A 114,718-nucleotide genomic window follows, 5' to 3' on the forward strand; every position below is an offset into this window, starting at 1 on the left:
CGCCACCTCGTTCACCGGACGGCCCGTCACGGACGCCACCTCGACCAGGTCCAGCGTCGAGTACGCGGGCACCATCGCGGCCACCCGCTCGGCCAGCTCCTGCGGCACCCCGCGGGCCACGAAGGAGTCGCGGCGCTCCTCGTACGCGGCCAGGTCGGGCCCGGTGAGCAGCTTGGGGATGTGCGCGGACAGCCCGTTGACGCCCTTGAGGAAGAACCCGACCGACCCGGCCAGGTCGAGCGGCGGACGCCGGTTGACCAGCAGCCAGCGGGTGCCGCGCTCGACCAGCTTGCGGGCCTCCAGCAGCATGGCGATCTGCGTGGCGGTGTCGACCTCGTTGTCCAGCGCCTCCACGGCCCGGTAGAAGCTCGGCAGGTCGAAGACCTCCCGCGCCACCAGGTAGGCCCGCACGATGTCGGACGTGGACGCGCCGGTCTCCTCCGCGAAGCGGAACATGAACGTGGTGCCCATGGCGTTGACCAGCTCGTTCACCACGCAGGTCGTGATGATCTCGCGCCGCAGCGGGTGGGCGTCCATGTACGTCCGGAACCGCTCGCGCAGGGCCGACGGGAAGTACGACACCAGCCACGACGCCAGGTACGGGTCGTCGGGCAGGTCGGAGCCCAGCACCTCGGCGTCGGCCACCAGCTTGGTGTAGGCCAGCAGGACCGAGAACTCCGGCGCGGTCAGCCCGAGCCTGGCCTGCCGCCGCTCGGCCAGCGTCTTGTCCGAGGGCAGGAACTCCAGCTCCCGGTTGACCAGCCCGTCGCGTTCGAGCTTGCGCAGGTAGCGGGCGTGGATGTGGAGCATCTCGACCGCCTGGGCGCGGGTCGCGTCGAGCACCACGTTCTGGGCGTGGTTGTCGCGCAGCACCAGCTCGGCGACCTCGTCGGTCATCGACGTGAAGACCTGGTTGCGCTGCTTGTCGGTCAGCTCGCCGTCGCGCACGACCTGGTCGAGCAGGATCTTGATGTTCACCTCGTGGTCGGAGGTGTCCACGCCGGCCGAGTTGTCGATGAAGTCGGTGTTGACCAGGCCGCCGTTCAGGGCGAACTCGATGCGGGCGAGCTGGGTGAAGCCCAGGTTGCCGCCCTCGCCGATGACCTTGCAGCGCAGGTCGCCGGCGTCCACCCGGAGCGTGTCGTTGGCCTTGTCGCCGACGTCGGCGTGGGACTCCGAGCCGGCCTTGACGTAGGTGCCGATGCCGCCGTTCCACAGCAGGTCGACGGGGGCCCGCAGGATGGCGCTGATCAGGTCGTTGGGGGCCAGCGAGCTGACGCCCGCCTCGATGCCCAGCGCCTCGCGCATCTGCGGGGTGATCTGGATCGACTTGGCCGTACGCGGGAACACGCCGCCGCCGGCGGAGATCAGCGAGGGGTCGTAGTCGTCCCAGGAGCTGCGCGGCAGGTCGAACAGGCGCTGCCGCTCGGCGAACGAGCGGGCCGCGTCGGGCGTCGGGTCGATGAAGACGTGCCGGTGGTCGAAGGCGGCCACCAGCCGGATGTGCTGGGAGAGCAGCATGCCGTTGCCGAAGACGTCGCCGGACATGTCGCCGATGCCGGCCACGGTGAAGTCGGTGGTCTGCACGTCCACACCCATGGTGCGGAAGTGGTACTTGACCGACTCCCAGGCGCCGCGGGCGGTGATGCCCATGGCCTTGTGGTCGTAGCCGACCGAGCCGCCGGAGGCGAAGGCGTCGCCGAGCCAGAAGCCGTACTCCTTGGCCACGCTGTTGGCGATGTCGGAGAAGGTGGCGGTGCCCTTGTCGGCGGCGACGACGAGGTAGGTGTCGTCGCCGTCGTGCCTGACCACGTCGGCCGGCGGCACGACCTTGCCGTCCACCAGGTTGTCGGTGATGTCGAGCAGGCCGGAGATGAACATCCGGTAGCAGGCCACGCCCTCGGCCAGCACGTCCTCGCGGGCGCCGGACGCGGGCGGCTGCTTGACCACGAACCCGCCCTTGGACCCGGTGGGCACGATGACGGTGTTCTTCACCATCTGCGCCTTGACCAGGCCGAGGATCTCCGTCCTGAAGTCCTCCATGCGGTCGGACCAGCGCAGGCCGCCGCGGGCGACCTTGCCGAAGCGCAGGTGCACGCCCTCGACGCGGGGCGAGTACACGAAGATCTCGTACTTCGGCCGCGGCAGCGGCAGCACGCTGATCGCCTGCGGGTCGACCTTCAGCGAGATGTACGGCTTGCGCTGCCCGTCGACCGTCTGGAAGTAGTTGGTGCGCAGGGTCGCCTGGATCATCTCCAGGTAGGCCCGCAGGATGCGGTCCTCGTCGAGGGAGGCCACCTCGTCGAGGGCGCCCAGGATCTCCTCGTTGAGCGCGTCCACGAGGTCGACCCGCACGTCGTCGCCGCGCCTGGGGTCGAGCTTGGCCTCGAACAGGCGGACCAGCAGCCGGGCCAGCCGCACGTTGCCCAGCAGCACGCGTTCCATGTAGAGCTGTGAGAACGTGCTGCCGGCCTGCCGCAGGTACTTGGCGTAGACCCGCAGGATCTCGACCTGCTCCCAGGTCAGGCCCGCCCGCAGGATGAGGGCGTTGAAGTTGTCGGCCTGGACGCGGCCCTGCCACAGGGCGCTCAGGCCGTCCTGGAAGAGCCGCTTGAAGTCGTTCCTGTCCACCTCGTCCGAGGGGGTGTAGCGCAGGCCGAAGTCGTAGATCCAGGCGTTCTTGGTGCTCGCGTCGCCGTCCCGGTCGATCTCGTACGGCCGCTCGTCCACGACCTCGACGCCGAGCCGCTGGATCAGGGGCAGCGCCTCCGACAGGGAGATCGGCGAGCCGACCTTGTAGATCTTCAGCCGCCGCTCGCCCTCGGCGGCGTCGTACGGCTCGTAGAGGTTGATCGCCACCTCCTCGCCGTCGGCGACGAGCTGCTCCAGGCGGCGCAGGTCGACCACGGCGACCTTGGGCGGGAAGTCGGCCTTGTACCCCTCGGGGAAGGCGGAGACGTACCTCCTGGCCAGGGCGGGGGCCTCCTCCTCGGAGGTCATCTCGTCGAGGGCGGCGGCCAGGTCGTCCTCCCAGGAGCGGGTGAGCGCGGCCAGACGCGCCTCCAGCTCCTCCACGTCGACGCTCGGCGCGGGGAGCTGCTTGCCGCGCTCGCCGCGCACGACCACGTGCAGCCGGGCCAGCACGGACTCGCCGATCATCGCGCTGTAGTCGAGCGACCTGCCGCCGAGCGCCTTGAGCAGCACCTCCTGCATCTTCAGCCGCACCTTGGTGGTGTAGCGGTCGCGGGGCAGGTAGATCAGGCAGGAGATGTAGCGGCCGTAGTCGTCACGCCGCAGGAACAGCTTGACCTGCTTGCGCTCGCGCAGCCGCAGCACGCCGAGCGCGATCGGCAGGAGCTGGGCCACCGAGGTCTGGAACAGCTCGTCGCGCGGGAACGTCTCCAGGATCTCGATCAGGTCCTTGCCGTCGTGGCTGTCGGGCGCGTGGCCGGCCGCGTTGAGCACCTCGGCCAGCTTGCGCCGCAGCACGGGGATCCTGGAGATCGACTCGTTGTAGGCCACGTGCGTGAGCAGGCCCAGGAAACGACGCTCCCCGATCACCTCGCCCTCGGGCGAGAACAGCTTGACCCCGATGTAGTCGAGGTAGGTCGCGCGGTGGACGGTGGCCCGGCTGTTGGCCTTGGTGATGATCACGAGCTGCTTCTCGCGGGCCTTGGCGCGCACCTCCGCGGGCAGCGCGGAGAAGCTGTCGGAGCCCACCTTGTCGTCGCGCAGGATGCCGAGCGCGGCGCCGGGCAGGGCCTTCAGCATCTCGCCCTGGTCGGTGTGCTCCAGCCGGTACTCGCGGTAGCCGAGGAAGGTGAAGTGCCCGTCGGCGAGCCAGCGCAGCAGGTCGAGGCTGTCCTCGACCTCGGCGGGCTCCAGCGGCGGCGGGTTCATGCTCAGGTCTTCGGCCGTCTGGACGGCCAGGGCCCGCATCTTCCTGAAGTCCTCGACCGCGTACCGCACGTCGGCGAGCACCCGCTGCAGGTCGGCCTCGACGCGCCTGAGCACCGCGGGGTCGGCCTGGCGGTCGATCTCGATGTGGATCCACGACTCGACCAGCATCTGGCCGGTGACGTCCTCCTGGCCGCGGCCGAGCATCCGGCCCGTCATGTCGCGGCGCACCCGCATCTGGGGGTGGACCACGAGGTGGGTGCCGATGTCCTGCCGGTCGAGCTCCATGGTGACCGAGTCGACGAGGAACGGCATGTCGTCGGTGACCACCTCGACGACCGAGTGCCCGGGGTCCCAGCCGTTCTCCTCCAGCGTGGGGGTGTAGGCGCGGACCACGGCCCGGCCCTGGGGGCGTACCTCGGCGAGCTGCCGCTGGGACATCGCCGGGCCGTACACGTCGACGGGGTTGCGGTCGAGCAGGTCCTCGGGTGCGACATGGCGGTAGTAGAACCGCAGGAAGGAGAGGGCCTCCTCCGCGCTCATGTGCTCGCTGCCGACCGCGCAACTCTCCGCGGCTCTTTGCAGCAGCTCATCCTTGGCCTCGTCGAGCGGCATTTCGCTCTCACTCCTTTGTGAGGGTTTGCCATGACTGTTCATAGCCAGGCTCTTAGTTCCCATAGCGAGGGGAAGTAGTGCAGACGGGTACGTCCGCGGAGATGGGCGACACCTGGTCGCCTTCCTCGCCGGACCGCCGGCGCGGGGGGAACGGGCGCATCACCGTCGATGCCCACCGAACACCTCCCCCTGAACGCCCGGCCCTGATTCCGGGCGTGTGCCTCGCCGTACCGATATCACCCGAAAAGGGCATAGACGTCAACGTGACATCGACATGGGGGGATCGTCGCCGGAGGCCGAGGGGGCGGTCTTGAGGTCGTCGAGCCGGTCGGGAAGCTCGGCCAGCTCCAGGAGCTCGGCCTGGCACCGCTCGCACGCGTCGAGGTGGCGTTCGAACGCCTCGTGCTCCTCTTCGTCGAGGACGCCGAGGACGTAGGCGGCCACCCCGTCGTGCATCAGCCGGCTACCCCCTTGTCACGCAGCTGTTCGCGGAGAGCCCGGATCCCGTAGTAGAGCCGGGACTTCACCGTGCCCGGCGGAATCCCCAGAATCTCCGCCGCTTCACTTATCGTACGGTCTCGGAGGTAGGTCTGCTCAATGACTTCGCGGTGTTCGGCGGACAGGCTGCGCAGCGCGTCGGCGACGACGATCGCCGACAGGGCGCGCTCGGAGCCGTCCGGCACCGACATCTGATCGACTTCGGGCGGCTCGACCTCGTGAGGCCGGGCGCTCTTCCGTCGGCGTCCGTCGATGACGATGCGGCGGGCCACTGTCAGCAGCCACGCCCATAAAAGGCTCGGTTCCCATTGCAGTCTTGCCGAGTTTCGCCAGGCCCTGACCAGGGTCTCCTGTACGACGTCCTCGGCCCATTGCAGATCGTTTCCGGTCGATTTGCGTACGTGGCGCAGCAGAGGGCCGCCGAACTCCTGGTAGAGCACCGCGATGCGATGTTCCGCCTCGGCATCCGCACTCTCGAACCTGCCGTCGAGGTGACCTAGCACGGGGCACATCTTTACACCTTCGTTATCGGTCCGGCAGCCACTCCGATAACTCCAGTTATTTCTAACTATCTCCGGTCATGGGTGAACCTGATGGTGTAAGCCCGCGTACCTCCCACCATGCAACGGCTGACAACCATGAGAACCGGGCGCATGGCCGCGGCCATGACCGCTCTTGCCGTGGCGGCGGGCGGCCTGGTGTCCGCCGCCGTCATCGGCGTGGCGCCGGCGCGGGCCGACCACTGCGACCCGGCCCAGGCGAGCCAGGACGACGGCCGCCGCCAGCGCGACCGCGCCCCCGACCAGCAGGCCCCTGACCAGCAGGACCCGGACCAGCAAGCGCCCGACCAGCAGAACCCGAACCAGCAAGCACCGGATCAGCAGGCGCCCGACCAGCAGTTCCCTGACCAGCAAAGACCGGATCAGCAGGCGCCGGACCGGCAGGGGCGGGGCGGGGATCGGCAGGTGCAGGGCGGCGGGATCGTGCTGCGCGACCCGGCGCGGTCGCCGGAGCCGGAGGACTCCGGCGACGCCCTGTTCCGCCGCGATCGCTCCCCCCGCAACCCCACGGCCGCTCCCCAGGACCCTCAGGACCCCCAGAACCCGCGGGATCCCCAAGACCCCCAGGGTCCGCAGAACCCGCAGGATCCTCAGGACCCCCAGAACCCGCAGGACCCGCAGGACCCCGGCGACCAGTCGCAGGACCGGCGTGGCCGGCCGACCCGGACCGCCTCCCCCTCCCCCACGGCCTCCCAGGACGACGACTGCAAGGACCTCGGCCCGTTCGTCACGGATTTCGTGGACATCCGCCAGGTCCAGCCCCTGCGGCTCGACGCCGGCATCGGACGGAACGGCTCACGCGGCACGTTCGTCGCTCAATGCGGCACCAACCGCAACGGTCACAACAACCCCGACAACTTCATCGTGGCCCCCGGCGTCAGCAACGGCGCCCACCACCTGCACGACTACGTCGGCAACCTGTCCACGGACGGCTTCTCCACCGACGAGAGCCTGGCCGCCGCCGGAACCACCTGCCGCCTAGGGGATAAATCCACTTACTTCTGGCCAGTTCTGCGCGACCGCAAAGTGGACGCGAACGTCCAGGACCCCGACGGCAACGTGGGCCGGGTGATCCGCGCCGGCACGGTGAGCCTGCAGTTCCGGGGCAACGCGACCTCCAGGGTCGTCGCGATGCCGAGGTTCCTGCGCCTGATCACCGGCGACGCCAAGGCGGGGACGAACGGCGCCGCGAACGCCCGAGCCCGCTGGAGCTGCACAGGATTCACAAATCGCATAAGTCCCGATAAATATCCGCTTTGCCCGCGCGGAAGTCAGGTTCTTCGTATTCTGGATTTCCCCAGCTGCTGGGACGGTCAGAACACCGACAGCGCCAATCACCGCACGCACGTGGTCTTCCCCGGGCAGAACGGCGCTTGTCCGCAAGGCACCAGGGCGATTCCGCAACTGCGCATGCTCCTCGCCTACACGGTTCCACAGGGTCCGTCGTTCGCCGTGGACGCGTTCCCTGAACAGAAGCACAACCCGGTCACCGACCACGCGGACTTCGCCAACGTCATGCCCGAACGGCTGATGCAGTTCGTCGTCTCGTGCATCAACCGGGGTCGCCGCTGCTGACACGTCCCCATCAGCCTTCCGAGTCGTACCCTCACCCGACCTTGGAGGGAAATAGATGCTCCACAGACGACACCCCCGGCACGCCCCCACCAAGCTGGACACAAGGAATGTCCGGCTGGGGGCGAGCGCCTCGTTGACGGCCGTCCTGTTGTCGGTGCTCGCGCTGGCCAGGACAGAACGCGGCGTCGCGCTGCTCGGCCGAGGAGTGAGTTTCCTAGAGTTCTACGCGGGCGTGTTCGCCCTGGTGCTGCTGACCGCGACGGTCGCGCTCGGCCTGGTCACCACCGAACGCGTGTTCCTGTCCCCGCCCAACCGGGTCAGGGCCCAGCTCGCGCACCGCGCCACCGCCCTCATCGGGCTCGCCTACCTGGTCACGCACATCGTCCTGATGATCAGCCTGGGACACGCGCCGCCGGGCGCGGCGATCGTGCCGGTCGCCGGGGTCTACGTGGGGTTCGGCGCGCTCGCCTTCGACCTGATGGTCGTGGCGGTGGCCACGGGGATGCTCAGGGGCCGCTTCGCCGTGCGGGGCACGCCGTGGTTGTGGCGGCTGCTGCACTCGGCCGCCTACCTGGCCTGGCCCATCGCGATCATGCACGGGCTGACGGCGGGCCGGTCGCCGGCCGGCTGGGTGGCCTGGTCGTACGTGGCGTGCCTGGCCGCGGTCGGGTCCGCGTTGATCGTTCGGGTGCTGGCCACGTTGCGCAGGCCGCCCGTCGTACCGGAGAGGGTCGAGGCGCCCGCCGTGACGGCCGGGGTGGCGGCGGACGTGCCCGTCGAGCGGCCGCGGGCGACCGCCGCGGCCACAGCGGCAGCCACAGCGGCGGCCACAGCAGCGGGGGCCGACGCGCCGGTGAGCCTGGCCGACGCCCGGCGCAGGTACCGGGAGGCCGGATGAGCCCGCGCCGCGCGACCCCGGGGAGCCGGTCGTGATCCCGCACCGGGTGCCGCGCGTGCTCCGGATGGGCCCGGCGCGGCTGACCGCCGGGCTCGACCACTGCCGGCGGCTGGACCTGCCCGCGCACCGGACGCTGCACGGCGAGCCGCGGCCGCGCGAACTGGCCGAGCTCATCTCCATGGTGAACGAGGTCGACATGCGCGGACGGGGCGGCGCCGCCTTCCCGTTCGCCCGCAAGCTGCGGGCCGTGGCCGACGCGGCGGGCACGGGCGAGAGCGTGGTGCTGGTCAACGGAGCCGAGGGCGAGCCGGCCAGCTCCAAGGACGCCATGCTGCTCACCCGCACCCCGCACCTCGTGCTGGACGGCGCCATCCTGGCGGCGGAGGCGCTGGGCGCCCGCGAGGTGGTCGTGGCCACGGTCGAGGGCGAGGTGGCCGAGTCGTCCGTGGCGGCGGCCGTGGCCGAACGCCGGGCCGCGAACGTGTCGGGCGGTTCGGAGAGCCGCATCCCGATCCGGGTGGTCGGGCTGGCGGAGAGGTTCATCAGCGGGGAGGGCGGTGCGCTCGTCCGCGGCGTGAACGGCGAGGAGGCCATCCCGCCGGGCAGGAAGCGGCGGGCCGCGACGAGCGGCGTGGACGGGCTGCCGACCCTGCTGTCCAACACCGAGACCTTTGCCCAGTTCGCGCTGCTGGCCGAGTACGGCCCGCAGAAGTACGCCGAGGTGGGCACCAGCAAGGAGCCCGGCACGATCCTGCTCACGGTGAGCGGCGGCGCGGCCAACGGCGCGGTGATCGAGGCGCCGACCGGCGTGCTGCTGGCCGACGTGCTCGCCCTGTGCGAGGCCGAGGCCGGGGACGGCGTGCTGGTCGGCGGCTACCACGGCGCGTGGTTGTCGGCCGAGGTGGCCGGGTCGGCGGTGATCTCGCGGGAGGGCATGAAGCTGGCCGGCGCCACGCTGGGCGCGGGGATCATCGTGCCGCTCGGCGACGGCACCTGTCCGCTGGGCGAGGCGGCCAGGGTGGCCTCATACCTGGCCGCGGAGTCGGCCGGGCAGTGCGGTCCCTGCCGTCTGGGGCTGCCCGACGTGGCGCGTGCCCTGTGCGCGATCGCCGAGGGCACCGGCTCCGTGGACGCCGTGCGCCGGTGCGTGCGGGCGGTCGAGCGGCGTGGCGCGTGCTTCCACCCCGACGGCACGGCCAAGTTCGTGTTGTCGGCGCTGGACGCGTTCGAGAGCGAGATCGCACTCCACCTGGAGCACGGCTCGTGCGGCCGTCCGGTGCGCGGCGTGCTGCCGATGCCGGAGCCGGAGGTGGAGCCCGAGTACCGGCTGGAGGTGGACTGGACCCGCTGCCAGGGGCACGGCCTGTGCGCGCACCTGCTGCCGGAGTTCGTGGACCTGGACGACTACGGGTTCCCGTCGTTCCGGAACGTGCCGGGGTGGATGGTCAAGGACGCGCGGCGGGCGGTCGAGATGTGCCCGGCGCTGGCCCTGCGGATCGTCCAGACGAGCGGGGAGGCGCCGAAGCCGCCCACGTCGCCGCTGCGGCTGGTCAAGGACGGCGTACTGCGGAAGGCTCCCGGGCTGACCCGGGTGGGGGCCACTACCAACCTCTTCGGATTTGGCGGGACGGCGGGGTGATGTCGGTAGTGATGTAGTTGTGACCAACTTGTCCGGAGGGCCAGGCGTCTCATCGATCGGTTCGACACGACCGACGGGGGACGCCCATGGACCGCCGCGACTTTCTCCACCTCACCGCGCTCGCGCCGCTGGCGCTGGCCGCCGACGCGAGGACGCCCGCCGCACCGGCCACCGGCGCCCGGCCGTCCGGCACGGGACCCTACGGCCCGGGCCCCCACGGCCGGGGTGCGCGCGGGGCGGAGCTGGTCGGCGCGCTCGGCGCCGGGCGGTCGGCGCCGCCGCCGGACTGGGCCCGGCTGCGCGGGCGGCTCGCCGGCACGCTGGTGCTGCCCGGCGACTCCGGATACGACGACGCCCGCCGCCTGGTCAACCCGGCCTACGACCGGATCAGGCCGGGCGGGGTGGCCTACTGCGCGAGCCCGGCGGACGTCTCGGCGTGCCTGGCCTTCGCGCGCGCGAGCGGCGTCGCGGTCACCCCCCGCTCCGGCGGCCACTCCTACGCGGGCTGGTCCACCGGGACCGGCCTGGTCATCGACGTGTCCCGGATGAACACGGTCTCCTACGCCGCCGGGCGGGCCACGATCGGGGCCGGCGCCAAGCTGGTCGACGTCTACGACCGGCTGGCCCGGCACGGCGTGAGCATCCCGGCGGGCTCGTGCCCCACGGTCGGGATCGCCGGGCTGGCCCTGGGCGGCGGCATCGGGGTGGTGTCCAGGAAGTACGGCCTGACCTGCGACACCCTGGAGTCCGTACGCGTGGTCACGGCCGACGGCCGCCTGCTGACGGCGGACGCCACCCACCACTCCGGCCTCTACTGGGCCTGCCGCGGCGGTGGCGGCGGCAACGTCGGCGTCGCGGTCTCCTTCACCTTCCGCACCCACGCCGCGCGCGACCTGACCGTGTTCTTCCTGCACTGGCCGTGGTCCAGGGCCGCGGCCGCGGTGCGCGCCTGGCAGTCGTGGGCGCCGTCCGCGCCGGACGAGCTGTGGTCCTCGCTGCACCTGGCGCGCGAGGAGCGCGACCTGGACGTGCTCCTCGTCGGCACGTACGTGGGACCGAAGGCCTCACTCGACCGCCTGCTCGCCCCGCTGGTCGCCCGGGTCGGCGCGCCGTCGTCGAGGTCGGTGCGGACGACGTCGTACCAGGAGGCCATGATGATCATGGCGGGATGCTCGTCACGGTCCGTGGCGCAGTGCCGCCGGCCGCGGCGGGAGGCGTTCGCCGCCAAGTCGCACCTGGCCTACGCCGAGCTCCCCGCCGACGGCGTGCGCCGCCTGGTGGACGGGGTGGCGCGCGGCGGACGGCACGCCGTGCTGCTGGACGCGCTCGGCGGCGCGGTGGGCCGGGTCAAGCCGGCGGCCACGGCGTTCCCGCACCGGGCCGCGCTCTACAGCGTGCAGTACTACGCGAAGGGCACGGACCGGACGTGGCTGCGCCGCCTGCACGGCGAGCTGACCCCGCACTTCGGCGAGCACGCCTACGTGAACTACGTCGACCCCGACCTGACCGGCTGGCGCGGCGCCTACTACGGCCCCAACGCCGCCCGCCTGGCCGAGGTGAAGTCCACCTACGACCCCGACCGGCTGTTCCGCCTGCCGCAGGGCGTCTGACCTACTTCTCCCGCACATAGACCGGCTCGCCGATCTTCACCATGTCGAACAGCCGCTTCGAGGTGGGCAGCGGCAGCCGGACGCAGCCGTGCGAGGCGGGCCGCAGCGGCACCTTCGACGAGCCGTGCATGGCGATGCCCCCGACGAAGTAGAGCGAGTCGTACATCGTGCCGAGCGGGCCCTCGGTCCAGCCCGGCGCCCGGCTGGTGACGTGGAAGTCGCCGGTCGGGGTGATCGCGTTGCCGCAGTGGCCGTTCTCGCAGTAGTTCACCCGCGCGCCCGTCGAGACGTGCGAGATGAGCGCCGGACGGCGGTGGCGGTAGACGACGAGCAGCTGGTAGCGCAGGTTGATCTCGACCCGGTCCGCCTCGCCGCGCGGGACCAGCGGCTTCATCCGCACCGGACGGTCGAAGGCCCGCCATACCTCGGGCCCGACCGCGCCCTGGGGTCGCAGGTGCCGGTGCTTCTGGAAGGCCCACACGCCGAACTTGGTCTGCTCGTCGTAGACGCCGTTGAGCCGGCCGAAGTAGTAGCCGTTCCGGTGCAGCCGCTCCTGGAGGCGCCTGACGGTCTCGCCGCGGTCGCCCGGCCGCAGCACGACCACCCCGCCGGGCACCGCCTTGTCCGCCCGGTCCGTCTTGTCCGTCTTGTCCGCACGGTCCGCCTCCGCCCGGTCCACCCTGTCCGCCCGGTCCACCCTGTCCGTCCGGCCCGCCGCGTCCGTCCGGTCCACCCTGTCCGGCCGGTACGCCCTGTCTTCAACGTCAACCGTGTCTGTCGCGTCCGCCGTGTGCGCCCTGTCCGCCTTGTCCGGCGTGTCCGCCACCGCGGGCGTACCGGCCAGGAAGGGAAGCCCACCACACCCGAGAGCGGCGAAAACAACCGCTCTCCGAACCTTTGTGATCATAGGTCAACGCCTACCCAGATCGCCGACAATTCACGACACTGGCAAATCCCGCTAAAAGCAGGCATATCGCTTTTATGCGACGGCACGGTCAAAGCTTTAGCAAGCGTGGACCGAGGCGAGACACCCGCGAAATCGGCGGAACGAAGAAAAGGCGGATGCGCCATGGACGCATCCGCCTTTTCTCCAGAGGCCGGGGAGCGAGCTGCGCGTTCACCCGCCCGGCCTCTGTTCACCCCTCCGAACAGCCCCAACCTTAACCAAGACGACGCCCGGAACGCACACCGTTCCGCAAAACCTTTCCAGGAATCCTCGGGGGCCGGCAAAAAACAAGTCGCGCGGACGGGGATACGCCTGGAAGTATGCCGGAATATGCGTCACTGGCCGCTCTTTGAGCTCTCCATCACCACGCCGCGACTGGAACTGCGGCACCCCACCCTCGACGACCTCGACGACCTGGCCGACCGGGCGGCCGAGGGCGTCCACGAGGCCGGTTTCATGCCGTTCATGTTCCCGTGGACCGAGGCGCCCCCGGCCGAGCGGGCCCGCCGTACGGTGCAGTACCACTTCCGCAACTGGGCCGGGTTCACCGCCGACGACTGGTCGCTGGAGCTGGTCGTGGTGCACGAGGGCCAGGTCGTCGGCACCCAGGGCGTCATGGCGACCAGCTTCCCCGTCACCCGCGAGGTCAAGACGGGCTCCTGGCTGGGCCGGCGGTTCCAGGGCCGCGGCATCGGCACGGAGATGCGCAGGGCCGTCCTGCACCTCGCCTTCGCCGGCCTCGGCGCGCGGCACGCCGTGACGGAGGCGTTCGAGGACAACCACGCCTCGCTGGCGGTGACCAGGAAGCTCGGCTACCGCGAGGACGGCGTCACCGTCCACGCGCGCCAGGGCGAGCCGGTCGTCACCCGGCGCTTCCGCATGGCCCGCGCGGACTGGTCGCCGTCCCCCGACGTCGAGATCCGCAACCTCGACGCCTGCCTGCCCCTGTTCGGGCTGGCGCCCTGAGCCCCCGCCGTCACGGCCTGAAGTGCCGCAGCACCTCCGGGTTGGCCATGGCGTCGGGGTTGGCCGCCTCCTCGACGGGCGTGCCGAGCAGGATCTTGCGTACCGGCACCTCCAGCTTCTTGCCGGACAACGTCCGGGGGATGCCGGGCACGACGCGGATCTCGTTCGGCACGTGCCGGGGCGACAGCTCCTGGCGCAGGGCCGCGCACAGCGCGCGTTCGAGCCGCTCGCCGAACTCGGCGCCCTCGGCGAGGGTGACGTAGAGCAGCAGGCTGCCCTCCTGGCCGAGCTGCCCGGTGTCGATCACGAGGCTGTCGGCGATCTCGTCGAACCGCTCCACGACCCGGTAGAACTCGCTGGTGCCCATGCGCACGCCGCCGCGGTTGAGCGTCGAGTCGGAACGGCCGTAGATGACGCAGCTGCCGTCCTCGTTGATCTTGATCCAGTCGCCGTGCCGCCACACGCCCGGGTAGACGTCGAAGTAGCTGTCGAAGTAGCGCCGCCCGTCGGGGTCGTTCCAGAACTTCACCGGCATCGAGGGCATCGGCCGGGTCAGCACCAGCTCGCCCACCTCGCCGACCACCGGCTCGCCCTTGGGGTCGTACGACTCCACCTTGGCCCCCAGCGACCGGCACGGGATGATCCCCGCCCTGATCGGGTGGAGCATCGTGGCCCCGACGAACCCGGTGCACACGTCGGTGCCGCCGGAGAACGACCCGATCGGCGTGCCGGGCAGCTCGGCGGCGACCCAGGCGAAGCCCTCGGGCGGCAGCGGCGAGCCGGTCGAGCCGATGCCGCGCAGCCGCTCCAGCCCGTCCGGATGCAGCCCGGCCTTCAGCGAGGCCATGATGTACGGCGCCCCCACCCCGAAGTACGTCACCTTCTCCGAGGCGGCGATCCGCCAGAGCGCGGCGGGCGAGGGATGCGTGGCCGAGCCGTCGTAGAGCACCGGCGTGGCCCCCACCAGCAGGGCGCCGACGAGGTAGTTCCACATCATCCAGCCCGTGGTGGTGTACCAGAAGAACACGTCGCCCTCGCCCAGGTCCTGGTGGAAGGCGAGCGACTTGAGGTGTTCCAGCAGCACGCCGCCGTGCCCGTGCACGATCGGCTTGGGCAGCCCGGTCGTGCCGCTGGAGTAGAGGATCCACAGCGGATGGCCGAACGGCACCCGTTCGAACTCCAGCGGCCCCGCCTCGGCCCGCAGCCCCTCCCAGCCGATGACCTCGCCGTGCGGCACCGAACGGGCGGGCGCGGCGGCCGGCTCGGCCTCCTGGGGGGCCCGGCCCTCGCCGGCCGCCGCCAGGTAGGGGATCCAGACCGTGGCGCGCAGCGTGGGCAGCTCGGCGGCGATCTCGTTCACGGCCTCGGAACGGTCGTAGGTCTTGCCGTTGTAGTGGTAGCCGTCGACCGCGATGAGCACCTTGGGCTCGATCTGCCTGAACCGGTCGACGATGCTCGGCACCCCGAAGTCGGGCGAGCCGGCCGACCAGACGGCGCCGAGCGAGGCCGTGGCGAGGAAGGCGATCAGGGCCTGCGGGATGTTCGGCAGGTAGCCGGCCACGCGGTCGCCCCTGGTGACGCCGAGCCTGGCCAGGCCGGCGCGGACGCGGGCCACCTCGTCGCGCAGCTCGGCGTGGGTCAGCTCCTGACGGGCGCCGTCCTCGGAGACGAAGACCAGGGCGGTGCCCTCGGTGCGCCGCAACGCGTTCTCGGCGTAGTTGACCTCGGCGCCCGCGAACCAGGTCGCGCCCGGCATCTCCCCCGACAACACCGGCCCGTCGCCGCGCTCCCCGACGACGTCGAAGTAGTCCCAGATCGACGTCCAGAACTCCTCAGGACGGTCGACGGACCACTGCCACACCTCCTCGTAGCTCGCGCCGGACCGCCCCAGCCACTCCAGGTAGCGGGTCAGCTTGGCGGCGGACACGACCTCGCCGGTCGGTTCCCAGAGAAGCGCACCTTCAGCAACCATGTGCCCCATCCTGTCGCCCGTCAGGTGGAAAGTCATACCTGACCTCCCCCATAACTTGCTACCTCCGTAGGTGGTCCACCGCCATACGGGCGGCGGTGCCGATCACCGCGTCGGCGCGCGGCTGGATGACCGCCGTGCTGAACGAACGGGTGAACACCGCCACCGCGTACCGGCCGCCGTCGGGGTACTCGACCACGCCGACCTCGGTGCGCAGCGTCGGCAGCGAGCCGGTCTTGCCGCCGACCTCGACATCGTCGTACGGGAAGCCCGAGGCCAGCCGGTGCGGCCACACCTGCATGTTGAGCACGCCGCGCATCCAGGAGCACGACTGCGGCGAGGCGGCCTCGTCCCGCCAGATCATGGACAGCAGGCGGGTCATCTCGCGCGGGGTGCTGCGGTTGGTGTGCGCCGGGTCGAGCGCCCGCATGCGGGAGATGTCGTCGGGATCCAGGTACGGCCACCCGTGGCCGGTGTCCAGCTCCATGGTCTCGTACAGGTCGCGGCCGCTCTGCAACATCCGGGTGCCGTCGAGGCCGAAGGCGTCCAGCATGGCGTTGACCGCGTCCATGCCCACCCGGTCGAGCAGCACGTCGGCGGAGGTGTTGTCGCTCACCGCCATCATCAGGTACGCCAGGTCGCGCAGCGACATGGTCACGTCGTCGAGCATGGCCGACAGGCCCGTGGGCCCCGGGACCCGCCGGCCGGACGTCACCGTCGTCGGGGCCGTCGCGTCCAGCCGCCCGGCGTCGGCCTGGCGGCAGAACTCGACCAGCAGCGGCAGCTTGTACACCGACGCCAGGGGCATCGGCTCGTCGGCGCCGTGGCCGGACTCCCGTCCGGAGTCGATGTCGCAGGCGTGCAGCCAGCCGGTCACCCCGGCCATCCGGAACAGCGCAGCGTAGTCGGGCTCGCTCATGCCAGCATCCCCGGCCTCCGGCTGATCCGCCGCGCGGGCGCGGCGCCCTCGTCGGTCATCCCGGCGCTCTCCTTCAACGTGCGTACGGCGACGTCCGAGAACTCGGCGACCCAGTCATTCCGCTGGGCCGTCGCCGCGCGCCAGGCCGTGGAGACCCGGCACGCGATCGGCGAGCCTAGCAGCGGCCGCCAGGCCAGCCCGGGGACGTCCGCCCTGGGCCCGAACGCCACCGCCTGGCCGGCGAGCACCAGGCCGAGCCCGGCGCCCTGGTGCACCTGGCCGGGCACGTACCCGTGCCGGCGGCACTCGGCCAGCGTCTCGGCGTGCCAGCCCGGCTCGCCCTCTTTGGGCGGCATCAGCAGCTCGCGCCCGGCCAGGTCGGTCAGGTGCACCTCGCCGGCCGCGGCCAGCGGGTCGTCCCCGGCCAGCAGCACGCCCAGGGGCTGGACGAGCACCTGGCCGAAATCCAGGCCGGGGGCGGCGACCGGATGGCGGACGAGCCCGACGTCGATCGTGCCGCCGGCCAGGGCGGACACCTGATCGGCCGTCCAGGTCTCGACGGGGACGAGCCGTACGTCCGGATTGACCGCGCGAAAGCCCGCGACCAGGGCGGCGATCACGGAGGCGGCCAGGTCGGGCGGCACCCCGATCTTGAGCACGCCGCCGTCGCCGCGGCGGGCCAGCTCGCGCAGCCGCTCGACCCTGGAGACGATCTCGCGGGACTCGCCGAGCAGCAGCCGTCCGGCCTCGGTCAGGCGTACCTGCCGGGCGGAGCGGTCGAAGAGCTGCACGCCGAGCTCCTCCTCCAGACGTTTGATGCGCTGGCTGAGCGGCGGCTGCGCCATGCCGAGGCGGATCGCGGCGTTCCCGAAGTGCAGTTCCTCCGCCACGACGACGAAGTAGCGGAGATGCCGGACCAAGTCCATGACCAGCCACTATATCCAGATTTATATCCATATGGCCGTCATATCAATATTGGACGAGGCTCCTCCCCCTCTGGTGTCCTCGGGCCATGGCATCACAAACGGGGACACTGTACGGGCGCGCCCGGCCGGAGGGGCCACGTCGCGGACGACGGCGCAGGTGGCCGCTGGTCCTGACCGTCCTGGTCGTGCTGATCGTGGCCGCGGGGGCCACGGTCTGGCTGTTGCGCACGAAGGGCTCACCCGAGCAGACGACCGACGAATACCTCTCGGCCTGGTCCGTCCAGGATTATGCGAAGATGCGCGAGCTCGTCGCCGACCCGCCCACCGACTTCGAGTCCTGGCACCGGCGCTTCCGCACCGACCTCAAGGTCGAGCAGGCCACCTTCACCCGCTCCCGCTCGACCGGCCCCTTCGCCGACAACGGCCCGGACGACGACGGCTACCTGAGCTTCGACGTCAGGCTGACCGGCCCCCGGGACTGGACGTACGGCAGCCGGCTCAAGCTGGTCGAGCGGGACGGCGCGTGGAAGGTCGCCTGGACCCCGGCGGCCATCCACCCCAAGCTCAAGAAGGGCCTCTCGCTGCGCCTGGTCGCCCAGAAGCGCGACCCCGTCAGCGTCCTGGCCGCCGACGGCACCGAGATCGGCGGCGCGGACGCCCCCGGCTCGGTGCAGCAGCTGGTCGAGGGCATCAAGCAGACCTACCCCGACCGCTTCGCGCTGGGCGGCGACTCGATCATCGGCCTCTACAAGGGCGACGAGCTGGTCGAGAGGCTGGCCCAGCCGGGCGGCACCGAGCCGTTCAGCACCACGATCGACCTGAAGGTGCACGCGGCGGGGGCCGCGGCGCTGGAGGGCGTCACCAAGCCGGCCTCGCTGGTGGCGCTGCGCGCCTCGACCGCCGAGATCCTGGCCGTGGTCAACAAGCCGGGCGGCTTCAACCGGGCGCTGCTCGGCAAGTACCCGCCCGGCTCGACGTTCAAGGTCGTGACGGCCTCGGCGCTGGTCGCGGACGGGGTCGAGCCCGGCAGGACGGTCACCTGCCCGGCCGAGAAGAACATCGGCGGCTTCCCCTTCCACAACGCCGGCTTCAAGGACTACGGCACGCTCTCCTTCCAGGACGCCTTCGCGCACTCGTGCAACACGACGTTCGGCGAGATGAGCGTGGCCGAGCTGAACGGCGGCAGGCTGGCCGAGGTGGCGAGGAGCTTCGGCTTCGGCGTCCCGATCAAGCCGGGCGTGCCCGCCGTGCGGGCCGAGTTCCCCGACCCCAAGGACGACACCGACCTCGCCTCGGCCTCCATCGGCCAGGGCCGGGTGCTGGCCAGCCCGCTCAACATGGCCTCCGTCGCCGCCGCCATCGCCTCGGGCGCCTGGATCCCGCCGCGGATCGTGTCCAAGGAGATGGCCTCCGACGACCGTCCGCGCCCGCTGGAGCGCGGCGTGGTGTCGGCCCTGCGCAAGCTCATGCCCGCCGTCGTCACGGACGGCACCGCCAAGGGGGCGCACTTCCCGGCGGGCACCGCGGGCAAGACCGGGACGGCCGAGTACGGCTCGGGCAAGGAGCCGCCCGCGCACTCGTGGTTCATCGGCTACAAGGGGGACGTGGCGTTCGCGGTGATCGTGGAGGGCGGCGGCGCCGGCTCGGCCGTGGCGGCCCCCGTCGCCGCCCGCTTCCTCGCCGCCCTGCCGCGAAACCCCTGAGGTCGGACGGGAGGGGCGGTCAGCCGGCCTTGCGGTCCAGCGGGGAGGTCAGGCCGGCCACCGCGGCCACCACCTCCGAGGCGTCCGACAGGTCGGGCAGCACCAGGTCGGCGCCGGCCTCGCGCAGTTCGGCGGCCGTCGACCGCCCCGAGGCGACCCCGATCATGGCGGCCCCGCCGATCCTGGCGGCCTGCACGTCGCGCGTGGAGTCGCCGATCACCACCGTGTTGGCCGCCGTGAACGGCGTGCCCAGCCGCTGCTTGGCCCTGCCCTGCGCGACCTGGAGCAGCGTCGCCTTGGGGTAGACCTCCTCGCCGTAGCCGCCGAGCTCGAAGTCGACGTACCTGTCCAGCCCGAACGCCTTGAGCTTGTGCACGGCGTTGCCCTTGATCGTGCCGGTCAGCACCGACTGCACGACGCCGTCGAGCCGGGCCACCGACTTCAGCGCGTCCTTGGCCCCCGGCATCATCCGGCCCTCCTTGGCCAGCCGGCCGCGCCGGTCGGCGAAGGCGAGGGCGAGGGCGGCCAGGAACCTGGGCAGGTGGTCGTCCTGCGCCGGGATGCCGTTGACGGCCAGCGTCTCGAAGACGATCTCGGAGTCGGGACGCCCGAGCGGCGGCACGAGCTTGACCAGCGGCCGGCCGGTCACGGCGCGGAACGCCTCGGCGTAGGCGTCCCGGGTCACGATGGCGACGTCGACCAGGGTGAGATCGACGTTCCAGAGCACAAGGCGGTTGATGGCGACCTCCTGAGGGGTTCCCGGCAAGGGTACGGCCCCGGCCCGGCCGGGGGCTGCCTCCCGGCGGATCCGGCATATCCCCCTCAGGCGTACTGGAGCGCCTGGGCGAGCGTGTCCACCACGGGCAGGCCGGTGCCCTCCAGCTCGGCCCGCGTGGTCATGCCGCCGGTGTAGAGCACCGCCCGCGCGCCGACGTGCCGCGCGGCGAGCCCGTCGTCGACGCTGTCGCCGATCACCAGGATCTCGCCGGGGTCGAGGTCGAGGGCCTGGATGTGCGCGGTCATGTGCACGGCCTTCTCGCCGCCCGTGGTGCCGACCAGCCCGTCGATCCGGGTGAAGTGCCGGGTGATGCCGAAGGACTCGACCATCGGCACGAGATGGGCGTGCGGGGCCATCGAGCACAGCGACTGGGTGCCGGCCCAGCCGCCGAGCACCACCTCGGCGTCGGGGGCCAGCCCGCAGGCGGCGCTGAGCCTGAAGTAGTGCTCGTGGAACCCGTCGTCCAGCAGCTCCCACTCCCCCTCGGCCAGCGGCCTGCCGAGCAGCCGCTCGTAGGCGACCCAGATGGGACGGGTGTAGACCGCGCGGAACCCGTCGGCGGTCAGCTCAGGCAGCGCGTACGGCTTGAACAGGGCGTTGGTGGCGCCGACGACGGCCTCGACGTCGTGGAAGAGCGTCCCGTTCCAATCCCAGATGATGTGTTTTGTCATGTCCCGGCAAGCTTATTCGACAGGGGTCACGATCCTATGAACCCAGCAGGTCAGGGATCTCCTGGGTGGCGTACCACATGAGCTCGTGGGCCTCGGCGCCGTCGACCGTGAAGCGGGCGTCGTCGTCGCCGTCGTCGGCGGCGGGCAGCGCCTCGACGGCGGCCTCGATGTCGCCGACGGCGTCGTGGTCGTCGACGTGCACCGCGGCCACCTTCGCCATCGGGACGGCCGCCGCCAGCCGCACGCGGGCCCGCTCCTCCAGGTCGACGCCGGCCGAGACCGAGCCGTCGGGCACCTCGGCGGCGACCACCACCCGCCGGGGCGCGGCGGCCACGCCGTCGGCGCGGTCGGCGGCCAGCATGCGCAGCGAGGCGCGGGCCGCCTCGGTCAGCGCGACGTACTCCAGTTCCTCGGTGTCGCCCGAGGCGTACCACTCGGTCAGCGCGGGGGTCACCGCGTAACCGGTCAGGGGGGCCGGACCCAGCTCCCCCGCCTCGACCGCGCGGGCGAGGGCGGGGAGGGTGCACGGCAGATAGACGCGCATCACGAACCTTTCCGAAATCGCAAGGGCACCATCATGCCCGTCGCAGCGTGAGCCGGAGTACGGTCTCCAGCTCTGCGAGGGTCGTGTCGGCGTCGCGGTGATGGATGCCGGTGATGCCGAGCGCGCGGGCGGCCAGGATGTTGGCCTCGATGTCGTCGATGAACACGCACTGCTCGCCGGGCAGTCCGACCTGGTCGAGGGCGTGGCGGAAGATGCGTTCCTCGGGCTTGCGCATGCCGACCTCGCCGGAGATCACGACCGCGTCGAAGACGCCGTCCCATTCGTGGCGGGGGTAGGTGTTCGACCAGGAGTTAGACAACAAACACGTCTTAACACCATTTTTCCGTACGTCGCGGAGCATGTCGTACATGGCGTCAACCCGTTCGAAGCCCGCGAACATGCGCTCCAGCAGCCCCTCGGCCACCGGCGGCACGCCGTCCACGGTGAGCAGCCGCGCGGCCAGGTCGCGCTCGAAGGCCGGGCCGTCGAGCTCGCCGCGTTCGAGCGCGTGCACGACGTTCTGCCCCTCGCCGCCCCGGTAGGCGTGGTCGACCAGCTCGCGCATCACCGAGCGGTAGTGGTCGGCGTCGATCCGGTCGGCCGCGAGCCACCGGGCGATGGAGTCGGTCAGGCTGGTCGTGAGCACGCCACCCCAGTCGATGAGCACCCCTGCGACCACGACCGCCTCCTCGCTCGAATCCGGTTCTAGGATAGAACCCCGCGAATCGGCCTTCGCGCCTACCCCGCGGCCCGCACCTTGGCGGCCAGCCTGCGGTGCTCGGGCGAGCGCAGCACGCCGGCCGCCTGCTGCGCCGACGCGACGGGAGCCGCCGACAGCAGGCCCCTCTTCTGCTTGAGCCTGAGCAGCCGAACCACCGACTGGTCGAGGCGGTCCTCCGAGATGCGCCCGGACTTCACCGCCGCCAGCACCGCCTGGTACGCCTTGCCCAGGTCGTACGGCATGAGCAGCAGGTCGGCCCCGGCCAGCACGGCGCGCACCGCCACCTCGCCGTCGCCGTACTTCTTGCGCACGCCCTCCATGTTGAGCGCGTCGGTGGAGATCACGCCCTTGAAGCCGAGCTTCTGCCGCAGCAGGCCGGTCAGGATGGGCTTGGACAACGTCGCCGGGTCGCCCGACGGGTCGAGCTTGGGGAAGACGATGTGGGCGCTCATCACGGCGTCGACCCCGGCGCCGACGGCGGCCCTGAACGGCGGCGCGTCGATCCTCTCCCACTGGGCCATGGTGTGCTTGATCACGGGCAGGCCGGTGTGGCTGTCGACGGAGGTGTCCCCGTGGCCCGGGAAGTGTTTGGCCGTGGCCGCCACCTTGGCGTCGCCGAAGCCCTTGACCGCCGCCGCGACCATCTTCGCCACCGCGAGCGGGTCGTCGCCGTAGGCCCGCCGGCCGATGACCGGGTTCCGCGGGTTGACGTTGACGTCGGCGACGGGCGCGAAGTCGAGGTTGACCCCGAGCGCCCGCAGCTCCTCGCCGGTCGCCCTGGCCACGGCCCTGGACATCGCCGGGTCCTTGGTGGCGCCGATCTCGGCCGCGCCCGGGAAGTCGGTCATCAGCGCGGACATGCGGGAGACCAGGCCGTTCTCCTGGTCGGTGCCGACCAGCAGCGGCACCTTCTTCGACGCCTCCTGCAGGCCGTTGGTGAGCTGGACGACCTGGGCGGTGGACTTGACGTTCGCCGGGAAGAGGATCAGGCCGCCCAGGTGGTAGCGGGTGATCACCTTGGCCGGGGTCTGGGCGCCGTAGCGGGCCTGGTTCTCGCCGGAGACGGTGTCGGCGGCCGTGCCGTACAGGACGGGCATGAACAGCTGGCCGACCTTCTCCTCCAGCGTCATCCGCCGCAGGGCGCGCAGCACCGGGTCGGCCTCGGCCTGGGGCGGGCTCTGTGGGGTCGTGCCGGCGGTGGGGGTCGCGGGGGTGGCGGGGGTGGCCCCGTCGCCCGCCGGGGCCGCGCTCGCCGGGCCGCCACCGCCGCCGCCGCACGCGGTCAGCGCCAACACCAGGAGCCCTGCCGGGCCGATCCGTCTGAACATGCCTTCCACGGTATCCATGCCGCGGCCCGGACGAGTCCGGCGACCCGAAAACGGGCCGTTCACAGCCCCAGCGCCGCGAGCCCCGGCAGGTGGGTGCGCGCCACCGCGCGCGCGTTCGCCGCCGTGACCTGGGCCCGCGCGTTGCGCGCCGCCATCCCGCACTGCTCCAGCGTGTGCGCGGCCAGCGCCGCCCGTACGGCGCCCAGCGCCGCCGCCCCCATCGACAGCGTGGTCGCGCCCAGCCCGACCAGCACGCACGCCAGAGCCGGGTCGGCGGCCGCCTCACCGCAGATGCCCACCGGCTTGCCGTGGCCGCAGGACATGGCGATCAGGTCGAGCAGCGCCGGCTGCCACGGGTCCTGGAGCCCGCTCACCGTGCCGAGCTGGCGGTCGGCGGCGAAGGCGTACTGGGCCAGGTCGTTGGTGCCGATCGAGACGAAGTCCACCACCCCGGCGAGCTGCCCGGCCCGCAGCGCCGCCGACGGGATCTCGATCATGACGCCCACCTTGGACAAGCCGCGCGCCCGGCAGGCGTCGGCGAACCACCTGGCCTCCTCGGCCGTGGCCACCATGGGCGCCATCACCAGCAACTCGGCCGGCGCGTCCTCGGCCGCCGCCGCCAGCGCGCGCAACTGCGCGTCCATCACCTCGGGGAAGCGCCTGAACAGGCGCAGCCCGCGCTCCCCCAGCGCCGGGTTCGGCTCGGCGGGGGCTGGCAGGAACCGCAGCGGCTTGTCGGCGCCCGCGTCGAGCGTGCGCACGACCACGGTGGCGCCCGGCGCGGCCTCCAGCGCCGCCCGGTAGACCCGCTGCTGCTCCTCGGCGGCGGGGGCCTCGGCCCGGTCGAGGAAGAGGAACTCGGTCCGGTAGAGCCCGACGCCCTCCGCCCCGGCGGCCACCGCCGCCGCCAGCTCGTCGGGGCCGGCGACGTTGGCCAGCAGCGGCACCGCGTGCCCGTCGGCGGTCCGGCCCGGCCCCCTGGCCGCGCCGATCGCCGCCTGCTGCTGCGCCGCCGCGTCCCGCGCGCCGGCCACGTGGTCGTCGGACGGTTCCAGGCTCACCTCGCCCGTCGTGCCGTCCACCAGGACGGGGACGCCGGCGGGGATGCCGGTCGCCCCCGGGCAGGCGACCACGGCGGGCACGCCCATCGCGCGGGCCATGATCGCGGTGTGGCTCGTGGGGCCGCCCTGCTCGGTGACGAACCCGGCCACGTCCCGCCTGGACAGCAGCGCCGTGTCGGCGGGCGCCAGGTCGGTCGCGACCAGCACGTACGGCACCTCGGGGGCGACCGGCAGCCCCGGCATCGGGTGCCCGGTCAGCTGGGCGATCACCCGGTCCCTGATGTCGTCGAGGTCGGCGGCCCGCTCGCCCAGGTAACCGCCGGCCCCGCTGAGCACGTCCCGGTACTTCGTGAACGCCTCGAAGACCGCCCGGGGAGCGGCGAGGCCCCGGTCGATGAGGGTCCTGACCTTCACCACCAGACCGGGGTCCTCGGCCATCAGCGCCTGGGCCTTGAGGATCTCCTCGGCCTCGCCGCCCGCCTGGTTGCCGCGGGCCTCGAGCTCGCCCGCGACCTGTGAGAGCGCGGCCGCGGCCCGCTCCTTCTCCTGCTCCGCCTCACCGGTGTAGGTGCTGCCCTCGGGGGGTTCGGGCACAGAGGCGGTCAGAACGTACGCGGGGCCGTGCCCGATTCCCGGGCTGACCCCAACCCCCCGCAGGTTCATGGCGCTCCGGCGATCGTGGCCAGTTCGTCCAGGATCTCCTCGGAGCCGTCGCCCTCCGCCGTGATCACGACGGTCTCGCCCTGCCGGACGTCGAGCGCCATGATGGCGAGGATGCTCTTGCCGTTGACCGGGGCCCCGCCGCCGCTGGCCTTGGCGACGCTGATGTCCATCGGGGCCAGCTGGGCCCGTTTCACGAACGTCGCCGCGGGACGGGCGTGCAGACCCACCTCCGCCGCGACCGTGACCTTGCGCTCACCCATGAGCCTCTCCTTCTGTACCCGGTCCAGACCAGCTGGACCCTTGCGTGAATGGCGGCCGGCCGCTCGCGGTCGGGCCGGGCGCCGGCGTGGCTGGGGGCACGCCCATTGTGACGTCTTCTGCCGGTACGACCGTGCCGACAAGCGCCGTACGCCGGTCTCGGGGACCGCGCCGACGGTCTCTACGTCCATGTGAACAGCTCGTCCCCCACGTGCACCGCCCCCTGGACGATGCCGGCCACCGACTCCGGGAGGGCGTCCAGCGCCACGACGGGGCAGACCGGGGACCGTCCGCCGGCCTCGACGACGGACGGGTCCCACGCCACCACGGGCTGCCCCGCGCTGACCCTGTCGCCCTCGGCCGCCAGCAGCTGGAACCCCTTCCCCTTGAGCTGGACCGTGTCGATGCCCAGGTGCACCAGCACGCCCCTGCCGTCGTCCCCCACGATGACGTAGGCATGCGGATGCAGTTTCATAATTTTTCCCGCTATGGGGGCTACGGCCTTGCCGGGCCCCCGCAGCGGGTCGATCGCCGTTCCCGGTCCCACCATGCCCGCGGAGAAGACCGGATCGGGCACGGCGGCCAACCCCACAGCCGCCCCCTCGACCGGGGCGAGAACAGTCGTCATGGTCTCGCCCTTAGCCGATGATGTCCTCGATGTCGCTGGCGATCGTGTCCGCCTCGGGCCCCACGACGACCTGGACCACGTTCCCCGCGGCCATCACGCCGTGCGCCCCCGCCGCCCGCAGGGCGGCCTGGTCGACCTTGGACGCGTCGTGCACCTCGGTGCGCAACCGGGTGATGCAGGGCTCGATCTCGATGATGTTGTCGGCACCGCCGAGACCGGCGATGATCGCATTCACATCCGCCGCCATCCGGTCCTCCCTCGTTCCAACTCCGTGACCAGGCTAAACGAGGCGCCCCGCTCAGTCCGTCTGCGTGACCTTGTTGAGCCCGCGCGGCGAGTCGGGGTCGATGCCGAGGCGCCGGGCCAGCGCTTCGGTGAGGAGCTGGCCGGGGATGATCAGGCCCATCGGCGCCACCCATTCGGGCAGGTCGGGGCCGTTCAGCGCGGCCGTGCCGGCCTGCGCGAGCGCGTCGCCGCCGCCGATCGTGTACGCCGCCGCGCCCGCCGCCACGACCCGCTCGGCCAGGGCCACCGTGCCGGACAGCGTGGGGCTGTTCTCGGCGGCCACCAGCAGCGCCGGGGTGTCGGCGTCGACCACGGCGATCGGGCCGTGCAGCAGGTCGGCGTAGGACAGGCCCATGGCGTGCAGGTAGCAGGCCTCCTTGAGCTTGAGCGCGGTCTCCAGGGCCGTGGAGAAGGCCAGCCCGCGTCCGGACACCACCACGCCCGGCTTGTCCAGCAGCCCCTCGACGACCGCGTCCAGGTCGCCCGGCTCGGCGATCAGCTTCTCGACCGCGTCGGGCACCCGCCGCAGGTCCTCGGCGTCCACGTCGGCGCCCAGGCCCAGCGCGAGCACCGCCAGCGCGGCGAGCTGCGTGGTGTAGGTCTTGGTCGCCGGGACGGCCTTCTCCTCGCCGGCCAGCGTGCACAGCGCGACGTCGGCCGCCTGGGCGAGCGGGCTGTCCTCGCCGCCGTTGGTGATGCCGACCGTCTTCGCGCCGCAGTCCTTGGCCCAGGCCAGGGTCTCGACGATCTCCTCCGTACGGCCCGACTGGGAGATCGCGACGGCCAGCACGCCGTCGAGGTCGAGCTTGCGCCGGTAGGTCGTCGCGATGGACGGCGCCGCCAGCGCGCCCATCCGGCCCGCGTGGGACTCGACCAGGTAGCGGCCGTAGACTGCGGCGTTGTCGGAGGTTCCACGCGCGATGAACAGCAGCTGGCGAGTCTGCTCGCCCACCGCCTTCACCTCGCCCACCCTGGGGAGCAGGGCGTCGAGCGTGGCCCGCAGCGCCTCCGGCTGCTCGGCGATCTCACTGCGCATCTTGGTGGTCATCCTGAGCTCATCCCTCGATTCAATACGGTGTCGGACTTGACCGTCTTTCGCGACATGTGGTCTAGTCCGGACTAGACCAGTACGAACCATAGCCCATGGCCACCAAACACGAAATCTGCCCATAGACTGCCGCACCACCAGATCCAGATTTCTGCCGATCGAGGGGAGGATCCGTGGCGCACATCGATCCGGATAGCCCGGTGCCCAAGTACTTCCAGCTTCGCGAGATCCTGCTGGACCTCATTGACAGCGACGAGCTCAGCATCGGCGCGGCCATCCCGTCCGAGCGCGAGCTCTGCCAGCGGTTCGGCCTGTCCAGGATGACCGTGCGGCAGGCCGTCGACCACCTGGTCTCCGAGGGCCGCCTGCACCGCGTGCCGGGCAAGGGCACGTTCGTGGCCAGGCCCAAGATCGAGCTGGCGTTGCAGCTCACGTCGTTCACCGACGACATGAGGGCGCGCGGGATGATCCCGGGCTCGCGCGACCTCGACCGCCGCATCGTGCGGGCCAGCGCTCACCTGGCCAAGGAGCTGGGGATCCAGCCGGGTGAGGAAGTGCACTTCATCGAACGCCTGCGCACGGCCGACGGCGAGCCGCTGTCCATCGAACGGGCACACATCCCGGTCAAGCTCGCCCCCGACCTGGCCGACGACGACCTGTCGGACAAATCACTGTACGAGCTGCTGGAGAGCCGCTACGGGCTGGTCATGGACGCCGGCGAGCTCACCATCGACGGCGGCATCGCCGACCCGAGCGACGCCGACCTGCTGAAGCTGCCGCGCGGCGGCGCCGTGCTGCTGCTCCAGCGCAGGTCCTTCTCCGGCGGCGTCTGCGCGGAGCTCGGCGTGTCCACCTACCGCGCTGACCGCTATCAGCTGCGGACCATCCTCGAAATGCCCGTTAGACGGGGCTAGGGCCACTCCGCCGGGCCCGGACGGCCTGCCCGGCGGACACCTGACTCCCACCCCCCGGAGGAACGCCCGGTGAACGAGACCACCGCCGCCGCCCGGCCTTCGCCGTTCGCACGCGTGATGAACGTGCTCCAGCGGCTGGGCCGCTCGCTCATGCTGCCCATCGCGGCCCTGCCCGCGGCCGCGCTGCTCTTCCGGTTCGGACAGCCCGACATGCTGGGCTCCAACGGCCCCGCCCCCGGCGGCCTGGCCGACGTGCCCGGGTTCGCGTGGATGAGCCAGGTCGCCGAGGTGCTGGCCGCGGCCGGGGACGCGCTGTTCCAGAACCTGCCGCTGCTGTTCGCGGTGGGCGTGGCCATCGGCTTCGCCCGCAAGGCCGACGGCACCACGGCGCTGGCGGCCGTCGTCGGCTACCTGGTGTTCGACCGGGTGACCAAGGTGATGTTCTTCGGCTCCGACATCCGCGACACCGTGGCCATCCGCCAGGTCCAGGACCAGGGCATCAAAGAGGTCATCAACTACGGCATGCAGAACCCCACCAAGGTGCTCGGCGGCATCGTGATGGGCCTGGTCACCGCGCTGCTGTGGCAGCGCTTCCACCGCATCAAGCTGCCGCCGTGGCTGGCCTTCTTCGGCGGACGCCGGTTCGTGCCGATCATCACCTCCATCGTCGCGCTGCTCCTCGGCGTGCTGTTCGGCTGGCTCTGGCCGGTCCTCGGCGAGTGGATCCGGCACGCCGGCGAGGCCCTGGCCGCCATCGGCCCGATCGGCACCGGCATCTACGGCCTGATCAACCGCCTGCTCATCCCGCTCGGCCTGCACCACTTCGTGAACTCGGTCGTCTGGTACGTCGTGCCGCAGTGCGAGGTGGGCGGTCACGTGCTGGGCGGCGACTGGAACTGCTACTTCGGCGGCGCCCCGCACTCCGGCCAGTTCATGGCCGGCTTCTTCCCCGTCATGATGTTCGCCCTGCCGGCCGCCGCCCTGGCCATGTGGCGGGCCGCGCCCCCGCACCGCCGGGCCACGGTGGGCGGCATCATGCTCTCGGCCGGGCTGGCCTCGTTCGTCACCGGCATCACCGAGCCGATCGAGTTCGCGTTCATCTTCGTCGCGCCCGCGCTGCTGGTCGCGCACGCCGTCCTGACCGGCCTGGCGATGGCGCTCACCACGCTCATCGGCGGGCAGCTCGGCTTCGGCTTCTCCGCGGGCCTGCTGGACATGCTGCTGAACGTCAGCAAGTCCAACACCCAGAACGTGCCCGGCATCCTGCTGCTCGGCCTGATCTACGGCGTCGTGTACTACGTCGTGTTCACCTTCCTCATCCGCAGGTTCGACATCATGACGCCGGGCCGGGAACCCGAGCCCGACCTCGACTCCGGCGAGACCTAGCGCCCGTTTTCCGCCACGCCCGCCGTGGTAGGAACCTGGCATTCCCCCGCTGACGGACCACCGAGCGGGGGTGAGGACCATGGGCGCGTCGCCCTGGTCGGCCACGTTCGCGGTGTTGCAGCGCATCGGCCGCTCGCTCATGATGCCCATCGCCGTGCTGCCCGCCGCCGGCCTGCTCTTCCGCTTCGGCCAGGACGACCTGCTCGGCAAGGACGGCCTCGGCGGCCTCCTGCCGTGGATGCTGCCCGTCGCCAACGTCCTGGCCGCGGCCGGCGGCGCCCTGTTCGACAACCTGCCCGTCCTGTTCGCGATCGGCGTCGCGATCGGCTTCGCGCGCAAGTCGGACGGCTCCACCGCGCTCGCCGCCCTGGTCGGCTACCTGGTGTTCGACCGCGTCAGCCGCACGCTCTTCTACGACGCGGGCCACGGCGCGGTCTACGACAAGGTCGTCGTCACCACCCCGCAGGGGCCGATGCTCGATCTGGGGGCCCAGAACCCCACCGGCGTGCTCGGCGGCATCGTCATCGGCATCACCGCGGCGCTGCTCTGGCAGCGCTTCTACCGGCTGAAACCGCCCCCATGGCTGGCCTTCTTCGGCGGCCGCCGCTCGGTCCCGATCATCACCGCCGTCGCCGCCCTGCTGCTCGGCGTCGTGTTCGGGCTGGCCTGGCGGCCGGTGGGCGACTGGCTGTCCGGCGTCGGCGACTGGCTCTCGGCCCACGGCACCACGGGCACCGGCATCTACGGCGTGGCCAACCGGCTGCTGATCCCCGTCGGCCTGCACCACTTCCTCAACACCATCGTCTGGTTCACCCTGCCCGAGTGCCACGCCGGCGTGCACGGCGCCACCCGGGACGCCGCCGGCGACCTGAACTGCTACTTCGCCGGCGAGCAGGGCGCCGGCATCTTCATGACCGGCTTCTTCCCCGTCATGATGTTCGGGCTGCTCGGGGCCGCCATCGCCATGTGGCGGGCGGCCCCGCCGGAACGCCGCAAGTCCGTGGGCGGCATCATGTTGTCGGCGGGGCTGACGGCATTCATCACCGGCATAACCGAGCCGCTGGAATTCGCCTTCATTTTCGTCGCGCCGGTGCTTTTCGTGGTGCACGCCCTGCTGACCGGGCTGTCGATGGCCCTCATGGCGGAATGGGGCGCGCGGCTCGGCTTCACCTTCTCCGGCGGGGCCATAGACATGCTGCTGAACGCCAGCAAATCGAACACCCATAGGCTCGGCCTGATCATCGGCTTCGGGCTGCTGTATTTCGTTCTCTATTATCTGATCTTCGCGTTCCTGATCCGCCGCCTGAACATCCCCACCCCCGGCCACGAACCCCCCGCGACGCCGGCTCCCTAGCCGCCCCCGCGAACGACGAAGCCCCCGCCCCCCTGCTCGCGCAGGGGGACGGGGGCCCGCTCAGGCTCGCCTCAGCGTGTCAGACGGCGTTCTTCGGGTCGCCGTGGCAGCGCTTGTACTTCTTGCCCGACCCGCAGGGGCAGGGCGCGTTGCGCTCGACGTTCCCGTACGCGGCCCGCTCGGCCGACGTGGTGCGCACCCGCGTGTGCTCGACGTCGCCCTGCTCACCGGGGGCGGAGTACTCGAGCTCGGTCGGGCGCTGCGGCGCGCGCAGGGCGGTGGAGATGATCGACCGCGTCTCGGTGACCGCGGCGTCCTCCTCCTCGACGATCGGGTTCTCCTGCACCTCGACCTCGAGGTTGAACAGGAAGCCGACGGAGTCCTCCTTGATGCCCTCCAGCATCGCGGAGAACATCTCGAAGCCCTCGCGCTGGTACTCGATCTGCGGGTCCTTCTGCGCGTAGGCCCGCATGCCGATGCCCTCGCGCAGGTAGTCCATCTCGTAGAGGTGCTCGCGCCACTTGCGGTCGAGCACCGACAGGATGACCTGGCGCTCGAAGTTGCGCGTGGCCTCCGCCCCGAGCTGCTCCTCACGCCTGGCGTACGCCTCCAGGGCGTCGGCCTTGATCTTCTCGGAGATGAACTCGGCGGTCAGCTCCTCGCGGCCGCCGGCCTCCTCGACGAGGTTGTCGATCGTGACCGTGACGGGGTAGAGGTCGCCGAACGCCTTCCAGAGCCGGTCGAGGTCCCACTCCTCGGCGAAGCCCTCGGAGGTGGCGCCCGCGACGTAGCCGTCGATCACGTCGCCGATGAAGCCGCGCACCTGCTCGTGCAGGTCGGCGCCCTCCAGCACGCGGCGGCGCTCGGAGTAGATCACCTTGCGCTGCCGGTTCATGACCTCGTCGTACTTCAGAACTTCCTTGCGGATCTCGAAGTTCTGCTGCTCGACCTGGTGCTGGGCGGAGGCGATGGCCTTGGAGACGATGCCCGACTCGATCGGCTGGTCGTCGGGGATGCTCAGCCGGTTCATGATCATCTCGACCCTGGCCGCGTTGAACAGGCGCATGAGGTCGTCGCCGAGCGAGAGGTAGAAACGCGACTCGCCGGGGTCGCCCTGACGGCCGGAACGGCCGCGGAGCTGGTTGTCGATGCGGCGCGACTCGTGGCGCTCGGTGCCCAGCACGTAGAGGCCGCCGAGCTTGGTGACCTCGTCGTGCTCGGCCTTGACGGCCGCCCTGGCCTTCTCCAGCGCCTCGGGGTAGGCCTTCTCGTACTCCTCCGGCGTCTCGACCGGGTCGAGGCCGCGCTGGCGCAGCTCGAGGTCGGCGCGGAACTCGGAGTTGCCGCCGAGCATGATGTCGGTGCCTCGACCGGCCATGTTCGTGGCGACGGTGACGGCGCCCTTGCGGCCCGCCTCGGCGACGATCGCCGCCTCACGCGCGTGGTTCTTGGCGTTGAGCACCTCGTGCGCCACGCCCCGGCGCTTGAGCGCCTTGGACAGCCGCTCGGACTTCTCCACCGAGGTCGTGCCGACGAGGACCGGCTGCCCGGCCTCGTGACGCTCCTTGATGTCCTCGACCACCGCGTTGAACTTGGCGTCCTCGGTCTTGTAGACCACGTCGGGCTGGTCCTTGCGGACCATCGGCCGGTTGGTCGGGATCGGGACGACGCCCAGCTTGTACGTCTGGTGGAACTCGTTGGCCTCGGTGACCGCCGTACCGGTCATGCCGGACAGCTTGGTGTAGAGGCGGAAGTAGTTCTGGAGGGTGACCGTGGCGAGAGTCTGGTTCTCGTCCTTGATCTTCACGCCCTCTTTGGCCTCGATGGCCTGGTGCATGCCCTCGTTGTAGCGCCGGCCGTGCAGCACGCGGCCGGTGAACTCGTCGACGATGAGCACCTCGCCGTCGGCGACGATGTAGTCCTTGTCCTTCTTGAACAGCTCTTTCGCCTTGAGCGCGTTGTTCAGGAAGCCGACCAGGTGGGTGTGCTCGGGCTTGTAGAGGTTGTCGATGCCGAGCCAGTCCTCGACCTTCTCGACGCCGGCCTCCAGGACGCCGACCGTGCGCTTCTTCTCGTCGACGATGTAGTCGCCGGTGCTCTCCTCGCCCGGGTTCTTCGCCTCGACGCCCTTGCGCAGCCGGGGAACGATCTTGGCGAACTCGCTGTACCACTTGCCCGACTGCTCGCCGGGGCCGGAGATGATCAGCGGCGTGCGGGCCTCGTCGATGAGGATCGAGTCGACCTCGTCGACGATGGCGTAGTGGTGGCCGCGCTGGACGCACTCCTCCAGCGACCACGCCATGTTGTCGCGGAGGTAGTCGAAGCCGAACTCGTTGTTGGTGCCGTACGTGATATCCGCTTGGTACTGCTTGCGCCGCTCGTCCGGCGCCTGGCCGGAGAGGATCATGCCGACTTCCATGCCCAGGAAGCGGTAGACGCGGCCCATGTTCTCGGCGCCGACCTTGACCAGGTAGTCGTTGACGGTGATGACGTGGACGCCGTTGCCCGCCAGCGCGTTGAGATAAGCCGGCAGCGTACAGGTCAGGGTCTTGCCCTCACCCGTCTTCATTTCGGAGATGTTGCCCATGTGCAGGTTGGCCCCGCCCATGATCTGCACGTCGAAGTGCCGCTGGCCGAGCACGCGGCGGGCCGCCTCGCGCACGGTCGCGAACGCCTCGGGAAGCAGATCGTCGAGGCTCTCGCCGTCGGCGTAGCGCTGCTTGAACTCGTCGGTCAGCGCGCGCAACTCCGCGTCGGACAGGCTCGTGAAGTCGTCCTCGATGGAGTTGACCTGATCGGCGATCCGCTTGAGCTTGCGCAGAGTCTTGCCTTCGCCGGCACGTAGGATCTTGTCGAGAATGGCTGCCACTTTATGTAAAGCTCCTCGCAGGTCTACCCCGGCGGCGCCGCCAGGAGGAGAGGCCGAGACAAACTTCCCCGGTTGCCATCGTAGGCGGTTCCGCAACCAGACACAGCCACCGTGACGACGAGGGCGCCGGACACGTCTGGGAGAATGGGGCCAAGGCAGAGGGTATGCCGGTTGAGCGCCGGTTCGCACCAATAGCGGGATATCCGGCAAAGGAAGGATTAGTCATGGTTGAGGGGAAGAAGTCCGAGCACACGGAGAATCTCGGCAGCCACGGCGGGCGCGCCTCCTCGTGGCTGGCCGTGACTGTCATGGTGGTGGGCACCATCGTGGCCGGCTTCGGGCTGACTGCCGACAACTGGACGCTGGTCTGGGTCGGCGCCGGCATGTTCGTCGTCGGCGGCATCCTCGCCCTCGTCTTCGACATCTTCACGGACGTGGTGATCGACGCGCCGCGCGTCGGCATGCGCGCCGAAGACCACCGCTGACCCACCCGGCACACGGCGGGCCCCGACGGACCGGGCGCCCGCCGTTCCCATGCCCGGCCCCCTTCCGGACTCTTTGTTCTCGGCATCCAATTCCCCAACCCCGGTACATCGGCGTGTCGCCCCTCGGCCGGCCGGCCCTCCCGGTCCGGGACGGGCCGGGAGGGCCGGCCGGGGGCGGACCGGGGGCGGACCGGGGGCGGGCCGATTCTGTCGGTGGGCGCCGCTAAATTCCTCCCATGGATAGCCCTACCGTCCCCCAAAGCCACCCGGGGTTCGCCGCATGACGAACGTGACCGACCTGACCGCCGACGAGGCGCGCCGGGTCATCCTGCGTGCCCAGGGGCTCATCGGCGCCGACGCGCGCAAGGGCGGGGTGCGCGGCATGCTGCGCCGGCTCGGCGCCGTGCAGCTCGACACGATCTCCGTGCTGGCCCGCTCCCACGAGCTGGTCGCCTACGCGCGCCTGGGCGCGGTGGGCAGGCCCGCGGTCGAGCGCGCCTACTGGCACGATCCCGCCCAGAGCTTCGAGTACTGGTGTCACGCCGCCTGCATCCTGCCCATCGAGCACTGGCCGCTCTACGCCTTCCGGCGCCGCGCCTACCGCGACCGGCGCTACCGCTGGCACGAGGTGCCCGACAGCGTCGACAAGCTGCTGCAGCAGGTGCGCGACTCCGGCCCGCTCACCACGTCCGACGTCGGCGGCGCCAAGAACGGCGGCCCGTGGTGGGACTGGTCCGACTCCAAGATCGGGCTGGAGTGGCTGCTCGACATCGGTGAGATCACCTGCGTGCGCCGCGTCGGCTGGCGTCGCGTCTACGACCTGACCGAGCGCGTCGTGCCCGCCGACCTGCTGGCCGACGACCTGCCCGATGAGGAGTGCGTCGTCCTGCTGGCCGCCATCGCGGGCCGGTCTCTCGGGGTGGCCAACCGCACCGACCTGCTCGACTTCCTGCGGCTCAAGGGCAAGTACGCGGCGATGCTCGACCAGGCGCTGCTCAGCGGCGCCGCCGGGCTGGCGCCGGTCACGGTGGCGGGCTGGCCGGCCAAGAAGGGCCAGGCCAACGCGTGGGCCGATCCGCAGGCTCTGGAGTCCGAGCCGCGCGGCCGCCACCGCACGACGCTGCTGTCGCCGTTCGACTCCCTGATCTGGCACCGCGGCCGCACCGAGCGCGTCTTCGGCTTCAAGTACCAGCTTGAGCTCTACGTGCCCAAGGAGAAGCGCGTCCACGGCTACTTCACGATGCCGGTGCTGGCCGGGGGCCGCCTGATCGGCCGGGTCGACCCGGCTCGCGAGGGCACCACGCTGGTCGCCCGTCAGGTGCACCTGGAGCCCGGCCTGTCCCCGGCCAAGTGGGCCGACGCCCTGCGCGACGCCCTGTGGTCGGCCGCCGACTGGGTGGGCTGCGACGCCGTCCGCGTCGAACGCACCGACCCTCCGGAGCTCGCCCAGCTCCTGACCGGGCCCCGGCCGTAGCTCGGGCCGGGCGGCGGGCCGGCGTCACGGCCGCGCCCGCCACGCCAGCCGCGCCCGGAGAAGGGGAACTGGGGACGAGTGACGGCGATCGCGCCGGGTCACCGTCCCCGGGGAACGGGTTCGGGGGCGCGGCCGGCGGCCTTCGCACGGGCCCGCGCCAGGGTCATGTGATCTCCAGCATGCGTTCGCGCACCGCGTAGACCACCGCTTCCATCCGCGAGTGCAGCTGAAGCTTGTCGAGGATGTTGCGGACGTGGTTCTTCACCGTGTTCTCGGAGATGAACAGCTGCTTGGCGATCTCGCGGTTGTTCATGCCCTTGGCGACCAGGCGCAGGACCTCCATCTCGCGGTCGGTCAGCCGGGGCACGGGCAGCTGCGGCGGGCGTTCGGCCTCCTTGCGGCTCATGTTCGCGAACTCGCTGATGAGCTTGGCGGCCATCGCCGGGTTGATTAAGGACTGGCCCTCGTGCACGCCCCGCACCGCGGCGGGCACGTCGTTGATCTGCACGTCCTTCAGCAGGTAACCGGTGGCGCCGGCCTTGATGGCCTCGAAGAGGTCCTCCTCCTCGTCGCTCACCGTCAGCATGATGATGCGGGTGCTCGGGACGGAGGCCCTGATGCTCTTGGTCGCCTCGATCCCGTCCTGCCGGGGCATGCGCACGTCCATCAGCGCGACGTCGGGCATGAGGCGGTCGGCCAGTTCGACCGCCTCCTGCCCGTCGCTCGCCTCACCGACCACCTCGATGTCGGGCTCCGCGGCCAGCGTCAACGCCAGGCTTCGCCGGATCAGCTCGTGATCGTCAACGATCAGCACGCGGATCGGCTCGCTGTCTGCCGTGCGGACCTCGCCGGACTCGGTCACGAGCCCTCCTCGGTCCGGCTCGCGCCTGCCTTGCTCACGGGGAACCTGCTCATCGGACGGCCGCTCCGCTGTCACGCCCGGTCGGGGCCGTAGCGGCGGTCCGCGTGGCGGTTGTCCCGTCAGTACCCTCGCTTCGCTCGCTCATCTGAACCTGACTGAGCTCGCTCACGTCTCCTCCTCGTCGGGGGGCCAGAGCCGTCGGACCGCCATGATGGCACGTATGGCACGGTCCTCGGGTGGTCGAGAAGATCTTCCGGTGTGCGATCAGGGCTCTATGAGCCGCAACACGCCGTAGTTGTACCCGCGCCGGTTGTAGACCACGCTCGGCAGGCCGCTCTCCTTGTCACGGAACAGGTAGAAGTCGTGCCCGACCAGTTCCATCTCGAGCATGGCCTGGTCGATGGTCATGGGTTCCGCCTTGTGGAACTTCTCCCGCACGACGAGCGGGCCGTCGCCGTCCATCTCGATCGGGACGATGTCGTCGTCGATCTTGTCCTCCTGCACCGGCAGGTCCTCGTAGGACTCGGCCGGCTCGGGGACGGGCTTGGCTCCCCTGGACGGCGGGCCGGCGACGTCAGGGAGCGTCGCGGTGAGCTCCGCCACCGAGGGCGGGCAGTGGTTGCCGTGATGGACCTTGCGCCGGTCGGCCAGCCTGCGCAGGCGGCCTTCCAGCTTGTCGAGGGCTATGTCGAGGGCTACGAACCGGTCGTCGGCCGAGGCTTCGGCGCGGATGGCCGGGCCTTTCGAATGGATGGTGAGTTCGACGCGCTCGCGCTGGTCGGCGAGGCGAGGGTTGCGTTCTTTGGACACCTCCACATCGACTCGGATGAGTTTGTTGTCCAGACGTTCGATCCTGGCCAGCTTGGTCGTCACCTGGTCTCGGAACCGGTCACTCACTCCTGTGTGCCGACCCTTGACGATGATGTCCATGCAACAGCCCCCCTTCGTCTAACGACTGAGCAAGAGCGCCCGACGATGTGCGTACCGGACGGGGTTTCCTGTCCGCCTCTCTGTCACCGCTACCCTCTTCCGCCACGACGTCACCGGGATCTCGGGTGGCACCCGTCCGGCCGACCTGGTCTTCGACCCCACATTCGCCTGCTGAGGATTTCGCAGCTCTGTTGCCACTACTGCCCTTCTCTTCTGACGAGGGACATCTGGACCCTCGGGAAGGCAGGACTTACCCCTAAGCCGCACCGTGATCGGTCGACAAAGAGTCGCCTTACGTGGACCGTTTTGCCTGCGGCTGGCCTCGGCTAGCAGAGCCGGGGACACCGGCTCTGCGCAACCACGGACCCGGACGGGTGCCATGTCAGAACGCTATCCGCATCCTGGGCGAATGTCAGCCGGAGGCTCGGCCGAAGGATCACTTTCCGTGATTTTCCCGGAGTTCCGGACGCCCGAATGACCCCGACGCCACCGCACGCCAACCCCTGCGGCCACGCGCGTTCCGGTCGCCTGACCTGTGCTGCCTCTTGTTCCCAGGAAGAGACAGCCCCCCTTCAAGACGTCCCCAAGAATTGGATCTTTCTTTACCGACAGTGATGCCGAGCGTTTCAAGATCTTCGGCGTGTCGCGGCGACGGTGGCCGCCATCGGCACCCGCAGGCCGGCGGCGCGCAGTGCTCGCGCGGCTTCGGTGAGCGAGGCTCCGGTGGTCACGACGTCGTCCAGCAGCAGCGCAGACGGCGCTGGAGGGCCTTTCGCGCGCCGGGCCACACAGAGGGACCCGGCGAGGTTCGCGGCGCGCTGCGTGGAGCTCAGGCCCGCCTGGTCGGCCACCCGGCGAGCCTGCCGCAGCGCCGGCCACGGCTCGGCCGGCACGCCGGACGCGACCAGATGACGGGCGACGAGCACCGCCACCCGGCCCATGGGATCGTGCCCGCGGACCCGCAGCGCCCTCCTCGCGCTCGGCACCGGCACGACGGCGAACGGCCCCCGCGCCCACCCCGCCCCGGACCCGGCCGCCGGCCCGGCCTCAGCTCCGGCCCCTGCGCCCAGCGCCGTGAGCACGGTGAACGCCAGCACCTGCGCCAGCACGCCGGCCAGCCCCACCGCCCCCCGCTCCTTGTACGCCAGGATCGCCGCGCGGGCCGCGCCCTCGTACGACGTGGCCGACCAGCACTCCGGCAGGCCGGGCGGGCCCGGCTCGGGCCCGCGCCTGGCGGGCGCGACCGCCATCCCGGCCGCGCACCCGGCGCAACACCGCGCCCCGGCACGCCCGCAGCCCACGCAGGACTGCGGCAGGAACACATCAAGCACACCCGCCAACACGTCCCCAGCATGCCCGCCACCACCGACAGTTCCACCGGTTCAGATCAGGAGGGAGACGGCGCGGGCTACGCGCCCCTCAGTCCGAGTGGAGGACCGTTCCCAGGACACTCCTCCCGGCGGAGGCGGTGCCCCCGACGGGGTCAGCCCAGGGGGAAGAACGGGTTCTTGGCGTTGGGTTCGATCTTGCTGGTCCAGCCCTGGCGGTCCTGGTTGAGCTCGATGATCTTGGGACCCTTCTCGGTGCTCGCCTCCGCGAGCACCCGCCCGTTCAGCGCCGTCACCCCCGCCAGGCGGTCCTTCAGCGGGATCCCGATGGTCTCGCCGTCACCGATGTCGATCTCGTTCAGGATCTGCCCGGCCTTGCTCTGGATGAGGACGAGCAGGTGCTCGTCGTCCTCCCAGGCGATGTCCTCGATCTTGTACTCGACCTCCGTCGAGGTCAGCGTCTGGAGGTTGCCGAGCATGGGCCCGTTGAGCCCCTCGCTCAGCGCCCCGAGCTGCACGGTGTTCTTGCCGGTGCGCAGGGCCACCCGCACGCCGTCCCTGGCGATCCGGAACGCGGTGACGTCGAGGCCGTCGAGCCCGGGGGCGGAGACGCGCTCGGGGCCGCGCCCGCCGTTGGGGTCGTACCGCAGGACCACCTTGTTGTGCTGGTCGAACGTCCACAGGGAGCCGTCGCGGCGCCAGGTGGGGTCGGTGAGGTCCGCGCCCTCGATGACCTGCTGCCAGCGGCCCTCGGGGGTGAGCCCGGCGATCGAGATGCCGGTGGAGGTGCGCGCCGCGACGATCGCGCCGGTCTGCTGCGTGGACAGCGCGAACGCCCTGAAGTCGGTGTTCCCCTCCCCCGCCGGCCCGGACACGGCGACGCCGGCCCCGTCGTCGCTCATGACGTGCACGGACCCCTTGCTGGTGTAGTACGGCGTGAAGCCGCCGTTGTCCAGCCAGTGGCCGTCCAGGTTGGGCGGCTCGGTCCAGTACTGCTCGCCGTCGAGCTGCACCTCGATGGTGCGGCTGTTGGCGACCTTGTTGGTGGTCAGGCTGTACTTGAGCTGCGCCACCAGGGCGGCCTTCTCGGCCAGGTCGAGCGGCAGGAGCGGGCCCGAGAAGTTGATCAGGACGCGGTCGTCGCCGGTGCCGACCGACTCGACCTTCGTGCCCTCGGGGAAGACGGTGCCCACGGCGCCGCGCAGCGCGCTGCTCGGCCCCTTGAGCAGCCGCTTGACGATGGTCTGGGCGAAGGTCTCGGTCGGCTTGAGCCGCAGGCACACCCGGTCGACGACCAGGCGCTCGCGGGCGCTGTTGAGGTAGTACAGGTTGGTCAGCCGGTACGCCCGCGCCACGTCGGACTTGGTGAGCAGCAGCCCGTCCGGCAGGTCGTCGACCCGGTAGACGCCCCGGGCGTCCTTCTTCAGCACGAACAGCCGCTCGGGCGCGTTCCCCGACAGCGGCACGTACGCGTCGTCGGGGTCGATGCGGGCGACCTGCTTGCCCTTGAGCCCGTACGTCTCCGCCTCGTCGCCCTCCCCCGGGTACTCCACCTGGAACGCGTCCTCGATCACCGTCACCGGCCCGGACGGCTTCCACTTGGCCTGGGCCTTGGGCGTCAGGTACCTGGCCAGCACGGCGGGGTCGTCGGGGTAGGCCGCCATGGCCGCCTGGAGCCCCCTGATGAGGTGGTCGGGGTCCCAGTCGTCGCGCGGCGGGACGGCGATCATGCGCTGGAACGGCTTGTTCAGCGGGTCGCCGCCCCCGGTGTCGCTCACCGTGTACGGCCCGCTCACCGGGATCACGGTGCACCCCGAGCCCGCGCAGGCCACGGCCGCGGCGAGGGCGACCGCGGCGCCCACCCGTCTAGTCCTCCTCATGGCCGCCTCCGTCCCCCGAGGCCGGGAGCAGCACCGGCGTCATGTGGCTGCGCCAGGTGCGCCGCATCTCGATCTCGGGCGGCACCAGCGACAGCGGCGAGCCCTTCAGGTCGGCCCCGGCCAGCCTGGGCAGCGTGAGGCGGAACTGCGAGCCCTCGCCCGGCTGCCCCCACGCCTGGAGCCAGCCGCCGTGCAGCGTGGCGTCCTCGCGGGAGATGGCCAGGCCGAGCCCGGTGCCGCCGATGGTCCTGGCCCTGGACGGGTCGGCCCGCCAGAACCGGTCGAACACCATCGTCTCCTCGCCCGGCTTGAGCCCGATGCCGTGGTCGCGGACGGCGACGGCGACGGCGTCCCGGTCGGCCCCCACGGTCACCACGATCTCCCGGCCCTCGCCGTGCTCGATGGCGTTGAACAGCAGGTTGCGCAGGATGCGCTCGACGCGGCGGTTGTCGACCTCGACCATGCACGGCTCGTGCGGCAGGCGGATGTCGAAGCGGGTGGAGTGGCGCTCGGCCAGCGCCTCGGAGTCGGCGATGGCCCGGTGGACGACGTCGCGCATGTCCACGGAGTCGACGTCGAGCGTGGCGGCGCCGGCGTCGTAGCGGCTGATCTCCAGCAGGTCGGCCAGCATCGACTCGAACCGTTCGAGCTGGGCCTGCATCAGCTCGGCCGAGCGGGCGGCCATGGGGTCGAAGTCCTCGCGGGCGTCGTACAGCAGGTCGGCGGCCATGCGGACGGTGGTCAGCGGCGTGCGCAGCTCGTGGGAGACGTCGGAGACGAACTGGCGCTGGACCTGCGACAGCTCCTCAAGCTGGTGGATCTTGAGCGCCAGATTGGCGGCCATCTCGTTGAACGAGTTCGCCAGGCGGGCCAGGTCGTCCTCGCCGCGCACCTTGAGGCGTTCGTCCAGTTTGCCGGCGGCCAGGCGCTCGGCGGCCTGGCGGGCCAGCCGCACGGGCGTGACGACCTGCCGGGCGACCAGGTAGGCGATGGCGGCCAGCAGCAGCACGAGCCCGAGCCCCACGACGACGATGGCCAGCCGGACGTTGGACAGCAGCTCCTCTTCCTCGCTGAACGGGAAGAAGTGGTAGACCTGGTAGTCCTGGCCGGTCGTGGGCTCGTGCACGACGCCGCCGACCACGAACGTCAGCGTGGCCTGGCGCTGCCCGGCGAACCTGATCGACTCGATCTGGATCTCGGTCTTGCCGTACTCGGCCCGGTTCATGTACTTCTGCAGGCGCTGCCGGAGCGAGGCGGGCACGTCGGCCTGCACCACCCGGCCCGAGGCCCGCGACATGCCGGGCTTGGCCTCGTTGAGTATGAGAACGTCGTAGCGCTTCTTGGAGCCGTCCTCGCCCGAGCCGGTGACGGTGTCCATGACCTCGTCGAGCGGGTTGACCTTCTGGTCGGTGTCGGGGGCCTTGGCGCCGTCGTCGGAGGGCGGGATCAGCGCGTCGGCGATCTGCAGCCGGTCGGCGTACGCCTCGTTGAGCGACGACTGCTGGCTGCTCGCGACCACGGACCTGTTGATCTCGTCGGACAGGAACGTGCCGAGCACGACCACGACGGTCACGGAGATCACCAGCGTGCTGGTGACCACCTGGAGCTGGAGCGAGCGCCGCCACACGCTGCGCACCCGGCCCGCCGCACGGCGCACCCTCCGGCGGACGCCGCCCAGAATCTGGCGGATCGTCCGTCGGCGGGCTTTCCTGGTCGGGGGCATGGCGGGGCGGGGCGAAGGCTAGGCGGGGCCGGCTTTGTAGCCCACGCCGCGGACCGTCACGACGATCTCGGGGTGCTCAGGGTCCTTCTCGATCTTGGCGCGGAGCCGCTGCACGTGCACGTTCACCAGCCGGGTGTCGGCGGCGTGCCGGTAGCCCCAGACCTGCTCCAGCAGGACCTCGCGGGTGAAGACCTGGCGCGGCTTGCGGGCCAGGGCGACGAGCAGGTCGAACTCCAGCGGCGTGAGGTTGATCGTCTCCTCGCCGCGCTTGACCGAGTGGCCGGCCACGTCGATGGTGATGTCGCCGATCTGCAGGATCTCCGGCGTCGGCTCGTCGGTGCGGCGCAGCCGCGCCCGCACCCGCGCCACGAGCTCCTTGGGCTTGAACGGCTTGACGATGTAGTCGTCGGCGCCGGACTCCAGCCCGAGCACGACGTCGATCGTGTCGCTCTTGGCGGTGAGCATCACGATCGGCACCCCCGACTCCGCCCTGATCCGGCGCGCCACGTCGATGCCGTCGGCGCCCGGCAGCATCAGGTCGAGCAGGACAAGGTCCGGGCGTGTATCCCGGAACGCGTCGAGGGCCTTGTCGCCGTCGGAGACGAAGGACGGCTCGAAGCCTTCTCCGCGCAACACGATGCCGAGCATCTCGGCGAGAGCGGCGTCGTCGTCGACGACCAGCACGCGACCTTTCATGGCCCCTCATTCGTTCTACGCATTGTGGGACATACCCGCACGATCGCTGAAGGTTACCCTTGGTCGGCCCATGTGTGGGACATGAGCCCTGCGAAAGGCGAATTTTAGGTTCCCCCGGCAACCACAAACCCAGTCTGCGGTAACGGAGCGACTTTCGGCCATCCCCGGCTGCCTTCCTTGCCCCGTTTCGCCGATAAATGCGGGCAAGATGAGCCGGCGAATCACCTCGGTGACACCAGCCACCCGCCCAGCGTGCCAGGATTGGGATATGTCAGACGGTCACGGACGCACGCCCGAGACGCCCCCAGGCTGGTCTGCCGAACAGCCCCCGCCCTACAGCGCCCCGCAGGCTTCACCGTGGACCGCGCCGGGATCGCCCACGCAGACGCCGTACGGCCAACCGTACGAGCCGCAGGGCGAAGCCCCCCAGCCGCCGCCCTACGGCCCGCCGGGGCCTCAGCCACCCTACCCCCAGCCGGGCCACCCGCAGTCCGGTCCTTCGCAACCGGGCCACCCCCAGGGCGGCTACCAGCAGGCCGGATACCAGCAGCCCGGCTACGGCTACGGCTACATGCCGCCGCCCGCGCTGCGGCCCGGCATCATCCCGCTGCGGCCGCTGGGGCTCGGCGACATCCTCGACGGCACGATCAAGCTGATCAGGTCCAACCCCAAGGCCGTGCTCGGCCTGTCCGCCGTCGCCGCCCTGCTCGGCGCGGTGCCGCTGGCCGTGGGGCAGGCGGTCATGCTCACCTCGATGGGCGACGTCTTCGACGACCCGCAGGCCGCCTCCTCCGCCGGTCTCGACAGCTTCTACGGCGTCGTCGCCCAGTACGGCGGCATGCTGGTCTCGTACGCGATCCAGTTCGTCGTGGTCACGGTGCTGACCGGCGTGCTGACGCGCATCCTCGGCCGGGCCGTCTTCGGCGGCAACATCACCGCCGCCGAGGCCTGGCACCTCAGCAAGGGCCGGCTCCCGGCGCTGTTCGGGGTCGTCGGGCTGATGGCCGTCATGATGGTCGTGCCCCTGATCGTCCTCACGCTGGTCGTGGTGGCGCTGGCGATGAACGTCTCCTCCTCCTCCGAGGGGGTCGGGCTGACCCTCGGCGTGTTGGCGCTGTTCGTCCTGCTGTTCATCCCCTACTACCTGTTCATCACCACGCGCTTCGCGTTCGCCGCGCCCGCCGTGGTGCTGGAGGGCAGAGGGCCGATCGACGCGATGCGGCGCTCGTGGCACCTGGTGACCGGTGACTTCTGGCGGGTGCTCGGCATCCTGCTGCTGACGTCGCTGCTGGTCGGCCTGGTGTCGGGGGTGCTGTCGGTGCCGTTCTCGTTCGGCGGGACGCTGATCGGCATGCTCGGCGGCGGCTCGCCGGGGTCGGCCGTGGTCGCGGCGGTGTTCATCGCCGCCGGCGCCACGCTGAGCTCGATGTTCGCCTATCCCTTCCAGGCCGGCGTCTCCGGCCTGCTCTACGCAGACCGGCGCATGCGCGGCGAGGCGTTCGACCTCGTGCTGCAGACGGCGGCGATCGAGCAGCAGCGCCAGGGTTGGGTGCACGCCTCGGCCGACGACCTCTGGCACCCGTCCAACTCAGCCAGGTCGTGAGCCCGGTCGGCCGGGAGGAGGCGGCGCGCAAGGCGGCCGAGGAGCTCCTCAAGCCCGGATACGAGAAGGAATCCCTGTTCGACCAGCTCTACCGGCGTTTCATGCAGTTCATCGGCGACCTGACCGACGCCGTGACGGGCGGCGGGCCGGCGGGCGGGATCATCGCCGCGGTCGTGATCACGGTCATCATCCTGGGCGTGATCCTGCTGGTCGCCTGGCGGCTGCGCAGGACCGCCCGCAGGAACGCCATGGCCGCCGGCGGCCTCTACGGCGAGCGCGTGCTCAACGCCGCCGAGCACCGCAGCGCCGCCGAACGCCTGGCCGCCGAGGGCGACTGGACGCAGGCCATCCGCGAACGCCTCCGCGCCATCGCCCGCGACCTGGAGGAACGCGCCCTGGTGGACGGCATGCCGGGCCGCACGGCCGACGAGCTGGCCGCCGAGGCGGGCAGGGCGCTGCCCGGCTTCGCCGCCGAGCTGGCCGCCGCCGCGCGCTCGTTCGACGACGTCAGCTACGGCGGCGTGCCCGGCACGCAGGCCGCCTACCAGGCGATGAGCGATCTGGACGAGCGGCTGCGCCAGGCGCGGCCCGTCCCGCTCGCCGTGGGAGGCGGCCCGTCGTGAGCATCTGGAACTCCGAACCGGCCGCGCCCGGCAGCGCGCCGAACGCGGACGCCGCGCCAAGGGCCACCTCCGCGCCGGGCGCGAACACCCCCACGGTGACCACCTCCGCGCCGGGCGCGGACACCGCCACGGTGACCACCTCCGCGCCGGGGGCGGCCGGGCCCTCCGCCGCCACCTCCCCCACCGCCCGCTCCACCTGGCGGGCGAGTCGCATGATCGTCCTGCTCGGCCTGGTGGTCGTCCTGGTCGCGGCGGCCGCGGTGTTGTTCGGCCCGCAGCGTGGCCCGTCGCGTTTTCTCGACCCCGCCGACACCTCGCTGGCCGGGTCGAAGGCGCTGGCGGAGCTGCTGCGGGCGCGGGGCGTCCAGGTCGACCGGGTCGACTCGGTCGAGGCGGCCGCCGCCAAGGCCGCGGGCGGCGGCCGGCTGCTGCTGGTCACCGACCTGACCTACCTCGACGAGCACCGGCTCGCCGAGATCCCCGGCGACCGGCTGATCGTCGGCGACCTGCCCGGCCTCGCCGTCCTGGCCCCCGGGACGAGCACCGAGCGCGAGCCGTCGCGGGTGCGCTCCCGCGAGCCCGGGTGCGCGCTGCCCGCCGCCACGCGGGCCGGCAGCGCGTACGTCGGCGGCCTGGTGCTGACCGGCCCGCCCGGCGCCGCCTCCTGCTACCCGGCGGGCGAGGGCTACTCCCTGGTCAGCTACCGCACCGCCGACGGCGCCACCACCACGGTCGTCGGCGACGGCGAGTTCATGACCAACCTGCGCCTGCCCGAGGACGGCAACGCGGCCCTCGCGCTCAACCTCGTCGGCACCGGCAGGCCCGTCACCTGGCTGGTCCGCCCGGACAGTCCGCCCCCGCTCGACCTGCCCGGCTCCGAGGGCAAGTCGATGTACGAGCTGATGCCCCCGAGCGTGCCGTGGGCGATCCTGATGACCTGCCTGACCGTGGCGCTCGTCGCGTTCTGGCGGGGACGCCGCCTCGGGCCGGTGGTGACCGAGAAGCTGCCCGTCGTCGTGCGGGCCGCCGAGACGGTCGAGGGCCGCGGCAGGCTCTACCGCGCCAGGAGGGCCAGGCAGCGGGCCGCCGATTCGCTGCGCGCCGGCACGGTCGACCGGCTCACGCCCCGCCTGGGCCTGGCCCAGGGCGCCGGGCCGCACGAGCTGGTCGCGGCCCTGGCGGCGCGGATCGCCGACGACCCGCAGGTGGTCGGCGCCGCACTGTACGGCCCGCCGCCGGCCGACGACGCCGGGCTCGTCGCGCTGGCCGGGTACTTGGACTCCATCGAAAGGCAGGTCAGTGAACTCTGAGGAGACTTTCCGCGTGGCCCCCTCGGGCGAGGCGGCCAGGGAGGCGCTCGGCGCGCTGCGGGCCGAGGTGTCCAAGGCCGTGGTCGGCCAGGACGCCGTGGTCACCGGGCTCGTCATCGCCCTGCTGTGCCGGGGGCACGTGCTGCTCGAAGGCGTGCCGGGCGTGGCCAAGACGTTGATGGTGCGCACTCTCTCAGCGGCCCTGTCGCTCGACTTCAAGCGCGTGCAGTTCACGCCCGACCTGATGCCGGGCGACGTGACCGGCTCGCTGATCTACGACGCGAAGAGCAGCGAGTTCGAGTTCAGGGAGGGGCCGGTCTTCACGAACCTGCTGCTCGCCGACGAGATCAACCGCACCCCGCCCAAGACGCAGGCGGCGCTGCTGGAGGCGATGGAGGAGCGGCAGGTGAGCGTGGAGGGCGCGGCCCGTCCGCTGCCCGACCCGTTCGTGGTCTGCGCGACCCAGAACCCGGTCGAGTACGAGGGCACCTACCAGCTCCCCGAGGCCCAGCTCGACCGGTTCCTGCTCAAGCTGACCGTGCCGCTGCCGCCGCGCGAGCACGAGATCTCGGTGCTCGAACGGCACGCGCGCGGCTTCGACCCGCGTGACCTGTCCGACGTCAAGGCCGTGGCCACGGCCGAGGACCTGGCGGCCGGCCGCGCGGCGGTCTCGCAGGTGCACGTGGCCCCCGAGGTGCTCGGCTACATCGTCGACGTGGCCCGCGCGACCAGGAGCTCGGCGTCGCTGCAGCTCGGCGTCTCGCCGCGTGGCGCGACGGCGCTGCTGGCGGCCTCCAGGGCGTGGGCGTGGCTGTCCGGGCGCCCCTACGTGACGCCCGACGACGTGAAGGCGCTGGCCAGGCCGGCGCTGCGGCACCGCGTCCAGCTGCGGCCCGAGGCCGAGCTGGAGGGAGCGACCGCCGACGGCCTGCTCGACGGCATCCTGGCCTCGGTCCCGGTCCCGCGCTGATGGCCCGCTCCGACGCACGCGAGAGGTCCGCGGCGGGCTCGGCCGGGAGGCGCCGATGGCTCTGACGGGACGCGCCGGGCTGCTCGCCGCGGCCGGGATCGTGGTCGTGCTGCTCGCGCCGCAGCCCGGCGCCGCGCTGGCCGGGGTCTGCCTGCTGCTGGCCGCCGCGATCATCGTGGACCTGGTGTTCGCGGGCGCCGTGCGGCCCCTGCGGTTCCACCGTTCCGGCGACACGCTCGTACGGCTGGGGCAGACGGCCACGGTCGAGCTGATCGTGGAGAACCCGGGCCGCCGGCGGGTGCGTGGCCGGATCAGGGACGCCTGGCCGCCCTCGGCCGGGGCCGTCCCCCGGGTCGCCGAGCTGGACGTGCCGGGCGGCGAGCGGCGCAGGATCGTGGTCACGCTCAACCCGACCAGGCGCGGGGACCGCTCGTCGGTGGCGGTGACCGTGCGCTCGGTCGGGCCGCTCGGGCTGGCCGCCCGTCAGGGCAGCCACCGTTCGCCCTGGTCGGTACGGGTGCTGCCGCCGTTCCTGTCGCGCAAGCACCTGCCGTCCAGACTGGCGCGGCTGCGCGAGCTCGACGGCCGGCATCCGGCGCTGGTGCGCGGGCAGGGCACCGAGTTCGACTCGCTGCGCGAGTACGTGGTGGGCGACGACGTGCGGTCGATCGACTGGCGGGCCACGGCGCGCCGCAACGACGTGGTCGTGCGCACCTGGCGGCCGGAGCGCGACCGGCGCGTGCTGATCGTGCTCGACACCGGCCGCACGTCGGCGGGCCGGGTGGGCGACGCGCCGGTGCCGCTGTCCGGGGCCGCCGCGCAGGGGCCGGGGCTGCTGGTGCGTCCCGACCCGCGGCCCGCCCCCGGCTGGCCGCGGCTCGACTGGTCGATGGACGCGGCGCTGCTGCTGGCCGCGCTCGCCGCCAGAGCGGGCGACCAGGTCGACTTCCTGGCCTACGACCGGGCGGTGCGCGCGTGGGTGAGCGGCGCGTCCCGTACTGAGCTGCTGTCGTCGCTGGTCAACGTGATGGCGCCGATCGAGGCCGAGCTGGTCGAGGCCGACGGGCAGGGCATGGTGGCCGCCGTCCTGTCCCGGGCCAAACGGCGCTGCCTGGTCGTGCTGCTCACCGACCTGAACGCGGCGGCGCTCGACGAGGGCCTGATGCCGGTGTTGTCGCAGCTGTCCTCGCGGCACCTGGTGCTGGTCGCGGGCGTGTCCGACCCGCGGGTGGCGGCCATGGCGGCCAGGCGCGGCAGCACCGAGGAGGTCTACGACGCGGCGGCGGCCGAGCAGGCCCAGCTCGCGCGCCGGCGCATCACGGCCCGGCTGCGCCGGCACGGCGTCGAGGTCGTGGACGCGCCGCCCGAGGACATCGCGCCCGCCCTGGCGGACGCCTACCTGGCGCTGAAGGCCGCGGGCCGGCTCTAGACCAAGAGGGCCTTCGGACTGGGGGCCGCTAGGCCGTGGGGGCGACGTCGGGGGCGCGTTCGACGTCGCCCGTCTCGTTCTCGCGCAGGGCCCGGCGGCCGAAGACGATCACGTACGCCAGGAAGGCCGCCTCGGCGAGCACGCCGATGCCCACCCGCACGGCCGTGGGCAGCCCGGACGGCGTCACGAACGCCTCGATCAGGCCCGACACGAACAGCACCACGACCAGCCCGAGCGCGACGCTCATCACCGCCCGGCCCTGCTCGGCCAGCGCCTCCAGCCGCCTGCGCGGCCCCGGGTCGATCACCGTCCAGCCCAGGCGCAGGCCGACGGCCGCGGCCAGGAAGACGCCGGTCAGCTCCAGCAGGCCGTGCGGCGTGATCAGGCCGAAGAAGATGTCCAGCTTGCCCCTGGAGGCCATCAGCCCGGCCGAGACGCCGACGTTCTCGGCGTTGCTGTAGAGGATGAACGGGATGGGGATGCCGAGCAGGATGGCGTAGATGATGACCTGGGCCGACACCCAGGCGTTGTTGACCCACACGTGGCTGGCGAAGGAGGCGGCGGGGTGCTCGGAGTAGTAGTCGGCGAAGTCGTGGTCGACGAGCTGTGCGATCTCGTCCGGCGAGGCGATCGACGCCTGCACGTCCGGGTTGGCGGCCACCCAGGCCCCCAGCACCCACGCGACCGCGATGCTGGCCAGCGCCGCGGCCAGCCACCACCACCGCGCCCGGTAGGCCACCACGGGGAAGGAGACGGTGAAGAAGCGGACCAGCTCCCGCCAGGCGGGCGTGTGCGCGCCGGTCACCGCCGACCGGGCCCTGGCGACCAGCGCCGACAGCCGTCCGGCCAGCACCGCGTCGCGGGAGGAGGAGCGCACGATGGACAGGTGCGTGGACACCCGCTGATAGAGGTCGACCAGTTCGTCCACTTCCGCGCCGGTCAGCGAGGAGCGGTTCTTGACCAGGTGGTCGAGCCGGTCCCAGACGGGGCGGTGTGCTGTGACGAACGCATCGATGTCCACCCGACCATTGTGGCCGCTCGATCAGTGCGGCATTGCCGTTAGGCTCCACATATGTCAGAGGTTGTGACCGGGGACGCCGTCGTCGTCGAGGTGCGGGTGGCCCAGATGCCCTCGCGGGCGCTGGCGCTCGTCATCGACATGACGGTGCAGCTCGTCGTGCTGATCGGCGCGTACATGCTGCTGGGCGCGTTCGCGGTCGTCTCGGACGGCGCCATGTTCGGCGCGGCCATGATCGTACTGCTGGTGCTGGTCATGGTCGGCTATCCGGTGCTCTTCGAGACCCTCAGCAGGGGGCGCAGCCTCGGCAAGCTGGCCCTCGGCCTGCGGGTGGTCGCCGACGACGGCAGCCCCGAACGTTTCCGGCAGGCGCTGTTCCGCGGGCTGGCCGGGCTGGTGGAGTTCTGGATGTTCTCCGGCGCGCCCGCGCTGATCTCCTCGCTGGTCTCCCAGCGGGGCAAGCGGCTCGGCGACGTCTTCGCCGGGACCATCGTGATCTCCGACCGGGGGCCGCGCGAGAGCGGGCAGGCCATCCTCATGCCGCCGCCGCTGGCCGCGTGGGCCGCCTCCCTGGAGCTCTCCCAGCTTCCCGAGCAGGTGGCGCAGGCCGCCCGCCAGTACCTGATGCGCTGGCACGACCTCACGCCGCAGGTCCAGCACGACATGGGGATGCGCATCGCGGCGCAGACCGCGGCCTTCGTGTCGCCGGCCGCGCCCGCGGGGGTGCCGCCGCACGCGTACCTGAGCGCGGTGCTGGCCGAGCGCCGGCGGCGGGAGGAGGCCCGCTTCGCGCGCCAGGCCGCCCTGGCAGCCGGCGCCGCGCCGCGGGCCACGCCGTACGCGCCGTACCCGTCGTACGCCGCGCAGCAGGGGCCGTTTGCGCGGCAGGGGCCGTACCAGCAGCAGGGGCCGTACCCGCAGGCGCATCCGCAGGCCCCGTCGCCGCAGCCGTATCCGCAGGCGCCCCATCCGCAGGGAGCTCCGCAGCGGCCTCAGCCGGGGCCCGCGCCGGAGCCGCCGAAGGCGACTCCGGGCGGGTTCGCGCCGCCGCAGTGAGCCGGCGGCGCGGGACCTTCAGCGGGGTCAGTTGCCGCCGGGGACGCCGCGCCCGTGCTCGGGGTAGGAGCCCTGCGTCTGCGCGTTCAGCAGGCCCATCTTGACGCTGTTGGCCTGGTTCGTCCGCGGGTCGTTGAGCTTGAGCACGTCCAGGCCCAGGTTGAAGTCCGAGCCGTAGATGTAGCCGTTGTAGTAGTACGCCGACCAGAAGCCGCCGTCGAGCGGCGGAGCGGTCTCGTCCGGCCCGCGCTCGAAGTAGGCGATCTCCTGCGGGTGGGCGGAGTCGGTGAAGTCCACCACCGAGATGCCGCCCTGGTACCACGCCTGGACCATGACGTCGCGGCCCTTGACCGGGATCAGCGAGCCGTTGTGCGCGACGCAGTTCTCGGTGTCGGCCTGGTGACGGGCGATCTTGAAGTAGCCCTTGAACACGAGCTGCCCGCCGACGATGTCGTAGTAGGCGTTGGCGCCCTTGTTCGGGCCGATGGCCGCGTTGCAGGTGGCCCGGCTGCCGCCGCCCAGCTCGTCGGTGAAGACGACCTTCGTGCCCTCGTTGTTGAACGTGGCCGAGTGCCAGAACGCGAAGTTCACGTCATCGCGCACCTTCGCGGTGACCTTGGGCTGCTCGGGGTCGGAGATGTCGAGCAGGATGCCCTCGCCCATGCAGGCGCCCGCGGCGATGCCCTTCTCGGGGTAGGCGGTGATGTCGTGGCAGCCGGTGGTGGCCGACTTGCCGTTCGGGTACGGCAGCGGCAGACCGGGGTTGCCGCCGTCGGGGAACAGGTTCGGCGTCGCGACGACGGCCGCGCCGGCCGGGTTGTCCAGCGGGACCTTGATGATCGAGATCAGGTCGTGCGGGGGCTTGCAGTCCGGGTAGTTCGCGTTGGGGCCGTAGGAGGAGACGTAGATGTAGACGTTCTTGCCGTCGCGGCCGGGCACCAGCGTGTTGGTGTGCGAGCCGCAGTTGGTCTCGACCGACTTGACGTACTTGGGGTTGGACTTGTCGCTCACGTCGAAGATGCGCATGCCCTCCCACGACTCCTTGACGGAGGCGCTCTGGGAGGTGCTGCTGCACGAGTCGTTGTTACGCGAGGAGTCGACGGACCCGAACAGCAGGTTGCCGTAGACCGACATGTCCATCTGGCCGCCGGGGCACACGACCGAGCTCACCAGCGACGTCTTCTTCGGCTGCTTGATGTCGTAGATCGAGAAGCCGTAGTAGTTGCCGACGAAGGCGTAGTCGCCCTGGAAGGCCATGTCGGTGTGGATGTCGGACAGCGCCTGTGGCTTGGGCACGTTCGTGACGTGCGTGATGTTCGAGCTCATGACGATCTCGCCGGGAGCCGGGATGTCCGCAGCCTGGGCGGGCAGTGTGGCGCCCGTTGCCGCCACGAGGGCGGCGACCAGGATGAGGGCCCTGCGGGGGGTGAACACTCCGTGGTCCTCCTATAAAGGGGGCATAAATCTCCGTCATCGTCGCTCACGCCCCCAGGACCTGGCCAGTGTCCAATGTGTCAAATCTTGTTCCGTTTCGACCTCTTTCGCTTGAGCGATACATGGCCTAGAGTCCGCATTCTCGTCCCGAGCCAGTCAGGAGGCCGAGTGCGCGGCGCGCTCATCGTCATCGCGGGCACGCTGATTGCCCTGTCCGGCTGCTCCTCCGGCGCGTCCTCCGCGCCGCGGGCCGACTCCACCGCGCCGGTGCTCGCCCCCGGCCGTCCGGGCGAGCAGGCCCGCACGCTGGCCCCGGGCGAGGCGGCCACCGCCGTCCCCGGGCCCACGGCCAACGCCGCCGACATCACCTACGTCCAGGACATGATCGTCCATCACCGGCAGGCCCTCGACATGGCGGTCCTGGCTCCCACCAGGGCGGACTCGGTCAAGCTCAAGGGCCTGGCCGACCGGATCAAGACGGCCCAGGGCCCGGAGATCCAGTTCATGACCACCTGGCTCAAGGAGCAGGACCAGAAGGTGCCCGACCACCACGCGGCGCACGGCGACATGCCCGGCATGGCCACGCCCGAGCAGATGGCGGCGCTGAAGGCGGCCACCGGCAAGGACTTCGACCGGCTGTTCCTGGAGCTGATGATCAAACACCATCTGGGCGCCCTCGAGATGTCCGACCGGGTCCTGACCGCGGGCTCGCACATCAAGATCGAGGAGCTGGCCACGGACGTCAGCGTCACCCAGACGGCCGAGATCCGCCGCATGCAGGAGATGCAGGCGGCCCTCTAGCCTCCCAGGAGCTCTAGCCTCCCAGGAGCTCTGGCCTCGCGGGAGCTCTGGCCTCCTGGGAGCTCTCGTCTCCTGGGAGCTCTCGTCTTCTGGAAGCTCTGGTCTCCTAGGAGCCGACTCGCCAGGAGTGGAGGTAGTCCTCCTGCTCCGGGGTCAGCGTGTCGATGCCGATGCCGGCGGCGGCCAGCTTGAGCTTGGCCACCTCGTGGTCGATCTCCTCCGGCACGTCGTACACGCCGGGCAGCAGGCCCGCCCGCTGCCCCGCCAGCCAGGCCACGGCCAGCGCCTGCGCGGAGAACGACATGTCCATGACGGCCGCCGGATGGCCCTCGGCGGCGGTCAGGTTGACCAGGCGGCCCTCGGCCAGCAGCAGCAGGCGGCTGCCATCGGGCATGACGTACTCGTCGGTGTTCGGGCGCACCCCCCGGTGCACCTCGCAGGCCATCTCGTCGAGGGCCCGCACGTCGATCTCGACGTCGAAGTGGCCGGCGTTGGCCAGGATCGCGCCGTCCTTCATCACCGACAGGTGCTCGGCCCTGATGACGTCCCGGTTGCCCGTCACGGTGACGAACAGGTCGCCGACCATCGCCGCCTCGGCCATGGGACGCACCTCGTAACCCTGCAGGGTGGCGTCGAGGGCCTTGACGGCGTCGATCTCGGTGACGACGACCCGGGCGCCGAGCCCCTTGGCCCGTTCGGCCACGCCGCGCCCGCAGAACCCGAACCCGGCCACCACGACCGTACGGCCGGCGAGCATGGTGTTGGTGGCGCGCATGATCCCGTCGAGGGTGGACTGCCCGGTGCCGTACCGGTTGTCGAACATGCGCTTCGTCCGGGTGTCGTTGACGGCCACGACCGGGAAGCGCAGCGCCTGCTCGGCCGCCATCTGCCGCAGCCGGATGATGCCGGTGGTGGTCTCCTCGCACCCTCCGCTCACGCCTTCGAGCAGGTCGGTGCGCTCGGTGTGCAGGATGTTCACCAGGTCGCAGCCGTCGTCGAGCACGAGGTCGGGCCCGAGGTCGAGGGCCTGGTGGATGTGCAGGTAGTAGGTGGCGCGATCGACCCCGGCCCGGGCGTGCACGGCGATGCCGTACGCGCGCAGGGCCTCGGCCACGTCGTCCTGGGTGGACAGCGGGTTGGAGGCGGCCAGCGCTATCTCGGCGCCGCCCGCCTTCAACGCGCCCATGAGCACGGCCGTCTCTGCGGTGACGTGCAGGCAGGCCGCGATCTTGAGCCCGTCGAGCGGGCGTTCGATCGCGAACCGCTCGCCGATGGCGGTCAGCACCGGCATCGAGCGCGCGGCCCAGGAGATCTGCCGCTCGCCGCTTTCCCAGAGATCCATGCCCAGCCCCTCGCGAAAAAGAACGGCTCCGGGAGGGCCCCCTCCCGGAGCCGCCCAGCCGATCAGTAGCGGTAGTGGTCGGACTTGTACGGGCCCTCGACGTGCACGCCGATGTAGGACGCCTGCTCCTTGGTCAGCTCGGTGAGCTTGACGCCGAGCGCGTCGAGGTGAAGGCGGGCGACCTTCTCGTCGAGGTGCTTGGGCAGCGTGTAGACGCCGATCGGGTACTCGGCCGTCTTGGTGAACAGCTCGATCTGCGCGATCACCTGGTTGGTGAAGGAGTTGGACATGACGAAGCTGGGGTGGCCGGTGGCGCAGCCCAGGTTCATCAGGCGGCCCTCGGCCAGCACGATGATGGAGTGGCCGTCGGCGAAGACCCACTCGTCGACCTGCGGCTTGATGGTGATGCGCTCGATGCCGGGCAGCTTGGCCAGGCCGGCCATGTCGATCTCGTTGTCGAAGTGGCCGATGTTGGAGACGATCGCCTGGTGCTTCATCTTCGCCATGTGCTCGGCGGTGATGATGTTGAAGTTGCCGGTGGCGGTGACGAAGATGTCGGCGATGCCGACGACGTCCTCCAGCGTGGTGACCTGGAAGCCGTCCATGGCCGCCTGGAGGGCGCAGATCGGGTCGATCTCGGTGACGATGACCCGGGCGCCCTGGCCGCGCAGCGCGTCGGCACAGCCCTTGCCGACGTCGCCGTAGCCGCAGACCACGGCCACCTTGCCGCCGATGAGCACGTCGGTGGCGCGGTTGAGGCCGTCGATGACGGAGTGACGGCAGCCGTACTTGTTGTCGAACTTGGACTTGGTGACCGAGTCGTTGACGTTGATCGCCGGGAAGAGGAGCTGGCCGTTCTTGTGCATCTCGTAGAGACGGTGCACGCCGGTGGTGGTCTCCTCGGTCACGCCCTTGATGCTCTCGGCGATGCGCGTCCAGCGCTTGTCCTCGCCGACCGTGCGGGTGAGCAGGTCGATGATGACGTGCCACTCCTCCGGGTCGTCGGCGCCGGCGGGGGGCACGGCCCCGGCCTTCTCGTACTCGGCGCCCTTGTGCACGAGGAGCGTGGCGTCGCCGCCGTCGTCGAGGATCATGTTGGGGGCGTCACCACCGGGCCAGGTGAGGGCCTGCTCGGTGCACCACCAGTACTCCTCCAGCGTCTCGCCCTTCCAGGCGAACACGGGGACGCCCTTCGGGTCGTCGACGGTGCCCTCGGGGCCGACGACGACCGCGGCGGCGGCGTGGTCCTGGGTGGAGAAGATGTTGCAGCTGACCCAGCGGACCTCGGCGCCGAGCGCGACCAGCGTCTCGATGAGCACGGCCGTCTGGATCGTCATGTGCAGCGAGCCCATGATCTTCGCGCCGCGCAGGGGCTGGGAGGCCGCGTATTCCTTGCGGATCGCCATGAGGCCGGGCATCTCGTGCTCGGCGAGCCGGATCTCCTTACGGCCGAAGTCGGCAAGTGAAAGGTCGGCGACCTTGAAGTCCATCGGGATTCCCCTCGCGTCACGATTGCTGTCGCCGACGAGTTTAGGCGGCGCTCGGGCGGCCCCGCATCTCCGAGACAGCGAAACTGACGTAAGAATGTAAGGATGCGCATCACGGAAGCAGCCAAGCGGCTCGGCATGTCCCCACGAATGCTCCGATACCGGGAGGCGCTGGGCCTGCTGCCGCCGGTCCGGGAGCGGGGCGCGCACCGCAGGTTCGGGCCCGAGGAGCTGGCCGCCGTGGCGCAGGGGGTGGAGCTGGAGAAACGGTTCGACGTCTCGCCCGCCGAGCTGGCCTTCGCGTTGCGCGTGCTGAGCGAGCCGCAGGTGGCGGCGGCCGTGCGCGACCTGGGCGTGCGCATCGGCCGCATCCAGGTGCCGCGCCGGGCCTTGGACTTCGAGAAGGAGAAAGCCCTGAGGCTCCTACGGCCCCAGGGCTGAGTGTCAGCTCGCCGTCGTGCGCAGCCGGTCGAGGTCGGGCTCCAGGTAGATCACCCGCGCGATCGGCACGGCGTCGCGGATGCGCCGCTCGGCCTCGTCGATGCCGCGGGCCACCTCGCCGGCCGTGTCGTCGTGCTCGACCGCGATCTTGGCGGCCACCAGCAGCTCCTCGGGGCCGAGGTGCAGCGTGCGCATGTGGATGATCCTGGCCACCTCGGGCGCGCCCTCCAGCGCGGCCCGGATCTGCTCCTCGACCTCGGGCGAGGCGCCCTCGCCGAGCAGCAGCGACTTGGTCTCGACGGCCAGCACGACCGCGATGATCGCCAGCAGCACGCCGATCATGAGGGTGCCGATGCCGTCCCAGACGCCGTCGCCGGTGATGACGGCCATCGTCACGCCGAACAGCGCGAAGATCAGGCCGAGCAGCGCGCCCAGGTCCTCCAGCAGGATGACGGGCAGCTCGGGCGACTTCGACCGGCGGATGAAGGCGACCCACGACTGCTTGCCGCGCAGCGGGTTGGACTCCTTGATCGCCGTACGGAAGGAGAAGCCCTCGGCGATGATCGCGAAGATCAGCACCGCGAACGCCCAGATGGGCGACTCGACCTTGGCCGGTTGGGCGATCTTGTGCCAGCCCTCGTAGATGGAGAAGACCGCGCCGATCGTGAACAGCACGACGGCGACCACGAACGCGTAGAAGTACCGCTCGCGCCCGTAGCCGAAGGGGTGGGTCTTGTCGCTGGCCCGCTGGGCCCGTTTCCCGCCGATCAGCAGCAGGAGCTGGTTGCCCGAGTCGGCGACCGAGTGGATGCCCTCGGCCAGCATCGAGGACGACCCGGTGAAGAACGCCGCCACGAACTTCGACACCGCGATCGCCAGGTTGGCGCTCAGCGCCGCAATGATTGCCTTCGTGCCACCACTCGCGCTCACCGGACGTCTCCGCTCATAAAGATCACCTAAATAAGACCTGACATGGGATCCTATTGCGAAATCCTGGCCCGAAGCTCAGTGATCGTGGCCACAGGCGTCGGATCGACGGCGTAACCGAGGGCCAGGTAGGTGGCGGCGTAGTCGGCCAGGCCCACGAGCGTGGCCAGCCGTTCGAGCGGATGCACGCCCTCCGCGGTCAGCTCGCTGACCGGCACGTCACGGTCGTGGGCGAGCCGCAGCGACACCTCGCGCTGCCGCGTGACCTGCGGATGTTCCTCGACGTCGCGCAGCATGACGAGCCTGAGCGTCGGCCCGGCCTCGTCGGCGAAGATGTCCCGCTCGGCCAGCGGCCCCTCCAGGGCCGCCACCTGGTTGTGGGCCGCCTCGGGCAACTGGCCGAAGACCGCGGGGTACTTGCCCGTCTCGTTGAGCTGGCAGGCCAGCCGGTACGCCGCCGCGCAGGCCACCGGCGAGGAACCCCAGATCATCGGAATGCTCTCGGCCAGGTCCATGGCCAGGGACTTGCCCGGATTGACGAAGGACTCGCTGGAGGGACGGCAGCGGTTGGCGATGTCCTCCAGGATCGCGGCCACCCGCTCGAAAACCTCGGGCTCGGCCGTGACCAGCCCGAGCGCGGACGCGGCCACGATCACCGGGACCGTCAGCAGCCACAGCCCCGACCTCGGCTGCCCCTCGACCCGCACCGGGACATGGATCGCCGACGCCTGCACGGCCACGGCCTCCAGCGGCGAGCCCGGCGGGCACACGGCCAGCAGCCCGCAGCCCCGCCGGACGGCCTGGACGGCGACGGAGACCGTCTCGTCGTCGTCGCCGGTGGCGGAGACGGCGATGACCAGGTCGGTCGCGCCGACCCAGCCCGGCAGCTGGTAGGACCGCAACGTCACGATCGGCACCGGCACGCCGTTGCCGCACACCGCCGCGAGGATGTCTCCGGTCAGGCCCGCCGTGCCCATGCCCGCGACCACGACGGCCCGCGGCCGGCCCTGGGCGGACAGCCGGTCGACGCCGGCCTCGACCGCGGCACGGTGACCCGTGCGCACCTGGGCGGCCGAGGCCGCGACCGCGAGCAGCATGCCGCCCGGATCGGCCGCGGAGAGGTGTTGCTGGTCATCGAGCCGCCCGGGCTCCCAGGTCACGGCTTCCTTGCCTCATCGACCAGCAGGACGGGGATGTCGTCGCGCACGGGGTAGATCAGACCGCAGTCCGTGCAGACCAGCTCCTCGGTCTCGGCCTCGGCGCGCAGGGGCGCCTTGCAGGCCGGGCAGGCCAGGATCTCCAGCAGCCAGTCGTCGATCTTCACAGTGACACCCTTCCCACGATGGCGAGGACCTCGTCCTTGATCGCCTTCATCTTGCTCTCGTCGGCCGCCTCGGCGTTCAGCCTGAGGAGCGGCTCGGTGTTGGACGCGCGCAGGTTGAACCACCAGTCGGGGCCGGTGATCGTCAGGCCGTCGAGCTCGTCGACCTCGCCGCGGCCCGCGAAGGCCGCGCGGACGAGCGCCAGCGCCGCACCCTGGTCGGCGACCGCGCTGTTGAGCTCGCCGGAGGCGTGGTAGCGCGAGTAGGCCGCCACCACCTGGGACAACGGGCGCTCCTGCTCGCCGAGCGCGGCCAGCACGTGCATCGCGGCGAGCAGGCCCGAGTCGGCGAACCAGAAGTCGCGGAAGTAGTAGTGGGCGGAGTGCTCGCCGCCGAAGATCGCGCCGGTGCGGGCCATCTCCGCCTTGATGAAGGAGTGGCCGACGCGGGTGCGCACGGGCGTGCCGCCGTGCTCGCGGACGATCTCCGGCACGCCGAGCGAGGTGATCACGTTGTGGATGATCGTGCCGCCGGGGTCCTTGGCCAGCTCGCGGGTGGCGACCAGGGCGGTGACGGCCGACGGCGAGACGGACGCGCCGCGCTCGTCGACCACCCAGCAGCGGTCGGCGTCGCCGTCGAAGGCGAGGCCCAGGTCGGCGCCGCTCTCGACGACGGCCCGCTGCACGTCGAGGAGGTTCTGCGGCTCCAGCGGGTTGGCCTCGTGGTTGGGGAAGCTGCCGTCGAGCTCGAAGTAGAGCGGGACCAGCTCCAGCGGCAGGCCCTCGAACACGGCCGGGACGGTGTGGCCGGCCATGCCGTTGCCGGCGTCGGCGACGACCTTGAGCGGCCGGATCGCCGACAGGTCGACCAGCGAGCGCAGGTGGGCGGCGTAGCCGGACAGCAGGTCCTTCTCGATCAGCGACCCGGTGGGGGTGGCGGGGGCGCCCAGCAGCTCGGCCGCGCGGTCGCGGATCTCGGTCAGGCCGGTCTCGCCGCCGATCGGCACCGCGCCGGCGCGGCACATCTTCATGCCGTTGTAGCGGGCCGGGTTGTGGCTGGCGGTGAACATCACGCCGGGCAGGCCCAGGCTGCCGCTGGCGTAGTAGAGCAGGTCGGTGGAGCCGAGCCCGGCGAACACGACGTCGGCGCCGCGCGAGCGAGCGCCCCTGACGAACGCCTCGGCCAGCGGCACGGAGGACTCTCGCATGTCATGGGCGACCACGACGGACGCGGCTCCGGTCACCTCGACGAACGCCGCACCCACGGCCTCGGCGATCGGCTCGTCGAGCTCGTCGGGAACCACCCCGCGAACGTCGTACGCTTTGAAGATCTTGGCGAGGTCGCCCACTCTCCAGCTCCGCCCCTAGGTCGTTTGTCGTGTGAACGAGCCTACCGGTCGCGGTGCTGCTGGGCCGACCGGAGAACGCGCAGGTGGCCCCTGCGCCCGACCTCGACCCCTTGGCCGACCGGCTCGCCGCTGCCGGACGGAGTGGGCCTGGCGGCTTCCCTGACCGCGTTGGCCAGCGCCTCCAGGTCGTCTGAGCTGGGGGAGTTGCCGTCGGTGGGGAGCCGGACGACCTCCCAGCCGCGGGGAGCGGTCAGCCGCTCGGCGTGTTCGGCGCACAGGTCGTAACAGTGTGGCTCGGCGTACGTCGCCAGAGGGCCGAGAACTGCGGTCGAGTCGGCGTATACGTACGTGAGCGTGAAGACGGCAGGCTGGCTGCAAGCGGTGCGGGAACAGCGGCGGACGGGGCTCACGGAGGGACCGTATCTGGTAAGAGTGCGAGGCGCCACTATCTGAGCGCTCTTAACGAGCGTGTCGCCACAATTCGGACACCTGTCGCAGGCTTTCCACCCACATGCGCCGATGCGCGCGCCTGAGGGACAACCTTGCCCTCTCGCCGCTGACGCCACACCGGTCGCGCCGTACTTTCCGGATTCCTTGATCGGCGACCGGGGCCGGTGACCAGCCGGAACGGGCAGCCGGGCGCGGGTGCGTCCGCCGGAACCGCGACGGCGGCGACGCGGGCGGGGGTTCCGGGGGTTCGCGGGCGGGTGCCCTTACACTTGGTCGGTGACTCCAAAGCGCGGTCCCAGACGGCGCGATCGCCACGGTCGTGGCCTGCGCGGCCCCCTCGCCCCCTCCCACGTCCCCATGGCCCGTTCCCGCAGCGAGCGCTTCGACGACCTCGTCCTCGACGCCGTCGACCGGCTGCGGCCGCGGTGGGACAAACAGCTGTCCGCCGTGGAGTTCGCGGTCGAGGAGGTGCCGCCGCTCAACGAGCTGGGCGACGGGCCGAGCATGGGCACCGAGCCGATCCCGTTCGGCCGGGCCGACGCGGCCAGCGGCCAGTCACCGGCCGCGGTGGTGATCTACCGCCGCCCGCTGGAGGCGCGCGCCCGCGACCGCGACACCCTGGGCGCGATGGTGCACGACACGGTGGTCGAGCAGGTCGCCACGCTGCTCGGCCTCGCCCCCGAGACCGTCGACCCGGGCTACGACGACCGCCGCTGACCCGGACCACGACGACCCGCGCTCAGCCGGGCAGCACCACGCGGGCGCTGTCGGTCAGCGCGGGCAGCACGGTCCACACGCGCGCGGGCGCGAGCGGCTGGGCGGTGACGAGCAGGCCGTCCCTCTCCCGCTCCTCGATGACCCGGCCGCCGTAGACCTGGCCCGACACGGGCGTGACGACCACGGCGAACTCGCCCTTGCCGCGCAGCCGCACCTCCCTGGTGCGCCCGGCGGGCACCGCCACCTCGTACGGCCTGCCCGCCGCGCCCTTCGCCGGCACCTCCTGCACCCTGACCTCGCCCGGCCCGTCCGGCGCGGTGAACAGCAGCCGCGTGCCCGGACCGTTGCCCGCGACCGCGCTGCCCAGGTCGAGCGGGGGCGTGCCCGCGGTGAACGCGACGTCCAGGCGCTGCCCGGTGCCGGTGGCGACCAGCCCGGCCACGATCGGCGCGGGCGCGGTGAGCACGAGCGCGGCCGGCTCGCCGCCGATCCCGGTGGTCACGTCCAGCGCGACCACGCTGCCGGCGGGCACGTCGACGCTCTCGCGGCCTCTCATCGCGTACGCGGCGTCCTCGCTGACCGCCTTGACCTGCACGGACACGTCGTTCTCGCCGGGGGCGGCGATCAGCAGCTCGCGCCGCCCGCCGCCGCCGGGGATGCCGGGCACCACCACGCGGGTGGCCGGGGGCGCGGCGAGCGGCAGCCAGTCCACGCCGCCGCCCCGCATCGACGCCCTGGCCGCGACCGCGAGCCGGCCGAAGACGGTGGTCACGGCGACGGCCATGACGTCGGCCGAGGGTGCCAGCGTCCGGAGGTCGATCTCCTTGTGCTCGCCGGGCGCGATCTCCAGGCCGCGGCCCGCGTCGCCGGAGATCAGGCCCTCGGCCGCGTACACCTCGACGTCGGCCTGGGCGGGGGCCTTGTCGGCGTTGGTGAGGTGCAGGATCACGCCGGCCGCCGCGGGGCCGGGGCCGACCAGCCAGGCCGACTGGGCCGGCTCGGTGCAGCGCACTCCGGACAATCCGCGGGCCGCGCCCGAGGTCACCCGGGTGGTGTATCCGGCTTCGAGCGCTCCCGGGCCGTTCGTCACGTACGGCTCGGCGTTCTTCATGACCTCGTGGGACAGGTGTTCGGGCAGGTAGACGTTCATCCGCGCGCCCTTGGCGCCGGGGCAGACGGCGGTCACCGACTCGACGGCGACCTTCCGCGGCCCCCCGGCCCCGGGCGGGACGGGGGCCGGGCGGGTGACCAGCGCGACGCCGTACAGGGCGGACAGGGCCACCACGACCAGCGCCAGCAGGCCGAACCTGTTCTCCACGAACGCCTTCATCGCGCCCCCGCGGGCACGGGGACGGCCGCCTCGACGCCCTCGACCGCGCCGCTCCCCCGGCGTCCCGGCATGGCCAGGACCAGCACGATCAGGGCCAGGACGCCCTGGGTCCACAACCAGGGCGTGTGCACGACGTCCCCCGGCTGGGCGGGCACCCGGGTGAACGGCTCGGTCAGCCGCCACAGGCCGCCCGCCTCCGACAGGCTCATGCGTTCCAGCGACGGCTGCGAGTCCAGCGACCTGGCGAGCGGTGGCGGCACCGGCGCGGCCACGGCCAGCATGGCGATCCCGTGCTGGGCCAGCGTCGCGGCGTCGGTTCCGCCACGCCCGCCGACCAGGCCGCGCGCCGCGTCCGCCACCTTCGACCGTCCCTCGGAGGCGACCGGCAGCTCGGCCTCGCCGATCAACGGGGTACGGCCGTGCAGCACGGTGAAGGCGTCCCCCTTGACGACCAGCGTGCGCTCGCCGTGCCGGGTGCTCCACGCGGCCAGCGCGGGCAGCACGTCGGGCGCGTGGCCGGTCAGCGGGCCGCGCACCCCGTACGCCACCCAGTGACCCGCGGCCAGGATCGGCGTGCTCACGGCCGCGGCCACCAGCAGGGACGCGCCGATCCTGGGCAGCCCGCCGCCGGCCCGCAGTTCGGCCAGCCGGTGCGCGGTCAGGCCGACGAGCACCAGCAGCCCGGTCCCCGCGAACGCCAGCGGCACGCCGGGCCAGGCCCGCGCCCCCTCGACGCTGATCCGGCTGACCAGGACGGCCGCCAGCACGCCGTACAACGTGACGCCCCAGCCGATCGCGACGATCAGCCGCTGGCGGCGCATGAGCAGCGCGGCCAGCGCGGTCACCACCAGCCCGGCCGTCACCCAGAACGGCGGCAGCCCCGGCCCTCCGGGGCTGAGCGCGAGCAGCGATTCCGGCGCGAGCCCCGCCGCCACCAGGGCGGGATCGTGCAGGCCCGCCTCCAGGAGGATCCGGCCCGGGTCCGCGACCAGCCCGGCCAGCCACGGCAGCAGCAGCGCGACGGGCACCGCGAGCGCGATCACCATGGAGGTCGCCACGCCGCGCCGCACCCCGCCGTACGCGACGGCGGCCAGCACGCCGAGCACCGCGAAGAGCGGGTACACCAGCGGGACGAACGCCGTCCCCACGGTCAGCAGCAGCCCGAGCGCCCAGGCCGCGCGCCGCGCGCGACGCCGTTCCCCGGACAGCAGCGTGGCGCCGAGCGCGGCGTACACCGGGACCAGCACGAACACCACCGCCGTGCCGAGCCGTCCGGACGCGATCGCGCCGGTCGCGACGGGCAGCAGCGCGTACGTGCCCGCCGCCCAGGCCCGCGCGGGCACCGCCGGGATGACGTGCCGGGTGGCCAGGTACGCCGACGCCCCCGCCAGCGGCACCGAGCCGAGCAGCAGCACGGACACCGCCAGCCACGTCTTGCCGAGCGCGAGCGTCGAGGCCAGCGCCAGCAGCGCCACGTACGGCGGCGCCCAGTCGGTGGAGCCGAGCCCAATGTCGTGGAAGCCTTCGGTGTAGAACCGCCACAGATCCCCCGCGCCGCCCGTGACCGGGACCAGCGCGCCGCCGCCCAGCCGGTCGCCGCCGAGCAGCGACCGTTCGGCGGCCAGCGAGACCACGGCCAGGACGATCATGAGGACGACGCCGGGCCGCCTGAGGAAGCCCTTGACCGCGCCGATGTCGGCGGGCGCGCTGTCCTCCTCGTCCTCGGGGGTGGAGTGGTGGTGGCGGCCGGCGGAGTCGACGGGGCCCGCGCCGGCGAGGAAGCTCTGCACCATGTCGGTCAGCCGCCGGTAGGCCGCCCCCGGCGGCGTCAGCAACCGCTTTATACGAATGAATCCCTTTTTACGGCCCTCGCGGCGGGCCTTGCGCGCCTTCAGCAGCCGGACCGGGTGCGCCAGGATCGACCCCAGCGCCACCATCTCGTCCAGCGCGTTCGCCGGCTGCTTGCCCACCAGGAACAGCAGCGTGCGCAGGGCCGACCCGGCCAGGTTCCGCAGCAGCGCCCACACCATCACGCGGAACGGCAGGTTCGCCATGACGACGAACATCGCGTTGCGACGGTCGAGCCGGCGCGGATGGTCGCCGCTGACCGTGATCCGCCGCCGTCTGCGGGCCGCCGCCTCGGCGTGCCAGGCCACCGCCGAGGGGACGGCCAGCACCCGGTGGCCGGCGTTGCGCACCCGCCAGCACAGGTCGAGGTCGTCGCGGAAGAGCGGGAACAGCGGGTCGAGGCCGCCGAGCCGCTCCCAGACGTCGCGGCGGACCAGCATGCCCGCCGTGGAGACCGAGAGCACCTCCCGGGTGCCGTCATGCTGACCCTGGTCGAACTCGCGCGGCTCAAGCCCGGTGTCCCTGCGCCCGGTGAGGCCGACGGTCACGCCCAGTTCGAGCAGGCGCCTTCGGTCGAGCCAGTCGCGCAGCTTCGGGCCGAGCACCGCCGCCTTGGGATCGTGCTCGGCCGCCATGAGCAGGGCCTCCAGCGCCCGCCGGTCGGGGGCGCAGTCGTCGTGCAGCAGCCAGAGCCACTCGTCCTGGCCGCACGGCGGCAACCGGTCCAGCACCTCCGCCACCGCGTCGCCGAACGAGGCCGAGCGCGGCAGCGTGAGCACGTTGGACGCGCCGAGCGCCCGTACGAGCAGGTCGGCCGAGCCGTCCCTGCTGCCGTTGTCGACCCCGGCGACGCGCTCCGGCCTGCGGCTCTGACCGGCCAGCGCGCGCAGGGTGTCCCCCAGCCAGCGGCCGCCGTCATGGGCGACGACGATCGCGGTGACGAGGGGGCGTGACATGGGCGGGCGACTCCAGCGTTGATCAGGCGCGCCCACCCTACAGCTGACATCACACGCGAAAAAGGGCCACGCGGGCTACCGCGTGACCCTTTCGCTCATATCCCCTAAACGGCCTGGCGCTTGATCCGTCTGCGCTCCCGCTCCGACAACCCACCCCAGATGCCGAAGCGCTCATCGTGTTCGAGCGCGTACTCCAAGCACTCGGCACGGACCTCGCACGATCGACAAACCTTCTTGGCTTCTCGGGTGGAGCCGCCTTTTTCCGGGAAGAACGCCTCCGGATCGGTCTGCGCGCACAACGCGCGCTCCTGCCATCCGAGTTCTTCAGCGTCAAGCTGATCCTGTGCGATGACCGGATCGGTCACTGCACACCTCCCTGCCGCCCGCCCGCAATGGAGCCCCCCATGGACGCCTTCCTCCTACCCACCCACGGGAAGGCGTAACAACATGGTTGTAATTACACGCGCGTGCCGTACGTGACGTCAAGCGGCATGACGGTATCCGGGGAAAGACCGACTCTCGCCCCGGTGTGCTCGGCATGTGGTGTTCGCACCAGGCCGACTCCCCCTGCACAGCAAGGCTTCGACCCGGTTCGTTCAACGCTGTCAGCGGTCGGAACCGTACCAGGGCGGGGTAGACGCCCGCCCTTTGGGCCACCTTCTCTCTAGCCGTCGTTTGCCGGTCCGTTACCTGCGTGGCTCGTTGGGCGTGTATATGGCCGTTGGGTCGATTGGGTCGTCACCCGGGCGGTTCTGGGCGCCGAGTGCGTCCCCGAGCTGCGAGGGGTCGAGCCGCATCGTCGACTCGCCCTGCGCCTCGCTCCAGCCGGCCGGGGCCTGGTGGGTGGGGCGGTAGGTCTGGGGCTGCTCGTACTGGCCCTGCTGGGGTTCGTACGCGTTCTGCTGCTGCTGGTAGGGCTGGGCCTGCTGCGGGTGGCCGAACGGGTCGTCGTACGGCCTGGCCGGCTGGCCGGCGTAGTCCGGCACCCGCAGGTCGGGCTGGGTGCCGGAGGCGGCCGTCGAGCTCTGGTAGGTCTCGGCCTGCTGGTAGGCGTCCAGGAGCTGCTGGGAGCGCGGGTCCACGGGCGGGTCCGGCTCCTGGAAGGCGGGGGTGGCGTACTCGTGGCCGGAGTAGCCGGTGAACGGCTGGCCGCCCTGCTGGTCGAAGGCGCTCTGCCGGTCCTGGTACGGCTGCTGCGGCTCCGCCTGCGGGTACGGGACGCTCGGGCTGGTCTCGCCGCTCGGGTACGCCTGGTCGGCGAAGGCGTTCGGGGAGCTGTTGCTCGGGGCGTACGGGTTCTCGGGGGTGGGGTAGCCGGACTGGCCGTACGCGCTGGGCTGGCTGTCGGCCGGGACGTACGGGGCGGGGGTGTACTCGCCGGCCGGCGGCTGGTAGCCGGAGTCGGGGAGCGTCTCGGACGGGGTGTAGGCGGGCGGGGCGTACCCCTGGTCCTGGCCGAAGCCCTGCGGCTGCGCGAACGGCTGACCGGCCGGTCCCTGCGGGTGGCCGAAGGGCTGGTCGGCGGCCGGGCCCGGAAGCGCGGCCCTGGCCGGCTGGTAGGGCTGCTGCTGGTACGGCTCGGACTGCTGGCCGTGAGAGGGCTGGCCGAACGGGGTCTGCTCGGACTGCCGACCGTGCGAAGACTGACCGAAGGGCGCCTGGTCGGGCTGGCCATGCGAAGGCTGGCCGTGCGAAGGCTGGCCGAAGGGGACCTGGTCAGGCTGGCCGTGCGAGGAATGCCCGAAGGGAGCTTGGTCGGGCTGCTGACCGAAGGGGGTCTGGTCGGGCTGCTGACCGTGCGAAGGCTGGCCGAACGGTGACTGGTCGGGCTGCTGGCCCTGGGCGGGCTGGCCGAACGGGGGCTGTTCGGGCTGGCCGTAGGCGGGCTGCTGGCCGTGGCCCTGACCCTGGACTTGGCCGTAGGCGGGCTGGGCGTCGGGGGTCTGGGGGGCGTAGGGGGACTGCGCCTCGGCCGCGTGCGGGACGGGGGTCTCCTGCTGGTGGCCGTAGCCGGGGGCGTCGGACTGGCCGAAGCCGGGCGCGGAGGGCGCGGGCTGGCCGTAACCGGCGGGGTCGGGCTGGCCGAAGGCGGGGGCGGGCTGGCCGTAGCCGGGGGTGGACGGCTCGGGCTGGCCGTAACCGCCGGCGGAGGGGTCGGGGTGGCCGCCGTAGCTCGGGGGCTGCTGGCCGTAGCCGGACTGCGCTCCCGGGTTCGGCGCCTGTCCGCCGCCGTAACCCGGCTGCTGCCCGAAGGCGGCCTGCTGGTCCTGCTGGGCATAACCAGCCTGCGGGTCCTGCTGCCCGAAGGCGGCCTGGGAGTCCTGCTGGCCGTACGGAGCCTGCGGGTCCTGCTGGCCGTACGGAGCTTGCTGGTCCTGCTGACCGAAGGTGACGGTGGCGTGCTGGCCGGACGGGGGCTGGACGGCGTACGCGGCGGAGGCGGGCTGGGGCTCGTAGCCGGAGGACGGAGGCTGGGGCGCGTAACCCGGGGACTGCTGGCCCGACGGGGGCTGGGGCGCGTAGCCCGGGGACTGCTGGCCGGACGGCGGCTGCGGCGTGTAGCCCGAGCCTGCGGGGACCTGGCCCGAGGGCGGCTGCGGGGCGTAGCCGGAGGAGGCGGGCCGGCTGTCGGGTGCCGGGGTCTGGGGGTCCTGGCCCGGGGGGAGCTCGGCGAGCGCGGACTGCTGGCCGTAGGGGGTCGGCGCGGCGTGCGGCTGCGCGTACGCGGGCTGCGGCGCGGGGTCGGGCCGGCCCTGGGAGGGCTGGTCGGACTGGCCGTAGGCGGGCTGATCCGGCTGGCCGTAGGAGGGCTGGTCCGGCTGGCCGAACTGCTGGGGGCGGCCGTACTGGGGCTGGTCCTGCTGGCCGAACTGCTGGGGCTGGCCGTAGTGGGTGGTCGGGCGGCCGTACCCGTCGAGGGTGGGGATGGGGGCGCGGCCGGGCATGACCTCGGGGAGCAGGTAGACCAGCCCGACGGCGGTCAGCGCGAGCAGGGGCACACCCGTGAGCACGTACTCCACCACGCCGCGGAAGCCGCCACCGGCGAACAGCCCGACGATCAGCGCCAGCGCGCCGAACACGGCGGCGAGCAGCAGGCCGGCGGCCGAGCCGTAGGCGATGAGCCGGGCCTTGGACGAGCGCTCGCCCGTCCTGGTGACGAGCAGCACGGCGCCCACGAGCAGCGCGGTCACGACCGGGCTGGTCAGGCCCGTGAGGTTCGCGGCGGCACGGGTGGCGAACCCGCCGCCGAGCGGGCTGCCCGAGCCGATCAGGATGTGGCCGATCGTCAGGACGACGTCCACGAGCCCGGTGACGAGCATGATCCAGGCGGCCGGCTCCCGTAGTCGGGCGGCATTGAGTTTGCTCATGAGTAACCCCCATCGGACCCTTTGGCCCGAAGGGAGTTTGCCACATTGCCGACTTTCGCGGCGGGTGTCCCAAGAACCTCTTCCATCCCATTTACCCCTATACCTGGAACTTCGTTGCTCCGAAGTGGGACAGAACCACTCCCCCCACGGGGATGTCGGACGCCGATGGAAGACTGGGACGCATGCACATCGTGTCACTCGCCGGCGGCATCGGCGGCGCCCGTTTCCTGCGCGGCCTGCGCGCCACCGCACCCGACGCCTCGATCACCGTCATCGGCAACACGGGCGACGACATCACCCTGTTCGGCCTGCGGGTCTGCCCCGACCTCGACACCGTCATGTACACCCTGGGCGGCGGCATCGACGAGGAGCAGGGCTGGGGCCGGGCCAAGGAGTCCCACGTCGTCAAGGAGGAGCTGGCCGCCTACGGGGTCGAGCCGCAGTGGTTCGGGCTCGGCGACCGCGACTTCGCCACCCACATCGTCCGCTCGCAGATGCTGGAGGCGGGCTATCCGCTCTCGCAGATCACCGAGGCCCTGTGCGTGCGCTGGCAGCCGGGCGTGCGGCTGCTGCCGATGACCGACGACCGCTGCGAGACGCACGTGGTGATCTCCGACGAGCGCGGCAAGCGGGCCGTGCACTTCCAGGAGTGGTGGGTGCGTCTGCGCGCCTCGGTCCCGGCCGAGTCGTTCGCGCTGGTCGGGGTCGAGACCGCCAAGCCCGCGCCGGGCGTGCTGGAGGCCATCGAGCAGGCCGACGTGGTCATCCTGCCGCCGTCCAACCCGGTGGTGAGCATCGGCACGATCCTGCAGGTGCCCGGCATCCGGGAGGCGGTCGCGGCCAAGACCGTGGTCGGCGTCTCCCCCATCATCGGCGGCGCGCCCGTGCGCGGCATGGCCGACGCCTGCCTGACGGCCATCGGGGTGGAGACCTCGGCCCAGGCCGTGCTCGACCTCTACGGCTCGGGCCTGGTCGACGGCTGGCTGGTGGCCGAGGAGGACTCCGGGGTGGCGCTCGACGGCGTGCGGGTGGTGTCCCGCCCGATCCTCATGCACGACGCCGAGGCGACCGCCGACATCGCCCGCACGGCGCTCGACCTGGCGCTGGAGCTGGCCCGATGAGCACGCAGCGGGTCGAGGTGATCGCCGTCACCGGCATCGGCGAGGTCCGGCCGGGCGACGACGTGGCCGCCCTGCTCAAGGACGCCGACCTGCGCGACGGCGACATCGTGGTGGTCACCTCCAAGATCGTCAGCAAGGCCGAGGGGCGCGTCCGCCAGGCGCCCGACCGCGCGAGCGCCATCGAGGAGGAGACCGAGCGGGTCGTCGCCAGGCGCGGCGACACGGTGATCGTCCAGACCCGCCACGGTTTCGTCATGGCCGCGGCGGGGGTCGACGCCTCCAACACCGAGCCGGGCACCGTCCTGCTGCTGCCCGAGGACCCCGACGCCTCGGCGGCGCGGATCAGGGCCGGGCTGGGCGCGCGGGTGGGGGTGATCGTCTCCGACACGTTCGGGCGTCCGTGGCGCAACGGGCTGACCGACGTGGCGATCGGCGCCGCCGGGATTCGTCCGCTCGACGACTTCCGCGGCTCCTCCGATCCCTACGGCAACGCGCTCAACGCCACCGTCACCGCGCTGGCCGACGAGATCGCGAGCGCGGCCGAGCTGGTCAAGGGCAAGCTCGACGGCGTTCCCGCGGCGATCGTGCGCGGCCTGGCCCATCTGGTGACCGACGACGACGGGCCGGGGGTCAGGCCGCTCGTCCGCCCGGCCGACGAGGACATGTTCCGCTTCGGCGCCCGCGACGTCGTGTTCGCCCGCCGTACGATCAGGGAGTTCTCCGACCGGCCGGTCGACGGCGAGGCGGTGCGCAGGGCGGTGGCCGCGGGCATCGCGGCGCCGGCGCCGCACCACACGACCCCGTGGCGGTTCGTGCTGGTCGAGTCGGCGCGGACCCGCACCGAGCTGCTCGACGCCATGCGCGAGGCGTGGATCGACGACCTGCGCGGCGACGGGTTCACCGAGCAGTCGATCGCCAAGCGGATCAAACGCGGCGACGTCCTGCGCAACGCCCCCTACCTGGTCGTGCCGTGCCTGGTGATGGAGGGCTCGCACACCTACCGCGACGAGCGGCGCAACGCCTCCGAGCGGGAGATGTTCGTCGTGGCGACGGGCGCCGGCGTGGAGAACTTCCTGATCCAGCTCGCGGTCGAGGGGCTGGGCTCGGCGTGGGTGTCCTCCACGATGTTCTGCCGGCCGGTGGTCAGGCAGGTGCTCGACCTGCCGGAGTCATGGGACCCGATGGGCTGCGTGGCGATCGGGCACGCCGCCGCGCCGCCGCGCGACCGCGCCCCCCGTGACCCGCGCGATTTCATCGTGACGCGCTGAGCCTCTGACGGGAGTCTGGAAATCTGGTAAGCCAACCGTTTACCGTTAGGAAACTTTCCTTTACATTTGGACTATCCCCCCATGTAAAGGAGCCACTTCAATGCGAAGGACTCTCACGTTAGTCGCCGTGGCGGTGATCACCATCGCCACGGCGGTGTTCAACACCTCTCCCGCGTTCGCCCACGGTTATGTGAACTCGCCGCCCAGCAGGCAGGCGTTCTGCGCCCAGGGCAAGGTGCCCGACTGCGGCCAGATCGTCTACGAGCCGCAGAGTGTGGAGGGCCCGAAGGGCCTGCGGAGCTGCAACGCCAATCTTGGACAGTTCGCTCAGCTCAGCGACGAGAGCAAGCCGTGGCCGGCCACCTCGGTGGGCAACTCGGTGACCTTCACCTGGACGTTCACCGCCAGGCACGCCACGCTCAACTACGAGTACTACATCGGCGGCACCCGGGTCGCGGTCTTCAACGGCAACGGCCAGCAGCCGCCGTCGACGATCTCCCACACCGTCAACCTCTCCGGCTACTCCGGCCGCCAGAAGGTCCTGGCGATCTGGAACATCTCCGACACCTCCAACGCCTTCTACTCCTGCATCGACCTGCAGATCGGCGGCGGCGGCCAGCCCACCCCCACCCCCACCCCGACCGTGACCCCCACGCCCACCCCCACCCCGACGCCGACCACGACGGCCTCGGGCACCTGGAAGGCCGGCACGGCCTACACCACGGGCAGCACGGTCACCTACAACGGCGTCTCCTACCGGTGCCTGCAGCCCCACACGGCCATCGCGGGCTGGGAGCCGCCGAACGTCCCGGCGCTCTGGCAGCGGATCTGAGGTCTGGACAGGCCGATGACCAAGCTTCGTGACGCCGCGCTGTCGCTGTTCCGCATCGTGGTGGGCCTGCTGTTCGCCTGCCACGGGGCCGCCACTCTGTTCGGCGTACTCGGCGGCCCGTACGGCGGAACGACCCCGTCCGTAGGCCAATGGCCCGACTGGTGGGCGGGGGTGATCGAGCTCGGCGCGGGCGGTCTCGTCCTCATCGGGCTCGCCACCCGCGTCGCCGCCCTGCTCTGCTCGGGCACGATGGCCTACGCCTACTTCACCGTCCACCTGCCCAAGGGTCTGTTCCCGTTGCAGAACGGGGGCGAGGCCGCGGCCATGTTCTCGTGGTCGTTCCTGATGCTGGCGCTGCTCGGCAGCGGCGCGTGGTCGCTGGACAAGCTCGTGTCCCGCTTCACCCACCGCGGCGAGAACGCCACCGTGCACCAGATGTAGGCCGGAGGGGGTGCCGGGCGACCGGCATCCCCTCAGGCGGCCGGCTTGCAGGTGGGATGGCAGAGCCTGCGGGCCAGCGCGCCGAGGAAGACGTCGATGATCTCCCCGGGCTCCTGCGCCTCGTGCAGCGAGCCGTTCGTGGCCGCCGCGATCTGCGACAGGCTGCCGCGGTCCACGTCCTTGCCGAACGCGATGATGACGATCTGGACGGGCTTGTCCGGGTCCCACTCCTTCCGCAGCGCATCGAGAAGCCGCGGGAGCTTGACGCCCCTGCCGTCGTCCTTGCCGGCGGTGATCACCAGCAGCGTGTTGTTCATGTCGTCGCGGTAGTCGCCGCTCATCCTGCGGAACCCGGCCAGGATCGCGTCGTAGAGCGAGCTGTCCAGGTCGGGGTGGGGGGCGATCGTGCTGGTCAGCTCGTCGAGGACGCTGCGCCGCAGCACCTGGCCCGACTCCGGCTCGCTGATCGGGCCGAGGCTGACCCGCTGCCGGTAGCTCCTGACGGCTCCCACCTTGTCGGCGAACTCCCACATGCCCATGTGCGTGGAGTTCGGGAAGAGCTGCAGCCCGATCTTGGCCGCGGCCAGGGCGATGCGCACCTTGGTGCTGCCGTTCAGCGGCTCGGCCATGTGCTTGGAGGTGTCGGCCAGCACGAGGATGTTGGTCGGCGGCGCCAGCCTGCTCCAGGCGCGCAGGGCCTCGTCGATGTCCTGCTGCGACACCGACGGCCTGGTCTTCGGCGCCTCGGACGGGAGCTGCGGCCCCGGCGAGAGCGGCCCCAGCCGGCCGTCGCCCGACCTGAACCCGGCCCGCCGGACGATCTCCTGCGCCTGGCCGCCCTTCAGCCAGTCGGCGAAGGCGGTGGACGCCTCCGCGACGCCGGGATCGGCCGCCGTGACGACGTAGGGATAGTCGAGCTCGATCGTGCCCTCGCGCGGGTGCAGCGCCACGACCGGGTCGGGCGAGGGCACCCGGTTGTGGTTCCACACCGACTGCTCGGGGACGATGACCACCGGCCGCTGCCAGAACCCGCGGTCGTCCACGGCGTCGAGCATGCTGCGGTAGTCGGGCGCCGACCCGGCCTGCGCCCACCGGACGAACGCGGTCAGCGCCTTGTCGGCGGCAGGGCCGGTGCCCACGACGTCCCTGGCCGCGGCCACGGTCGCGATCCCCGCGCCCACCAGCGACGGATCGGGCACCCGTACGACGTCGGGCTCGCCCGAGCTGGGCGTCAGCCGCCCGCGCACGGTCGGCGGGAAGACCATCCGCCAGTTCATCTCGGTCCCGCCGACCGAGAAGCGCCGGGCCAGCGACGACCGCGTGGCGAACACCAGCGGCGAGGTGGCCACCACGGTCTCCCCCGCGGGCAGCGAGCTCGCGCCCTGGCTGCGGGCCAGCCTGATCCAGGCCGAGGAGTCGGCGATCCAGCCGTCAGGACGTTCGCGCAGCACGCCGGCCCGGTCGCCGATCAGCGTGCGCAGCACGGTAGCCGACGGCTGCTCGGTCACCTGGACCAGCACGCACCGGCCGCCGACCGACGCCTTGGTCTCGTTGAAGCGCCCGGCGGCCTCCATGACCGCCGGCGCCACGTCCACGGCGGCGGCCACGCTGACCAGAACAGGATCTCGTGATACGCACAGGGCGGGACCGCCGCCGAGCACCACGTACAGGCTGCCGGCGGCGACGGCCACGGCGGCGAGGCCGGCCAGCATGCCCCGTTGGAGCGCCTTCCTGCGTCGCTGCACGGGAGGCAGCGCGGCACGGTGTCGACCCAACCGCACGATGAACCTCTCTCCAGTGGAGTGATGATTCTTCCAGTGCCTCCCATACCGGGCGCAACCCTTGTTAGAACTTGTTACAACTATGCCATCGGCAAGACCCTTCTCACGCTCTGGCACACCCCGTCGCTCGCCTGCGCGGCGGCCAGCCGTTCGGCCGTCGGGCTGCCGTACTCGGTGGTGCGCTGGCGTACCGGCCTGCCGGTGACCTCGACCATCTCGCGCAGCTCGCTGATCGTCTTGTACGAGCCGTTCTCCGAGCCCGCCATCCGGCTGATCGTCTCCTCCATGAGGGTGCCGCCGAGGTCGTTCACGCCGCCGCGGAGCACCTGGCGGCACAGGTCGTCCTGGAGCTTGACCCACGAGCACTGGATGTTGGGGATCGCGCCGTGCAGCAGGATCCTGGCCAGGGCGTGCACCGCGCGGTTCTCCTGGGCGGTGGGGCCGGGCCGGGCGATGCCGGCCAGGTAGATCGGGGCGCTGGTGTGCACGAACGGCAGCAGCACGAACTCCGAGAACCCGCCGGTCTGTTCCTGCAGCCGCCTGATCAGCTTGATGTGCCTGACCCAGTGCAGGTGGTGGTCCACGTGGCCGTACATCATCGTGGACGTCGTCGGGATGCCGACCTCGTGGGCCGTGGTGATGACGTCGATCCACTCCTTGGCCGGCAGCTTGCCCTTGGTCAGCACCCAGCGCACGTCGTCGTCGAGGATCTCGGCCGCCGTGCCGGGCAGCGAGTCCACCCCGGCGTCCTTGGCGGCCTCCAGCCAGTCGCGTATGGACAGGTTCGTCCGGGAGGCTCCGTTGATGACCTCCATCGGGGAGAATGCGTGCACGTGCATGCCGGGTGTCCTGGCCTTGACCGCCCTGGCGATGTCGAAGTAGGCGGTTCCCGGCAGGTCGGGATGGATGCCGCCCTGCATGCACACCTCGGTCGCGCCCGCCGCCCACGCCTCCTCGGCCCGGTCGGCCACCTGGTCCAGGCTCAGCGTGTACGCGTCGGCGTCGGTCCTGCGCTGGGCGAAGGCGCAGAAGCGGCAACCGGTGTAGCAGACGTTGGTGAAGTTGATGTTCCGGTTGACGACGTAGGTGACCTCGTCGCCGACGGCCTGCGCGCGCAGCGCGTCGGCGATGGCCGCCAGCTCGTCCAGCGCCTCGCCCTCCGCGCCCAGCAGCGCGACGGCCTCGGCGTCGGTCAGCCCGGCGGGGTCGGCCTCGGCCCGCCGCAGCGCCTGCCGCACGTCGCTCGGCGTCGAGGCGGCGATCGGGCCGAGGCGTTCGCGCAGGGCCGTCCAGTCGCCGTAGACGTGGTCGAAGTCGTCGCGCCGGTCGTTCGAGCGGCCGGTGGTGTCCACCTCGACGTGCAGGTCCACCCGTCCGGCGGAGGTGAACCCGCCGTCCGGCTCCTGCCAGGGACGGCCCTGCGGCACGGCGTCCTCGCGGGCGAGCCCGGTGGCGGGGTCGGCCAGGGCCTCGACGTGCGCGAACAGCCGCGGGTCCAGCCAGGGCTCGCCGGCCCGCACGTACTCGGGGTAGATCGTCAGACGTTCCCGCAGGTCGAAGCCGGATTCGGCGGTACGCGCGGCCAGGTCGTCGATCTGCGGCCAGGGGCGTTCCGGGTTCACGTGGTCGGGGGTCAGGGGCGAGACGCCGCCCCAGTCGTCGATGCCGGCCCGGATCATGAGCGCGTACTCGGAGTCGACCAGGTTGGGCGGGGCCTGGAGGCGTACGCGGGGGCCGAGGACCAGCCGCGCGACGGCGATCGTGGCCGCGAGCTCGTGCAGGTCGGCGTCCGGCAGGCCGCGCATGGCCGTGTCCGGCTTGGCGCGGAAGTTCTGGACGATGACCTCCTGGATGCCGCCGTACTCGCGGGCGACCTTCCGGACGGCGAAGATCGACTCGGCCCGGTCCTCGACGGTCTCGCCGATGCCGATGAGGATCCCGGTCGTGAACGGCACGTTGCTGCGGCCGGCGTCCTCCAGCACGCGCAGCCGTACCGCCGGGTCCTTGTCGGGGGAGCCGTAGTGCGGCTGCCCCTTCTCCTCGAACAGTCGCCGCGAGGTGGTCTCCAGCATCATGCCCATCGACGGCGCGACCGGCTTGAGCCGCTGCAGGTCACGCCAGCTCAGCACCCCGGGGTTGAGGTGCGGCAGCAGCCCGGTCTCCTCCAGCACCAGGATGGCCATGGCGCGCACGTAGGACAACGTGTCGTCGTAGCCGTGCGCGTCCAGCCACTCGCGGGCCTGGTGCCAGCGATCCTCCGGCCGGTCCCCCAGCGTGAACAGCGCCTCCTTGCAGCCCATCGCCGCGCCCTGCCGGGCGATCTCCAGCACCTCGTCCGGGCTCAGGAAGGCCGACTCCAGCTTGTGCGGCGCGGTCGCGAACGTGCAGTAGCCGCAACGGTCCCGGCACAACCTGGTCAGCGGGATGAACACCTTCCTGCTGTAGGTGATCACCCCTTCCCTGCCGGCGGCCTTCAGTCCGGCGTCGCGCACGCGGGAGGCGTGCTCGAGCAGCGCGTCGAGCTGTTCGCCGCGCGCGTGCAGCAGCACGACGGCCTCGGTGAGGTCGAGCGCCTTGCCGTCACGGGCACGGGCGAGGGCACGGCGAAGCGCGGAATCACTGACAAGACTCATAGAGGCACAGTACGCACCCCTGGGTTCGTGACGCGCACCCAGGGCGGGATGTCAGAAGGACCGGTAGTCGCGCGCGGCCATCCGCGGCCCCCGCGCCGGCGGGCGCAGACCGCTGAGCCAGACGAGCACCGTCGCCCGGTGCCGATGCCCCCGGTACGGCTCCAGCAGCCGCATCATCCCCTGGTCGTCGGTCTTCTCCCCGGTCAGCGCGTAGCCGACCAGCTTGGCCAGGTGGAAGTCCCCCACGCTCACCGCGTCGGCGTCGCCGAAGACCCGCTGGCGCACCTCGGCCGACGTCCAGACGCCGATGCCGGGCAGGGCCCGCAGCAGCCGGTCGAGCTCCTCCGTGGTGGCCGCGGCCTCCAGCTTGGCGGCGTGCCAGGCGGCGTTGGCGATCGTCCGGGCCCGGACGGCCTCCGCGCCCGCCCGGTGCCAGTGCCAGCTCGGGATCTGCCGCCACACGACCGGCTCGGGCGGCACCCGCATGCCGTCGGGGGCGGGGCCGGGGGCGGGCTCGCCGTAGTTGCGCAGCAGGTAGCGCCAGGCCCGCCAGGCCTCCCGGCCGACGACCTTCTGCTCCAGCACCGCGGGCACCAGCGCCTCCATGACCCGCCCGGTACGCCCGATGCGCAGCCCCGCGTGCTTGCGCGCCACGTCCGCCAGCACGTCGTGCCGGACGCGGAAGCCGGAGACGTCATCGAGCGCGCCGAGCAGGGCGGGCAGGGTCTCCAGCGACCAGCCGGCGCCCGGCCCCCACGCCTGGGCCCGCACGGCTGCGGCCGTCACGGTCACCCGCAGCGTGCTCGGGCCGTCGGGGGTGCGGCAGGCGCGCCAGATCGAGCCGTCGGAGGTGCGGCGCCAGGCGGGATCGCCGGTGCCGCGCCGGTGGGGGCCGAGGGCCAGCTCCACGTCGAGCGGCCCGTCGGGCTCCCACCTGCGTTCCATCACCCGTCCAGTCTGCCGCGCGGCGGCGGGTGGTCGCTCACCCGCGCGGCCCCGGCGGGCGGGTCAGACGTCGCTGGAGTAGCGGACCGCGCGCTCGGGCAGCTCGACGCCCGGCCAGACGCGCACCCCGCCCTGCAGCTCGTTGCCCGGCCCGACCACCGCGCCGTCGCCGATCACCGCGTCGCGCACGACCGTGCCGGAGCAGATCCGGGCGCCCTTGCCCACGACCGAGTCGCTCACCGTGGCCCCTGCCTCGATGACGCTGTCGTCGCACAACACCGAGCCCACCACGGACGCGCCCGCCTCGACGACGGCCCGCGCGCCGACGGTGGTGCCGCCCTGGACCTTGGCCTCGGCCGAGATCTTCGCCCCGTCGAGGGCGAGGTGCTCGCCCTGCGGGCCCGGCAGCGCCGGCGAGTCGAGCCGCCCGAGCACCAGGTCGCGCGAGCCCTTCACGAACGCGGCCGGCGTGCCCACGTCGAGCCAGTACGTGCGGTCGGCGTAGCCCAGCACCAGCTCACCGGAGTCGATCAGCCCGGGGAACGTCTCGCGCTCCACGGAGACGACCTCGCCGCGCGGGATCGAGTCGATCACCGAGCGGGTGAAGACGTAGCAGCCGGCGTTGATGCGGTTGGTGACCGGGTTGGGGGTCTTCTCCAGGAACGCGGTCACCCGTCCGGACTCGTCGGTCGGCACGCAGCCGAACCGCGTCGGGTCCTCCACCTCCGTCAGGTGGAGCGTCACGGCGGCGCCGCGCTCGCAGTGGGTGCGCACCTGGTCGCCGATGTCGTGGCCGGACAGGATGTCGCCGTTGAGGATGAGCACCGGGTCGGAGGGCCCGCAGGTGAGCGCCTCGGCGGCGTTGCGGATGGCCCCGCCGGTGCCGAGCGGCGTCTCCTCGGTCATGTATTCGAGGGAGAGCCCGAGGGCTGACCCGTCGCCGAAGGCGGGCTCGAACATCGCCGCCTTGTACGAGGTCGCGAACACGATCCGGCGCACGCCGAAGGACCGGGCACGGGCGAGTTGGTGGGCCAGGAACGGCACTCCGGCGGTCGGCAGCAGCGGCTTGGGCGTGCCCAGTGTCAGCGGACGCAGGCGTGTGCCCTGCCCCCCGACCAGGAGGATCGCCTCGAGGTCTGGCAAAGAGCTCTCCATCACTCCGTGAGAGTAGCGAACTATTCGATTGCGCGTTGATAAGAGTTGAGGTGGGCCTCCGCCGAGGCCTCCCAGGTGAATTCGCGAGCCCGCGCCCGCCGGGCCTCCTGCAACTGCCGCCTCCGGTCGGGGGAGGAGAGCAGCTCGCCCAGGGCGTCGGCGATGCTGTCGGCGTCCGGCTCAGTGTAGGCGACGGCGTCGCCGCCCACCTCGGGCAGCGAGGTCCGGTGGGTGGTGAGGACGGCCGCGCCGCAGGCCATGGCCTCCAGCACCGGCATGCCGAAGCCCTCGCCGCGCGAGGGGAACGCCACGACGAGCGCCCCGCCCAGGAACCCCGGCAGATCGGGCGCGCGCAGGTATCCCGGCCTGATCACCCGGACCGTGGCCTCCACCTCGCGGCAGGCGGCGTCGACGTCGTCCTCGTGCACGCCGCCGCCGAGCACCAGCGCGGGCGGCGTCTCCAGCCGCTTGACGGCGGCGGCGAAGCCGCGGATCAGGTTGGGCACGTTCTTGCGGGGGTCGAGGTTGCCGAGGAAGGCCACGTACGGCTGGCCGTGCAGCCCGCACCTGATGGCCGCCCGGCGCACCTCGTCCTCGCTCGGCGGGTGGAACTGGGCGAGGTCGACGCCGTGGTAGGCGACGTCGATGCGGGTGGGGTCGGCCGACAACACGCGGACCAGCTCGTCCCTGGTCGCCTTGGACGGCACGATGACGCGCCGGGCGTGCCGGACGGCGGTGCGCGTGGCCGAGCGGAAGAACGCGGCCCTGGCCGGGCTGTGCTGGTCGGGCTCGGTGAACCAGGTCACGTCGTGCACCGTCACGACGGTCGGCAGGCCGGAGCGCAGCGGCATGGAGTAGTAGGGGGCGTGGATGACCTCGGCCCCCGTCTGGCGGGCGAGCAGCGGCACGCCGGTCTGCTCCCAGGCGAGCCGGGCGGCCCGGTTGGTGATGGCGACGGGGCCGGGGACGACACGGGCCGAAGGCGCCAGCCGCTGGTACCTTTCCGCCTCCGCACGCTGGCAGACCACGACCAGATCGGTCCCTGCCTGGTGGAGCGCGGCCACGAGCCCGTCCACGTACCGGATCAACGCACCACGGTCGGCGGGGACCGCGGCGGCATCGACGAGCACTCGAGGCATTACGTGGATCTTCTCCCCTCAAGATCGACGTGGGACCTGGCAAGTCCCCCCTCATTGATTCAGCTTATGACCACCCTCCCCCAAATCGTGGGCCAAATCACACCGAGTCGCGACGTGCGGCAATTCCCGCCATACCTGCGCAGATCAGGTCCCCGACGATGATGACGATGCGGGAGCAGAGGGCCACCGCGATGGCCGCGCCGCTGTCGAGCACGGGGGCGAGCACCGCCACCATCGCCACCTCGCGCACCCCGGCCCCGGCCGGCACGACGAAGGTCACGATGCCCAGGCACCACGACAGCGCGAAGGCCCCGACGGCGAACAGCAGGCCGCCCTGCGGCGCGACGAAGTAGAAGTGCACGCCGTAGGCGGTCCAGCCGGCCAGCGCCCAGCCGAGCGCGGTGAGCATGCCGCGGCGGGTGAGCGGGCGTTCCAGGGGCTCGCGCTTCAGCCTGCGCAGGCCGAAGCCGATCACGCCGTTGACGACCTTGGGCTCCAGCAGCACCAGCAGCAGCGGGATGAACAGCAGCACCCAGCCGAACCGGTGCCAGCCGAGCGTGACCAGCGTGACGAGCAGGCCGCTGGCGATCTGGACGGGCATCATCAGGAAGAACGCCGCGGCGCTGCGCGGACGCGGCACGCCGAGGTCGCGGCCCATCTCCATCTGGGCGAGTACCGGCCAGACCGCGCCGGGGATGTACTTGCCGAGCTGGCCGACGAAGAACACCTTGGCGGCCGGCCGCAGCGGCAGCGGCGAGCCCAGGTCGGCCAGCAGCGTACGCCAGGTGAGCATGGCCCCGAGCAGCGCGGCGACCACGGCGACGAGCGACCCGGCCAGCGCCGGCCACGACAGCCGGGCGAACCCGGCCACCACGGCGTCCCACTGCCTGGCCACCGCCCACGCGCCGAAGGCGAGCGCGACGGCGAGGAAGCCGAAGCGCAGCAGCCGGCGCGGCAGCGACCGCTTGGGGATCGCGCTCGCGCCGGTCTCGTCCACGAGGCTCACAGCGGCCGGACCCGCTCGGGCGGCTGCGGCAGCGCCGGCCCCGCGGGCCTGCGCGGGGTCTTGGTGGCCACCCACAGGTACGTCGGCACGACGGGCAGCAGCAGCCGCAGCACCTCGCGCGGCGCCCGGGCCAGCACCGCCTTGACCAGCCGGCCCGGCAGGCCGGGGAACAGCTCCGACCCGGCGAACCTGGTCGGGGTGGCCAGCACCGGGAACGTGTAGTCCCACACGTGGAAGGCGCGCAACATCCGGCGCAGCCCCCGCCGGGTCCTGAACCGCTCGTAGTAGTGGTCGGCCCGGCCGAACGCGCGCACGTAACGGTCGGCCAGCGCGGGCGGCAGGTACGACAGGAACGGCAGCTTGTAGTGGGGCTCGACGACCCCGAGCCGGTTGCCGAGCCCGAGGTAGAGCACCCCGGTGTCGGACAGCACGCGGTGCATCTCGGCCACCACGGCATCGGGGTCGACCACGTGCTCGTAGATGTGGTTGAACACCAGCACGTCGATCGACCCGTCGGGAAAGGGCAGCGCCGTGCCGTCGCCGCAGACGAACGCCACCCGCTCGCCGAACCGGTCGGCGGCCTTGCGCAGCCCCGGCACGTCGATGTCGATGCCCAGCGTGTGCTTGGCCCCGGCCTGGGCCAGCTCGTCGGCGATGAACCCGGCCGAGCAGCCGACGTCGCCCACGGTCAGCCCGCCGAGCGGCCCCTGGAAGTGCTCCAGCACGGCGATGATCTTCGCGGCCTTGCGGCGGCGTTTGTCCTCGTCGAGCATGGCCGACTGGAATTCGGAGTACTCGAGCTGCGCGACCCGTTGCTTGCCCACGTCGCCCAACAGTACCCGCGCCGCGGGCCTCGGCAGGCTGACCTGCCCCACATGCTGGCTCTCCGCCCGGGCTCCCGCGTAGCCTGGGCTGATGTTGCGCCGCCTGCTGCGCGTCCTGCTCGCGCTGGTCGCCCTCGCCTTCCTCGGCTACGGCCTGGCGCGGAACTGGCACGACACCACGCAGGCCCTCTCCAGGCTGTCGCCGTGGGCGGTGCTCGGGGCGTTCGGCGCGGTGCTGGCCGGGCAGGTCTGCATGCTGGCGGCCTGGCGGCAGATCATGGCGGGGCTCGGCACTCGGCTGCCGCTGCGGGTGGCCGGACGGATCATGTTCGTGGGCCAGCTCGGCAAGTACATCCCGGGCGCGGTGTGGGCGTACGCGGCCATGATGGACCTCGGGCGCGACCACGGGAGCCCGCCGCGGCGCACGTTCGCCACGATCTCGCTCGGGCTGGTGGTCAACCTGGGCGTCGGCATCTCGATCGCCGCCGCCACGCTGAGCTCGCACGAGACCGTCCGCCGGGCCTGGTACGTGGTGCTGCTGGTGCCGGTGATCATCGTGTGCCTGCATCCCAAGGTGCTCACCTGGGGGCTCAACCTGGCGTTGCGGATCGCCCGCAAGGAGCCGCTGGAGAGCGTGCTGCCCGGCCGCACGGTCGTCGTCACGGTGGCCTGGACCGCGCTCGGCTGGTTCGTCTACGGCCTGCACACCTGGCTGCTGTCCGGCCGCCCCGACCTCTACCTGGTGGCGACCGGCGCATACGCGTTCGCCTGGTGCACCGGCATCCTGGCCTTCGTGGTGCCGGCCGGGGTGGGCGTGCGGGAGGGCGCGCTCGTGCTGGTGCTCGGGCCGGTCATCGGCACCGCTCCGGCCATCGCGGTGGCGATCGTGTCGCGGCTGGCGTTCACGCTGGCCGACGCGGTCGCCGCGGGGGCCGCGTTCCTCCTGGGCCGTCAGAGCGCGAGCAGCGCGCCCGCGTACGCGGCCCAGAACGGCTCGGGATCGACCGCCTTGACCCCCGACCGCAACCTCTCCGGCTCGCCCGAGGCGTAGAAGCGCTCGATCGCCGCGCGCAGCGCCCCGGCGTCGCCCGGCTCGACCAGCAGGCCGTCGACGCCGTCGGTCACGTGGTCGGCCAGCGCGCCCACCCGGGTGGCGATCACCGGCACGCCGTGCTCGTGGCCGAGCCAGACGTTCTGGCTGGCGGTGGCGCTGCGGTACGGCAGCACCAGCGCGTCGGCCGCGGCGAACAACTTCGGCACGTCGGCGGCCGGGACGTACCCGGGCCGCAGCTCCACCCGGTCGGCCAAGCCCAGCTCGTCGATCAGCGCCTTCGTCTCGTCGAGGCCGCCCCAGAACTCGCCCGCCACGGTCAGCGAGACGCCCTCGGGCAACGCCCGCAGCAGCAGGTCGAGCCCCTTGTACGGGCGGACCATCCCGAAGAACAACAACCGCCGGCGCACCCCGCCGGACTTCTCGGCCGACGTGGACGGCAGGTGCGGCGGCAGCCCCGCCACCCCGACCGGCTTGCCCGGCGCGAGCCCCCTGGCCAGCTCGGCCTGCTGCTCGGAGTGGGCCAGCACGCCGTCGACCCGCCGCAGCAGCGCCCTCATCAGCGGCTGGTCGTACGGCTTGCGCTCGTGCGGCAGCACGTTGTGGCAGAGCGCGACCGTCCGGGCCTTACGCCGGATCCCGGACAGGATCCCCAGGTACGGAGGAACCTGGACGGAGCTCAGCACCGCCAGCACCACCAGGTCGGCCGTGCGCAACCGGCGTCCCGCGGCGTACCACCCGTCGGGCCGCCGCCAGTCGAGCCGCCGCGCGGTCCGCGGGTACGGCGTGCCCTCGGGCTCGGAGATCGTCTGCTGCCCGGGGTAGAGGAACGACGGGTACTGGGCCCGCCACGACTCGATCACCACGTCGTGGCCCTGGGCCGCCAGCCGGTGCGCCAGCTCGGTGGTGTGCTGCGCCCCGCCCCCCTTGTACGGATGGGTCGGGCCGACGATCGCGATGCGCACGCGCTATTCCCCCCGCGACCGCACGATCAGGTCGGCCAGCAGCGCCACCGAGCCGATCAGCAGGCCCGACAGGAAGATCATGACGGTGTTGGCCGGGAAGTAGAACGGCTGCCGGATCATGTCCCAGACGCCCTTCACGAACCCGATCGCCACCAGCCAGAGCGCGGGCGGCATGAGCACCTTGAGCGGGTTGAAGTACATGATCATCCGCAGTACCTGCAGGATGTAGCGGTAGGCGTCGGAGACGAAGCTGAACTTCGACTTGCCGGCCCGCTTGGCGTACTCGATGGGCAGGTAGTAGACGTCGTGCTGGTTGGACAGGAACGACAGCGTGATCGTCGTGACGCAGGAGAACCCGGGCGGCAGCAGCCGCAGGTAGGGGCGGGCCACCGACTTGCGGAAGGCGCGCAGCCCCGAGTTGAGGTCGGGGATCTTCTGCCCGGCGAGCTTCTCGGCCACCTTGCGGATCACCCACTTGGCCGGCACCCGCAGGATCTTGTGCGACCCCTCCTCGGTCGTGCGCGCGCCGACGACCTGGTCGATCGTCTGGTCCTTCTCCAGGATCTGGACCAGCTCGGGGATGCGCTCGTTGGGGTAGGTCATGTCGGCGTCGGTCCAGACGACGATCTCGCCCCTGGCCTCCTGCGTGCCGATGCGGCGCACGGTGCCCGAGCCGCCGTTGCGGTGGAAGGCGCGGATGCGCAGGTGGGGGTAGTCGGGCGCGGCCTCTTCGAGCCGGGCCAGGGTCTGGTCGGTCGAGCAGTCGTCGACGGCGACCAGCTCGTAGGTGTAGCCGCTGGAGTCCATCGCCCGCGTGATGCGCTCGACCTCGTCGATGACGTGGTCCTGCTCGTTGTAGCAGGGCAGGACGATCGTGACGTACGGCGCTTCTTCCACGGCAGGTCCACTCTTGGGGGTCTCAAGCGTGCTCACGGGGGTCGAGGGTACTCTGCCCCGCTGGAAGCCGAGTCCACATCGACGGGCTTTACACTCACTTGATCAGCTGAGACCATCCTACGCCGGGCATCCTGAGCATCTCCTGCCCCACCGCCCTGGCCCTGGCCGGGTCGTCGAAGCGCACGTACAGCACCTCGGGGATCTCGGCGAGCGTGAGAGGCCGCGCGTCGCCCCGATAGAGCCGGGCCAGCCGCAGCCCGAACGGCTTGTCCTGGAGGAACACCTCGGTCACGCCGTCCAGCTCGCGCAGCCGGGCCACGACGGCGTCGCGCTGCGCCTCGGTCGCCACCGTCCGGCAGGCGGCGTCCTCCTGCCACTGACCGCACATCACGATGGTCAGGTCCGCCTTGCCTCGCCAGAAGTCGGGAACCCGGGGCAGAAGCAGGACGCCCTTCTCCTCGGCCAGCCCTCGCCGGACGGCGTCGTAGTCGGCCGGACCGCGCACCCCGCCCTCGATCATCGGGATCCAGCTCGCATCGGGGGGCCTGGTCAGGCCCTCGGTGATGATCGTCGTCTGGGCCCAGCGCCGCTCGACCTCGTCGGCGGGCACCAGCGTGGGCGCGACCGCCTCGGGGATCCGCCGGACCAGCGCCAGCACCCGCTCGGCGGTGCCCGGCGGGCAGCCCTGGGTGCCCTCGGTGCACAGCGTGACGGTGAAGCCGTCCACGACGGGCAGCGCGCCGACGGGCGGCGGCGAGGGCAGCAGCGAGCGCAGGTGCAGGTACCAGCCGCCCCCGCCGAGCGCCGCCACCAGCAGGACGGCCGCCGCGACCATCGCCGCCGTCCTGCGGTGGGCTCTGATCCAGGGCCGTAACCAGGGCTCCCGGTCGTCGCCGAACGACAGCTCGTCGGTGTCAGACATGTCCAGAACTATCGCGATGTGTCCCGAGCGAGGTCAACCCACCGCCATCCATACGTTCACCCGCAAGGACCACGTCCCGTCGGGCGGGTCCACGAGCGAGCGCTCGTCCTGGCGCGTGACCAGGCCCATGATCTGCCGCGGCGTCCCGTAGGGGGCCACCTGGGCGGGGTCGGCGGCCAGCACGACCGGCACCCGGCCGGCCGCCCTGACCCGCTCGACGGCGGCCCGGACCTGCGGCTCCTCCGCCAGGTCACGCCCCGGGGGCCGCGCCACCTGCGCCGCCGGACGTCCGCACATCCCGCGGACGAGCTGGGTGAACCGGTCGCCGGTCACCCGCTCGACGAACAACACCGACGCCTCGGCCGGCAGCGCCGCGCACATCGACCGGACCGCCGCCGCCTCCCCCCGCTCGACCGGCGTGAACGCGGTGCCGATCGAGGTCACCACCGGCGGCACGAGCACCAGCAGCACCCCCGCGACCGTCGCCCAGCGCCGTACCCGCTCCCGCGGCCACGACCGCTCGCGCAGCCAGCCCAGGCCCCACACCGCCAGCACGATCAGCCCCGGGATCACGACCGGGACCAGCCGCCGGGAGGCCCACGGCTGGTCGGGGGTGATCTCGGGCCGCAGCAGCGTGGTGACCGTCGTCCAGCCGATCATCGCCAGCGGCAGCAGCCAGACGAACGGCCTGCCGTCGCGCAGCAGCCTGCGCAGCAGCACGGCCGCCGCGACCGTGGCCAGCACGACGGCCGGGATGCCGATGTACCAGGTCACCCAGTGGAGCGAGAGCTCGAAGTAGAGCCGGTCCGGCTGGACGGGCAGGCCGTTGGCCTGCTGGATCTGGGCGACGAACTCGGCCGTGCGGGCGTCGTCGAGGTTCGCGGCCTTCCTGGTCACGGTCTGGAACCAGGGGCGGGCGTACAGACCGGTCATCACCAGCACGACCAGCGCGGCCCCCGCCGTCGGCAACCACCGCGGCGGCCGGAACCTGGCCAGCGCGGGCGCGGCGGCCACGCCGACCGGCGTCAGCACCAGCACGACCGCGCAGATGAGCAGCAGCGGCCGCACGGATGCGGACAGATACTCCAGGTACGGCCGGGCCAGCACATACGCGGCCAGCAGCCCCAGCCCCGCCCCCGCCACCAGCCCCGCCAGCAGCGGCACCCCCACCGCGCCCTGCGGCCTGCCGGAGCGCCGCATCGCGACCAGCAGCCCCGCGTACGCCAGCACCGGCAGCACGTCGCGCAGCCCGTCGACCCTGACCAGCACCGCCAGCCCCAGGACCAGACCGGCCGGCAGCCCCTGCCGCCAGCCGGGCCGCTCGGCCTCGATCGCGTCCTGGGCCAGCGCCAGCCCGCCGAACAGCAGGATCAGCGACGGGATCTCGCTGAACGTCGTGCGCGAGGTGTAGAGGATCGGCAGGCTCACCGCGAACGCCGCCGCCGCGAGCACCGCCCACCGGCCGCCGGCCAGCCGCGCCGCCACCCCGGCCACCGTCAGCACGGCCAGCGCCCCCAGCACGGCCGGCACCGCGAACGGCGCCCCCAGCCAGTCGCCGACCGCGAACACCAGCGGCGGCCCCGGCATGAACTGCGGCACCACCCCGCCGTCCACCGGGTACGTGCCGACGCTGTCGAAGAACAGGGAGGGATGGTGGCCGCCGAACGCCGCCGCCTGGTCCGGGATCGGCAGCGAGCCGTGCCCGGCGATCCAGGCGGCGTACTGGGCGTAGGTCGCCGGGTCGCGCCGGACCAGCAGCTGCTCGGAATGCATGACGACGTTGAACACGCCCGACCCGGCGGCCACCGCCACGACCCCGGCCACCTGCCAGGGCGTGGCCTGGACGCCCTGGCCCGCGCCCCGCGTCCCGCGCAGGACGCCGCGCGTGCCCGCCCAGCACAGCAGCGCCGCCGCGGGCGCCCCGAGCAGCAGCGCGGGCAGCGGCGCGAACCGGCCGGCCAGCAGCAGTGGCAGGCCCGCGAGCAGCCAGCCCGCCAGGGCGAGCGCGGGCGACACCGACAACGCGGCCAGTACGCGGCCCGATCGATCACGTTCCATCGGTGAGCGAGCGTATCCAACGCCGGAGTCACGGCGTCCGCGGAAACGCGGGTAGCGTACGCGAGGTGCAGGAGGAGCGGGATGACCAGCGGGTGAGACCGGAGCCGCGCGCGGGAACCCCCGCCCGCGTCCAGGAGCCCATCTGGCGGCGGCTCGCCTCCGGCGCCCGGGAGCCCGGCTGGTGGCGGCACGGCTGGCCGGCGCGCGTCCGGGAGGCCGGATGGTGGCGGCACGGCTGGCCGGCGCGCGTCCGGGAGGCCGGATGGTGGCGGCGGCACGGCTGGTTCGCCGGGGTGCTGGCGGTCGGCGCGGCCCTGCGCGCGCTCGCCATGCTCGGCTACCGCCCGGCCCTGTGGTTCCCCGACTCCTACACCTACGTCGTCACCGTCTTCCGGCCGCGCCCCGACCTGGTGCGCCCGGCGGGCTACTCGATGTTCATGAAGCTCCTGGAGCCCTTCCACGGCTTCTGGGCGGTCACCGCCGCGCAACACCTGCTCGGCCTGGCCACCGGCGTTCTCGTCTACGTGGCCGCGCGCCGGGCCCCGCGCTGGGCGCGCACGCTCGCGGCCGTGCCCGTGCTGCTCGACGCGTACCAGATCGAGCTGGAGCACCTGCTGGTCTCCGACACGTTGTTCCTGTTCCTGGTCGTGGCCGCCGTGGCACTGAGCATGACGGAGAAGCGCGCCACCGTCGCCGCCGTCGGCCTGCTGCTGGCCGCCGCCACCCTGACCAGGACCGTCGGCCAGCCGCTCATCGTCGTCCTGGCCGCGTGGTTCGTGCTGCGCAGGCGCGTGGGCCTGGCCGGGGTGCTGCTCGTCGCCGCGCTGGTCCCGGTCGTCGCCTACGGCGGCTGGTTCTACGCCACCTACCACCGCGTCGGCCTGGTGGGCGCGAACGGCGTCTTCCTCTACGCCCGCACGATGTCCTTCGCCGACTGCGCGAAAATGCACCCGCCGGCCGACCTGCGGGTGTTGTGCGACCCCCGTCCGCCGGAGCTGCGGCCGCCGTCGCAGGAGTACATCTGGAGCAAGGACTCCCCGCTGGTGAAGCTGCCGGGGATCACGTTCACCAAGGCGAACGACGACCTGGCCTCCAGGTTCGCGACCCTGGCCGTCACCAGCCAGCCGCTCGACTACGCGGGCTCGGTGCTGGCCGAGCTGGCCCGCACGTTCGCGTGGGGGCGGCCGGTCTACCCCGACGCGGAGGTCTACGCCTACTACGAGTTCCCGGCGACCCCGCCCGGCCCACCTGGCCGCTATCCCGCGCAGGTCGGCGCCGACTATGCCAAGCTCTACGAGCAGGGTGCGATCGGTACGGAGATCGTCGAGCCCTACGCCGGATGGCTGCGGGGCTACCAGAGCGTGGTGCGCCTGCCCGGCCCGGTGCTGCTGGCGCTCCTGCTCGCGCCGCCCGTCGCGGCCGCCGTGCGCAGGGCGCGGGGCCTGCGGCACGCCGGTCCGCCGGTGTGGGCGGTGCCCTGGGCGGCGGCCGTTGTGTTGCTCGTCACACCGCCCGCCGTGGCCGAGTTCGACTACCGGTACGTGCTCCCGGCCGTGCCTCTGGCCTGCCTCGCGGCGGCCCTGAGCGTCCGGCCTGACCTGCGGGGACGGTCAGAAAGCGGGAAAGACTTTGGCAATGATATTCCACGAAATGTCCGGCTCTGAGTATGCTGTGCCGCGGAAACATCACGCCCGGGTCACGGTCGTTTCCGGCGGTCATGGCACCGGGCACGCCGTACGTGACCTAATCTCGTGGCGCGGAGCGACCAAGCCGGCGCGTTGGCGCAAGGAACGAGGCTAGGGGGCGTATGAGTGACTACAGGAGCGCGTCCGTCCAGGACGCCAGGGTCGCCCCCAGCGCTCCGGGCAGCCGGATGGCGCGAAGGGCCGCGGGCTCCCCGCCTCCCCCGCCCGACGACCGGCCCACGCGCGGCCACCGCGGCGACGGCGGCGGCGGTCAGGGCAAGATGCGGGTGCTGGCCTGGGTCAGCATCGCCGCCACCACGGTCATGGTGGCCGGCGCGCTGACCGGTTACACCGTCTACCGGGACGCCTTCGGCAACATCACCCAGAAGAGCGTCAAAGAAGACATCATCAACCCGCGTCCGCGCGACACGGGCGCGCTCAACGTGCTTCTCGTCGGCTCCGACACCCGCGCGGGCAAGGGCAACGCCAGATACGGCCAGCAGCTCGCCAGGACGGCCGACGCCGGCGGCAAGCGCACCGACACGATCATCGTCATGCACATCTCCCCCAACCGGGACAAGGCGCGCCTGATCAGCTTCCCGCGCGACTCGATGGTGCAGATCCCGAAGTGCAAGAACGAGACGACCAAGGCCGAGATGCCGCCCCGCCGGGACATGATCAACTCGGCGTACAACTCCGGCGGCATCGCGTGCACGATCTCCACGATCGAGACGCTCACCCAGATCCGCATCAACCACTTCGTCGAGGTCGACTTCAGCGGCTTCAAGAACATCGTCGACGCCCTCGGCGGCATCGAGATCTGCCTCAAGTCCGGCGTCAACGACAAGGCGTCCCATCTCGTCCTGCCTCCGGGCAAGAGCCTGCTCAACGGCGAGAAGGCGCTCGGCTACGTACGTCTGCGCCACTACGGCGACGGCAGCGACATCCAGCGCATCAAGCGCCAGCAGATCTTCCTGAGCAAGGTCATCGCCAAGGCCACGAGCAGCGAGCTGCTGACCGACATCGGCAAGCTGACCGGCTTCATCAAGGCGGCCGCGGGCTCGGTCACCATGGACCCCGAGCTGGCCAACGACACCCAGCAGCTCATCGACATCGCCACCAGCGCCAAGGAGCTGACCGCGGGCGGCGTGCAGCTCACCACGATCCCGTGGCTGCCCGACCCGCAGGACCCCAACCGGGTGATCTGGAAGGAGCCCGACGCCTCCGCGCTGTGGGCCTCGATCATCAGCGACACCGAGCTCCCCGACCCGGCCCCGAGCGCGAGTGCCAGCGCGAGCACCAAGCCCAAGGTCACGCCCAAGCCCGAGCAGGTGAAGGTCCAGGTGCTCAACGGCACCACCACGCCGGGCAAGGCCCGCCTGGTGGCCGACGAGCTGGCCAAGCAGGGCTTCAACGTCGTCGGCGTGGGCAACTACCAGGCCGCCGACGGCGCGAGCCTGCCCGCCAGCGAGATCCACTACGCCAAGGGCGCCGCCACCGGCGCCGACTACGCGGCCGTGCTGTCCGGCGCGGTGCTGCCCAAGCCGGCTCCCTCGGCGGGCAAGGTCACCGCGACCAACCCGCAGCCCTACACCTCCGGCACCACCGGCACGGCCGCCGGCGCGGGCGGCAAGGGCGCTCCGGTGATCCAGCTCGTCGTCGGCTCCGACTTCAAGTCGGTCAAGGTGACCAAGCTTCCTGACAGCGTGAACAACAGCACCATCACGGCCGCCGACCAGAAGAACGTGTGCACCTGAGGCTCCAAGTTCCCTGTGGAACCGGACTTCTGGTGAGACAGGGACCACTAGATCGGGATAATGTTTGCGGGTCGGCGACGCAGCGCGACACGGCCGCTGTAAGGCGGTTGTAAGTGTGAAATGTCAGAGTTGCGTCGTGCACCCCGGCCCCTAACGAAGCTGAGCTCCCCAGTGTCTGACACAAAGTTCTCCCCACCGGTCACGACCCCGCGGAGCCCTGACGGCCCCGTCGAGGAAGGCGGGCCGGCGAACACTGGAGCTCGCTGGCCCCTGCCTCAGGAGCCGGTCTGGGGCAACCAGACCGACCCTCACGGCATGCCGACGGCCGAGCGCCCCGAGGAGCGGCAGGAGCCCGCCGAGGAGCCCGAGCCGCCCAAGCGCCGGCGCGACCCCTACCTCGACAACGTCAAGTTCATCCTGATCGCGCTCGTGCCGCTGGGCCACTCGCTGGTGCCCACGCTCTCGACCCATTCCTCCAGAGCGCTCTACATCTACATCTACATGTTCCACATGCCGCTGTTCGTGCTGATCAGTGGCTACCTGTCCAGGAACTTCTGGAACTCCAACGCGAAGACGAACAAGCTCGTCGACACGTTCGTCGTGCCGTACGTGATCGTGGAGATCGGCTACGCCGCCGTCCGCTACGGGCTCGGCCAGAAGTGGAGCCTCACGATCATCGACCCGGCGTGGCTCAACTGGTACCTGCTGGCGCTGCTGTTCTGGCGGTTGTCCACACCGGTGTGGAAGCGGATGAAGCACCCGGTCCCGGTGGCCATCGTCATCTACATGTTCGCCGGCTTCTCGCAGATCACCGGCGACTTCAGCATGGACCGCTTCTTCGGCCTGCTGCCGTTCTTCGTCATCGGCCTGGTGATGCAGCCCGAGCACTTCGAGATGCTCAACAAGCTGTGGATCAAGATCGCGTCGGGGGTCACGCTGCTCTGCGCGGCGGCCGTGGCCATCGTCATCGCGCCCAAGGCGCCGCTCGACCCGTTCTACTTCAAGCACAGCTTCCAGGACATGGACCTGTCCTGGTGGATGGGCCTGCTGCTCAAGGTCGGGCTGCTGGTCTGCGCCCTGGCGATGTCCTTCGCGGTGCTGGCGCTGGTGCCGCGCGGCGAGACCTGGTACTCCGACCTCGGCACCCGCACGCTCTACTGCTACCTGCTCCACGGCATCCCCGTCCTGATCGCCAAGGACCAGGGCTGGCTGGCGCTGCCGTGGCTGCACGGGCCGCTCGGCGTGCTCGCCATCGCGTGCAGCTCGTTCGCCCTGGCGATCGTGTTGTGCCTGCCGGAGACGCGCACGGTCTTCAAGTGGGTGCTCGAACCGCGCCTGACCTGGCTCTATCGCCGTCCCTCTGGAAGTTAAGCGGCCCTTCCACCTGAGTTAACGCCTTTGACCTGGTAGGCGCGGAGCATCGACACATGCGCGCATGTGTCGCCACCACCGTCCATCATCCCGAGGACGCCCGGATCATGCACCGGCAGATCAGGGCGCTGCTCGACGCGGGCCACGAGGTGACCTACGTTGCGCCGTTCACCTATTACAACGTCACCCCGGCCGTCGGGCTCACCGCCGTCGACGTCGCCCGGCAGGCCCCGTACGGGAAGGCCCGGGCGGCGCTCAGGCGCGGCGTGCGGGACGCCGACCTGCTGATCGTGCACGATCACCGGCTGCTGCGCGCGCTGCCCCACCGGCGCCCTCCGGTCGTCTGGGACGTCCGCGAGGACGTCTCGCCCAGGCGGCGGGCCCGCGCGGAGAGACGGCACCACGTGATCACCTCCGCGGTGGTGCCCGAAGCGACCCTGGTGTCGCCCAGCCCGCCACTTCCCGGCGACACCAGGGTCGTGCACATCGGCCGCCTGTCGGCCGAGGGCGGCGTGGCCGAGCTGATCGCCCTGGCCGAGCGCCTGGCGCCGCACGGCATCCGGATGGACCTCATCGGCGCCGCCGACCGCGACGTGCGCCCGCTGCTGCGCGACGCCCAGCGCGTCGGCCTGCTCGACTGGTTCGGGTACGTGCCCAACCGGCATGCCCTGCGCATGTCCGAGGGCGCGCTGGCCGGGCTGTCCCTGGCCGCCGACACCGTGACCGAGCCGCCCACGAAGATCCTCGACTACATGGGCCGCGGCCTGCCGGTGATCGCCACCCCGCAGGCCGCCCCGCTGGTCCGGGCCGTCGGCTGCGGCCTGGTGGTGCCCCGGGACGTGGACGCGCTGCTGGACGCCGTCCTGGACCTCAAGGAGGACCCCGTGCGGCGGGCCGACCTGGGAGCGGTCGGGCACGCCGAGGCCCGGCTGCGCCACCACTGGCCCGACCGGGCGGCGGACTTCGTCAAGCTGGCCGAGTCGTGGGCGGCCCTGCCGGAACACGCGCTGGCGGTGTAGGAATGGCCAGCGGGCTCCCGGGTTGATGTACTGGACCCATGGCATCGCATCTGATCCAGGGCCGGACGGTGGGCATGCCTGTGCGAGTGCAGGACGCCGAGGTCTGCAGCGCCTTCTACGCGGTGCGGGCCGACGCGGCGCGGGCGGTGATCGCCTATTCCGGCCTCGACGTGGCCGAGGTGTTCCCCGGCAAGGCCGTGTGCGTGCTGGTGTTCGTCGACTACCGCCAGGGCGACCTGGACGCCTACCACGAGTTCGGGATGGCCTTCCTGATCCGGCGGCCGGGGGCGGCGGGCTCGGTCGGGCTCGGTGACCTGCGCGGCGCGGGCGTCTTCGTCCACTGGCTGCCCGTCGACCAGCGGTTCACGCTGGAGGCGGGGCGTACGATCTGGGGGTTCCCCAAGGAGCTGGCCGACATCGAGCTGCGGCTCGGGTCGCCGTACAAGCGGTGTGTGCTGCGCAAGGACGGCAGGCTCGTGCTCGACCTGCTGATCAGGCCCGGCGTGCCGGCGCCGGCCGCCATGGCGCCGCTCGACGCCTTCACCCATCTGGAGGGCGTCACGCGGCGCATCCCCTGGTCCGTACGGGCCGGGGGCACGCGCGTGCGGCCGGGCGGCGCGCTGATCCGCCTGGGCAACCACCCCATCGCCAAGGAGCTCAGCGAGCTGGGGCTGCCCAAGCGGGCGCTGTTCGCCTCGACCGTCTCCCATGCCTCGATGATCTTCGGCGAGGCGGAGACGGCCTAGACGATCGGCGGGCGGCCGAGCTTGACCATGCGCCAGGCGGTGCGCCAGGCCATGGGACGACGCTCGCCCGCGGGCGTGCGCAGCCCCTCGAAGAAGCCGGAGAACCACGCCTTGATCGCGACCCCCGAACGGCGCTCGCGGATCAGGGTGAGCACCACCCAGTTGGTCAGGTAGAGGAACGCCAGCGGCCACGGCAGGTTGCGCCGCGCCAGCCAGACCCGGTTACGGGCGTTGAGCTGGTAGAACTGCGCGTGCCTGGTCGGGGGGACCTGCGGGTGGTACATGACGGTCTCGGCGTCGTACTCGATCCGGTAGCCCTCGCCCAGCAGGCGCCAGGCCAGGTCGGTCTCCTCGTGCGCGTAGAAGAACCGCTCCGGCAGGCCGCCGACCTGGAGGAAGGCCGAACGCCGCACGGCCGAGGCGCCGCCGAGGAACGTGGTGACCGGCGAGGAGCGCTGCGGGTCGCCCGCGCGCAGCCGGGGCACGTGCCGCCGCTGGCCGACGCCGCCCTCGGGGTCCATCACCCGGAAGGAGATGACCGCGAGGTCGGGCTCGGTGGCGAACCGGTCGCGCACGTGGGCGACGACCTTCTGGTTGGCGTACCAGCCGTCGTCGTCGAGGAACAGCACGACGTCGCCGGAGCACTCCTCGACGCCGCGGTTACGGCCGGCGGGAATGCCGGTGTTGTGGTCGAGCCGGATCGTCTTCACGACCGCGGCCGAGCCCTCGGGTGGCGTGGCCGACACCTGGGGCACGTCGGCGCCGTTGCCCACGATCACCACTTCGACGTCGCCGTCGACCTGGTTGAGCGCGGACTCGACGGCCCGGTTCAGCTCCGCGACCCGGTTGCCCATGGTGAGGATGACGCACGAGATCTTCAACGGGTCATCGTCCTGACGCGTTGAGGACACGAGCGGAGCATTCTTTCATGATCACCGAGTCTGCTGGTCTGCATCTTGTTGACAATGGTGGAGCTAAGCGTATCGGAACCGATGGTGAACCCCCACCGAACGGCGGACGTCCGATCAATACGACGGACGGGAAGCTCCTCCGGTTCCGACATGAGATCACCCAAGCCGCCTCGACGCCATAATGCTGATCAGATGGAGCACGGTCTGCAGCGCGGCGGCGATCGCGCAGGCCACGATGAGCACGCGGGAGGCCCCGAGCGTGCCGGTCGCCAGGTCGATCACCGCGGCCACCACCGCGAGCAGCGACAGCTCGATCGGCTGCATGATCCGATGGAACTTCGTCGCCGCCAGGATCCTCCTGCCCAGACCGAGCAGCCCCGAACGGAACTGCACCGCCGACGCCTCGGAGGACGCGCCCAGCCCGCCCTTGGCCCGCGCCACCTCCACCAGGTCGGTCTCGGCCTTGATGAGGATGGCGCCGAGCGCGGCGGCGAAGCCGAGCACGGTGTACCAGTCGGGCAGGACGGCCGAGGCCCGCCAGCCGAGCCCGGCCAGCACGGCGGCCTCGGTGAAGTAGGCCCCGACGCGGTCGAGGTAGACCCCGGCCAGCGACGTCTTGCCCGTCCAGCGGGCCAGCTCGCCGTCGGAGCAGTCGAGCAGCAGGTAGACCTGGACGAGCAGGGCGGCCAGCACGGCCGCCCACAACCCCGGCAGGGCCAGCACGAAGCCCGCCGCGACCCCGGCGACCGTCATCACCCAGGTGAGCTGGTTGGGCGTGACCGACGTCTTGCTCGTCAGCCACGTGACGTAGATGGACAGCCGGCGCATGTAGAGCACGCCTGCCCAGTGCTCGCCGTTCCTGCGGTCGAGATGGCCCTCGGGCTGGGCGACCCGCCGCAGCTCAGCTACCGAAGGCCCGGACATAGTCCCCCACCCGATCGCGGATCTCGGAGTCCTGCATGCGCAGGTGCTCCAGGATCGTGTAACGGCCGGGACGGGTCGACGGCGCCAGCGCGACCACCTCGGCGAACTGCTCGCCGGTCAGCCCGATGTCGGCGGGCACGACCGGGAGCTCGTGCCGGCGCAGGCAGTCGACCACCTGGGCCACCCTGGCGGCGTCCTCCCGCAGGAAGAAGCAGAAGGCGGCACCTATGCCGGCGAGCTCGCCGTGGTTGGAGGTGCCGGGGAAGAGCTGATCCACGGCATGAAGGATCTCATGATCTCCACCACTCGCGGGCCGCGACGACCCGGCGACGACCATCGACATGCCGGAGAGGATGAGCGACTCGGCCAGGACGGTCAGGAACGCGTCGGACTCGATGCCGTCGCTCCGGCCGACCAGCGCCTCGGCGGCGGTGCGGGACATCGAGCAGGCCAGGCCGTCGATGGGCTCGCCGCGCTCGACGCTGCCGAGCTGCCAGTCCTCGATCGCCGACAGGTTGCTGACGACGTCGCCGATGCCGGCCCTGACCAGCGACTTCGGCGCGTTGTGCACGAAGTCGAGGTCGACCAGGATGGCCAGCGGCATCGGCACGCCGAAGGTGCCCTTGCCCCCCTCGTAGACGAGGGAGGCGGTGGGCGAGCAGATGCCGTCGTGGGAGAGGTTGGTGGCCACGGCCACCATGGGGATGCCCGCGAGGGACGCGGCGTACTTCGTCGCGTCGATCGTCTTTCCGCCGCCGACCCCGACGACGACCTCGTAGGCGCCCTTGCGCAGGTCGGCGCCGAGTGAGACGGCCGCCTCGACCGACCCGTCGCTCACCCGGAACACCTCGGCCTCGCCGAGGGTGGGGGCGATCAGGCGCTCGATGTGGTCGCCCTGGCCGGGCCCGACGGCCACGGCCACCCGGCCGGAGGTGGCCACGCGGCTGTCGGCCAGCAGGGCGCCGAGCTCGGCGACGGCGCCGCGCCTGACCTCCATGGTCAGGGGCGCCGGCAGCATCCTCGCTAGAAGCGGCATGCGCGCTCCCTCTAGTAGCGAACGGCTATGGTGCGAGCCTTGGCCAGGTCGTCGTGGTTGTCCACCTCGACCCAGTCGACCTCGCCGATGGGCGCGACGTGGATCGCCTCGCCGCGCTCGACCATCTCCTGGTAACCGTCCTCGTAGTAGAGCTGGGGGTCGCGCTCGAACGTCGCCTTGAGCGCGTCGGCCAGCCGCTCGGCCGCGCCGGGCCTGATGAGCGTGGCGCCGATGTACTCGCCGTAGGCCTCGGCCGGGTCCATCAGCTTGGTGATGCGGCGCAGCGAGCCCTCCGGGGAGAGGGTCACCTTCATCTCTTCGTCGGCCAGCGTCTTGACGTCGTCGACCGCGAGCAGGACGTCGCTGGTCTCGGGGGCGGCCAGCAGCGTCTTCTCGACCGAGACGGGGTGGACGGTGTCGCCGTTGACCAGCAGCACGCCCTGGGCGAAGTAGTCGCGGGCGCACCACAGGGAGTAGGCGTTGTTCCACTCCTCGGCCTTGTCGTTGTGCACGAGGGTGAGCTTGACGCCGTGGCGCCTCTCCAGCTCCTCCTTGCGGTCGTGCACGGCCTGCGCCGCGTAACCGACGACGACCACGACCTCCCGCAGGTCCACCTCGGCGAGGTTGCGCAGCGAGATGTCCATGATCGTGGTTTCGCCGTCAACCGGCACGAGCGCCTTGGGCAGCGTGTCGGTGTACGGCCGCAGGCGTCGTCCGGCCCCGGCGGCCAGAACCATTCCCAGCAACGTGCACTCCTCGGTCGAGCATGACTACGTGTGCCCAAAGGTTAGTTGCCTTTGGGCCCTTCGCGGGTAATCCGCCGTCAGTCTTGCGTTCCCATCTCGCTCGCCTCGACGCCCGATCGGGGCGCGGCCAGCCAGCACGTGACACTCTCCCAGCCGAACAGCGCCCACAGGTAGAGGGTCAGCAGCACGTAGCCCGCGGTCATCCAGCCGGCCAGGGCGGCCAGCGAGACCGCCATCATCCGGCCGTCCCAGCCGAGGCCGAGCGTCGAGAGCCAGGCCGGCGGGTAGACGCGCTGGCGCAGCCGGTAGACCAGGTCGTAGTGGTGGAAGGCGAGCGCGCCGAGCAGCAGGAAGGTCAGGACCGGCGGCAGCCCGTGGGCGAAGCCGCAGGCGGCGACGAAGCTGTACTCGATGAGCCGCAGGATCGGCGGCACCAGCCAGTCGAAGCGGCCGTCGTGCGGGTGGGTGCTGCCCGGCCCGGCCAGCAGCAGCGTCACGGCGGGCGCGAACACCGCGAGCCCGTCGGACCCGGCCACGCCGATCAGCAGCAGCACGCCGGTGACGAACGTGCCGGCGATCACCGGCGGCAGCGGCGGGAGCTGCCCGGCCACGAGCAGGCCCATCGCGCGCGAGAGCGGCCCGTCGTCGCGGTAGGCGACGACCTTGCTCTCTGGCACGGGGCTCATGTGCACGGAGATCACGCTGCCCACCTCCCGATCCGGCGAACCGCCGCCGCCCCACCCGCCCCGGCGACCCTCACCGTGCCGACCCTCACCGCGCCGACCCTCACCGTGCCGACCTCGCGACGCGCCCGGCGAGCTGGTAGAGGGCCGCGACGCCGCCCCAGCCCAGCAGGGACACGAACGTCACCCTGGCGTCCCACACGGCGGCGGTGACGGCGATCAGCACCGTCCGCTCGCCGATGGGCAGCACGACCATCTTCCTGAGCCAGTGGACGAGCGAGTCGCGCTCCAGCCGCTGGGCGAGCCCGAGCATCCCGTGGGCGTGCCGCGCGTCGGCCGGCTCCAGCAGCGAGCGGGCGGGCCTGGCCCACAGCGCGCCGACGCGGCCGGCGTCGGCCACCGCCCCGGCGTAGGAGTAGTCGATGGAGTGGCGGACGACCTGGGTGATCATCGCGGCGGCGGCCAGGTACCAGATCGCGGTCCCGCCGTAGCCGAAGGCCAGCCCGACGTAGACCAGGTACTCCTTCAGCCGGTCGGCCATGCCGTCGGCCCAGGCGCCGAGCGGGGAGAACGTGCGGGTGTAGCGGGCGAGCTGCCCGTCGAGGCAGTCGAGCGCGAACGACATCAGGAACAGCGCGCCCCCGGCCGCCCGCCCTGCCTGGGTGCCGGCCGAGAACCAGACGGCGGCCAGCGCGGCCAGGCCGATCGAGACGCCGGTGACGGCGTTGGGGGTGAGCTTGAGGCGGACGGCCGGCCTGATCAGGTGGCGCGACCAGGTCGAGACGAAGAACGTGGCGAAGAAGCCGTCGTCCTCCTTGACCGAGGTGTCGAGCCGGACCCTGGCCTCGTCGACCTCGGCGAGCCTGGTCAGGGCGCTGTCGGCGGCGTGCTGGCCGGTCACGCGGTCGGCGTGCAGCGGGCCGATCGAGGCGGCGCGCACCCGTACGCCGGCCCTGACCAGTCCCACCAGCAGCAGGTCGACCGCCTCGACGGGGGTGACCGGGCCGAGCTTGCCCAGGTCGGCCAGCTCGGCCAGCTCCTCGGCGAGGTCGGCCAGGGTCGCCAGGTCGGCCTCGCCGGTCTGGAGCACGCCCCTGAACGTGGCGTTGGCCTCCGGGACGGTGTGGAACGAGCTGCCGGCGGCGACCACCCTGCCGGACTCGACGCGTACGGGCGGCCGCATCGGGGCCGCGGCGGCGTCGTGGGAGACCAGCGCGCCGGTGTCGCGCGCGGGATGTTCGAGCAGCAGCGCGAGCGCCTCGGTGTGGGCGACGAGGTCGGCGGGGAGCACCACGACCGTGCCCGAGGAGACCCGGGCGATCTTGGCAACCCCGCGCAGGTCGGCCCCGAGCCCGCCGCCGGGGGCGACCACCTGGACGTCACGGACGGGAAGCGCGGCGAACTGGTCGCTCAGCCGGTCGAGGAGCGTGCCGCCGGCGCAGGAGAGCCGGCACGCCGGGGTCGTGGCGAGCAGCACCACCGAGGTGGTCGTGCCCTCGCGGGTGAGTGAGTCGGGCAAAGCGCAGGTCTCCTCCCGGTAGGGAGTGCGTGGACACAGCGTAGCGACAGGGGCGCGCGATATCACGGAACAGGACCGTTACGCTGCCGACATGGATGCAGCGCGGCGGTCGGTCGGAGTGCTCCTCGCGGGAGGCGTGGGGCAGCGGGTCGGACATGAGATACCCAAACAACTCATCGAAGTAGCCGGGCGGACGATCCTGGAGCACTCGATCGCGGTGTTCGAGCGGGCGCCGGAGATCGACGAGATCGTGGTGCTGATGACGCCCGGCTTCACCGACCGGGTGAAGGAGATCGTGGCGAACGGCGGCCACCGCAAGGTCACCCAGATCGTGGAGGGCGGCCGCAGCCGTACGGAGAGCACGTGGCGGGCGTTGCGGGCGCTGGGCACGCAGGAGTGCGACGTGCTGCTGCACGACGCCGTACGGCCCCTTCTGGAGCCGCGGATCATCACCGAGTGCGTGGCGGCGCTGCGCACCCACCGGGCCGTCAACGTGGCGATCCCGAGCTCCGACACGGTCCTGGTGGCCGTGCCCGGCCCGGACGGCGAGGTGATCGGCGAGGTCCTCGACCGCTCGCGGCTGCGCCGCAGCCAGACGCCGCAGTGCTTCCGGCTCTCGGTGATCCGCGAGGCGTACGAGCGGGCCATGGCCGACCCGGGCTTCGCCGAGCGCCCGGCCACCGACGACTGCGGCGTGGTGCTGCGCTACCTGCCCGAGGTGCCCATCCACCTGGTCCCCGGCAGCGAGCGCAACATCAAGGTCACCCATCCGGACGACCTGCGGATCGCCGAGCAGCTCTTCGCGATCAGGGGGTCCATCTCCTGACGTGTCCGGGCATGTCGTAGACGTTCGCGTGGAAGGCGCTTGACCTGCGGGTTGTTACCGTGCGGTCGCATGAGAAGACTGCTGGCGATCGGCGCGCTGCTCGGCTGCTACCCCGTCCTGCTGGCGTCGGCGCTGTGGCCGGCGCCGCTGCTGTTCGGGCTGGTCGCCGTGGTCTCCTACGCCGTCGAGTTCGCCGCGGCACGCCTGGCCGGCGGGCTGACCGAGCTGCTCAGCCGGATGCATCTGGGCACCACGCTGCGGTTCGCGGCCCGGGAGACGGCCGCGCTGCTGCTGGTGGCGCGGGTGTCGGGGGCCGGCTCGCCGTGGTTCGTGGCGCTGGCCGCCGGGCTGTTCGCGCTGCACGGCACGCGGGCCGCGCACTCGGGGCTGGCCATCCGCCTGCGGCAGACGCTCAGCAGCATGCCGGTGACCACCCGCAACCTCGACGTGTCCGCGCTGCGCATCCCCAAGATGCCGCCCCCGTTCCTGGGCGCCCACCGCGGCCTGCGTTTCCTCGGGCTCGACGCCCTGCCGGTGCTCGGCGCGACCTTCGGCGCGGCGGCCGGGGCGGCCGGCGCGGGCGTCGCGCTGCTGCTCGGCGTGGCGGGCGTGCTGGCGCTGCTGCCGTACGTGCGCCGCACCCGGCCGCTCGGTGACCGGGCGAGGGTGCTGGAGGTCGTGGGCGAGCAGGTCAGGGCCTACGACCCGGAGGTCATCCTGTATTTCTCCGGCGCGACGGCCGCCGCCTACCAGGCCCGGATGTGGCTGCCCACCCTTGAACGCATCAACCGGCGCGCCATCGTCGTGCTGCGCGAGCGCGGCATGGCCAGGCACCTGGAGTCGACCACGCTGCCGATGGTCTGCATCCCGTCCTCGGCCGACCTGATGAGCTTCCGCGCCCTGTTCAGCGCCAAGCTCTGCCTGTACGTCTCCAACGTCGGCCGCAACGTCCACATGCTGCGCATCCCGACCCTGCGCAGCGTGTTCCTCAACCACGGCGACAGCGACAAGGAGGCGTCGTTCAACCCCTTCTCGCGGGTGTACGACGAGGTGTGGGTGGCCGGGCCGGCCGGGCGCGACCGCTACCGGCGCGCCCGCGTGGGCGTCCGGGACGAGAGCATCCACGAGGTCGGCCGGCCACAGCTCGAAGGCATCTCGACCGAGGGCCCGGGGCTGCCGTACCGGACCGTGCTCTACGCCCCGACCTGGGAGGGCTGGAACGACGACCTGTTCCACACGTCGCTGATCACCATGGGCCCGCGCATCGTGCGCGCCCTGCTGGACCACGACCCGCAGCTGCGGATCATCTACAAGCCGCACCCGCTGACCGGCCACCGCGACAAGAGCGCCGCGCGGGCGCACCGCAGGATCGTGTCGATGATCGAGGCGGCCGAGCTGGCCAGGTCGAAGGCCAGGCATCCGTCGAGCCCGGGCGGGGCGCCGGAGATCAGGCACCTGATCGTCACCGGCGACAGCCCGCACCTGTACGACTGCTTCAACGAGTGCGACCTGCTGATCAGCGACATCTCCAGCGTCGTGGCCGACTTCCTGGCCAGCGAGAAGCCGTACGCCGTGACGAACGTCGCGGGGCTGCCCGAGCGCGCCTTCCACGAGCGCTACCCGAGCACCGAGGCGGGGGTGCTCATCGGCGAGGACCTCGCGGCCCTCGCCGGTTTCCTGGACGGTGAGGACACCCTGGCCCGAGCCAGGATCAAGCTCAGGAGCTACCTGCTCGGGCCGGAGTACCCGGACGCGCTGACCCGCTTCGACGCGGCCGTCGAACGGGTCTTCGCGGGCTCATAGATCAGCGTGGCGGCCTGGACAACCTCCGCGGGCTGGTGAGGAAGCCCCATCCCCACGAGACGTGCATGGTGGCGTAGACGAGGGGCAGCCGCAGCTTGGCCGCGCCCGGCAGCCCGCTGCCGGTGACCGCCGAGCCGGCCACGATGGCCAGCGCGTAGCCCCCGGGCACGACGAGCGCGAGCGGGAAGAACGGCGACAGCACCACCCCCAGCGCCATGGCCAGCACCGCGGCGGGCGGCGCCAGGTAACGCAGGTTGATCGTGCCCTCGTGGGTGCGCGCGACCACGCGCCGCCAGCGGCCGTAGTGGAAGTACTGCTTGGCCAGCGCCTTGACGTTGGGCCGCGGACGGTAGGTGACCCGCATGCGCGGCTGGAACCAGACCAGCCCGCCGGTCTGGCGGATGCGGTGGTTCATCTCCCAGTCCTGAGCCCGCTGGAAGTGCTCGTCGTAGCCGCCGACCCGGTCGAGCGCCGAGCGGCGGAACACGCCGAGGTAGACGGTGTCGGCCGGGCCCGCGGTGCCGCCCACGTGGAAGGCCGCGGCGCCGACGCCGATCTTGGAGGTCATGGCGCAGGCCACGGCCTGCTCGAACGGTGTGACGCCTTCGGCCGCCATGACGCCGCCCACGTTGTCGGCGCCGGTCTCGGCCAGCGTCTCGACGGCGACGCGCAGGTAGTCGGAGGGCAGCATGGCGTGCCCGTCGACCCTGGCGACGATGCCGTTGCGGGCGGCGGCGATGGCGGCGTTGAGCGCGTTGGGCGTGCGACCGGTCGGGTTGGGCACCACGATCACCCGGCGGTCGGCCGCCGCGATGGCGTCGGCGACCTCCTGGGTGCGGTCTTGGGACGGACCCACGGCGAGGACGACCTCGATCTCACCGGGGTAGCTCTGGGCGAGGACCTGGTCGACGGCCTCGCGAAGGTGCCGCTCCTCGTTGAGGACCGGCATGACGACGGAGATGGGGGGCCAGCCGCGCGTCTCCGCGGGCGCGTGCGGCGAGTCGGGGAACTGCTTCATGGCGGGGCTCACGCTACTGTACGACCAGGGGAGAAGGGCAATCGAAAGCCCCGGTGTCCCCGGCGGATCCGAGGAGGAGGGCATGCGCGAACCGGGCGAGGAGGACGGCGGCGTGCTGGTGGGCGGCGACGCCTACGGCGGCGTCAGGCTCACTCCTGCCACCCGTCCACGCAGGCCCGTGCGGAGCGCCAAGGCACGCCGCCGCAACGTGATCGTCGCCGGCCTGCTGTCCACGGGCATCCTGGTCAGCACCGGCGTGGTGTGGGCGACCCCGCGCCAGATCGGCACGGTCGACGCGGGCGTGACCGCTCCCAAGTCCCAGGGGGCCGAGAACATCCTGCTGGTCGGCGTCGACAAGCGCGACGACCTGACCCGGCAGCAGCAGAACCAGCTCAAGCTGGGCCGCGAGTCCGGCCAGCGCACCGACACGATGATGGTCATCCACCTGTCGGAGGACCACCAGCGCGTCACCGTGGTGAGCCTGCCGCGCGACACCTGGACGACGATCCCCGGCAAGGGCGACCACAAGATCAACTCGGCCTACCAGTTCGGCGGGCCGAAGCTCACCATGCAGACCGTCAAGGCCGCCACCGGGCTGGAGATCAACCGCTACATCGAGGTGAACATCCTCGGGTTCATCGACGTGGTCGACTCGCTCGGCGGCGTCACCGTCTGCACGCCGATCCCGATCAACGACCCCAAGACGGGCCTCAACCTGATCGCCGGCACCCACCAGCTCCAGGGCGCCCAGGCGCTCGGCTACGCCCGCACCCGCGCCACCGCCCGTTCCGACCTCGACCGCATCGACCGGCAGCAGCAGGTCATCTCCGCGCTGCTCAACCGGGCGCTGAGCGCCGACACGCTGGCCAACCCGGCCAAGCTCGCCGCGTTCGTCAACTCCACGCTGAGCACGGTGAAGGTCGATCCCGACGACGGGCTGATCGGGCTGGCCACCCAGCTGCGCGACGTGTCGCTGGAGGACGTCCGCTTCGCCGACGTGCCGCTCGCGAACGTCGACTTCAAGGCCCCGACCGGCGAGTCGGCGGTGTTGTGGGACCGTCCGGCGGCCCGCGACATGTTCCGCCGCATCGACGCCGACCAGGATCTCGCCAAGCCCGCGCCGACCAAGACGGCCACGACGGCCACGCCGTCGCCGGCCAAGACGGTGGTCCCGCCGGAGAGCGTCACGGTCAAGGTCATGAACGGCACGCTCATCACGGGGCTGGGGGCGCGTACCAAGTCGGCGCTGGTGGCCTCCGGCTTCAAGGTGCCCGGCGAGCCGGGCAACACCGACAAGAAGGACCACAAGCAGACCCTCGTGCGGTACGCCGCGGGCCAGGAGGCGGCCGCGCGCCTGGTGGCGTCCGTCATCCCGGGGGCGGAGCTGAAGCAGGCCGACGTCGAGGGCGTCGAGGTGATCGCCGGCAGCGACCAGCCGAAGATCAAGAAGCTCAAGCAGCCCGACACCCCGGCGAGCAAGCCGAGCTCCACGCCGACGACGAAGACCGCAATGGAGAACATATGCAAGAAATAGGCATAACCAGGTAAAGCCAGGGCACGTGATTGGCATGGTGGTCAAGTCATGGCAGGAGGGCCCCTGTACCGTCCTGCACGTCGTAGGCGATCTCGACGTGGCGGGCGCTCCCCGGCTTCGCGCCGAACTCGATCAGGCCCTGGCGGCGGCTGATCCGCTCAACCTGGTGATCGACCTGACCGAGGTGCCCTTCTGCGACTCGGTGGGCCTCGGCGTCCTGGTGGCGACGCTCAGCTACGTCCAGGACCTGCGAGGACGCATGATCCTCGTCCTCGGGCCCGGCATGATCCGTCACCTGCTGACGATCACCAACCTCGACCGGCACTTCGAGACCAGCGCCTCGCTCGGCGAGGCCCGTGCCGCCCTCGATCCGGCCGCCTGACCGCGTCCTGCCGGGATCACGGACGCGAGCGCGTCTCCCCGGCGCCGCCGGCTCGTAGGCTCGCGGCGAGATCCCTCTCACGCCCGGAGGCCCGCATGCCGGCCTGCCGCCGGGACCGGCGTGGGCGACACGCCTACCGCTAGCGCCTTCCTGCATGCCGGATACTCGGAGATCGGCCGGTTGTTCCGCTGCTACTGGAGGGCTTCGTGAGACTTGGCGTGATGTTCGACCGGGATCTGCCGCCCGAGGAACTGATCCCGTTCGCCCGGGCGCTCGACGAGACCGCCGTCGACGACCTGTGGGTGGTGGAGGACCTGGGCTGGACCGGCGGCGTCTCCGCGGCGGCCACCGCGCTGGCCGTCACGTCCCGGCTGCGCGTCGGCATCGGCATCACCCCCGCGCCGCTGCGCAACCCGATGCTGCTGGCGATGGAGATCGGCAACCTGGCCCGGATGCATCCCGGCCGGCTGGCCGCGGGCATCGGGCACGGCGTGCAGGAATGGATGCGCCAGGTCGGCGCCGCCGTGCCGTCGCCGCTCGCCCTGCTGGAGGAGACGATCACGGCCGTAGGCGCCCTGCTGCGCGGCGAGACGGTCACCCTGCACGGCAAGGCGGTGCACCTCGACGGCGTGTCGCTGGTGCATCCGCCGGCCGTGCCGCCGCCCGTCCTGGCAGGGGTGAAGGGGCCGCGCTCGCTGGCGCTGTCGGGACGCATCGCGCAGGGCACGATCGTGCCGGAGGGGGTCGGCCCGGCGCAGTTGCCCGGCATCGTCGAGCGGATCGCCGGGGGCGACGACCACGAGCTGGGCGTCTTCACCTTCCTGCACATCGGCGAGGAGGCGGACCGGCTCGCCCATCCGGTGGTCCGGGACCAGGCGGCCTACCTGGGCGTGTCGCCGCACGACGTCGTCATGGCGGCCGGCACCCCTGAGCAGGCGGCGGAGCAGGTCAGGAGCATGTGGGCGGCGGGCGCCCGGACGGTGGTCGTCCGGCCGCTGGGGCGCGATCCCCTGCCGCACGTGCACGCCCTGCTGTCGGCGCTGTAGCCCCACCGGCGTCGGGGACGGGGTTCCTATGGCCGAATGGCGGAGGGCCATCGGTCGAACGGCCGATGGGCCTCCGCCGCCGCTTCGCCACGATCGTTTCCATGAGGCTTTTGCTGGTAATCGTGGCAATTCTGGCAGTCACCGGGTGCAGCGTGCGCTTCGACAGCGATGAGGTGCCCGCCGTCCGGACGTTCCCGTTCACCGGGGCCGAACTGAAGATCTCGTCGTCACTGGGCGGGGTGCGGGTGCTGCCCGCCACCAGCCCGGCCGTCGAGGTGCGGCGCTGGACGCGCGGCAAGGCGTCCACCAGCCCCTCGTGGTCGCTGCGCGACGGCGTGCTGCGGCTCAGCGCCGACTGCACCCTCATCGTCGGCGACTGCGGCGCGCGCTACCACGTGCTGGTCCCGGCCGGGGTGCGGCTGACGGTCGACTCCCCTGACGGCGTCATCCTGAACGGCCTCACCCAGGACGTCGACGTCTCCAGCGGCGACCGCATCGAGGTCAAGGACACCTCGGGCAAGCTGCGCCTGCTGACCGACTCCGGCACGATCGAGGGCGAAGGGCTGCGGTCGTCCAGCGTGCGCGGACGCACCCTGGACGGCTCGATCTCCCTGGCCTTCGCCGCGCCGCCCGCGGACCTTGACGTGAAGGCGCGCGAGGGCGGCGTGACCGTCCGCGTGCCGAAGGACTCCTACCAGGTGACGGTCGAGAGCCAGGACGGCTCCGCGCACTCCGACATCAAGAGCACGAAGTCCAGCTCCAGGACCATCCTCGCGCGCAGCACGTACGGGAACGTACGCGTCCTGACCCGCTGACCCGCTGCTCCCCGCCGACCGTGCTGGTGTTTCCGAGGCGTCAGCCGACCTCCGCCTCCTGCCGCGCCTCCACCGTCCGCACGGACGTCTCCGCCTGCCGCACGGCCTTCCAGAAGTACGTCGAGCTGGGCTTGCCCGCCTCGGCGTACTTCTCGGCCAGCGCCCTGGCCATCATCACCAGCCGGCGGCCGCGGAGCTGGAAGCCCGCCGCCTCCGGCACCGCGCCGAGCGCCCGGTGGTTCCAGTACGTGGCCAGCCGCCGCCAGTGCTCGGCCTCCTTCCCACCCGCGCCGCACGCCTCGCAGGCCAGCAGGACGGCCAGCTCGTGGGCGGCCCTGGCGTCACCCCTCTCCGCCGATCGCAGCCGGAACATGCCCAGACGTCCCCAATGCAGCGGAACCCGCAGCTCCGTGGGCGAGGGCCGCCAGGACGACTGCTCGCCGGGGGCGGGCTCCAGGACGTCCCCGCCGGTCCGGGCGGCGGCCGGCGACTCGTTCCGGCGTCGCGCGGCCTCCCCCGCTTCGGCCTTGGCGGCCTGCCACAGGGCGCTGAACTCGGCGGTCAGCTCCTCCACGGACTCGATGGGCATGCCGGACTTCACCGCGATCACCTGACACACCTCGACGATGGTCCGCATCAGCATGAAATCCGGCACTTTCTGCGACCTGCCGTTCAGCAGGTCGGACACCGTGGACTTCGGCAACGGCCGGCGCCATCTGTTTCGTTCGGGGTCTTCGGCCAAAAGGGCGAGCGCGACTTTTTCGATCCGTTTCAGCGAGGGGTTTCCGCATTCGATTTCACGCAATCTGTTCAGACGTGTCACGAGCAGAGCAAGGTGATCTTCGCCTTGATCGACATCCTTCATGAGCCGCCCCGGTTCGGACACCGTTGTCCGGTTTAAGAGTGGAAGTGGCATTTCGAGAAGAGGGGCAGGCGCCACCCTCTCGTTGCGTTGAGATAAGCAGCCATAGTGCCATAAGTCGGTCTTGTCGGTGTGCCAGGCGCATCACACACATCTGCCCCTTCAGCCCTACTCGGCCGAACCCTTCCGATGTCGTCCGAATACGTCCGAGGCAAGCGCGATCATGGCCGGAACGATCAATTGTGCGGACGTGTCCCCGAGTCCCGCTGGTACTCCTACGTCAACGAACAAGCCCGTACGGCAAGGGGACACGAATGAGCAAGGCAACCCTCATCTGGTCGGCGGTCAGCGGCGCCCTGCTCGCGCTGCTCGTCGGTGTCGTCGCCGGCCTGCTCGCCACCGGGAACGGCAGCACGGTCGCGGGCGCCATCATGGCGGGCGCGACGGCCTCCGGCGGCTTCGCGGCGCTCTGGATCACCGGCACCTCGGCCGTGCACACCTGGCTGAACTCCCAGAAGCCCGAGACCCCCTCACAGGACACCAGCGACTGACCCCGCACCCCAGCACGTCCCGCAACCCGCACACCCCTGGTCGCGCAACCCGCACACCCCTGCCCCGCACGTCCGGCAACCGCACACCCCTGCACCCGCACCCGTTCCCACACTCGCACCCGCAGGAACGGCGAAGGCACCAAGGGCCGGTCGGAGACCCCGCACCGGTCCACACCTCCCCCTGACCGCACCACACCTCACCGGCCCGCGCCTCCCCTGGCCGCACCTCCCCGATCCGCGCCTCCCCCGAGCCCGTTGCGCACCTGCTCGCTCGGGGCCTGCTCGCTCGGAGCCTGCCCGTTCGGGGCCTGCCCCCGACGGCGGCGGGTTACGCTGGCGACCGTCCTGCACCCATTTGTCGCGAAGGCAGCACCCGGAGGCGCCCATGGCGATGCCCAGGAAGGGCTCGCGGCTCATCAGGGTCGACGGCACCGCCTTCCGCTGGCGGGTCAGCCACCGACCCGCCTTCGGCGACGGCACTTCCGCGGCCCCGCTCACCTTCGTCGTCGAACACGACGAGACCCTCGGCCGCGTCCTGCTCGTGTCACTCCCCTGCGCCCGCCCGGACAACTGGCAAGGAGCCCGGACGATCGCGGTCCGCCCGCCGCTCGTCGCCGCATGCGTCCGCCGCGCCCTCGAACAGGGCTGGACCCCCGCGCGACCGGGCCCCCGGTTCACCCTCGCCGTCACCGAGGACGAACTGACCGAACTCCTGGGCGGCCCGCCCGCCTACCTGGTCCCCTTCCTCTGGGGCATGATGCCGGAAGGCGGCACCATCAGGGACCTCCCCCGCGCCAGGCAGATCTGGAGCCGTGAAAACACCGGCACCGACCGCACGCCGTAACACGGCCCTCTCCGGCCGCAAATCCAGTTGCCTGTCCCCACCGTCCGGCGGACAAGGTCGGAATATGATCGAACTACGCATCCTGGAGCCCGACGACTGGCCGCTCTGGCGCGAACTACGGCTGGCCGCGCTCGCCGACGCCGAATCCGCCTTCGGTTCCACGCTGGCCGACTGGCAGGGCGACGGCGACCGCGAGGAACGCTGGCGGGGCCGCCTGGCGATGCACGGCTCGCACAACGTCGTCGCCTTCTTCGACGGACACCCGGCCGGGATGGCCGGCGGCGTCCCGACCGAGACGGCGGACAGCGTCGAGCTGGTGTCCATGTGGGTGAGCCCGTCCGCTCGCGGCCGAGGAGTCGGACACCACCTGATCCGCGAGATCGAAAGATGGGCCACGCGGCGGGGGGCCGGGACCCTGCGACTTTCCGTCAAACCCGGCAACGCCCCGGCCACCGCGCTTACATGCGTCACGATTTCCGGGACGCCGAAGAGATCTCCGCCCCGGACCAGCACGGATCCCGGGTGATGACGAAACTCCTCCCGCCCTTCACAATCCTCGATGACGCGCTATACGCGGCAACCTCCGCACTAATTCTCCGAGGTCTTCGAAATCCCATTGCTCGCCCTTCGGAACGCCGCCGATCGCCGGAACCAAAGGGAAACTGCCGAAAACACCGCGCCCATGAACGGCCTCGTACAGGCCCACGCCCTCTGAGCCGGTGATTCTCTCGTAGGCTTCGCACGCAACGGAGGCCAGCAGCTCGAAATCCGGCCCCTCCTCCTCAAGACGACGCAGCATGTCCCGCGAGCGCGCCTTCTTCGAGTCGGAATATGCCCTCTTGAGATCCAGGTGACGTAACACCTGAGGCAGTTCGATGAGCAGGTCTGGGCAGTCGGCGACCCTCTCGAACGATTCACGCCCGAGGCTGATGAGCCAGCTCACGAAGTACTCGAAACCGTCCAGCGAACCACTGCCGAACACGAACCAATGGGCGGCATACAAATCGATGCTGCAACCGCGCCCCTGAACGCCCGTCCACAGGCACTGATAGTCGATCAGTTCTTCCGGAGAACGGCCGGAAAGCTCCTCCAGCATCCACGCGAGCCGCGCGTCCTTGGTCTCGGCCGCACGGCCGGACCGCTCGATCAGTTCCCAGAAGCCGTCGATGTCCATGGCCCGCCATGCTGGCACCTGAGGCAACACGACGTGAAGATCACCCGACCATCAGGCCCACCGTCTAGGGAGCCGCCGTGCCGCCCTGCTCCCGGCGTACCATCTCCGCGATCCACACCGGCGCGAACGGCGACGTGCACCCCGGGGACGTCGGATAGTCCTTGAGCACCTCCAGGCGCTCACCGATGTCGATCGCACGGGCGCGGTGCTCGGCGTGCTCGATCCCGATGTGAGCCAGGCAGTTGTTCATCTCCCACTGCAGGCGGTCGGGGGCGTCCTTCATCTCCGCCTCGATGACGTCGAGCAGCCTCACCAGGTCGAGCCCTTCAGGCTTCTTCGCCACGCGTTCGACGGTCAACGCCCACCCGGCGCTCGCGACCAGCGGATCGGGATCGGCCGACCAGGCGACCCGCAGCTCTTCGGCGTACGGACTCTTCTTCACCACGTAGTTCACGAGCCAGTCGCGCACCTTGGGCGTACGCGCCTGGCGCACCATGGCGTCCAGTTCGTCCCGCTCGAACGCCTTCGGACGGCAGACCAGCGTCGCCAGCAACCTCGCCGCGGTGTCGCCCGTCTCCCAGAGGCCGCGGGCGAGTTCCTGCTGCGTCTTCAGCCGCTTGGCGAGGGCGCGCAGCTTGCCGAGGTTCACGCCGTGATCGTCGCCGTGTCTCTCGTTCACCTCGCGCGCCTTGGGATCCTCCAGCGCGGCCAGCTCGGCCATCACCTCGGTCAACGTCACCCTAGCCACCTCCTCAGAAGCAGCTCCAGCCTAGACGCGTCGTGACGTACCTTGGTGTGTCGCCGTGACCGAGCGGACAGGGGCTGCATGGAACAGGACAAGGCTTCGAGGTGGGACGGCGTCATTCTGCGGTCGAGCTACAAGGACCATCTGCTCAAAGGACGTGACGAACTGGCCGACGCCGCACGTAACGGCACCTGGCCCACAGTCTTCAAGCTGCTCGAAGGCCATGCCGAATGGGTCAACGGCGGCAGGATCGGCGGCACCAGCGGATACACCCCGCTCCACCAGGCCGCCTGGCACGGCGCCGACGTCAGCGTCGTGCACCGGCTGATCGCCCGCGGCGCCTGGCGCACGCTGCGCACGGCTGAAGGAGAACGGGCGATCGATATCGCCACCCGCCGGGGACACCACCACCTCCTGACGCCACTCACCCCGGTCATCCGCCACCACCTGCCGGCCGAAATTCTGGGATCGATCCAGCGCCACTTCCACGCGCTGATCCACGAACGCGCCGGCGACCTGGTCACCGAGCACCAGCTACGCCTTCCAGAACTGGAACCTTTGACCGAGCAACGTCACCCGGCCTGCTGGTTCGCCGTCCCCGGCATGTACGGCGGCTTCAGCTACCGACTGGAGCGAACCCGGCTGACCGTGGAAAGCTGGTGCCGCGTCGTCGGCGGCTCGGGCCAGCGGCACCTCATCGACGAACACGGCACCCGTCTCATCGCCGAAGGCTTCGTCTGACCAACACGAAATGGCGAGAAGAGACTCCTCAGTCCGCATCCGGACATGGTCGACGACACCTCAGTGAGCCGGCTACTGCAATCCCGGACCACCCGAACGCGAGACAGCGGACGTCGGCGGCGGCTTCCAATCTGACGCATCGGCGAGAGCGGCTTGTTCACCTCGGGAGGCTGCGCCGCCCAAGGTGAACAGCCTGAACGCCGTGCACGAAGCGCCTTTATCGTGAAGACCGCGCTTCTGAGCCTCACGCCTCGGATGCCTACTTGAGGAGCTGCCTGGCCATCACCATGCGCTGGATCTGGTTGGTGCCCTCGTAGATCTGGGTGATCTTGGCGTCGCGCATCATGCGTTCCACCGGGAAGTCCTTCGTGTACCCGTACCCGCCCAGGAGCTGGACCGCGTCCGTGGTGATCTCCATGGCGGCGTCCGAGGCGGCGCACTTGGCGGCGCTCGACAGGAACGTCAGGTCCTTCTGCGGCTGGCCGTGCATCGCCAGCTCGCTCTTGGCGGCGGCGCGGTAGGTCAGCTGCCTGGCCGCCTCCAGCTTCATCGCCATGTCGGCGATCATGAACTGCAGGCCCTGGAAGTCGCCGATCGGACGGCCGAACTGCTTGCGCTCCTTGACGTAGCCGATCGCGTAGTCGAGGGCGCCCTGGGCGATGCCCAGCGCCTGGGCGGCGATGGTGACGCGGGTGTGGTCGAGGGTGGCGAGGGCCGTCTTGAAGCCGGTGCCGGGCTCGCCGATCATGCGGGACGCCGGGATGCGGACGTTCTCCAGGATCACCTGGCGGGTCGGCGAGGCCTTGATGCCGAGCTTCTTCTCCTTCGGCCCGAAGGAGACCCCTTCGTCGGACTTCTCCACCACGAAGGCGGAGATGCCGCGGGCCCCGGCGGACGGGTCCGTCACGGCCATCAGGGTGTAGTACTCGGAGACGCCGGCGTTGGTGATCCACATCTTGGTGCCGTTGAGCACGTAGTGGTCGCCGTCGAGGACCGCGCGGGTCTTCATGGCGGCGGCGTCGGAGCCCGCCTCCGGCTCGGACAGCGCGTACGAGAACATGGCCTCGCCCCTCGCCACCGGCGCCAGGTACCGCTGCTTGAGCTCCTCGGACGCCGAGAGCAGGAGCGGCACGGTGCCCAGCTTGTTCACGGCCGGGATGAGCGAGGACGACGCGCAGGCCCGCGCGACCTCCTCGATGACGATCACCGCGGCCAGCGCGTCCGCCCCGGCGCCCCCGTACTCCTCGGGAACGTGCACGGCGTGCAGGTCGGCGGCGACGAGGGCCTTGTAGACGTCCCAAGGGAACTCTTCGGACTCGTCGGCGGCCGCGGCCTGCGGCGCAATCTTCTCGTCGGCCAGGGCGCGGACCGTCTCCCTGAGCATGTCGTGCTCTTCGGCGGGCGCATAGAGAGGGAAGCTCATGCCTAGATACTAGGACGTCCGAGCACTTTGTTACCAGCTAGTACGGTTTGCGAACAGACGCAGGTGGCACGAAGGAGGTAGCGAAGGCCGGTAGCATGCCTGGCGATCGAAAGGAGCTCGCTCGTGCCATATCGCCTCACGGTGATCGGGACCGGATACCTGGGCATCACGCATGCGGCCTGCATGGCGGATCTCGGATTCGAAGTCCTTGGCCTCGACATTGACGCGGACAAGATCCGCCGGCTGAACGACGGTGAGCTCCCCATCCACGAGCCCGGGCTGGAACCCGTGCTCCGCCGTGGGCTCGACTCCGGACGTCTTCGCTTCACCAGCTCCTACGAAGAGGTCGCGGCCTTCGGCGACGTGCACTTCGTCTGCGTCGGCACCCCGCAGAAGAAGGGCGAGTACGCCGCGGACGTGTCGTACATGGACAGCGCCATCGAGTCGCTCGCGCCGCTTCTCGACCGCGAGTGCCTGGTCGTCGGCAAGTCCACCGTGCCGGTCGGCACCGCCGAGCGCATGGCCGACAAGCTCGCCCGCCTGTCGCCGGCGGGCGTCGGCGTCGAGCTGGCGTGGAACCCCGAGTTCCTGCGCGAGGGCTTCGCGGTGGAGGACACCCTCCACCCCGACCGCATCGTGCTCGGCGTGCGCTCCGAGCGGGCCGAGAAGGTGCTGCGCGACGTGTACGCGCCGCTCGGGGAGGTCCCCTTCGTGGTGACCGACTTCGCGACGTCGGAGCTGGTCAAGACGGCGGCCAACGCCTTCCTCGCCACCAAGATCTCCTTCATCAACGCCATGGCCGAGGTCTGCGAGGCCGCGCACGCCGACGTCAAGCAGCTGTCCGAGGCGCTGTCGTACGACGACCGCATCGGCGGGCGCTTCCTCAACGCCGGGCTCGGCTTCGGCGGCGGCTGCCTGCCCAAGGACATCAGGGCCTTCATGGCACGGGCCGGCGAGCTGGGCGCCGACCAGGCGCTGACGTTCCTGCGCGAGGTCGACGCGATCAACATGCGCCGCCGCGCCCGCATGGTCGACCTGGCCAGGGAGCTGGCGGGCGGCTCGTTCCACGGGTGCACGGTCGGCGTGCTGGGCGCGGCCTTCAAGCCGAACTCGGACGACATTCGCGACTCCC

At 71.5% G+C, this 114,718-nt stretch carries 100 protein-coding genes (2 of these 100 cut by a window edge); 41 read left to right on the forward strand and 59 right to left on the reverse strand.

The window, feature by feature from the left end; all coding sequences use genetic code 11:
• The 3 genes from ACFYYW_RS08875 to ACFYYW_RS08885 all read right to left on the reverse strand — a co-directional run.
• On the reverse strand, positions 1–4,512 hold the 5' portion of the coding sequence (locus tag ACFYYW_RS08875; RefSeq protein WP_387646656.1) for an NAD-glutamate dehydrogenase. The gene continues 357 nt to the left of window position 1, outside the view; the window shows 4,512 of its 4,869 coding nt (coding positions 1–4,512); its start codon is at positions 4,510–4,512; its stop codon lies beyond the left edge, outside the window.
• A gap of 258 nt (positions 4,513–4,770) precedes the next feature.
• On the reverse strand, positions 4,771–4,968 hold the full coding sequence (locus ACFYYW_RS08880) for a zf-HC2 domain-containing protein (RefSeq protein ID WP_352321708.1): 198 nt from the start codon (positions 4,966–4,968) through the stop codon (positions 4,771–4,773).
• Positions 4,968–5,513 (reverse strand): sigma-70 family RNA polymerase sigma factor, encoded by a 546-nt coding sequence (locus tag ACFYYW_RS08885; protein ID WP_364325670.1) that lies wholly within the window; start codon positions 5,511–5,513, stop codon positions 4,968–4,970. Before ACFYYW_RS08885 ends, ACFYYW_RS08880 begins: the two co-directional genes overlap by 1 nt.
• 162 nt (positions 5,514–5,675) lie before the next feature.
• Here ACFYYW_RS08885 and ACFYYW_RS08890 point away from each other — a divergent pair, with 162 nt between their 5' ends.
• From ACFYYW_RS08890 to ACFYYW_RS08905, 4 genes are all read left to right on the forward strand, one after another.
• Positions 5,676–7,145 carry a DUF1996 domain-containing protein gene (locus ACFYYW_RS08890; RefSeq protein WP_387646661.1) on the forward strand — a complete coding sequence of 490 codons (1,470 nt, stop codon included), beginning with the start codon at positions 5,676–5,678 and terminating at the stop codon, positions 7,143–7,145.
• Positions 7,146–7,200: 55 nt separating this feature from the next.
• The gene (locus ACFYYW_RS08895; RefSeq protein WP_387646663.1) at positions 7,201–8,043 is read left to right on the forward strand and encodes a ferric reductase-like transmembrane domain-containing protein; all 843 of its coding nucleotides are present in this window, start codon (positions 7,201–7,203) and stop codon (positions 8,041–8,043) included.
• 31 nt (positions 8,044–8,074) lie between these two features.
• On the forward strand, positions 8,075–9,682 hold the full coding sequence (locus ACFYYW_RS08900; RefSeq protein WP_352321702.1) for an NADH-ubiquinone oxidoreductase-F iron-sulfur binding region domain-containing protein: 1,608 nt from the start codon (positions 8,075–8,077) through the stop codon (positions 9,680–9,682).
• Positions 9,683–9,768: 86 nt separating this feature from the next.
• A complete protein-coding gene (locus ACFYYW_RS08905) occupies positions 9,769–11,292 on the forward strand; it encodes an FAD-binding oxidoreductase (RefSeq protein ID WP_387646666.1) in 1,524 nt (507 codons plus the stop codon).
• A gap of 1 nt (position 11,293) precedes the next feature.
• Here the strand turns inward: ACFYYW_RS08905 and ACFYYW_RS08910 are convergent, their stop codons facing one another.
• Entirely contained in the window at positions 11,294–12,025 is a 732-nt protein-coding gene (locus ACFYYW_RS08910) for a L,D-transpeptidase family protein (protein WP_387646668.1), read from the reverse strand.
• Positions 12,026–12,568: 543 nt separating this feature from the next.
• On the opposite strand from ACFYYW_RS08910, the gene ACFYYW_RS08915 reads away from it, so the two are divergent.
• Positions 12,569–13,204, forward strand: coding sequence for a GNAT family protein (locus ACFYYW_RS08915; RefSeq protein WP_352321697.1), 636 nt, complete (start codon positions 12,569–12,571; stop codon positions 13,202–13,204).
• 10 nt (positions 13,205–13,214) lie between these two features.
• On the opposite strand, the gene ACFYYW_RS08920 is transcribed toward ACFYYW_RS08915, so the two are convergent.
• Genes ACFYYW_RS08920 through ACFYYW_RS08930 form a run of 3 tightly spaced genes read right to left on the reverse strand, consistent with a single transcriptional unit; the run spans position 13,215 to position 17,018 of the window.
• Complete coding sequence (locus tag ACFYYW_RS08920) at positions 13,215–15,176, reverse strand: acetoacetate--CoA ligase (RefSeq protein ID WP_387646671.1); 1,962 nt, start codon at positions 15,174–15,176, stop codon at positions 13,215–13,217.
• Between the two features lie 58 nt (positions 15,177–15,234).
• Positions 15,235–16,092, reverse strand: a complete 858-nt coding sequence (locus ACFYYW_RS08925; RefSeq protein ID WP_352321693.1) for a serine hydrolase — start codon at positions 16,090–16,092, stop codon at positions 15,235–15,237.
• Positions 16,089–17,018: a LysR family transcriptional regulator gene (locus tag ACFYYW_RS08930; protein ID WP_387646675.1), complete on the reverse strand. Its 930-nt coding sequence runs from the start codon at positions 17,016–17,018 to the stop codon at positions 16,089–16,091. Before ACFYYW_RS08930 ends, ACFYYW_RS08925 begins: the two co-directional genes overlap by 4 nt.
• A gap of 86 nt (positions 17,019–17,104) precedes the next feature.
• On the opposite strand from ACFYYW_RS08930, the gene ACFYYW_RS08935 reads away from it, so the two are divergent.
• Positions 17,105–18,721 carry a penicillin-binding transpeptidase domain-containing protein gene (locus tag ACFYYW_RS08935; RefSeq protein WP_387646678.1) on the forward strand — a complete coding sequence of 539 codons (1,617 nt, stop codon included), beginning with the start codon at positions 17,105–17,107 and terminating at the stop codon, positions 18,719–18,721.
• A gap of 19 nt (positions 18,722–18,740) precedes the next feature.
• Here the strand turns inward: ACFYYW_RS08935 and ACFYYW_RS08940 are convergent, their stop codons facing one another.
• The 10 genes from ACFYYW_RS08940 to ACFYYW_RS08985 form a co-directional block, all read right to left on the reverse strand.
• Complete coding sequence (locus ACFYYW_RS08940; protein WP_357970307.1) at positions 18,741–19,448, reverse strand: haloacid dehalogenase-like hydrolase; 708 nt, start codon at positions 19,446–19,448, stop codon at positions 18,741–18,743.
• Positions 19,449–19,543: 95 nt separating this feature from the next.
• Complete coding sequence (locus ACFYYW_RS08945; protein WP_387646680.1) at positions 19,544–20,170, reverse strand: HAD family hydrolase; 627 nt, start codon at positions 20,168–20,170, stop codon at positions 19,544–19,546.
• A 34-nt stretch (positions 20,171–20,204) separates the two neighbouring features.
• Positions 20,205–20,714: a DUF6912 family protein gene (locus ACFYYW_RS08950; RefSeq protein ID WP_352321684.1), complete on the reverse strand. Its 510-nt coding sequence runs from the start codon at positions 20,712–20,714 to the stop codon at positions 20,205–20,207.
• 31 nt (positions 20,715–20,745) lie between these two features.
• On the reverse strand, positions 20,746–21,393 hold the full coding sequence (locus tag ACFYYW_RS08955) for an HAD family hydrolase (RefSeq protein WP_387646684.1): 648 nt from the start codon (positions 21,391–21,393) through the stop codon (positions 20,746–20,748).
• A 59-nt stretch (positions 21,394–21,452) separates the two neighbouring features.
• Positions 21,453–22,763: a glycoside hydrolase family 3 protein gene (locus tag ACFYYW_RS08960; RefSeq protein ID WP_387646685.1), complete on the reverse strand. Its 1,311-nt coding sequence runs from the start codon at positions 22,761–22,763 to the stop codon at positions 21,453–21,455.
• A gap of 59 nt (positions 22,764–22,822) precedes the next feature.
• Entirely contained in the window at positions 22,823–24,487 is a 1,665-nt protein-coding gene (ptsP, locus tag ACFYYW_RS08965; RefSeq protein WP_387646687.1) for a phosphoenolpyruvate--protein phosphotransferase, read from the reverse strand.
• The gene (locus tag ACFYYW_RS08970; protein WP_352321677.1) at positions 24,484–24,747 is read right to left on the reverse strand and encodes an HPr family phosphocarrier protein; all 264 of its coding nucleotides are present in this window, start codon (positions 24,745–24,747) and stop codon (positions 24,484–24,486) included. The genes ptsP and ACFYYW_RS08970 overlap by 4 nt, the downstream gene beginning before the upstream one ends.
• Positions 24,748–24,926: 179 nt before the next feature.
• Positions 24,927–25,373 (reverse strand): PTS glucose transporter subunit IIA, encoded by a 447-nt coding sequence (locus tag ACFYYW_RS08975; RefSeq protein ID WP_352321675.1) that lies wholly within the window; start codon positions 25,371–25,373, stop codon positions 24,927–24,929.
• A gap of 10 nt (positions 25,374–25,383) precedes the next feature.
• Complete coding sequence (locus ACFYYW_RS08980; protein WP_125632338.1) at positions 25,384–25,620, reverse strand: glucose PTS transporter subunit EIIB; 237 nt, start codon at positions 25,618–25,620, stop codon at positions 25,384–25,386.
• Between the two features lie 51 nt (positions 25,621–25,671).
• A complete protein-coding gene (locus tag ACFYYW_RS08985; protein WP_352321673.1) occupies positions 25,672–26,706 on the reverse strand; it encodes an SIS domain-containing protein in 1,035 nt (344 codons plus the stop codon).
• Positions 26,707–26,879: 173 nt separating this feature from the next.
• Between ACFYYW_RS08985 and ACFYYW_RS08990 the strand changes: the two genes are divergently transcribed.
• The 3 genes from ACFYYW_RS08990 (at position 26,880) to ACFYYW_RS09000 (ending at position 30,360) form a co-directional block, all read left to right on the forward strand.
• Complete coding sequence (locus tag ACFYYW_RS08990) at positions 26,880–27,620, forward strand: GntR family transcriptional regulator (protein ID WP_352321671.1); 741 nt, start codon at positions 26,880–26,882, stop codon at positions 27,618–27,620.
• Positions 27,621–27,689: 69 nt separating this feature from the next.
• A complete protein-coding gene (locus ACFYYW_RS08995; RefSeq protein WP_352321669.1) occupies positions 27,690–29,006 on the forward strand; it encodes a PTS transporter subunit EIIC in 1,317 nt (438 codons plus the stop codon).
• 79 nt (positions 29,007–29,085) lie between these two features.
• Positions 29,086–30,360: a PTS transporter subunit EIIC gene (locus ACFYYW_RS09000; RefSeq protein ID WP_387646692.1), complete on the forward strand. Its 1,275-nt coding sequence runs from the start codon at positions 29,086–29,088 to the stop codon at positions 30,358–30,360.
• 79 nt (positions 30,361–30,439) lie between these two features.
• Here the strand turns inward: ACFYYW_RS09000 and secA are convergent, their stop codons facing one another.
• On the reverse strand, positions 30,440–33,229 hold the full coding sequence (gene secA / locus ACFYYW_RS09005; protein WP_387646695.1) for a preprotein translocase subunit SecA: 2,790 nt from the start codon (positions 33,227–33,229) through the stop codon (positions 30,440–30,442).
• 224 nt (positions 33,230–33,453) lie between these two features.
• On the opposite strand from secA, the gene ACFYYW_RS09010 reads away from it, so the two are divergent.
• Together ACFYYW_RS09010 and ACFYYW_RS09015 are read left to right on the forward strand one after the other, a co-directional pair.
• The gene (locus tag ACFYYW_RS09010) at positions 33,454–33,714 is read left to right on the forward strand and encodes an HGxxPAAW family protein (RefSeq protein WP_352326267.1); all 261 of its coding nucleotides are present in this window, start codon (positions 33,454–33,456) and stop codon (positions 33,712–33,714) included.
• 280 nt (positions 33,715–33,994) lie between these two features.
• Entirely contained in the window at positions 33,995–35,188 is a 1,194-nt protein-coding gene (locus ACFYYW_RS09015) for a winged helix-turn-helix domain-containing protein (RefSeq protein ID WP_387646698.1), read from the forward strand.
• Positions 35,189–35,351: 163 nt separating this feature from the next.
• Here the strand turns inward: ACFYYW_RS09015 and ACFYYW_RS09020 are convergent, their stop codons facing one another.
• The 6 genes from ACFYYW_RS09020 to mtrA form a co-directional block, all read right to left on the reverse strand.
• Entirely contained in the window at positions 35,352–36,050 is a 699-nt protein-coding gene (locus ACFYYW_RS09020; RefSeq protein WP_352326269.1) for a response regulator transcription factor, read from the reverse strand.
• Between the two features lie 264 nt (positions 36,051–36,314).
• Positions 36,315–36,980, reverse strand: a complete 666-nt coding sequence (hpf, locus tag ACFYYW_RS09025) for a ribosome hibernation-promoting factor, HPF/YfiA family (RefSeq protein WP_352326270.1) — start codon at positions 36,978–36,980, stop codon at positions 36,315–36,317.
• Between the two features lie 626 nt (positions 36,981–37,606).
• Positions 37,607–38,230: a ComF family protein gene (locus ACFYYW_RS09030; RefSeq protein WP_387646702.1), complete on the reverse strand. Its 624-nt coding sequence runs from the start codon at positions 38,228–38,230 to the stop codon at positions 37,607–37,609.
• Between the two features lie 233 nt (positions 38,231–38,463).
• Positions 38,464–40,188, reverse strand: coding sequence for an LpqB family beta-propeller domain-containing protein (locus ACFYYW_RS09035; RefSeq protein WP_352326273.1), 1,725 nt, complete (start codon positions 40,186–40,188; stop codon positions 38,464–38,466).
• Complete coding sequence (gene mtrB / locus ACFYYW_RS09040) at positions 40,175–41,911, reverse strand: MtrAB system histidine kinase MtrB (RefSeq protein ID WP_387646705.1); 1,737 nt, start codon at positions 41,909–41,911, stop codon at positions 40,175–40,177. Before mtrB ends, ACFYYW_RS09035 begins: the two co-directional genes overlap by 14 nt.
• Before the next feature lie 18 nt (positions 41,912–41,929).
• Positions 41,930–42,607 (reverse strand): MtrAB system response regulator MtrA, encoded by a 678-nt coding sequence (gene mtrA, locus ACFYYW_RS09045; RefSeq protein ID WP_043620615.1) that lies wholly within the window; start codon positions 42,605–42,607, stop codon positions 41,930–41,932.
• A 268-nt stretch (positions 42,608–42,875) separates the two neighbouring features.
• Here mtrA and ACFYYW_RS09050 point away from each other — a divergent pair, with 268 nt between their 5' ends.
• From ACFYYW_RS09050 to ACFYYW_RS09070, 5 genes are read left to right on the forward strand one after another with little or no spacing between them, the layout of a single operon-like run.
• Entirely contained in the window at positions 42,876–44,210 is a 1,335-nt protein-coding gene (locus ACFYYW_RS09050) for a glycerophosphoryl diester phosphodiesterase membrane domain-containing protein (protein ID WP_387646708.1), read from the forward strand.
• Positions 44,207–44,833, forward strand: coding sequence for a DUF4129 domain-containing protein (locus ACFYYW_RS09055; RefSeq protein ID WP_364413564.1), 627 nt, complete (start codon positions 44,207–44,209; stop codon positions 44,831–44,833). The genes ACFYYW_RS09050 and ACFYYW_RS09055 overlap by 4 nt, the downstream gene beginning before the upstream one ends.
• Positions 44,830–46,143, forward strand: a complete 1,314-nt coding sequence (locus tag ACFYYW_RS09060) for a DUF4350 domain-containing protein (protein WP_387646712.1) — start codon at positions 44,830–44,832, stop codon at positions 46,141–46,143. The genes ACFYYW_RS09055 and ACFYYW_RS09060 overlap by 4 nt, the downstream gene beginning before the upstream one ends.
• A gap of 13 nt (positions 46,144–46,156) precedes the next feature.
• On the forward strand, positions 46,157–47,113 hold the full coding sequence (locus ACFYYW_RS09065; protein WP_364389231.1) for a MoxR family ATPase: 957 nt from the start codon (positions 46,157–46,159) through the stop codon (positions 47,111–47,113).
• Between the two features lie 55 nt (positions 47,114–47,168).
• On the forward strand, positions 47,169–48,542 hold the full coding sequence (locus tag ACFYYW_RS09070) for a DUF58 domain-containing protein (protein WP_387646715.1): 1,374 nt from the start codon (positions 47,169–47,171) through the stop codon (positions 48,540–48,542).
• A gap of 28 nt (positions 48,543–48,570) precedes the next feature.
• Here ACFYYW_RS09070 and ACFYYW_RS09075 read toward each other — a convergent pair whose 3' ends face one another.
• Positions 48,571–49,563, reverse strand: a complete 993-nt coding sequence (locus ACFYYW_RS09075; RefSeq protein WP_352330660.1) for a stage II sporulation protein M — start codon at positions 49,561–49,563, stop codon at positions 48,571–48,573.
• 51 nt (positions 49,564–49,614) lie between these two features.
• On the opposite strand from ACFYYW_RS09075, the gene ACFYYW_RS09080 reads away from it, so the two are divergent.
• Positions 49,615–50,616: an RDD family protein gene (locus ACFYYW_RS09080; RefSeq protein ID WP_387646717.1), complete on the forward strand. Its 1,002-nt coding sequence runs from the start codon at positions 49,615–49,617 to the stop codon at positions 50,614–50,616.
• A gap of 27 nt (positions 50,617–50,643) precedes the next feature.
• On the opposite strand, the gene ACFYYW_RS09085 is transcribed toward ACFYYW_RS09080, so the two are convergent.
• Positions 50,644–52,050 (reverse strand): hypothetical protein, encoded by a 1,407-nt coding sequence (locus ACFYYW_RS09085; RefSeq protein WP_364413558.1) that lies wholly within the window; start codon positions 52,048–52,050, stop codon positions 50,644–50,646.
• Between the two features lie 168 nt (positions 52,051–52,218).
• On the opposite strand from ACFYYW_RS09085, the gene ACFYYW_RS09090 reads away from it, so the two are divergent.
• Positions 52,219–52,851, forward strand: coding sequence for a DUF305 domain-containing protein (locus ACFYYW_RS09090; RefSeq protein ID WP_352330631.1), 633 nt, complete (start codon positions 52,219–52,221; stop codon positions 52,849–52,851).
• Positions 52,852–52,957: 106 nt separating this feature from the next.
• Here the strand turns inward: ACFYYW_RS09090 and ACFYYW_RS09095 are convergent, their stop codons facing one another.
• Entirely contained in the window at positions 52,958–54,193 is a 1,236-nt protein-coding gene (locus ACFYYW_RS09095) for an adenosylhomocysteinase (RefSeq protein ID WP_387646720.1), read from the reverse strand.
• Between the two features lie 62 nt (positions 54,194–54,255).
• Positions 54,256–55,683 carry an adenosylhomocysteinase gene (ahcY, locus tag ACFYYW_RS09100; RefSeq protein WP_364389236.1) on the reverse strand — a complete coding sequence of 476 codons (1,428 nt, stop codon included), beginning with the start codon at positions 55,681–55,683 and terminating at the stop codon, positions 54,256–54,258.
• Positions 55,684–55,785: 102 nt separating this feature from the next.
• On the opposite strand from ahcY, the gene ACFYYW_RS09105 reads away from it, so the two are divergent.
• Entirely contained in the window at positions 55,786–56,121 is a 336-nt protein-coding gene (locus ACFYYW_RS09105; protein ID WP_352323391.1) for a MerR family DNA-binding transcriptional regulator, read from the forward strand.
• A 3-nt stretch (positions 56,122–56,124) separates the two neighbouring features.
• Here the strand turns inward: ACFYYW_RS09105 and ACFYYW_RS09110 are convergent, their stop codons facing one another.
• Genes ACFYYW_RS09110 through ACFYYW_RS09130 form a run of 5 tightly spaced genes read right to left on the reverse strand, consistent with a single transcriptional unit; the run spans position 56,125 to position 60,128 of the window.
• Positions 56,125–57,051, reverse strand: coding sequence for a cation diffusion facilitator family transporter (locus tag ACFYYW_RS09110; protein WP_387646723.1), 927 nt, complete (start codon positions 57,049–57,051; stop codon positions 56,125–56,127).
• A 50-nt stretch (positions 57,052–57,101) separates the two neighbouring features.
• Entirely contained in the window at positions 57,102–58,208 is a 1,107-nt protein-coding gene (locus ACFYYW_RS09115; protein WP_387646726.1) for an SIS domain-containing protein, read from the reverse strand.
• Positions 58,205–58,372 (reverse strand): Trm112 family protein, encoded by a 168-nt coding sequence (locus ACFYYW_RS09120; protein ID WP_352323388.1) that lies wholly within the window; start codon positions 58,370–58,372, stop codon positions 58,205–58,207. The genes ACFYYW_RS09115 and ACFYYW_RS09120 overlap by 4 nt, the downstream gene beginning before the upstream one ends.
• A complete protein-coding gene (locus ACFYYW_RS09125) occupies positions 58,369–59,718 on the reverse strand; it encodes a phosphomannomutase/phosphoglucomutase (RefSeq protein ID WP_352323387.1) in 1,350 nt (449 codons plus the stop codon). Before ACFYYW_RS09125 ends, ACFYYW_RS09120 begins: the two co-directional genes overlap by 4 nt.
• 41 nt (positions 59,719–59,759) lie before the next feature.
• Positions 59,760–60,128 carry a DUF3499 domain-containing protein gene (locus tag ACFYYW_RS09130; protein WP_352323386.1) on the reverse strand — a complete coding sequence of 123 codons (369 nt, stop codon included), beginning with the start codon at positions 60,126–60,128 and terminating at the stop codon, positions 59,760–59,762.
• 397 nt (positions 60,129–60,525) lie between these two features.
• Here ACFYYW_RS09130 and ACFYYW_RS09135 point away from each other — a divergent pair, with 397 nt between their 5' ends.
• Positions 60,526–60,885 (forward strand): metallopeptidase family protein, encoded by a 360-nt coding sequence (locus tag ACFYYW_RS09135; protein ID WP_221762053.1) that lies wholly within the window; start codon positions 60,526–60,528, stop codon positions 60,883–60,885.
• A 22-nt stretch (positions 60,886–60,907) separates the two neighbouring features.
• Here the strand turns inward: ACFYYW_RS09135 and ACFYYW_RS09140 are convergent, their stop codons facing one another.
• The 4 genes from ACFYYW_RS09140 to ACFYYW_RS09155 form a co-directional block, all read right to left on the reverse strand.
• Positions 60,908–62,203: a DUF5719 family protein gene (locus ACFYYW_RS09140; protein WP_387646730.1), complete on the reverse strand. Its 1,296-nt coding sequence runs from the start codon at positions 62,201–62,203 to the stop codon at positions 60,908–60,910.
• Between the two features lie 8 nt (positions 62,204–62,211).
• The gene (locus ACFYYW_RS09145; protein ID WP_387646732.1) at positions 62,212–65,019 is read right to left on the reverse strand and encodes a glycosyltransferase family 2 protein; all 2,808 of its coding nucleotides are present in this window, start codon (positions 65,017–65,019) and stop codon (positions 62,212–62,214) included.
• 104 nt (positions 65,020–65,123) lie between these two features.
• Complete coding sequence (locus ACFYYW_RS09150) at positions 65,124–65,384, reverse strand: WhiB family transcriptional regulator (protein ID WP_020546325.1); 261 nt, start codon at positions 65,382–65,384, stop codon at positions 65,124–65,126.
• 321 nt (positions 65,385–65,705) lie between these two features.
• Positions 65,706–68,387 carry a hypothetical protein gene (locus ACFYYW_RS09155; RefSeq protein WP_387646734.1) on the reverse strand — a complete coding sequence of 894 codons (2,682 nt, stop codon included), beginning with the start codon at positions 68,385–68,387 and terminating at the stop codon, positions 65,706–65,708.
• Positions 68,388–68,569: 182 nt separating this feature from the next.
• Here ACFYYW_RS09155 and cofD point away from each other — a divergent pair, with 182 nt between their 5' ends.
• From cofD to ACFYYW_RS09175, 4 genes are all read left to right on the forward strand, one after another.
• Positions 68,570–69,508 (forward strand): 2-phospho-L-lactate transferase, encoded by a 939-nt coding sequence (cofD, locus tag ACFYYW_RS09160; protein WP_352323382.1) that lies wholly within the window; start codon positions 68,570–68,572, stop codon positions 69,506–69,508.
• Complete coding sequence (locus ACFYYW_RS09165) at positions 69,505–70,776, forward strand: coenzyme F420-0:L-glutamate ligase (protein WP_387646737.1); 1,272 nt, start codon at positions 69,505–69,507, stop codon at positions 70,774–70,776. The genes cofD and ACFYYW_RS09165 overlap by 4 nt, the downstream gene beginning before the upstream one ends.
• Positions 70,777–70,876: 100 nt before the next feature.
• The gene (locus tag ACFYYW_RS09170; RefSeq protein WP_387646740.1) at positions 70,877–71,608 is read left to right on the forward strand and encodes a lytic polysaccharide monooxygenase; all 732 of its coding nucleotides are present in this window, start codon (positions 70,877–70,879) and stop codon (positions 71,606–71,608) included.
• Positions 71,609–71,623: 15 nt separating this feature from the next.
• Entirely contained in the window at positions 71,624–72,049 is a 426-nt protein-coding gene (locus tag ACFYYW_RS09175) for a DoxX family protein (protein ID WP_352323379.1), read from the forward strand.
• Between the two features lie 32 nt (positions 72,050–72,081).
• On the opposite strand, the gene ACFYYW_RS09180 is transcribed toward ACFYYW_RS09175, so the two are convergent.
• The 7 genes from ACFYYW_RS09180 to ACFYYW_RS09210 all read right to left on the reverse strand — a co-directional run bounded on the left by ACFYYW_RS09180 (position 72,082) and on the right by ACFYYW_RS09210 (position 81,532).
• Positions 72,082–73,794 (reverse strand): substrate-binding and VWA domain-containing protein, encoded by a 1,713-nt coding sequence (locus ACFYYW_RS09180; RefSeq protein ID WP_387646744.1) that lies wholly within the window; start codon positions 73,792–73,794, stop codon positions 72,082–72,084.
• Positions 73,795–73,910: 116 nt separating this feature from the next.
• Positions 73,911–76,463: a bifunctional FO biosynthesis protein CofGH gene (locus ACFYYW_RS09185; RefSeq protein ID WP_387646747.1), complete on the reverse strand. Its 2,553-nt coding sequence runs from the start codon at positions 76,461–76,463 to the stop codon at positions 73,911–73,913.
• A 51-nt stretch (positions 76,464–76,514) separates the two neighbouring features.
• Positions 76,515–77,408 (reverse strand): DNA-3-methyladenine glycosylase family protein, encoded by an 894-nt coding sequence (locus ACFYYW_RS09190; protein WP_387646750.1) that lies wholly within the window; start codon positions 77,406–77,408, stop codon positions 76,515–76,517.
• A 63-nt stretch (positions 77,409–77,471) separates the two neighbouring features.
• Positions 77,472–78,563 (reverse strand): sugar phosphate nucleotidyltransferase, encoded by a 1,092-nt coding sequence (locus ACFYYW_RS09195; RefSeq protein WP_387646752.1) that lies wholly within the window; start codon positions 78,561–78,563, stop codon positions 77,472–77,474.
• Between the two features lie 20 nt (positions 78,564–78,583).
• Positions 78,584–79,702: a glycosyltransferase family 4 protein gene (locus ACFYYW_RS09200; RefSeq protein ID WP_387646754.1), complete on the reverse strand. Its 1,119-nt coding sequence runs from the start codon at positions 79,700–79,702 to the stop codon at positions 78,584–78,586.
• A gap of 97 nt (positions 79,703–79,799) precedes the next feature.
• A complete protein-coding gene (locus tag ACFYYW_RS09205; RefSeq protein ID WP_352323374.1) occupies positions 79,800–80,708 on the reverse strand; it encodes a lysylphosphatidylglycerol synthase domain-containing protein in 909 nt (302 codons plus the stop codon).
• Complete coding sequence (locus ACFYYW_RS09210; RefSeq protein ID WP_352323373.1) at positions 80,705–81,532, reverse strand: class I SAM-dependent methyltransferase; 828 nt, start codon at positions 81,530–81,532, stop codon at positions 80,705–80,707. Before ACFYYW_RS09210 ends, ACFYYW_RS09205 begins: the two co-directional genes overlap by 4 nt.
• Before the next feature lie 91 nt (positions 81,533–81,623).
• Here ACFYYW_RS09210 and ACFYYW_RS09215 point away from each other — a divergent pair, with 91 nt between their 5' ends.
• The gene (locus ACFYYW_RS09215; protein ID WP_387646758.1) at positions 81,624–82,583 is read left to right on the forward strand and encodes a YbhN family protein; all 960 of its coding nucleotides are present in this window, start codon (positions 81,624–81,626) and stop codon (positions 82,581–82,583) included.
• On the opposite strand, the gene ACFYYW_RS09220 is transcribed toward ACFYYW_RS09215, so the two are convergent.
• Genes ACFYYW_RS09220 through ACFYYW_RS09235 form a run of 4 tightly spaced genes read right to left on the reverse strand, consistent with a single transcriptional unit; the run spans position 82,484 to position 87,425 of the window.
• Positions 82,484–83,548, reverse strand: a complete 1,065-nt coding sequence (locus ACFYYW_RS09220; protein ID WP_352323371.1) for a glycosyltransferase family 4 protein — start codon at positions 83,546–83,548, stop codon at positions 82,484–82,486. The two genes, ACFYYW_RS09215 and ACFYYW_RS09220, sit on opposite strands and share 100 nt — an antisense overlap.
• 3 nt (positions 83,549–83,551) lie before the next feature.
• Positions 83,552–84,481, reverse strand: coding sequence for a glycosyltransferase family 2 protein (locus tag ACFYYW_RS09225; protein ID WP_352323370.1), 930 nt, complete (start codon positions 84,479–84,481; stop codon positions 83,552–83,554).
• A 58-nt stretch (positions 84,482–84,539) separates the two neighbouring features.
• Complete coding sequence (locus ACFYYW_RS09230) at positions 84,540–85,367, reverse strand: hypothetical protein (protein ID WP_387646763.1); 828 nt, start codon at positions 85,365–85,367, stop codon at positions 84,540–84,542.
• Between the two features lie 33 nt (positions 85,368–85,400).
• Positions 85,401–87,425, reverse strand: coding sequence for a glycosyltransferase family 39 protein (locus ACFYYW_RS09235; protein WP_387646766.1), 2,025 nt, complete (start codon positions 87,423–87,425; stop codon positions 85,401–85,403).
• A 65-nt stretch (positions 87,426–87,490) separates the two neighbouring features.
• On the opposite strand from ACFYYW_RS09235, the gene ACFYYW_RS09240 reads away from it, so the two are divergent.
• The 5 genes from ACFYYW_RS09240 to ACFYYW_RS09260 all read left to right on the forward strand — a co-directional run bounded on the left by ACFYYW_RS09240 (position 87,491) and on the right by ACFYYW_RS09260 (position 94,003).
• Complete coding sequence (locus ACFYYW_RS09240; protein WP_387646769.1) at positions 87,491–89,089, forward strand: hypothetical protein; 1,599 nt, start codon at positions 87,491–87,493, stop codon at positions 89,087–89,089.
• 143 nt (positions 89,090–89,232) lie between these two features.
• Positions 89,233–90,867 (forward strand): LCP family protein, encoded by a 1,635-nt coding sequence (locus ACFYYW_RS09245; protein ID WP_387646772.1) that lies wholly within the window; start codon positions 89,233–89,235, stop codon positions 90,865–90,867.
• Between the two features lie 315 nt (positions 90,868–91,182).
• Entirely contained in the window at positions 91,183–92,238 is a 1,056-nt protein-coding gene (locus ACFYYW_RS09250) for an acyltransferase family protein (RefSeq protein WP_352321572.1), read from the forward strand.
• A 56-nt stretch (positions 92,239–92,294) separates the two neighbouring features.
• Positions 92,295–93,257, forward strand: coding sequence for a glycosyltransferase (locus ACFYYW_RS09255; RefSeq protein WP_387646775.1), 963 nt, complete (start codon positions 92,295–92,297; stop codon positions 93,255–93,257).
• 38 nt (positions 93,258–93,295) lie between these two features.
• Entirely contained in the window at positions 93,296–94,003 is a 708-nt protein-coding gene (locus ACFYYW_RS09260) for an acetoacetate decarboxylase family protein (RefSeq protein ID WP_387646778.1), read from the forward strand.
• Here ACFYYW_RS09260 and ACFYYW_RS09265 read toward each other — a convergent pair.
• From ACFYYW_RS09265 to ACFYYW_RS09290, 6 genes are all read right to left on the reverse strand, one after another.
• Positions 94,000–94,884: a glycosyltransferase gene (locus ACFYYW_RS09265; protein WP_352321577.1), complete on the reverse strand. Its 885-nt coding sequence runs from the start codon at positions 94,882–94,884 to the stop codon at positions 94,000–94,002. The genes ACFYYW_RS09260 and ACFYYW_RS09265 overlap by 4 nt on opposite strands.
• Before the next feature lie 186 nt (positions 94,885–95,070).
• Positions 95,071–95,838: a CDP-alcohol phosphatidyltransferase family protein gene (locus ACFYYW_RS09270; protein WP_387646781.1), complete on the reverse strand. Its 768-nt coding sequence runs from the start codon at positions 95,836–95,838 to the stop codon at positions 95,071–95,073.
• Positions 95,816–96,856, reverse strand: a complete 1,041-nt coding sequence (locus tag ACFYYW_RS09275) for an iron-containing alcohol dehydrogenase family protein (RefSeq protein ID WP_352321655.1) — start codon at positions 96,854–96,856, stop codon at positions 95,816–95,818. Before ACFYYW_RS09275 ends, ACFYYW_RS09270 begins: the two co-directional genes overlap by 23 nt.
• 29 nt (positions 96,857–96,885) lie before the next feature.
• Entirely contained in the window at positions 96,886–97,620 is a 735-nt protein-coding gene (locus ACFYYW_RS09280) for a sugar phosphate nucleotidyltransferase (protein ID WP_387646783.1), read from the reverse strand.
• A 77-nt stretch (positions 97,621–97,697) separates the two neighbouring features.
• Positions 97,698–98,321 carry a DUF5941 domain-containing protein gene (locus ACFYYW_RS09285; protein ID WP_364389248.1) on the reverse strand — a complete coding sequence of 208 codons (624 nt, stop codon included), beginning with the start codon at positions 98,319–98,321 and terminating at the stop codon, positions 97,698–97,700.
• Between the two features lie 85 nt (positions 98,322–98,406).
• On the reverse strand, positions 98,407–99,822 hold the full coding sequence (locus ACFYYW_RS09290; RefSeq protein ID WP_387646786.1) for a CDP-alcohol phosphatidyltransferase family protein: 1,416 nt from the start codon (positions 99,820–99,822) through the stop codon (positions 98,407–98,409).
• A 91-nt stretch (positions 99,823–99,913) separates the two neighbouring features.
• Between ACFYYW_RS09290 and ACFYYW_RS09295 the strand changes: the two genes are divergently transcribed.
• Together ACFYYW_RS09295 and ACFYYW_RS09300 are read left to right on the forward strand one after the other, a co-directional pair.
• Positions 99,914–100,648, forward strand: a complete 735-nt coding sequence (locus ACFYYW_RS09295; protein ID WP_352321586.1) for an IspD/TarI family cytidylyltransferase — start codon at positions 99,914–99,916, stop codon at positions 100,646–100,648.
• A gap of 69 nt (positions 100,649–100,717) precedes the next feature.
• Positions 100,718–102,451 (forward strand): CDP-glycerol glycerophosphotransferase family protein, encoded by a 1,734-nt coding sequence (locus ACFYYW_RS09300; RefSeq protein ID WP_387646790.1) that lies wholly within the window; start codon positions 100,718–100,720, stop codon positions 102,449–102,451.
• Between the two features lies 1 nt (position 102,452).
• Here the strand turns inward: ACFYYW_RS09300 and ACFYYW_RS09305 are convergent, their stop codons facing one another.
• Positions 102,453–103,469, reverse strand: coding sequence for a glycosyltransferase family 2 protein (locus ACFYYW_RS09305; RefSeq protein WP_387646792.1), 1,017 nt, complete (start codon positions 103,467–103,469; stop codon positions 102,453–102,455).
• An 82-nt stretch (positions 103,470–103,551) separates the two neighbouring features.
• Between ACFYYW_RS09305 and ACFYYW_RS09310 the strand changes: the two genes are divergently transcribed.
• The 4 genes from ACFYYW_RS09310 to ACFYYW_RS09325 all read left to right on the forward strand — a co-directional run bounded on the left by ACFYYW_RS09310 (position 103,552) and on the right by ACFYYW_RS09325 (position 107,246).
• Positions 103,552–105,003, forward strand: coding sequence for an LCP family protein (locus tag ACFYYW_RS09310; protein WP_387646794.1), 1,452 nt, complete (start codon positions 103,552–103,554; stop codon positions 105,001–105,003).
• A 34-nt stretch (positions 105,004–105,037) separates the two neighbouring features.
• Positions 105,038–105,385 (forward strand): STAS domain-containing protein, encoded by a 348-nt coding sequence (locus ACFYYW_RS09315; RefSeq protein ID WP_387646797.1) that lies wholly within the window; start codon positions 105,038–105,040, stop codon positions 105,383–105,385.
• 206 nt (positions 105,386–105,591) lie between these two features.
• Entirely contained in the window at positions 105,592–106,431 is an 840-nt protein-coding gene (locus tag ACFYYW_RS09320; RefSeq protein WP_387646799.1) for an LLM class flavin-dependent oxidoreductase, read from the forward strand.
• Positions 106,432–106,553: 122 nt separating this feature from the next.
• A complete protein-coding gene (locus ACFYYW_RS09325) occupies positions 106,554–107,246 on the forward strand; it encodes a DUF4097 family beta strand repeat-containing protein (protein ID WP_387646801.1) in 693 nt (230 codons plus the stop codon).
• A gap of 40 nt (positions 107,247–107,286) precedes the next feature.
• Here ACFYYW_RS09325 and ACFYYW_RS09330 read toward each other — a convergent pair whose 3' ends face one another.
• Positions 107,287–107,934: a hypothetical protein gene (locus tag ACFYYW_RS09330; protein ID WP_364389252.1), complete on the reverse strand. Its 648-nt coding sequence runs from the start codon at positions 107,932–107,934 to the stop codon at positions 107,287–107,289.
• Positions 107,935–108,422: 488 nt separating this feature from the next.
• Here ACFYYW_RS09330 and ACFYYW_RS09335 point away from each other — a divergent pair, with 488 nt between their 5' ends.
• From ACFYYW_RS09335 to ACFYYW_RS09345, 3 genes are all read left to right on the forward strand, one after another.
• Entirely contained in the window at positions 108,423–108,659 is a 237-nt protein-coding gene (locus tag ACFYYW_RS09335; protein WP_352321601.1) for a hypothetical protein, read from the forward strand.
• A 385-nt stretch (positions 108,660–109,044) separates the two neighbouring features.
• Entirely contained in the window at positions 109,045–109,503 is a 459-nt protein-coding gene (locus tag ACFYYW_RS09340; protein WP_387646804.1) for a hypothetical protein, read from the forward strand.
• 64 nt (positions 109,504–109,567) lie between these two features.
• Positions 109,568–110,029, forward strand: coding sequence for a GNAT family N-acetyltransferase (locus ACFYYW_RS09345; RefSeq protein WP_387646806.1), 462 nt, complete (start codon positions 109,568–109,570; stop codon positions 110,027–110,029).
• A gap of 21 nt (positions 110,030–110,050) precedes the next feature.
• Here ACFYYW_RS09345 and ACFYYW_RS09350 read toward each other — a convergent pair whose 3' ends face one another.
• Both ACFYYW_RS09350 and ACFYYW_RS09355 read right to left on the reverse strand, forming a co-directional pair.
• Positions 110,051–110,677, reverse strand: a complete 627-nt coding sequence (locus ACFYYW_RS09350; RefSeq protein ID WP_387646809.1) for a DUF4240 domain-containing protein — start codon at positions 110,675–110,677, stop codon at positions 110,051–110,053.
• 64 nt (positions 110,678–110,741) lie between these two features.
• Entirely contained in the window at positions 110,742–111,398 is a 657-nt protein-coding gene (locus ACFYYW_RS09355; RefSeq protein ID WP_387647295.1) for a DNA alkylation repair protein, read from the reverse strand.
• A gap of 105 nt (positions 111,399–111,503) precedes the next feature.
• Here ACFYYW_RS09355 and ACFYYW_RS09360 point away from each other — a divergent pair, with 105 nt between their 5' ends.
• Positions 111,504–112,163: a hypothetical protein gene (locus tag ACFYYW_RS09360; protein ID WP_387646811.1), complete on the forward strand. Its 660-nt coding sequence runs from the start codon at positions 111,504–111,506 to the stop codon at positions 112,161–112,163.
• A gap of 259 nt (positions 112,164–112,422) precedes the next feature.
• Here the strand turns inward: ACFYYW_RS09360 and ACFYYW_RS09365 are convergent, their stop codons facing one another.
• Positions 112,423–113,586, reverse strand: coding sequence for an acyl-CoA dehydrogenase family protein (locus tag ACFYYW_RS09365; protein ID WP_352321609.1), 1,164 nt, complete (start codon positions 113,584–113,586; stop codon positions 112,423–112,425).
• A gap of 123 nt (positions 113,587–113,709) precedes the next feature.
• On the opposite strand from ACFYYW_RS09365, the gene ACFYYW_RS09370 reads away from it, so the two are divergent.
• A protein-coding gene (locus ACFYYW_RS09370) for a UDP-glucose/GDP-mannose dehydrogenase family protein (RefSeq protein ID WP_352321611.1) crosses the window boundary here: on the forward strand, positions 113,710–114,718 show its 5' portion. Its footprint extends 305 nt past the window's final position; the window shows 1,009 of its 1,314 coding nt (coding positions 1–1,009); its start codon is at positions 113,710–113,712; its stop codon lies beyond the right edge, outside the window.

The sequence above is a fragment of the Nonomuraea sp. NPDC001831 genome (assembly GCF_042892035.1).
Lineage (GTDB): Bacteria > Actinomycetota > Actinomycetes > Streptosporangiales > Streptosporangiaceae > Nonomuraea.

Excerpts from the sequence above, each read along its gene's own strand:
- cofD (WP_352323382.1), top strand. The coding sequence starts at position 68,570 with ATGCACATCGTGTCACTCGCCGGCGGCATCGGCGGCGCCCGTTTCCTG.
- ACFYYW_RS09310 (WP_387646794.1), top strand. The coding sequence starts at position 103,552 with ATGCGCGAACCGGGCGAGGAGGACGGCGGCGTGCTGGTGGGCGGCGAC.
- mtrA (WP_043620615.1), bottom strand. The coding sequence starts at position 42,607 with ATGAAAGGTCGCGTGCTGGTCGTCGACGACGACGCCGCTCTCGCCGAG.
- ACFYYW_RS08890 (WP_387646661.1), top strand. The coding sequence starts at position 5,676 with ATGACCGCTCTTGCCGTGGCGGCGGGCGGCCTGGTGTCCGCCGCCGTC.
- ACFYYW_RS08895 (WP_387646663.1), top strand. The coding sequence starts at position 7,201 with ATGCTCCACAGACGACACCCCCGGCACGCCCCCACCAAGCTGGACACA.
- ACFYYW_RS09335 (WP_352321601.1), top strand. The coding sequence starts at position 108,423 with ATGAGCAAGGCAACCCTCATCTGGTCGGCGGTCAGCGGCGCCCTGCTC.
- ACFYYW_RS09250 (WP_352321572.1), top strand. The coding sequence starts at position 91,183 with ATGCCGACGGCCGAGCGCCCCGAGGAGCGGCAGGAGCCCGCCGAGGAG.
- ACFYYW_RS08950 (WP_352321684.1), bottom strand. The coding sequence starts at position 20,714 with ATGCGCGTCTATCTGCCGTGCACCCTCCCCGCCCTCGCCCGCGCGGTC.
- ACFYYW_RS08945 (WP_387646680.1), bottom strand. The coding sequence starts at position 20,170 with ATGACAAAACACATCATCTGGGATTGGAACGGGACGCTCTTCCACGAC.
- ACFYYW_RS09275 (WP_352321655.1), bottom strand. The coding sequence starts at position 96,856 with ATGCTGCCGGCGCCCCTGACCATGGAGGTCAGGCGCGGCGCCGTCGCC.
- ACFYYW_RS09015 (WP_387646698.1), top strand. The coding sequence starts at position 33,995 with ATGACGAACGTGACCGACCTGACCGCCGACGAGGCGCGCCGGGTCATC.
- ACFYYW_RS09195 (WP_387646752.1), bottom strand. The coding sequence starts at position 78,563 with ATGGAGAGCTCTTTGCCAGACCTCGAGGCGATCCTCCTGGTCGGGGGG.
- ACFYYW_RS08970 (WP_352321677.1), bottom strand. The coding sequence starts at position 24,747 with ATGGGTGAGCGCAAGGTCACGGTCGCGGCGGAGGTGGGTCTGCACGCC.
- ACFYYW_RS09030 (WP_387646702.1), bottom strand. The coding sequence starts at position 38,230 with ATGGCGGTCGCGCCCGCCAGGCGCGGGCCCGAGCCGGGCCCGCCCGGC.
- ACFYYW_RS09315 (WP_387646797.1), top strand. The coding sequence starts at position 105,038 with ATGGTGGTCAAGTCATGGCAGGAGGGCCCCTGTACCGTCCTGCACGTC.
- ACFYYW_RS09295 (WP_352321586.1), top strand. The coding sequence starts at position 99,914 with ATGGATGCAGCGCGGCGGTCGGTCGGAGTGCTCCTCGCGGGAGGCGTG.
- ACFYYW_RS08980 (WP_125632338.1), bottom strand. The coding sequence starts at position 25,620 with ATGGCGGCGGATGTGAATGCGATCATCGCCGGTCTCGGCGGTGCCGAC.
- ACFYYW_RS09105 (WP_352323391.1), top strand. The coding sequence starts at position 55,786 with ATGCGCATCACGGAAGCAGCCAAGCGGCTCGGCATGTCCCCACGAATG.
- ACFYYW_RS09300 (WP_387646790.1), top strand. The coding sequence starts at position 100,718 with ATGAGAAGACTGCTGGCGATCGGCGCGCTGCTCGGCTGCTACCCCGTC.
- ACFYYW_RS08985 (WP_352321673.1), bottom strand. The coding sequence starts at position 26,706 with ATGACCACCAAGATGCGCAGTGAGATCGCCGAGCAGCCGGAGGCGCTG.
- ptsP (WP_387646687.1), bottom strand. The coding sequence starts at position 24,487 with ATGAACCTGCGGGGGGTTGGGGTCAGCCCGGGAATCGGGCACGGCCCC.
- ACFYYW_RS09165 (WP_387646737.1), top strand. The coding sequence starts at position 69,505 with ATGAGCACGCAGCGGGTCGAGGTGATCGCCGTCACCGGCATCGGCGAG.
- ACFYYW_RS09355 (WP_387647295.1), bottom strand. The coding sequence starts at position 111,398 with ATGGCCGAGCTGGCCGCGCTGGAGGATCCCAAGGCGCGCGAGGTGAAC.
- ACFYYW_RS09270 (WP_387646781.1), bottom strand. The coding sequence starts at position 95,838 with ATGTCCGGGCCTTCGGTAGCTGAGCTGCGGCGGGTCGCCCAGCCCGAG.
- ACFYYW_RS09190 (WP_387646750.1), bottom strand. The coding sequence starts at position 77,408 with ATGGAACGCAGGTGGGAGCCCGACGGGCCGCTCGACGTGGAGCTGGCC.
- ACFYYW_RS09080 (WP_387646717.1), top strand. The coding sequence starts at position 49,615 with ATGTCAGAGGTTGTGACCGGGGACGCCGTCGTCGTCGAGGTGCGGGTG.
- ACFYYW_RS08905 (WP_387646666.1), top strand. The coding sequence starts at position 9,769 with ATGGACCGCCGCGACTTTCTCCACCTCACCGCGCTCGCGCCGCTGGCG.
- ACFYYW_RS08880 (WP_352321708.1), bottom strand. The coding sequence starts at position 4,968 with ATGCACGACGGGGTGGCCGCCTACGTCCTCGGCGTCCTCGACGAAGAG.
- ACFYYW_RS09245 (WP_387646772.1), top strand. The coding sequence starts at position 89,233 with ATGAGTGACTACAGGAGCGCGTCCGTCCAGGACGCCAGGGTCGCCCCC.
- ACFYYW_RS09235 (WP_387646766.1), bottom strand. The coding sequence starts at position 87,425 with ATGGAACGTGATCGATCGGGCCGCGTACTGGCCGCGTTGTCGGTGTCG.
- ACFYYW_RS09000 (WP_387646692.1), top strand. The coding sequence starts at position 29,086 with ATGGGCGCGTCGCCCTGGTCGGCCACGTTCGCGGTGTTGCAGCGCATC.
- ACFYYW_RS09255 (WP_387646775.1), top strand. The coding sequence starts at position 92,295 with ATGCGCGCATGTGTCGCCACCACCGTCCATCATCCCGAGGACGCCCGG.
- ACFYYW_RS09050 (WP_387646708.1), top strand. The coding sequence starts at position 42,876 with ATGTCAGACGGTCACGGACGCACGCCCGAGACGCCCCCAGGCTGGTCT.
- ACFYYW_RS08960 (WP_387646685.1), bottom strand. The coding sequence starts at position 22,763 with ATGTTCAGACGGATCGGCCCGGCAGGGCTCCTGGTGTTGGCGCTGACC.
- ACFYYW_RS09175 (WP_352323379.1), top strand. The coding sequence starts at position 71,624 with ATGACCAAGCTTCGTGACGCCGCGCTGTCGCTGTTCCGCATCGTGGTG.
- ACFYYW_RS09215 (WP_387646758.1), top strand. The coding sequence starts at position 81,624 with ATGTTGCGCCGCCTGCTGCGCGTCCTGCTCGCGCTGGTCGCCCTCGCC.
- ACFYYW_RS09070 (WP_387646715.1), top strand. The coding sequence starts at position 47,169 with ATGGCTCTGACGGGACGCGCCGGGCTGCTCGCCGCGGCCGGGATCGTG.
- ACFYYW_RS09345 (WP_387646806.1), top strand. The coding sequence starts at position 109,568 with ATGATCGAACTACGCATCCTGGAGCCCGACGACTGGCCGCTCTGGCGC.
- ACFYYW_RS09200 (WP_387646754.1), bottom strand. The coding sequence starts at position 79,702 with ATGCCTCGAGTGCTCGTCGATGCCGCCGCGGTCCCCGCCGACCGTGGT.
- ACFYYW_RS09170 (WP_387646740.1), top strand. The coding sequence starts at position 70,877 with ATGCGAAGGACTCTCACGTTAGTCGCCGTGGCGGTGATCACCATCGCC.
- ACFYYW_RS09135 (WP_221762053.1), top strand. The coding sequence starts at position 60,526 with ATGGCCCGTTCCCGCAGCGAGCGCTTCGACGACCTCGTCCTCGACGCC.
- ACFYYW_RS08935 (WP_387646678.1), top strand. The coding sequence starts at position 17,105 with ATGGCATCACAAACGGGGACACTGTACGGGCGCGCCCGGCCGGAGGGG.
- ACFYYW_RS08975 (WP_352321675.1), bottom strand. The coding sequence starts at position 25,373 with ATGACGACTGTTCTCGCCCCGGTCGAGGGGGCGGCTGTGGGGTTGGCC.
- ACFYYW_RS09350 (WP_387646809.1), bottom strand. The coding sequence starts at position 110,677 with ATGGACATCGACGGCTTCTGGGAACTGATCGAGCGGTCCGGCCGTGCG.
- ACFYYW_RS08920 (WP_387646671.1), bottom strand. The coding sequence starts at position 15,176 with ATGGTTGCTGAAGGTGCGCTTCTCTGGGAACCGACCGGCGAGGTCGTG.
- ACFYYW_RS09035 (WP_352326273.1), bottom strand. The coding sequence starts at position 40,188 with ATGAGGAGGACTAGACGGGTGGGCGCCGCGGTCGCCCTCGCCGCGGCC.
- ahcY (WP_364389236.1), bottom strand. The coding sequence starts at position 55,683 with ATGGACTTCAAGGTCGCCGACCTTTCACTTGCCGACTTCGGCCGTAAG.
- ACFYYW_RS09145 (WP_387646732.1), bottom strand. The coding sequence starts at position 65,019 with ATGTCACGCCCCCTCGTCACCGCGATCGTCGTCGCCCATGACGGCGGC.
- ACFYYW_RS09095 (WP_387646720.1), bottom strand. The coding sequence starts at position 54,193 with ATGGATCTCTGGGAAAGCGGCGAGCGGCAGATCTCCTGGGCCGCGCGC.
- ACFYYW_RS09185 (WP_387646747.1), bottom strand. The coding sequence starts at position 76,463 with ATGAGTCTTGTCAGTGATTCCGCGCTTCGCCGTGCCCTCGCCCGTGCC.
- ACFYYW_RS08925 (WP_352321693.1), bottom strand. The coding sequence starts at position 16,092 with ATGAGCGAGCCCGACTACGCTGCGCTGTTCCGGATGGCCGGGGTGACC.
- ACFYYW_RS09365 (WP_352321609.1), bottom strand. The coding sequence starts at position 113,586 with ATGAGCTTCCCTCTCTATGCGCCCGCCGAAGAGCACGACATGCTCAGG.
- ACFYYW_RS09230 (WP_387646763.1), bottom strand. The coding sequence starts at position 85,367 with ATGTCTGACACCGACGAGCTGTCGTTCGGCGACGACCGGGAGCCCTGG.
- ACFYYW_RS09260 (WP_387646778.1), top strand. The coding sequence starts at position 93,296 with ATGGCATCGCATCTGATCCAGGGCCGGACGGTGGGCATGCCTGTGCGA.
- ACFYYW_RS09010 (WP_352326267.1), top strand. The coding sequence starts at position 33,454 with ATGGTTGAGGGGAAGAAGTCCGAGCACACGGAGAATCTCGGCAGCCAC.
- ACFYYW_RS08930 (WP_387646675.1), bottom strand. The coding sequence starts at position 17,018 with ATGGACTTGGTCCGGCATCTCCGCTACTTCGTCGTCGTGGCGGAGGAA.
- ACFYYW_RS08915 (WP_352321697.1), top strand. The coding sequence starts at position 12,569 with ATGCGTCACTGGCCGCTCTTTGAGCTCTCCATCACCACGCCGCGACTG.
- ACFYYW_RS09360 (WP_387646811.1), top strand. The coding sequence starts at position 111,504 with ATGGAACAGGACAAGGCTTCGAGGTGGGACGGCGTCATTCTGCGGTCG.
- ACFYYW_RS09155 (WP_387646734.1), bottom strand. The coding sequence starts at position 68,387 with ATGAGCAAACTCAATGCCGCCCGACTACGGGAGCCGGCCGCCTGGATC.
- ACFYYW_RS09305 (WP_387646792.1), bottom strand. The coding sequence starts at position 103,469 with ATGAAGCAGTTCCCCGACTCGCCGCACGCGCCCGCGGAGACGCGCGGC.
- hpf (WP_352326270.1), bottom strand. The coding sequence starts at position 36,980 with ATGGACATCATCGTCAAGGGTCGGCACACAGGAGTGAGTGACCGGTTC.
- mtrB (WP_387646705.1), bottom strand. The coding sequence starts at position 41,911 with ATGCCCCCGACCAGGAAAGCCCGCCGACGGACGATCCGCCAGATTCTG.
- ACFYYW_RS09340 (WP_387646804.1), top strand. The coding sequence starts at position 109,045 with ATGGCGATGCCCAGGAAGGGCTCGCGGCTCATCAGGGTCGACGGCACC.